The organism is Lacticaseibacillus salsurivasis, assembly GCF_036246225.1.
In the GTDB taxonomy this organism is placed as follows: Bacteria; Bacillota; Bacilli; order Lactobacillales; family Lactobacillaceae; genus Lacticaseibacillus; species Lacticaseibacillus salsurivasis.
The window spans coordinates 57,359-169,480 of sequence record NZ_BTTP01000001.1 but is presented as its reverse complement, the minus strand read 5'-3'; the positions used below and the strand labels follow the sequence as shown (position 1 = coordinate 169,480).

The 112,122-nt window shown below is 52.3% G+C and carries 126 protein-coding genes and 1 tRNA gene (2 of these 127 only partly in view); 15 read left to right on the top strand and 112 right to left on the bottom strand.

The window, feature by feature from the left end; translation table 11 throughout:
• Nucleotides 1–356, bottom strand: the 5' portion of a protein-coding gene (locus AAA927_RS00925) for a GNAT family N-acetyltransferase (protein ID WP_338215325.1). Its footprint begins 211 nt before the window's first position; the window shows 356 of its 567 coding nt (coding positions 1–356); it begins with the start codon at nucleotides 354–356; its stop codon lies off the left edge, out of view.
• Between the two features lie 521 nt (nucleotides 357–877).
• On the opposite strand from AAA927_RS00925, the gene AAA927_RS00920 reads away from it, so the two are divergent.
• From AAA927_RS00920 to AAA927_RS00890, 7 genes are all read left to right on the top strand, one after another.
• Nucleotides 878–1,939 (top strand): ABC transporter ATP-binding protein, encoded by a 1,062-nt coding sequence (locus AAA927_RS00920; protein WP_125580904.1) that lies wholly within the window; start codon nucleotides 878–880, stop codon nucleotides 1,937–1,939.
• Nucleotides 1,929–2,822, top strand: a complete 894-nt coding sequence (locus AAA927_RS00915) for a carbohydrate ABC transporter permease (protein WP_125580906.1) — start codon at nucleotides 1,929–1,931, stop codon at nucleotides 2,820–2,822. The genes AAA927_RS00920 and AAA927_RS00915 overlap by 11 nt, the downstream gene beginning before the upstream one ends.
• A gap of 9 nt (nucleotides 2,823–2,831) precedes the next feature.
• Nucleotides 2,832–3,653, top strand: a complete 822-nt coding sequence (locus tag AAA927_RS00910; protein WP_338214822.1) for a carbohydrate ABC transporter permease — start codon at nucleotides 2,832–2,834, stop codon at nucleotides 3,651–3,653.
• Nucleotides 3,654–3,662: 9 nt separating this feature from the next.
• Entirely contained in the window at nucleotides 3,663–4,958 is a 1,296-nt protein-coding gene (locus AAA927_RS00905) for an ABC transporter substrate-binding protein (protein WP_338214820.1), read from the top strand.
• Nucleotides 4,959–5,069: 111 nt separating this feature from the next.
• Complete coding sequence (locus AAA927_RS00900) at nucleotides 5,070–5,411, top strand: DUF2200 family protein (RefSeq protein WP_338214818.1); 342 nt, start codon at nucleotides 5,070–5,072, stop codon at nucleotides 5,409–5,411.
• Nucleotides 5,412–5,940: 529 nt separating this feature from the next.
• Nucleotides 5,941–7,179: an MBL fold metallo-hydrolase gene (locus AAA927_RS00895; protein WP_338214816.1), complete on the top strand. Its 1,239-nt coding sequence runs from the start codon at nucleotides 5,941–5,943 to the stop codon at nucleotides 7,177–7,179.
• A 154-nt stretch (nucleotides 7,180–7,333) separates the two neighbouring features.
• On the top strand, nucleotides 7,334–8,515 hold the full coding sequence (locus AAA927_RS00890; RefSeq protein ID WP_338214814.1) for a class I SAM-dependent methyltransferase: 1,182 nt from the start codon (nucleotides 7,334–7,336) through the stop codon (nucleotides 8,513–8,515).
• Between the two features lie 95 nt (nucleotides 8,516–8,610).
• Here AAA927_RS00890 and smpB read toward each other — a convergent pair whose 3' ends face one another.
• The 11 genes from smpB to AAA927_RS00835 form a co-directional block, all read right to left on the bottom strand.
• Nucleotides 8,611–9,084 carry an SsrA-binding protein SmpB gene (gene smpB / locus AAA927_RS00885; protein ID WP_125580918.1) on the bottom strand — a complete coding sequence of 158 codons (474 nt, stop codon included), beginning with the start codon at nucleotides 9,082–9,084 and terminating at the stop codon, nucleotides 8,611–8,613.
• A gap of 21 nt (nucleotides 9,085–9,105) precedes the next feature.
• Complete coding sequence (gene rnr, locus AAA927_RS00880) at nucleotides 9,106–11,478, bottom strand: ribonuclease R (RefSeq protein ID WP_338214811.1); 2,373 nt, start codon at nucleotides 11,476–11,478, stop codon at nucleotides 9,106–9,108.
• Complete coding sequence (locus AAA927_RS00875; protein ID WP_338214809.1) at nucleotides 11,475–12,200, bottom strand: alpha/beta hydrolase; 726 nt, start codon at nucleotides 12,198–12,200, stop codon at nucleotides 11,475–11,477. The genes rnr and AAA927_RS00875 overlap by 4 nt, the downstream gene beginning before the upstream one ends.
• 45 nt (nucleotides 12,201–12,245) lie before the next feature.
• Nucleotides 12,246–12,482 (bottom strand): preprotein translocase subunit SecG, encoded by a 237-nt coding sequence (gene secG / locus AAA927_RS00870; protein ID WP_125580924.1) that lies wholly within the window; start codon nucleotides 12,480–12,482, stop codon nucleotides 12,246–12,248.
• 96 nt (nucleotides 12,483–12,578) lie between these two features.
• Nucleotides 12,579–14,141, bottom strand: a complete 1,563-nt coding sequence (locus AAA927_RS00865; RefSeq protein ID WP_338214805.1) for a ClC family H(+)/Cl(-) exchange transporter — start codon at nucleotides 14,139–14,141, stop codon at nucleotides 12,579–12,581.
• A gap of 93 nt (nucleotides 14,142–14,234) precedes the next feature.
• Nucleotides 14,235–15,458, bottom strand: coding sequence for an MFS transporter (locus AAA927_RS00860; RefSeq protein WP_204119386.1), 1,224 nt, complete (start codon nucleotides 15,456–15,458; stop codon nucleotides 14,235–14,237).
• A 150-nt stretch (nucleotides 15,459–15,608) separates the two neighbouring features.
• On the bottom strand, nucleotides 15,609–16,913 hold the full coding sequence (eno, locus tag AAA927_RS00855) for a phosphopyruvate hydratase (RefSeq protein ID WP_125580930.1): 1,305 nt from the start codon (nucleotides 16,911–16,913) through the stop codon (nucleotides 15,609–15,611).
• Nucleotides 16,914–16,978: 65 nt separating this feature from the next.
• On the bottom strand, nucleotides 16,979–17,734 hold the full coding sequence (tpiA, locus tag AAA927_RS00850) for a triose-phosphate isomerase (protein ID WP_204118863.1): 756 nt from the start codon (nucleotides 17,732–17,734) through the stop codon (nucleotides 16,979–16,981).
• 27 nt (nucleotides 17,735–17,761) lie between these two features.
• Nucleotides 17,762–18,952 carry a phosphoglycerate kinase gene (locus tag AAA927_RS00845; RefSeq protein WP_125580934.1) on the bottom strand — a complete coding sequence of 397 codons (1,191 nt, stop codon included), beginning with the start codon at nucleotides 18,950–18,952 and terminating at the stop codon, nucleotides 17,762–17,764.
• Nucleotides 18,953–19,146: 194 nt separating this feature from the next.
• The gene (gene gap / locus AAA927_RS00840) at nucleotides 19,147–20,169 is read right to left on the bottom strand and encodes a type I glyceraldehyde-3-phosphate dehydrogenase (RefSeq protein WP_125580936.1); all 1,023 of its coding nucleotides are present in this window, start codon (nucleotides 20,167–20,169) and stop codon (nucleotides 19,147–19,149) included.
• Nucleotides 20,170–20,206: 37 nt separating this feature from the next.
• Nucleotides 20,207–21,244 carry a sugar-binding transcriptional regulator gene (locus AAA927_RS00835; RefSeq protein ID WP_204118862.1) on the bottom strand — a complete coding sequence of 346 codons (1,038 nt, stop codon included), beginning with the start codon at nucleotides 21,242–21,244 and terminating at the stop codon, nucleotides 20,207–20,209.
• A gap of 410 nt (nucleotides 21,245–21,654) precedes the next feature.
• On the opposite strand from AAA927_RS00835, the gene AAA927_RS00830 reads away from it, so the two are divergent.
• Complete coding sequence (locus tag AAA927_RS00830) at nucleotides 21,655–22,104, top strand: MarR family winged helix-turn-helix transcriptional regulator (RefSeq protein WP_338214797.1); 450 nt, start codon at nucleotides 21,655–21,657, stop codon at nucleotides 22,102–22,104.
• 72 nt (nucleotides 22,105–22,176) lie between these two features.
• On the opposite strand, the gene clpP is transcribed toward AAA927_RS00830, so the two are convergent.
• From clpP to AAA927_RS00585, 49 genes are all read right to left on the bottom strand, one after another.
• Complete coding sequence (gene clpP, locus AAA927_RS00825) at nucleotides 22,177–22,767, bottom strand: ATP-dependent Clp endopeptidase proteolytic subunit ClpP (protein WP_125580942.1); 591 nt, start codon at nucleotides 22,765–22,767, stop codon at nucleotides 22,177–22,179.
• Between the two features lie 329 nt (nucleotides 22,768–23,096).
• Nucleotides 23,097–24,038: an N-acetylmuramoyl-L-alanine amidase gene (locus tag AAA927_RS00820; protein WP_338214795.1), complete on the bottom strand. Its 942-nt coding sequence runs from the start codon at nucleotides 24,036–24,038 to the stop codon at nucleotides 23,097–23,099.
• Nucleotides 24,038–24,325 carry a holin gene (locus AAA927_RS00815; RefSeq protein ID WP_338214793.1) on the bottom strand — a complete coding sequence of 96 codons (288 nt, stop codon included), beginning with the start codon at nucleotides 24,323–24,325 and terminating at the stop codon, nucleotides 24,038–24,040. Before AAA927_RS00815 ends, AAA927_RS00820 begins: the two co-directional genes overlap by 1 nt.
• Nucleotides 24,303–24,482, bottom strand: a complete 180-nt coding sequence (locus tag AAA927_RS00810; RefSeq protein WP_338214791.1) for a hypothetical protein — start codon at nucleotides 24,480–24,482, stop codon at nucleotides 24,303–24,305. Before AAA927_RS00810 ends, AAA927_RS00815 begins: the two co-directional genes overlap by 23 nt.
• A 13-nt stretch (nucleotides 24,483–24,495) precedes the next feature.
• Nucleotides 24,496–24,897, bottom strand: coding sequence for a hypothetical protein (locus tag AAA927_RS00805; RefSeq protein WP_338214789.1), 402 nt, complete (start codon nucleotides 24,895–24,897; stop codon nucleotides 24,496–24,498).
• A 13-nt stretch (nucleotides 24,898–24,910) separates the two neighbouring features.
• Entirely contained in the window at nucleotides 24,911–25,876 is a 966-nt protein-coding gene (locus AAA927_RS00800) for an Ig-like domain-containing protein (RefSeq protein WP_338214787.1), read from the bottom strand.
• Nucleotides 25,877–25,887: 11 nt separating this feature from the next.
• Entirely contained in the window at nucleotides 25,888–26,013 is a 126-nt protein-coding gene (locus AAA927_RS00795; protein ID WP_338214785.1) for an XkdX family protein, read from the bottom strand.
• 1 nt (nucleotide 26,014) lies between these two features.
• The gene (locus tag AAA927_RS00790; protein WP_338214783.1) at nucleotides 26,015–26,401 is read right to left on the bottom strand and encodes a hypothetical protein; all 387 of its coding nucleotides are present in this window, start codon (nucleotides 26,399–26,401) and stop codon (nucleotides 26,015–26,017) included.
• A 20-nt stretch (nucleotides 26,402–26,421) separates the two neighbouring features.
• The gene (locus AAA927_RS00785) at nucleotides 26,422–26,826 is read right to left on the bottom strand and encodes a hypothetical protein (protein WP_338214781.1); all 405 of its coding nucleotides are present in this window, start codon (nucleotides 26,824–26,826) and stop codon (nucleotides 26,422–26,424) included.
• A gap of 177 nt (nucleotides 26,827–27,003) precedes the next feature.
• Nucleotides 27,004–27,471, bottom strand: coding sequence for a hypothetical protein (locus tag AAA927_RS00780; RefSeq protein WP_338214779.1), 468 nt, complete (start codon nucleotides 27,469–27,471; stop codon nucleotides 27,004–27,006).
• Nucleotides 27,472–27,483: 12 nt separating this feature from the next.
• A complete protein-coding gene (locus AAA927_RS00775) occupies nucleotides 27,484–28,290 on the bottom strand; it encodes a hypothetical protein (RefSeq protein ID WP_338214777.1) in 807 nt (268 codons plus the stop codon).
• 4 nt (nucleotides 28,291–28,294) lie between these two features.
• A complete protein-coding gene (locus AAA927_RS00770; protein WP_338214775.1) occupies nucleotides 28,295–28,825 on the bottom strand; it encodes an Ig-like domain-containing protein in 531 nt (176 codons plus the stop codon).
• 73 nt (nucleotides 28,826–28,898) lie between these two features.
• Nucleotides 28,899–29,750 (bottom strand): hypothetical protein, encoded by an 852-nt coding sequence (locus AAA927_RS00765; protein WP_338214772.1) that lies wholly within the window; start codon nucleotides 29,748–29,750, stop codon nucleotides 28,899–28,901.
• A 10-nt stretch (nucleotides 29,751–29,760) separates the two neighbouring features.
• A complete protein-coding gene (locus tag AAA927_RS00760) occupies nucleotides 29,761–31,308 on the bottom strand; it encodes a phage tail protein (protein WP_338214770.1) in 1,548 nt (515 codons plus the stop codon).
• 1 nt (nucleotide 31,309) lies between these two features.
• Nucleotides 31,310–32,047 carry a hypothetical protein gene (locus AAA927_RS00755; RefSeq protein WP_338214768.1) on the bottom strand — a complete coding sequence of 246 codons (738 nt, stop codon included), beginning with the start codon at nucleotides 32,045–32,047 and terminating at the stop codon, nucleotides 31,310–31,312.
• Nucleotides 32,034–34,136 (bottom strand): phage tail protein, encoded by a 2,103-nt coding sequence (locus AAA927_RS00750; RefSeq protein ID WP_435891503.1) that lies wholly within the window; start codon nucleotides 34,134–34,136, stop codon nucleotides 32,034–32,036. Before AAA927_RS00750 ends, AAA927_RS00755 begins: the two co-directional genes overlap by 14 nt.
• Nucleotides 34,126–34,506 (bottom strand): DUF5361 domain-containing protein, encoded by a 381-nt coding sequence (locus tag AAA927_RS00745; protein ID WP_338214765.1) that lies wholly within the window; start codon nucleotides 34,504–34,506, stop codon nucleotides 34,126–34,128. The genes AAA927_RS00750 and AAA927_RS00745 overlap by 11 nt, the downstream gene beginning before the upstream one ends.
• Before the next feature lie 11 nt (nucleotides 34,507–34,517).
• Entirely contained in the window at nucleotides 34,518–34,781 is a 264-nt protein-coding gene (locus AAA927_RS00740) for a hypothetical protein (protein WP_338214763.1), read from the bottom strand.
• 2 nt (nucleotides 34,782–34,783) lie between these two features.
• Nucleotides 34,784–35,371 carry a phage tail tube protein gene (locus AAA927_RS00735; RefSeq protein WP_338214761.1) on the bottom strand — a complete coding sequence of 196 codons (588 nt, stop codon included), beginning with the start codon at nucleotides 35,369–35,371 and terminating at the stop codon, nucleotides 34,784–34,786.
• 11 nt (nucleotides 35,372–35,382) lie between these two features.
• Nucleotides 35,383–35,718, bottom strand: coding sequence for a hypothetical protein (locus AAA927_RS00730; RefSeq protein ID WP_338214759.1), 336 nt, complete (start codon nucleotides 35,716–35,718; stop codon nucleotides 35,383–35,385).
• The gene (locus tag AAA927_RS00725; RefSeq protein WP_338214758.1) at nucleotides 35,719–35,955 is read right to left on the bottom strand and encodes a hypothetical protein; all 237 of its coding nucleotides are present in this window, start codon (nucleotides 35,953–35,955) and stop codon (nucleotides 35,719–35,721) included.
• The gene (locus AAA927_RS00720) at nucleotides 35,948–36,286 is read right to left on the bottom strand and encodes a hypothetical protein (RefSeq protein ID WP_338214756.1); all 339 of its coding nucleotides are present in this window, start codon (nucleotides 36,284–36,286) and stop codon (nucleotides 35,948–35,950) included. The genes AAA927_RS00725 and AAA927_RS00720 overlap by 8 nt, the downstream gene beginning before the upstream one ends.
• Nucleotides 36,273–36,668 (bottom strand): phage Gp19/Gp15/Gp42 family protein, encoded by a 396-nt coding sequence (locus tag AAA927_RS00715; RefSeq protein WP_338214754.1) that lies wholly within the window; start codon nucleotides 36,666–36,668, stop codon nucleotides 36,273–36,275. Before AAA927_RS00715 ends, AAA927_RS00720 begins: the two co-directional genes overlap by 14 nt.
• A 4-nt stretch (nucleotides 36,669–36,672) precedes the next feature.
• On the bottom strand, nucleotides 36,673–36,981 hold the full coding sequence (locus AAA927_RS00710) for a hypothetical protein (RefSeq protein ID WP_338214752.1): 309 nt from the start codon (nucleotides 36,979–36,981) through the stop codon (nucleotides 36,673–36,675).
• Between the two features lies 1 nt (nucleotide 36,982).
• The gene (locus AAA927_RS00705) at nucleotides 36,983–37,909 is read right to left on the bottom strand and encodes a phage major capsid protein (RefSeq protein WP_338214750.1); all 927 of its coding nucleotides are present in this window, start codon (nucleotides 37,907–37,909) and stop codon (nucleotides 36,983–36,985) included.
• Between the two features lie 4 nt (nucleotides 37,910–37,913).
• Nucleotides 37,914–38,387 carry a capsid assembly scaffolding protein Gp46 family protein gene (locus tag AAA927_RS00700; RefSeq protein ID WP_338214748.1) on the bottom strand — a complete coding sequence of 158 codons (474 nt, stop codon included), beginning with the start codon at nucleotides 38,385–38,387 and terminating at the stop codon, nucleotides 37,914–37,916.
• Between the two features lie 66 nt (nucleotides 38,388–38,453).
• The gene (locus AAA927_RS00695; protein WP_338214746.1) at nucleotides 38,454–39,851 is read right to left on the bottom strand and encodes a terminase large subunit domain-containing protein; all 1,398 of its coding nucleotides are present in this window, start codon (nucleotides 39,849–39,851) and stop codon (nucleotides 38,454–38,456) included.
• 86 nt (nucleotides 39,852–39,937) lie between these two features.
• A complete protein-coding gene (locus tag AAA927_RS00690; RefSeq protein ID WP_338214744.1) occupies nucleotides 39,938–40,093 on the bottom strand; it encodes a hypothetical protein in 156 nt (51 codons plus the stop codon).
• Nucleotides 40,086–41,495, bottom strand: coding sequence for an ADP-ribosyltransferase (locus AAA927_RS00685; RefSeq protein WP_338214743.1), 1,410 nt, complete (start codon nucleotides 41,493–41,495; stop codon nucleotides 40,086–40,088). Before AAA927_RS00685 ends, AAA927_RS00690 begins: the two co-directional genes overlap by 8 nt.
• Nucleotides 41,443–42,729 (bottom strand): phage portal protein, encoded by a 1,287-nt coding sequence (locus tag AAA927_RS00680; RefSeq protein WP_338214742.1) that lies wholly within the window; start codon nucleotides 42,727–42,729, stop codon nucleotides 41,443–41,445. Before AAA927_RS00680 ends, AAA927_RS00685 begins: the two co-directional genes overlap by 53 nt.
• A gap of 136 nt (nucleotides 42,730–42,865) precedes the next feature.
• Nucleotides 42,866–43,195: an HNH endonuclease signature motif containing protein gene (locus AAA927_RS00675; protein ID WP_338214740.1), complete on the bottom strand. Its 330-nt coding sequence runs from the start codon at nucleotides 43,193–43,195 to the stop codon at nucleotides 42,866–42,868.
• A gap of 13 nt (nucleotides 43,196–43,208) precedes the next feature.
• On the bottom strand, nucleotides 43,209–43,430 hold the full coding sequence (locus tag AAA927_RS00670; RefSeq protein ID WP_338214738.1) for a hypothetical protein: 222 nt from the start codon (nucleotides 43,428–43,430) through the stop codon (nucleotides 43,209–43,211).
• A 166-nt stretch (nucleotides 43,431–43,596) separates the two neighbouring features.
• The gene (locus tag AAA927_RS00665) at nucleotides 43,597–44,124 is read right to left on the bottom strand and encodes a hypothetical protein (RefSeq protein ID WP_338214736.1); all 528 of its coding nucleotides are present in this window, start codon (nucleotides 44,122–44,124) and stop codon (nucleotides 43,597–43,599) included.
• Between the two features lie 18 nt (nucleotides 44,125–44,142).
• Nucleotides 44,143–44,442, bottom strand: coding sequence for a MazG-like family protein (locus tag AAA927_RS00660; RefSeq protein WP_338214733.1), 300 nt, complete (start codon nucleotides 44,440–44,442; stop codon nucleotides 44,143–44,145).
• 11 nt (nucleotides 44,443–44,453) lie between these two features.
• Complete coding sequence (locus tag AAA927_RS00655; RefSeq protein ID WP_338214731.1) at nucleotides 44,454–45,209, bottom strand: hypothetical protein; 756 nt, start codon at nucleotides 45,207–45,209, stop codon at nucleotides 44,454–44,456.
• Between the two features lie 2 nt (nucleotides 45,210–45,211).
• Nucleotides 45,212–45,631 (bottom strand): replication terminator protein, encoded by a 420-nt coding sequence (locus AAA927_RS00650; protein ID WP_338214729.1) that lies wholly within the window; start codon nucleotides 45,629–45,631, stop codon nucleotides 45,212–45,214.
• On the bottom strand, nucleotides 45,621–45,896 hold the full coding sequence (locus AAA927_RS00645; protein WP_338214728.1) for a hypothetical protein: 276 nt from the start codon (nucleotides 45,894–45,896) through the stop codon (nucleotides 45,621–45,623). The genes AAA927_RS00650 and AAA927_RS00645 overlap by 11 nt, the downstream gene beginning before the upstream one ends.
• On the bottom strand, nucleotides 45,893–46,081 hold the full coding sequence (locus tag AAA927_RS00640; protein ID WP_338214725.1) for a hypothetical protein: 189 nt from the start codon (nucleotides 46,079–46,081) through the stop codon (nucleotides 45,893–45,895). Before AAA927_RS00640 ends, AAA927_RS00645 begins: the two co-directional genes overlap by 4 nt.
• On the bottom strand, nucleotides 46,068–46,412 hold the full coding sequence (locus tag AAA927_RS00635; RefSeq protein WP_338214724.1) for a hypothetical protein: 345 nt from the start codon (nucleotides 46,410–46,412) through the stop codon (nucleotides 46,068–46,070). The genes AAA927_RS00640 and AAA927_RS00635 overlap by 14 nt, the downstream gene beginning before the upstream one ends.
• Nucleotide 46,413: 1 nt before the next feature.
• Nucleotides 46,414–46,734, bottom strand: a complete 321-nt coding sequence (locus AAA927_RS00630) for a hypothetical protein (RefSeq protein ID WP_338214721.1) — start codon at nucleotides 46,732–46,734, stop codon at nucleotides 46,414–46,416.
• Entirely contained in the window at nucleotides 46,721–46,993 is a 273-nt protein-coding gene (locus tag AAA927_RS00625; protein ID WP_338214720.1) for a hypothetical protein, read from the bottom strand. Before AAA927_RS00625 ends, AAA927_RS00630 begins: the two co-directional genes overlap by 14 nt.
• 11 nt (nucleotides 46,994–47,004) lie before the next feature.
• A complete protein-coding gene (locus tag AAA927_RS00620) occupies nucleotides 47,005–47,199 on the bottom strand; it encodes a hypothetical protein (RefSeq protein ID WP_338214718.1) in 195 nt (64 codons plus the stop codon).
• Between the two features lie 4 nt (nucleotides 47,200–47,203).
• Nucleotides 47,204–48,037, bottom strand: coding sequence for a rolling circle replication-associated protein (locus AAA927_RS00615; protein WP_338214716.1), 834 nt, complete (start codon nucleotides 48,035–48,037; stop codon nucleotides 47,204–47,206).
• A gap of 177 nt (nucleotides 48,038–48,214) precedes the next feature.
• Nucleotides 48,215–48,490, bottom strand: coding sequence for a hypothetical protein (locus tag AAA927_RS00610; protein WP_338214715.1), 276 nt, complete (start codon nucleotides 48,488–48,490; stop codon nucleotides 48,215–48,217).
• Nucleotides 48,483–48,671, bottom strand: a complete 189-nt coding sequence (locus AAA927_RS00605; protein ID WP_338214714.1) for a hypothetical protein — start codon at nucleotides 48,669–48,671, stop codon at nucleotides 48,483–48,485. Before AAA927_RS00605 ends, AAA927_RS00610 begins: the two co-directional genes overlap by 8 nt.
• Nucleotides 48,672–48,764: 93 nt before the next feature.
• A complete protein-coding gene (locus AAA927_RS00600) occupies nucleotides 48,765–49,046 on the bottom strand; it encodes a hypothetical protein (protein WP_338214712.1) in 282 nt (93 codons plus the stop codon).
• Nucleotides 49,039–49,746: a phage antirepressor KilAC domain-containing protein gene (locus AAA927_RS00595; protein ID WP_338214710.1), complete on the bottom strand. Its 708-nt coding sequence runs from the start codon at nucleotides 49,744–49,746 to the stop codon at nucleotides 49,039–49,041. Before AAA927_RS00595 ends, AAA927_RS00600 begins: the two co-directional genes overlap by 8 nt.
• 5 nt (nucleotides 49,747–49,751) lie before the next feature.
• On the bottom strand, nucleotides 49,752–50,009 hold the full coding sequence (locus tag AAA927_RS00590; protein ID WP_338214709.1) for a hypothetical protein: 258 nt from the start codon (nucleotides 50,007–50,009) through the stop codon (nucleotides 49,752–49,754).
• The gene (locus AAA927_RS00585) at nucleotides 50,006–50,344 is read right to left on the bottom strand and encodes a DUF771 domain-containing protein (RefSeq protein WP_338214708.1); all 339 of its coding nucleotides are present in this window, start codon (nucleotides 50,342–50,344) and stop codon (nucleotides 50,006–50,008) included. Before AAA927_RS00585 ends, AAA927_RS00590 begins: the two co-directional genes overlap by 4 nt.
• A gap of 65 nt (nucleotides 50,345–50,409) precedes the next feature.
• Here AAA927_RS00585 and AAA927_RS00580 point away from each other — a divergent pair, with 65 nt between their 5' ends.
• Nucleotides 50,410–50,862, top strand: a complete 453-nt coding sequence (locus AAA927_RS00580) for a hypothetical protein (RefSeq protein WP_338214706.1) — start codon at nucleotides 50,410–50,412, stop codon at nucleotides 50,860–50,862.
• Nucleotides 50,863–51,102: 240 nt separating this feature from the next.
• Nucleotides 51,103–51,420: a hypothetical protein gene (locus tag AAA927_RS00575; RefSeq protein WP_338214704.1), complete on the top strand. Its 318-nt coding sequence runs from the start codon at nucleotides 51,103–51,105 to the stop codon at nucleotides 51,418–51,420.
• On the opposite strand, the gene AAA927_RS00570 is transcribed toward AAA927_RS00575, so the two are convergent.
• Together AAA927_RS00570 and AAA927_RS00565 are read right to left on the bottom strand one after the other, a co-directional pair.
• Entirely contained in the window at nucleotides 51,398–51,559 is a 162-nt protein-coding gene (locus AAA927_RS00570) for a hypothetical protein (protein ID WP_338214702.1), read from the bottom strand. The genes AAA927_RS00575 and AAA927_RS00570 overlap by 23 nt on opposite strands.
• Nucleotides 51,560–51,579: 20 nt before the next feature.
• On the bottom strand, nucleotides 51,580–51,831 hold the full coding sequence (locus AAA927_RS00565; RefSeq protein WP_338214700.1) for a DUF739 family protein: 252 nt from the start codon (nucleotides 51,829–51,831) through the stop codon (nucleotides 51,580–51,582).
• Between the two features lie 129 nt (nucleotides 51,832–51,960).
• Between AAA927_RS00565 and AAA927_RS00560 the strand changes: the two genes are divergently transcribed.
• From AAA927_RS00560 to AAA927_RS00545, 4 genes are all read left to right on the top strand, one after another.
• On the top strand, nucleotides 51,961–52,710 hold the full coding sequence (locus AAA927_RS00560; RefSeq protein ID WP_338214698.1) for a S24 family peptidase: 750 nt from the start codon (nucleotides 51,961–51,963) through the stop codon (nucleotides 52,708–52,710).
• A 78-nt stretch (nucleotides 52,711–52,788) separates the two neighbouring features.
• Nucleotides 52,789–53,553: an SHOCT domain-containing protein gene (locus AAA927_RS00555; protein ID WP_338214696.1), complete on the top strand. Its 765-nt coding sequence runs from the start codon at nucleotides 52,789–52,791 to the stop codon at nucleotides 53,551–53,553.
• A gap of 224 nt (nucleotides 53,554–53,777) precedes the next feature.
• Nucleotides 53,778–54,803 (top strand): Abi family protein, encoded by a 1,026-nt coding sequence (locus tag AAA927_RS00550; protein ID WP_338214694.1) that lies wholly within the window; start codon nucleotides 53,778–53,780, stop codon nucleotides 54,801–54,803.
• 107 nt (nucleotides 54,804–54,910) lie between these two features.
• Nucleotides 54,911–56,077 (top strand): tyrosine-type recombinase/integrase, encoded by a 1,167-nt coding sequence (locus AAA927_RS00545; protein ID WP_338214692.1) that lies wholly within the window; start codon nucleotides 54,911–54,913, stop codon nucleotides 56,075–56,077.
• 212 nt (nucleotides 56,078–56,289) lie between these two features.
• Here the strand turns inward: AAA927_RS00545 and AAA927_RS00540 are convergent.
• From AAA927_RS00540 to AAA927_RS00360, 38 genes are all read right to left on the bottom strand, one after another.
• A tRNA-Arg gene (locus AAA927_RS00540) sits at nucleotides 56,290–56,361 on the bottom strand.
• An 84-nt stretch (nucleotides 56,362–56,445) separates the two neighbouring features.
• Nucleotides 56,446–57,393, bottom strand: a complete 948-nt coding sequence (gene whiA / locus AAA927_RS00535; RefSeq protein ID WP_338214690.1) for a DNA-binding protein WhiA — start codon at nucleotides 57,391–57,393, stop codon at nucleotides 56,446–56,448.
• A 4-nt stretch (nucleotides 57,394–57,397) separates the two neighbouring features.
• Complete coding sequence (locus tag AAA927_RS00530; protein WP_373305862.1) at nucleotides 57,398–58,426, bottom strand: gluconeogenesis factor YvcK family protein; 1,029 nt, start codon at nucleotides 58,424–58,426, stop codon at nucleotides 57,398–57,400.
• A gap of 2 nt (nucleotides 58,427–58,428) precedes the next feature.
• A complete protein-coding gene (rapZ, locus tag AAA927_RS00525; protein ID WP_125580948.1) occupies nucleotides 58,429–59,313 on the bottom strand; it encodes an RNase adapter RapZ in 885 nt (294 codons plus the stop codon).
• A 107-nt stretch (nucleotides 59,314–59,420) separates the two neighbouring features.
• Nucleotides 59,421–60,071 (bottom strand): SGNH/GDSL hydrolase family protein, encoded by a 651-nt coding sequence (locus tag AAA927_RS00520; RefSeq protein WP_338214685.1) that lies wholly within the window; start codon nucleotides 60,069–60,071, stop codon nucleotides 59,421–59,423.
• Between the two features lie 26 nt (nucleotides 60,072–60,097).
• A complete protein-coding gene (locus AAA927_RS00515) occupies nucleotides 60,098–61,411 on the bottom strand; it encodes a PTS sugar transporter subunit IIC (protein ID WP_191987468.1) in 1,314 nt (437 codons plus the stop codon).
• 187 nt (nucleotides 61,412–61,598) lie between these two features.
• Nucleotides 61,599–62,297, bottom strand: a complete 699-nt coding sequence (locus AAA927_RS00510) for a GntR family transcriptional regulator (RefSeq protein WP_338214683.1) — start codon at nucleotides 62,295–62,297, stop codon at nucleotides 61,599–61,601.
• A 207-nt stretch (nucleotides 62,298–62,504) separates the two neighbouring features.
• Complete coding sequence (locus AAA927_RS00505) at nucleotides 62,505–63,044, bottom strand: HdeD family acid-resistance protein (protein WP_338214681.1); 540 nt, start codon at nucleotides 63,042–63,044, stop codon at nucleotides 62,505–62,507.
• A 175-nt stretch (nucleotides 63,045–63,219) separates the two neighbouring features.
• On the bottom strand, nucleotides 63,220–66,081 hold the full coding sequence (uvrA, locus tag AAA927_RS00500; RefSeq protein ID WP_338214679.1) for an excinuclease ABC subunit UvrA: 2,862 nt from the start codon (nucleotides 66,079–66,081) through the stop codon (nucleotides 63,220–63,222).
• Nucleotides 66,082–66,087: 6 nt separating this feature from the next.
• A complete protein-coding gene (gene uvrB, locus AAA927_RS00495; protein WP_338214677.1) occupies nucleotides 66,088–68,100 on the bottom strand; it encodes an excinuclease ABC subunit UvrB in 2,013 nt (670 codons plus the stop codon).
• 263 nt (nucleotides 68,101–68,363) lie between these two features.
• Entirely contained in the window at nucleotides 68,364–68,999 is a 636-nt protein-coding gene (locus tag AAA927_RS00490; protein ID WP_338214675.1) for a YfbR-like 5'-deoxynucleotidase, read from the bottom strand.
• A 94-nt stretch (nucleotides 69,000–69,093) separates the two neighbouring features.
• Nucleotides 69,094–70,815 carry a phospho-sugar mutase gene (locus tag AAA927_RS00485; RefSeq protein WP_338214673.1) on the bottom strand — a complete coding sequence of 574 codons (1,722 nt, stop codon included), beginning with the start codon at nucleotides 70,813–70,815 and terminating at the stop codon, nucleotides 69,094–69,096.
• Nucleotides 70,816–71,190: 375 nt separating this feature from the next.
• Nucleotides 71,191–72,141 carry a thioredoxin-disulfide reductase gene (gene trxB / locus AAA927_RS00480; protein WP_338214671.1) on the bottom strand — a complete coding sequence of 317 codons (951 nt, stop codon included), beginning with the start codon at nucleotides 72,139–72,141 and terminating at the stop codon, nucleotides 71,191–71,193.
• Nucleotides 72,142–72,189: 48 nt separating this feature from the next.
• Entirely contained in the window at nucleotides 72,190–73,239 is a 1,050-nt protein-coding gene (locus AAA927_RS00475) for an NAD(P)H-dependent glycerol-3-phosphate dehydrogenase (RefSeq protein ID WP_338214669.1), read from the bottom strand.
• Between the two features lie 10 nt (nucleotides 73,240–73,249).
• Nucleotides 73,250–74,074 (bottom strand): prolipoprotein diacylglyceryl transferase, encoded by an 825-nt coding sequence (gene lgt, locus AAA927_RS00470; RefSeq protein WP_338214667.1) that lies wholly within the window; start codon nucleotides 74,072–74,074, stop codon nucleotides 73,250–73,252.
• Nucleotides 74,075–74,098: 24 nt separating this feature from the next.
• Entirely contained in the window at nucleotides 74,099–75,046 is a 948-nt protein-coding gene (gene hprK / locus AAA927_RS00465) for an HPr(Ser) kinase/phosphatase (protein WP_203632192.1), read from the bottom strand.
• Between the two features lie 790 nt (nucleotides 75,047–75,836).
• Nucleotides 75,837–76,616: a DUF6568 family protein gene (locus AAA927_RS00460; RefSeq protein WP_338214664.1), complete on the bottom strand. Its 780-nt coding sequence runs from the start codon at nucleotides 76,614–76,616 to the stop codon at nucleotides 75,837–75,839.
• 22 nt (nucleotides 76,617–76,638) lie between these two features.
• The gene (locus AAA927_RS12865) at nucleotides 76,639–76,755 is read right to left on the bottom strand and encodes a DUF2599 domain-containing protein (protein ID WP_366150655.1); all 117 of its coding nucleotides are present in this window, start codon (nucleotides 76,753–76,755) and stop codon (nucleotides 76,639–76,641) included.
• Between the two features lie 21 nt (nucleotides 76,756–76,776).
• Nucleotides 76,777–77,046 carry a hypothetical protein gene (locus AAA927_RS00455; RefSeq protein ID WP_338214662.1) on the bottom strand — a complete coding sequence of 90 codons (270 nt, stop codon included), beginning with the start codon at nucleotides 77,044–77,046 and terminating at the stop codon, nucleotides 76,777–76,779.
• 764 nt (nucleotides 77,047–77,810) lie between these two features.
• Nucleotides 77,811–78,152, bottom strand: coding sequence for a phage holin family protein (locus tag AAA927_RS00450; protein WP_338214660.1), 342 nt, complete (start codon nucleotides 78,150–78,152; stop codon nucleotides 77,811–77,813).
• Nucleotides 78,152–78,439 (bottom strand): hypothetical protein, encoded by a 288-nt coding sequence (locus tag AAA927_RS00445; RefSeq protein ID WP_338214658.1) that lies wholly within the window; start codon nucleotides 78,437–78,439, stop codon nucleotides 78,152–78,154. The genes AAA927_RS00450 and AAA927_RS00445 overlap by 1 nt, the downstream gene beginning before the upstream one ends.
• An 11-nt stretch (nucleotides 78,440–78,450) precedes the next feature.
• Entirely contained in the window at nucleotides 78,451–79,893 is a 1,443-nt protein-coding gene (gene liaX, locus AAA927_RS00440) for a daptomycin-sensing surface protein LiaX (RefSeq protein WP_338214656.1), read from the bottom strand.
• Nucleotides 79,894–80,073: 180 nt separating this feature from the next.
• Complete coding sequence (phoU, locus tag AAA927_RS00435; RefSeq protein WP_125581177.1) at nucleotides 80,074–80,751, bottom strand: phosphate signaling complex protein PhoU; 678 nt, start codon at nucleotides 80,749–80,751, stop codon at nucleotides 80,074–80,076.
• A gap of 24 nt (nucleotides 80,752–80,775) precedes the next feature.
• Nucleotides 80,776–81,534 carry a phosphate ABC transporter ATP-binding protein PstB gene (gene pstB, locus AAA927_RS00430; RefSeq protein WP_204118841.1) on the bottom strand — a complete coding sequence of 253 codons (759 nt, stop codon included), beginning with the start codon at nucleotides 81,532–81,534 and terminating at the stop codon, nucleotides 80,776–80,778.
• Between the two features lie 23 nt (nucleotides 81,535–81,557).
• Nucleotides 81,558–82,364 (bottom strand): phosphate ABC transporter ATP-binding protein PstB, encoded by an 807-nt coding sequence (pstB, locus tag AAA927_RS00425; RefSeq protein WP_338214653.1) that lies wholly within the window; start codon nucleotides 82,362–82,364, stop codon nucleotides 81,558–81,560.
• A 16-nt stretch (nucleotides 82,365–82,380) separates the two neighbouring features.
• On the bottom strand, nucleotides 82,381–83,268 hold the full coding sequence (pstA, locus tag AAA927_RS00420; RefSeq protein ID WP_338214651.1) for a phosphate ABC transporter permease PstA: 888 nt from the start codon (nucleotides 83,266–83,268) through the stop codon (nucleotides 82,381–82,383).
• Complete coding sequence (gene pstC / locus AAA927_RS00415) at nucleotides 83,268–84,188, bottom strand: phosphate ABC transporter permease subunit PstC (protein WP_338214649.1); 921 nt, start codon at nucleotides 84,186–84,188, stop codon at nucleotides 83,268–83,270. The genes pstA and pstC overlap by 1 nt, the downstream gene beginning before the upstream one ends.
• A 1-nt stretch (nucleotide 84,189) precedes the next feature.
• Nucleotides 84,190–85,038, bottom strand: a complete 849-nt coding sequence (locus tag AAA927_RS00410) for a phosphate ABC transporter substrate-binding protein PstS family protein (RefSeq protein ID WP_435891505.1) — start codon at nucleotides 85,036–85,038, stop codon at nucleotides 84,190–84,192.
• A 71-nt stretch (nucleotides 85,039–85,109) separates the two neighbouring features.
• Complete coding sequence (pnpS, locus tag AAA927_RS00405) at nucleotides 85,110–86,786, bottom strand: two-component system histidine kinase PnpS (protein ID WP_338214647.1); 1,677 nt, start codon at nucleotides 86,784–86,786, stop codon at nucleotides 85,110–85,112.
• Nucleotides 86,779–87,483, bottom strand: a complete 705-nt coding sequence (locus AAA927_RS00400; RefSeq protein ID WP_125581192.1) for a response regulator transcription factor — start codon at nucleotides 87,481–87,483, stop codon at nucleotides 86,779–86,781. Before AAA927_RS00400 ends, pnpS begins: the two co-directional genes overlap by 8 nt.
• Entirely contained in the window at nucleotides 87,480–88,586 is a 1,107-nt protein-coding gene (locus tag AAA927_RS00395; RefSeq protein WP_338214643.1) for a PDZ domain-containing protein, read from the bottom strand. The genes AAA927_RS00400 and AAA927_RS00395 overlap by 4 nt, the downstream gene beginning before the upstream one ends.
• A gap of 191 nt (nucleotides 88,587–88,777) precedes the next feature.
• Nucleotides 88,778–89,665, bottom strand: coding sequence for a permease-like cell division protein FtsX (gene ftsX, locus AAA927_RS00390; RefSeq protein WP_338214641.1), 888 nt, complete (start codon nucleotides 89,663–89,665; stop codon nucleotides 88,778–88,780).
• A complete protein-coding gene (ftsE, locus tag AAA927_RS00385; protein WP_338214639.1) occupies nucleotides 89,655–90,341 on the bottom strand; it encodes a cell division ATP-binding protein FtsE in 687 nt (228 codons plus the stop codon). The genes ftsX and ftsE overlap by 11 nt, the downstream gene beginning before the upstream one ends.
• 82 nt (nucleotides 90,342–90,423) lie before the next feature.
• Nucleotides 90,424–91,540 (bottom strand): peptide chain release factor 2 gene (gene prfB / locus AAA927_RS00380; protein ID WP_204118833.1). Its coding sequence is split into 2 segments (ribosomal slippage): nucleotides 90,424–91,467 and nucleotides 91,469–91,540, totalling 1,116 coding nucleotides; the frame shifts between segments, so codons are not numbered across the junction.
• A 93-nt stretch (nucleotides 91,541–91,633) separates the two neighbouring features.
• A complete protein-coding gene (gene secA, locus AAA927_RS00375) occupies nucleotides 91,634–94,000 on the bottom strand; it encodes a preprotein translocase subunit SecA (RefSeq protein ID WP_338214636.1) in 2,367 nt (788 codons plus the stop codon).
• 146 nt (nucleotides 94,001–94,146) lie between these two features.
• The gene (gene hpf, locus AAA927_RS00370; RefSeq protein ID WP_125581204.1) at nucleotides 94,147–94,707 is read right to left on the bottom strand and encodes a ribosome hibernation-promoting factor, HPF/YfiA family; all 561 of its coding nucleotides are present in this window, start codon (nucleotides 94,705–94,707) and stop codon (nucleotides 94,147–94,149) included.
• Nucleotides 94,708–94,828: 121 nt separating this feature from the next.
• Nucleotides 94,829–95,380 carry a ComF family protein gene (locus AAA927_RS00365; protein WP_338214634.1) on the bottom strand — a complete coding sequence of 184 codons (552 nt, stop codon included), beginning with the start codon at nucleotides 95,378–95,380 and terminating at the stop codon, nucleotides 94,829–94,831.
• Between the two features lie 107 nt (nucleotides 95,381–95,487).
• The gene (locus tag AAA927_RS00360; protein ID WP_338214633.1) at nucleotides 95,488–96,747 is read right to left on the bottom strand and encodes a DEAD/DEAH box helicase; all 1,260 of its coding nucleotides are present in this window, start codon (nucleotides 96,745–96,747) and stop codon (nucleotides 95,488–95,490) included.
• A 29-nt stretch (nucleotides 96,748–96,776) separates the two neighbouring features.
• Between AAA927_RS00360 and AAA927_RS00355 the strand changes: the two genes are divergently transcribed.
• Nucleotides 96,777–97,412 (top strand): YigZ family protein, encoded by a 636-nt coding sequence (locus tag AAA927_RS00355; RefSeq protein WP_338214631.1) that lies wholly within the window; start codon nucleotides 96,777–96,779, stop codon nucleotides 97,410–97,412.
• 62 nt (nucleotides 97,413–97,474) lie between these two features.
• On the opposite strand, the gene AAA927_RS00350 is transcribed toward AAA927_RS00355, so the two are convergent.
• The 11 genes from AAA927_RS00350 to AAA927_RS00300 all read right to left on the bottom strand — a co-directional run.
• A complete protein-coding gene (locus tag AAA927_RS00350) occupies nucleotides 97,475–99,562 on the bottom strand; it encodes a KUP/HAK/KT family potassium transporter (protein WP_338214630.1) in 2,088 nt (695 codons plus the stop codon).
• A gap of 799 nt (nucleotides 99,563–100,361) precedes the next feature.
• Complete coding sequence (gene rny / locus AAA927_RS00345) at nucleotides 100,362–101,930, bottom strand: ribonuclease Y (protein ID WP_338214628.1); 1,569 nt, start codon at nucleotides 101,928–101,930, stop codon at nucleotides 100,362–100,364.
• Between the two features lie 172 nt (nucleotides 101,931–102,102).
• Nucleotides 102,103–103,347 carry a competence/damage-inducible protein A gene (locus AAA927_RS00340; RefSeq protein WP_338214627.1) on the bottom strand — a complete coding sequence of 415 codons (1,245 nt, stop codon included), beginning with the start codon at nucleotides 103,345–103,347 and terminating at the stop codon, nucleotides 102,103–102,105.
• Nucleotides 103,348–103,413: 66 nt separating this feature from the next.
• On the bottom strand, nucleotides 103,414–104,001 hold the full coding sequence (gene pgsA, locus AAA927_RS00335; RefSeq protein WP_125581216.1) for a CDP-diacylglycerol--glycerol-3-phosphate 3-phosphatidyltransferase: 588 nt from the start codon (nucleotides 103,999–104,001) through the stop codon (nucleotides 103,414–103,416).
• A gap of 2 nt (nucleotides 104,002–104,003) precedes the next feature.
• On the bottom strand, nucleotides 104,004–104,915 hold the full coding sequence (locus AAA927_RS00330) for a helix-turn-helix domain-containing protein (protein WP_338214624.1): 912 nt from the start codon (nucleotides 104,913–104,915) through the stop codon (nucleotides 104,004–104,006).
• 86 nt (nucleotides 104,916–105,001) lie between these two features.
• Nucleotides 105,002–105,727, bottom strand: a complete 726-nt coding sequence (gene ymfI, locus AAA927_RS00325) for an elongation factor P 5-aminopentanone reductase (protein WP_338214622.1) — start codon at nucleotides 105,725–105,727, stop codon at nucleotides 105,002–105,004.
• Nucleotides 105,724–107,028 carry an EF-P 5-aminopentanol modification-associated protein YfmH gene (gene yfmH / locus AAA927_RS00320; RefSeq protein WP_435891502.1) on the bottom strand — a complete coding sequence of 435 codons (1,305 nt, stop codon included), beginning with the start codon at nucleotides 107,026–107,028 and terminating at the stop codon, nucleotides 105,724–105,726. Before yfmH ends, ymfI begins: the two co-directional genes overlap by 4 nt.
• The gene (gene yfmF, locus AAA927_RS00315; RefSeq protein ID WP_338214620.1) at nucleotides 107,028–108,287 is read right to left on the bottom strand and encodes an EF-P 5-aminopentanol modification-associated protein YfmF; all 1,260 of its coding nucleotides are present in this window, start codon (nucleotides 108,285–108,287) and stop codon (nucleotides 107,028–107,030) included. Before yfmF ends, yfmH begins: the two co-directional genes overlap by 1 nt.
• 13 nt (nucleotides 108,288–108,300) lie before the next feature.
• Nucleotides 108,301–110,565 (bottom strand): FtsK/SpoIIIE family DNA translocase, encoded by a 2,265-nt coding sequence (locus AAA927_RS00310; RefSeq protein ID WP_338214618.1) that lies wholly within the window; start codon nucleotides 110,563–110,565, stop codon nucleotides 108,301–108,303.
• A gap of 112 nt (nucleotides 110,566–110,677) precedes the next feature.
• A complete protein-coding gene (locus tag AAA927_RS00305; RefSeq protein WP_338214616.1) occupies nucleotides 110,678–111,187 on the bottom strand; it encodes a tRNA (cytidine(34)-2'-O)-methyltransferase in 510 nt (169 codons plus the stop codon).
• Nucleotides 111,188–111,392: 205 nt separating this feature from the next.
• Nucleotides 111,393–112,122 carry the 3' portion of a putative RNA methyltransferase gene (locus AAA927_RS00300; protein WP_435891501.1) on the bottom strand. It continues 101 nt past the right edge of the window, so only the last 730 of its 831 coding nucleotides appear in the window; the start codon falls outside the window, past its right edge; the stop codon is at nucleotides 111,393–111,395.

Genomic DNA, 112,122 nt, shown 5'->3' with positions numbered 1-112,122 from the left:
ACCGCCAAGGTATCGATATACCATTCGCCGGGGTCGGTTTCGACGTCTGGGAACAATTCATGGTCGACGGGCAAGCCGACACTGGGCAAGAGCGGCTTGAACGCGTCATCGATGGTGGCTTCTTGCGCATGGGAATAACCCACTAAAATGCCATCGACGCCATTTGGGCCTTCATGGACAATGGTTTGCGGATAACCGTAGCGATAATCTGGCAGCAAGAAGGCTTGCTCGAACACCCGATACAAATCAGGCTTGGCCATTTTCATCAGCTGCGGGACTTCCATTTCTTCAAACACTAAGTCGATTAACGGCACGACTTGAGCAGCATCTTCAGGGTGACTTTGACGAATCATAATCAGTTGCGGTCTGACCCCGCCAAAACGGTGCGACCGCAACTTTTCCCTCCTCAGGCACCGCTTCGGTTCGGGTAACATCTAGTATATCAAAGTTTCAGGTCAAACCCTATTCTAGGCCAAAAGAAAAACTATCTTTTAGTACCCGCAGTTTCGCGCCTCGTCTGAGCATAGAACATGATTTTATTCTAAAGCCCTGCTTTTTCTCTTAATGGCAAGTATAAGTAAATGCCACGATTATTTGTTCACACCCATTAGCTCCGCAGTTGGCGCACGCTACAAAAACGTCACACATTTGTAATGAAGAAACCGGCAATGGATTGAGTATGTTGCAAGGCCGGTAGAGACTGTTCAAGGATAAAAGCGATAAGAAGCGCCTTAGCCAGCAATATGGCCCATATTTTGGGAGTGGAATCTGCGCCACTACTGCATCTTGTGGGATTTTGGCATTTTTGCTAACATTAGCACTGACGACACTTCTCGGTAACCAGTGTCGCCAGAATACAGTTGAAGGAGCGTTAAGGGTGAAAGTAACGTTTAAGGACGTCACTTTGTCCTACGATGGGAAAAAAGATACGCTGAAGAATCTGAACTTTACGATTCCAGATGGCGCCCTAGTTTCTCTCTTGGGGCCAAGTGGCGGGGGCAAAACAACAACGCTGAATTTGATTTCAGGGTTGCTTCCTGCCACGAGTGGTCACATCTATTTTGGGGATGAAGATGTCACCAAGAAAGATGCGCTCGCGCGCAAAGTTGGCATGGTGTTTCAGAACTACTCACTTTATCCGCACCTGACCGTGCGTGATAACATCGCCTTTCCGCTTAAGATGCAAAAGGTGAGCAAAGCCGAACGCTACAAGCGGGCCGAAGAACTAGCCAAACTGGTGCATGTCGACGATCAGCTCGACAAAAAACCAGCAGGGCTGTCTGGCGGTCAGCAACAGCGGGTCGCGATTGCGCGCGCTTTGGCGAAATCGCCGTCCCTGCTGCTGCTGGATGAACCATTGTCCAACTTGGACGCACGGCTGCGCATTGAGATGCGGCAAGAAATTCGCCGGATTCAGCAAGAAACTGGCGTAACGACCATTTTCGTCACGCATGACCAAGATGAGGCCTTGCACATTTCTGACCACATCATGGTGCTCAGTTTCGGCTCGATTCAGCAATTCTCCACCCCGGCGGAGTTGTACGAACGGCCAAGCAATCTGTTTGTCGCTAAGTTCATCGGCGAGCCTGTGATCAATTCAGTGCCCGCTGATGTCTTGCGCGCGGATTTGGTGGAGTCAGTGCCAGCTAGTGTGCTGGCCCAGGCGCACACCGTTGGCATTCGCAGTGAGGCCATTGTGCCGTTTGACAATGGCCAAGGCATGGTCGCGAAGATTCATGCCACCTTGCAGCAATCACAGAAGTACGGCCGCGAGTCCACCGCCTACCTCACCTACAATGGTCAGCAATTGCTGTCGACCGAGTTGGCGGGGCTGCCGGCATCACAAACGGAGGGTGACTTCTTCCTGACAAAAGCTGGCTTCTTCCTCTTTAATGAGCAAGGCGCCTTGATCTTTGGCGGTGAAGCCCATGATAAATGAGAAACCCACCCTTAAGTCTTCACTGAAGGCTTACCTGTACCTGCTGCCCATGTTGGTGATTTCGCTGACGTTCAATATTTGGCCGATCATCTCATCATTTTTGATGAGCTTGTACACCAAATACAACTTCTACACCGACAAAGTCGACGCCATGGGGTTTGACAACTTCGTCTACCTTTGGAATGATCCAGACTTTCACCTGGCTGTGCGTAACACGCTGGTCTTTGTGGCTGGCGTGGTGCCCGTCACTGTGATTTTGTCGCTGATCATTGCGCTGCTGCTCAACCAGGTCAAATGGCTGTCTGGGTTCTTCCGCACAGTGTACTTCCTGCCGTTCGTGACATCAACGGTGGCGATTGCCATGGTGTGGAACTGGATTTACCATTCTGACTACGGGCTGATGAATTACTTCATGGGCCTGGTGGGGCTGCATCCGATTAATTGGTTGACCGACCCGCATTGGTCACTGCTCGCCTTGATCATTATGTCCATTTGGAAAAACCTGGGCTTCAACATCATTTTGTTCCTTGTGGGGCTGAACAACATTGACAAAGGCTACTACCAAGCCGCCGAAATCGATGGTGCGAATGCTTGGCAACGGTTCTGGAATGTCACGATTCCCATGATTTCTCCGATCACCTTCTTGGTGTCAGTCAATGGCGTCATTGGCTCGTTCAAAGTGTTCGACCAGATTTTTGCCTTGTTCCAAGGCCAGCCTGGCCCGGCAAACGCGGATTTGACCATCGTGTATTACTTGTATCAAAAGTTCTACACGGAATACAAATACCCCATTGCCGCTGCCAGCGGTGTGATCTTGTTCTTCTTGATCTTACTGGTCACGTTGGTGCAGCTGTGGTACTCGCGCAAGCACGTGCACTATTAGGAGGCAACCATGGCAAAAAAAATCAGTCGGATATTGTTGTATGTGATTGTGACGTTAGGCGCAATCACGATGCTGATTCCATTTTTGTGGATGGTGTCAACATCCCTTAAAACCAGTCCGGAAACCATCAAGATTCCCCCGGTTTGGATCCCAAAAGTTTTGCAGTGGCACAACTATGTCGAGGCCTTTAATGCCGCGCCATTCGCCCGCTACTTCATCAACAGTGTCATCGTGACGGTGGTCACCACCGTGGGCCAATTGTTCACCAGTATTCTGGCGGCTTTTGCCTTCTCACGGTTACACTTTTGGGGCAAGAACCTGCTCTTCATGCTGTTCTTAGGCACGATGATGATTCCCGGCGAAATGCTGATCATCCCGAATTTCGTCACCTTGTCTAAGATTGGCTTGATCGATCACTACGGGGCCTTGATTGTACCGTGGCTGGCCAGTTTCTTCACTGTCTTCACTTTGCGGCAGGCCTTTCAGTCCACGCCTGAGCAAATTTACTACGCCGCCAAAATGGACGGCGCCACGGACTGGAAATACTTGTGGACGGTGTTGGTGCCAATGAGTAAGTCCACCATCACCGCGGTTACCGTGTTATCCGTCATTGGGAGTTGGAATTCCTTCATGTGGCCGCTGATTGTCACGAACAGCGAAACCATGCGCACCTTGCCGGTTGGGCTGCAAGCCTTCACCACGGATGCCGGGACCCAATACCAATTGCTGATGGCAGCATCAACTTTCGTCATCATCCCAATGGTGATTGTTTATATCTTCTTGCAAAAATACATTATTGCTGGCATATCCAAAGCTGGATTGAAAGGATGAGTTCAACTCATGAAAAAGAGTGTTTGGGGTAAATCATTACTTGGGGCAGCTGCTGTTGTGCTGGGCCTAGGCCTAGCCGCATGTGGCAACTCCGCTTCTGATAAGAGTAGTGATAGTGGCAAAAAAGTGACCATTACTTTCTGGCACGGGATGAATGGCCCGTACCAAAAAGCCTTAAACGGCATTATCAGCGATTTCAACAAGTCCCAGGATAAGTATGTGGTTAAAGGCACGGCGCAAGGCAACTACACGGCCCTGCAGCAGAAGATCATGGCAGCGGCTAAGTCCAAGAAACTGCCAACGATTGCCCAGACAACCTACACCACCGTTCCTGACTATGTTTCCAACGGTTTCATCACCCCGCTGGATCCATACATGCTCAAAGGCTCTGACAAGCTGAGCCAAAGCAGTTTGGACGATATTTACCCAGCGTTCATCACCAGTTCCAAGTATGAAGGCAAGTACTACTCCATGCCATTTTCCAAGTCAACGCGGATTATGTACTACAACCCAACTTTGATGAAGAAGCTTGGCGTGGACATGCCGAAGAGCTGGGAAGACCTTGAAGCCCTCGGGCCAAAGTTGAAAGCCCAAGGCGTGATGGTCTTCGGCTTCGACTCCAGCTTTGATATGGAACTTGAAGGCTTGGCCCGCCAGGCCGGCAACCCATTTGTTTCCAAGGACCTGAAGGCTAACTTGGACTCTAAGAAGACCCTCAAAGTCACGAACATGATTTACAACATGATCCAAAACGGCGAAGCTAAGACCGCCGGCGAAGACTTCTACGGCGACAAGAGCTTCACTTCTGGTAAGACGCTGTTCTACTTCGGTTCTTCAGCTGGTATCTCTTCCATGAAGCAAAATGCACCTAAAGGCTTCACTTGGGGCACCGCACCGCTTCCAACCTACAATGGCAAAAAAGCCACTGAACTGGCCGGCAACGACATTGTGATGTTCAAGTCTGCTTCCACCGACGAACAAAAAGGCGCTTGGGCCTTCATGAAGTACCTGACCTCCAAGAAAGAAACCATCAAGTGGGCTGAGGCCACCGGCTATGTGCCGCTGCGTAAGTCTGCCGTTAAGGATGCTTCCTTCCAGGCTTATCTGAAGAAGAACCCAACCTCCAAGGCTGCGGTTGACTCCCTGAGCTTTGGGTTCCAGTCCACGGCATTCAAAGGCTTCACCGAATACCGTAACGACCTGCTCGATGCTGTCGACAACATGACAACCAAGGGCACCAAGCCTGAAACCGCCATGGCTGACCTGCAGAAGAAGACAGAAGTCATCTTAAAGGATGCCAAATAAGCAACTTGTATTTTTGAACCGTCGCCTTGTGCGGCGGTTTTTTGTTGCCTGCCGTTTCGGGATTTGGCATATTCAGTTAAAATAATGACAAATCAAACGGAGGTGGCGCCCATGCCTAAAACCATTCAGGAAATGCCCTTCAACCAGATCTACCCGCTGTACGTCAACAAAGTGACCCGCAAAGGCCGCACGCAAGCCGAACTTGACGCTGTGCTCACCTGGCTCACCGGCTACTCTGCAGCGCAACTGGCGACCAGCACGCTTTCGTTAAGCGACTTTTTCGCCCAGGCCACCATGGCAAACACCGCCAACCAAATCACCGGCGTCATTTGCGGCGTGCGGGTGGAAACCATTGAAGACCCTCTGCTGCAGAAAATTCGGCAGATGGATAAAGTCGTCGATGAACTCGCCAAAGGCAAAGCCATCGCAAAAATTGAACGTAAGACCGTGTAAGCCTCCGGACATGTGAACATCATCTCGTCGCTTATCACCGAAGAACCGCCTTGGAGAAATTCTCCTAGCAATGCAACCTCTCTGCTGCGGCGTTAACAATCAAACCGGTTAGCTCTGCATATGAGTCCGAATGCTATGTAGGTCAGGCCAACCGGAGCAGGCAGGGGCTCAGTGGTGAAATTGTTCTTAGCCAGCGATTTTCTGGCTTAGAACAAGCCGCGACTTTGAGACTCGGGCTTCGAGGCTCAAAGCGCTGGCCACCACGTTCCAGCCCATGCCTGGGGAGGTTGGCATGGCCGGCCGCGCAGGCAGGGGCTCAGTGGTGAAATTGTTCTTAGCCAACGATTTTCTGGCTTAGAACAAGCCGCGACTTTGAGACTCGGGCTTCGAGGCTCAAAGCGCTAGCCACCACGTTCCAGTCCCTGCCTGCGGAGGTTGGCATGGCCGGCCGCGCTTGGCAGCCTGCGCCTGATGACTTTTCCCGTTTTCAGGCGTACAATAATGGACTACGCTAATTTAGGAGGCTAATATGACTGAAATCAGGTTTTTGAATGGACTGCAAACTATCGGTGGGAATATTGTCGAGTTCTCGCAAGGCTCCAGCCGGGTCATCATGGACTTTGGGGTGGCGGCAGATTTAACCGATGAGACGCCGGCTTCTGCCATCGCTAACGGTAAATTACCGAACGTCCCAGAATTATTTGGCCTGGCTGAGGATCACTTTGAGCATGAGGCGATTTTCATTTCACATCTGCACATCGATCACATGGGCGCCTTGCAGTATCTAACCAAAGACATCCCCATCTACCTGTCCGCACCGAGTTTCAAGTTATATCAGACCTTGATTCAGTTGGGCATGGAAGCGCCTGTACCAAACCTGCATCCGCTTGCGTTTGAACAGCCGCTGACGGTGGGTACTTTTACGGTTGAAGGCTTTGCCTCCGACCATGACGAACCTGGTGTGATGGCCCTGCTGGTGGGCGACGGTCAGCGCTTCTATGCGCACTCCGGCGATGTCCGGCTCAATGGCCCGCACCGGGAGCGGGTCGACCACTGGGCGCATGAGTTCCATGACAAGGGGCTTTCCATGTTAATGCTGGAAGGCACGACCTTTTCCTTCGATACCCCAGCCCCAGTGGAAGATCAAGCCCACCCGAGCGCTCCACTGACTGAGGCCACCATGCAAGCCAAACTGGCAGCGCTGCTCAAGGCTTCCTCAGAGTTGGTGGTCATTAACCCTTACATTCGCAACTACGAACGGCTAGCGGCCATTCAACAAACCGTCCATGAAGCCGGCCGGGTGATGGTGTGGGAACAGCCTGAAGCCACTGTGCTAACGGCGATGACCGGCCAGCAGCCTGACGCCGTAATCGGTCAGACCGTGACCTTAAGCGACATTAAAGCAGACCCTGGCCATTATCTGTGGCAAAACGCCTTTGAGCATCTGGATCAATTAGCCGGGCTACCAGTTTCCGCATACGTGCACACGAATGGTGAACCGCTAGGCGATTACGACCCACGGTTCAACCAGCTCAAACAGTTCCTCGCCGACCATGCCATCCCGCTTCATTTCCTCTCCTGCTCCGGCCACGCGCTGCGGGAAGACCTCGTGACGTTAGCGCAAATGGTGGCGCCCAAGGTCATTGTGCCCTGGCACAGTTTCCATCCTGAACGCGAAGCCGCGGTACTCGATGAACAAACGCGAGCTGAAATTCTCTTGCCGGAAAAAGATCTTTACTACACTTTAGACGAACCTGACCAGGAATAGACAATATTAATATTTTTCTGAAAACCCCATTAACCAATCCACCTGTCAATGTGACAAGTCGTTGATTAATGGGGATTTTTTGAGCTTTTTGCTTACATTTGACACGTCAAAACGCGTAAGCTAGAGATGTTATCTTTGGCATAGGAGGTCAAACATGCTCGAAAAACAATTCTATGATCAACTCTTCGCCCATTCTTTCAACATTCCCCTCACCGTCGATTACGGCGAGCAGCAGAAGCAGTACGGCGAAGGCAAAAGCCAACTCACCATTCACATGCACAAGCTCATTCCGGTGAAGGACCTGCTGAAAAATGCCTCATTGGCGCTGGGTGAAGCCTACATGCGCGGTGACATCGAAGTGACCGGCGGCGGTCCCTTCGCCTTGCAGCGCCTCTTAACGGCGGCTTATGAAAGCAGCGGCAGCTTTATGCGCAATCCGAAGTTGATGCGCCTCATCCCCAAACAATCGCATTCTGAAAAAAAGAGCAAGCAAGACATCCAGGCGCATTACGACTTGGGCAACGACTTTTATAAACTGTGGTTAGACAAAACCATGACCTATTCCTGCGCCTACTTCGACGATTGGAATCAAGATCTTACCTCGGCCCAACAGAACAAAGTCGACCACATCCTGCGCAAACTCGATCCCCAGCCTGGCCGGCGCCTGCTGGATATCGGCTGCGGCTGGGGCACCCTGATGCTCACTGCCGCCAAGCGTTACCACGTCAATGTCACGGGCATCACGTTATCGCAGGAACAATACGATTTCGTCACTGCCCGCATCTCTGAACTCGGCTTGCAAGATCACGCGCGGGTATTACTGCGTGACTACCGCGAACTCGATGACGGGCCTTATGACTATGTGACCTCAGTCGGCATGTTCGAACATGTCGGCAAGGAAAACCTGGGCTTGTACTTCCAGGACGTGGCCAAGCTGATGGCCCCCAATGGCTCAGCTTTGATCCACGGCATCACCCGGCAACAAGGCGGCGCGAATAACGCTTGGCTGAACAAATACATTTTCCCTGGTGGCTACATTCCCGGCCTCAGCGAAAATATCGACCACGTCATTGCGGCCGGGCTGCAGGTTTCCGATTTGGAGCCACTGCGGCGCCACTATCAGCGCACCCTGGAGCTGTGGGACACGAACTTCAACGCGAAGCGGAACGTCATCCAAAAGCAGTTCGGCTTCGAGTTCACTCGCATGTGGGATCTATACTTACAGGCGGCCGCGGCATCGTTTGAATCCGGCAACATTGACGTCATGCAGTTTCTCGTCACCAAAGCCCCTTCTGGCACGGGGCTGCCGCTAACGCGGGATTATATTTACGGCTAAACCAAAACAAGCTGATTCGCCTTACGCGAGTCAGCTTGTTTTTGATTCAGCACCGCCTAACAAAGAAAAAAGTCGCCTCCGAGGAAGCGACTGGTTTAGTACCGTTCTTTCATGGCGCGGGCAATGTCACGTTTTTGGTCCTTTTGCTTCAGACTTTCGCGCTTATCATACAACTTTTTCCCTTGGGCGACGCCGACCAGCACTTTGGCATAGCCATGCTTCAGGTACATCTTCAGCGGCACCGCGGTGAGCCCTTGCTGCGTCAAAGCCTCCAGCAGCTTGCGAATTTCCTTCTTGTGCAGCAGGAGCTTACGATTACGCAGCGGATCCACGTTGAACTGATTGCCCTCTTTGTAGGGGCTGATGTGGACGTTGACGAGCCAGGCTTCGTCATTGGTAATGCGGACGAAGCCGTCACGCAGGTTGGTTTTGCCATCCCGAACCGATTTGATTTCGGTGCCGGTCAGGGCAATGCCCGCCTCGTAGGTGTCTAAAATGTTGTAGTCGTGCCTGGCTTTTTTGTTCTGCGCCAGCACATTGTCCGCCTTGGGTTTCATCTTTTTGGCCATTGGTTCACCTTCTTTGGTTAACTAATGTTTGCGGCCTTGATTGTGAGACCGCACTTGGTTGCCGATGGAATTGCGAAACGGCTTGGACTGGCCAGTGGGGCGCTTAGCATTATGGCGCTTGCCCCGATCCGTCGGCTGATGGTCGTTCTTTGGGCCACGGTTATTGTCGCGGCGCGGCGCCCGACTCGGCTGCTTCGGCACTTCGAGGTCGGTGGTTGGCGTGTTGTCACTTGGCACCAAAGAAAAATCAACTTGGCGCTGTTCAACATCGACATTTTCCAACTTCACGCGCACGGTTTGACCAATGCGGAAAATGTGGTGCGTCCGTTCGCCGATCAACGCCATTTGGCTTTCCAGGAAGCCATAGTAGTCGTCGGTCATGCGGCTGATGTGCACGAGCCCTTCCACAGTGTTCGGCAGGGCCACGAACATCCCAAAGCCGGCCACACCGGAAACCACGCCGTCGAATTCTTCACCGACTTTATCAGCCATGAATTCGGCTTTCTTCAGGTCATCCACCGCGCGTTCGGCATCGATGCTGTGCCGTTCCCGAGTCGACGCTTGAACCGCGATGTCAGGCAACTTTTCGGCCCACTTGGTTTGCACGGCCTCATCGGTGCCTTGGGTCGCGTAGGTCCGAATCAGGCGGTGCACAATCAGGTCAGGATACCGCCGAATCGGACTGGTGAAGTGGCAGTAATACTTGGCAGCAATCCCAAAGTGCCCGAGTGGTTCGTCGGAGTAACGGGCCTGCTTAAGGCTCCGCAACATCTTGACGTTGACCATCATCTCTTCTGGGGTGCCTGAGACCTCCGTGTTGACGTTTTGGAGCATCTTCGGGGTGATTGGCTGGCCCTTTTTAATCGGCACGTGCAGGCCAAAGGTGGCCATGAAATCGATGAAGTCCTTGATGCGATCTTCATCTGGGGTTTCGTGCACCCGGTACAAAAATGGCAGGTGCTGGCGGTTGTAATGTTCCGCCACAGTTTCGTTCGCCTGCAGCATGAAGCTTTCAATCATGCGCTCGGAAATGCCGCGCTCGCGGAGCACAATATCGGTTGGGTGGCCTTCGTCATCAACAATGATCTTGGCTTCGTTTTCTTCGAAGTCAATGGCCCCGCGGTGATGGCGCATCGCATACAAAATCTTGTGCATGTCGGCCATCAGTTCGAGCATGGGCACCAAGTCGCCGTATTCAGCGCGCGCTTCAGCATCCCCTGCCAGTACTTGGTTCACCTTGTTATAAGTCAGGCGGCCGTGAGAACGAATGACGGACTGATAGATTTCATGGTTGACCACGTGGCCTTCTGAATCGATTTCCATATCACAGGACATCGCCAAGCGATCAACATCAGGGTTGAGGGAGCAAATTCCGTTGGACAAGCGGAAGGGCAGCATCGGAATGACGCGGTCAACTAAGTACGTGGAAGTACCACGCTTGTAAGTTTCCTTATCCAGCGCCGAGCCTTCTGTGACGTAATAGGACACGTCAGCAATGTGAACCCCCAAGTGGAAGTTCCCGTTCGGCAAACGCCAGGCCACAACCGCGTCATCAAAGTCCTTACTGTCGTCGCCATCAATGGTGACCACCGGCTGGTCTGTGATATCACGGCGGCCCAGCCGGTCTTCGGCGGTGACATGATCAGGCGTATCGTTGGCCTGCTTCATCGCGTCATCGGGATAATCGACATAAATATCGTTGGCCAACACCAAGGACATGACGTCGACGCCTGGGGTGTTTTTATTGCCCAGGTTTTGAACCAGCAGACCAACCATGCTACCAGGCCGCTCCTGGCTCGGATACTCGGTGATTTCGGCCAAGATCATATCGCCGAGTTCTGGGACAGTGCCATTATCCTTGATGAAAATGGGATACCGCGCGAGCTTCTTTTCGTGGCTGGTGACCGTGCCGATAAAGCCGGTACGGGCATGCTCGCCATCAGATAGCGGGGCATACTCGCCGACCAGCCGGGTATTTTTATGTTCAACGATGCGGGTGACCGCCGCTTCTGGGCCGCGGGAATCACCAGGCCGCGCTTGGCGCACAATCGTCACTTCAACGGTATCGCCATCCAGCGCAAACTTCGTGTTCGGCGGCGCGATAAACATGTCGTTGTCTTGGCCTTCCACGGCGACAAAGCCGAAGCCCTTTTCGTTGCCATGAAAAATCCCAATCAACTGCTGAGGTTTGCCGCCTAACATGTAGCGGGATTCATCATTTTGGTGAATCAAATCATCATTTTCTAGTCCGCTCAGTGCCTGCACCAGGAGTTTGAAGTCTTGGGCATCGGTGAGTTTCAGTGCGCGATTTAGTGATTGGACAGAAAATCCGATTTTGGGATTCCGCCGAAAAGTCGCGAGTAGTTCATTACGCAAGTGGCCGACTGTGGTCATAATTGTCCCTCATATTCTTTCATTAAAAATTGTTCAATATCATGTTCAAGCTGGTGATGGGCCCCATTGACGGTCAGCACATGGTCAGCGGCATAGCCCTGATAGGTGACTGGTGCTCGCTTCAGCGCCGCTCGCAAAGCGATGGTGCGCTGCGGATCAATCATCGTATCCTCCAGCGCAGCGGCGATGAAAATCGGCTTGGTCAACCCCGCCAGCAGCGGCTGGGTGCCAGCGTTAAACTGTTCAATCGCCGTGAGCTGCTGCGTTAACGCCGCCTGCTGCGCCGCAGTTGGCTCAGTAGGTCGCTCCTGGCGGCGCCGCACCACTTTAAACCAGCGCCAAAAATTAACCGGCACGTTGCTGGCACCTGGCATCATCGGACTGGCAATGACGCCGCCTAACGTCACCTGCGGCATCACCGCCAGCGCCCGCATGGCAAAAATACCGCCAAGCGAAAGCCCAAAAACGGCCACCTGCTCGGTTTGATTCGCCATTGCCGCCACCGTGGCTTCAACTTGGTCCCACCAAATCAAAGGCGACTGGCGCAGTAGCTCCTCTGGGTCATTGTGTTCATGCCCAGCAAACACTGGTGCCACCACGGGGTAGCCTTGGCGATTAAGGGCATGCGCCAGCAGATTGATATCCGCCGGCCCGCCGGTATACGCATGGAGTAGCACCACCCCGAGCGCATTGGCACCAGGTAAGTGTAAAGCTGCTTTCATGCCCTCACCTCCAAAAAAAGGCCCCTGTTCACCAGGAGACCTTCGTTAGTGGGCGCCAATATACACTAAGACGAGCGAAAAGGCGAAGAATAAAACGCCGAGGACCACGGTGACTTTTTCCATAAAAGCTTCGAAGCCTCGCGATTTTTGTTTGCCGAACAAGTCGGTGGCGCCACCAGATAAGGCGCTCAACGCATCTTGCTGTTTGCTTGGTTGCATTAAGGTCGCAATCACGATCAGAATTGAATCGATGATGAGTAAGGTTGTAAATAAACTCTGCAAGTTTTTCCCTCCCTTGCACAAAGTTACTAGCATTAGGTTATCACAAACCACCCGTCAAGGCTAGTCATCACAAGGAAAAACGCCGCGGCACCGTCGCTATTCTTGGTCGGATTTTTCCTCTTGGGTGGAAAGTTTGGCCGCTAACTTTTCAATCTGCTGGCGCACCTGCGCCCGCTTTTGACTGTCAGTTAGCAGCACCAAGGTGTCCCCGGCATAAATCACGGTATCACCATGGGGAATAATCGTGTTTTCCCCGCGGCGAATCGACATCAACAGCGTCTGCTTGGGCCAGGCAAAATCACGCACCTGCTTTCCCTCCAGCACGCCGCCTTCATAAATCGGTAGCTCAAGGCGATCCATGCGATGAATCGATTCGATTTGCTTGGGCACCGTCATTCGGCGCAGCAAGGATTCATAAATCGGCGCCCCACCCAGCAAATCGACCACCAGATAAGCCACCAGCGACAGCACCGCCATTGCCATCAGGTTGGTTAAGTTGCCGACCATTTCGGTGATGAGCAAAATGGCCGTGAAAGGCGCTTTCCCGATGCCAGCAAAATATCCCGCCATGGCAAAGATGATCAGGTTCATGACGTACTCTTGCGGCAATAGCCCCACATTGGCCATGAACACGGCGTATACCGCCCCAATCACCGCCCCCAAAGACAAAATCGGCAAGAAGATCCCGCCTGGCAGGCCGGAGCCATAAGAAACCATCGAGAAAATGAACCGCACGGCGAAAATGGCAACCAAAATGCCCAACGCCGGAATGGCATGGTTAAAGCCAGTGATGAGGCCATTGCCCCCACCCAAAATGTTCGGGGCGACCACCCCAATGGGAATCACGAGCAAAAATGGCACCAGGCCCTGATACGCCCGCGGAATTTTAGTGTACCGATACAGCTTGGGCATCGCCAGCAGCACCTGCTGGTATAAAAAGCCCAGCAGCCCCAGCAACACCCCCAACAGCAGCAAATGCCAATACAGCGCCAGCGGCAGCGGCCGATCATACACCAGATGCAGTACCGGCACCTCACCAAAAACATTCAGTGAGATGAAGTTCGCCCCCACCGCACTGGCCAAACTGGTCAGCCAAACCAGCGGGCTGAAGTTATGATAGACCTCTTCCAGCACGAACATCGTGCCCGCGATCGGCGCATTAAATGCCGCCGCTAAGCCGCCGGCCGCGCCGGCCGCAATCATGATGCGCCGATCGCTACCACTACGCTTGAAGCCATGGGCCACACCTTGCCCGACTGCCGCGCCAAGCTGAATCGAAGGCCCTTCACGGCCCAGAAACAGCCCCGGGCCGATACTCAAAATCCCGGCCACAAACTTCTTCCAGAGTATCGACCACCAATTGAAGTCCATTTCCCCGGCCAGCTGGCCTTCAACCTGGGGAATCCCAGAACCAGCAATATTCGGCTCGCTTTTCAGTAGCCGTGCGACAATGACGCCGAGCACAATACTCGCCAGCCCAATCAGTAGCAATTTGCCACTGGTCGGCTGGCGATAAAGCTGCTGCATCAGCTGCAAAATATGTTCAATCGCCCAACGAAACGTGGCCACCACACCGCCGGTCAGCACCCCAACCAGCAGTCCGAAGCCCACAAAGCGCAGGCGCGTGGGATCTAAATGTTGACGTATTGCCTCAAGCACAACCTAACCTCCCCAACTCTGTTTCCTTGCTTAGTATACACCGCTGCTCGCCTGCAAAAAAAGCTTCACCTCGCCGCCGCGAAGCAAAGCCTCTTATGCGTTTTGATGCCGCAGCGAGGGTTCTGTGAACCACAGCATCGCAAAGTTAATCAGCAATAGCAAGGCAGTGGTAATGAACACCACATTGTAGTCGAACAACCCGGCCAACGTCCCGCCAAGCAGCGCACCAAACATATTGCCTAGAGCCTGGAAGGACTGATTCCAGGAGAAAATCGCACTGGTCGCACTGGAAGGCGAGTTTTTCGTGAGCAAGGTTTGAATCGTGGGGAACAAGGCGCCATCGGAAATCCCGACCAAAAAGCGTAATCCGCCTAAGACCACCACTGAGGTGACAAAGCCTTGCGGTAGGTATACCAGCACCGCAAATAAGTACCCTGCCACCAGCACGCGGCCTGAGCCATGGCGGTCGCCGTATGCCCCCAGCCGCGGCGCCGACAGAATGTTAGAAATCCCAGGCAGGGCAGCTATGATACCAGCCACCAAAGCGTACAGCCCTTGGCTATGCATCAGTTCCTTGACGTACAAACTGATGATCGGCGCAATTGAGGCGTTCCCTAACTGCACAAACATCGTGGACAGCAGCAACACAATGATCAGCCGCGGATCGCGGAACTGACCGAGCAAACCAGCCAAACCGCTTTTCCCATCCTTTTTGTGTTCCACCGGCACGAACGCCTCAGTGACAAACAGGCCCGAAATAATGCCTGCCAGTAGCAGCAAGCCCGCCGTGATAAAGAAAGTCACGCGAATCGACACCAGCTGGGCCAAAACGCCGCCAATCACCGGCCCCATCAGCATGCCGGAAGTCGAGCCGGTGACCAAGGTGCCCAAGGCTTTGCCGGCATTTTTACGGGGGGCCTGCGAGGCAATCAGTGCCTGGGCATTAGAAACGAACCCAGAAAACAACCCCTGCAGCGCACGCAGGGCAATGAGCTGCCAAACATTTGTGACCAGACCCATCAAAAACATCGCCACCGCCATGCCGAGACTCGCCCGAATCAGCATGATTTTCCGGCCTTTGCGGTCCGCTAAGGCGCCCCAAATTGGCGACACAATCGCTGTCACAAAGAAGGTCGCCGCATAGACCACACCTGAGTAAAAGGAAATCTGATTTTTGGTAAAGTCCCCCAATTGGGCAACGTATAGGGACATAAATGGCGTAATTTCTGAAAACGCGATCCCCGCCACAAACGTGCAGCCCCACAAAACAGAGAGGTTCCGCCGCCAAGGGCTCTGCTCCCGTTGCTTTTCGTCCACGATCTTTCCGCCTTTCTGAAAACACTAGTCTCTTAAGCATGGACGAAAATTGTGAATTTTTTGTGAATTTTTGGGTTTTGGGCCTGAAAGGCGGCCTTCCAGCCCACAAAAAAAGCGCCTCACCCGCAGGTAAGACGCTTCAATGACGAACTAGTCGATGGCTTTAACGTTGTAGAAGGACTTGCGGCCCTTGTACGCAGCAGAAGTGCCAAGTTCGTCTTCGATCCGCATCAACTGGTTGTACTTCGCAATCCGGTCGGTCCGGCTCATGGAACCAGTCTTGATTTCGCCGGCGTTCGTTGCAACAACGAGGTCAGCAATCGTGGTGTCTTCGGTTTCACCAGAACGGTGGGAAACAACGGCGGTGTAGCCGGCTTCCTTAGCCATTTCGATGGCTTCGAAGGTTTCGGTCAAAGTACCGATTTGGTTAAGCTTGATCAAGATGGAGTTCGCAACGCCCATGTCGATCCCCTTCTTCAGGTAATCGGTGTTGGTAACGAACAGGTCATCGCCGACCAGTTGAACTTTGTCGCCCAACTTAGCCGTGATCTTCTGCCAGCCTTCCCAGTCGTTTTCGTCGATTGGGTCTTCAATCGAAACGATTGGGTACTTGTCAACGAAGCCAGCGATCAGGTCGATGAATTCGTCGGTGGTGTAAGACGTGTCAGGATCAGACCACTTCAGGGTGTACTTCTTGCTTTCAGCATCGTAGAACTCTGAGGAAGCAACGTCAAAGGCGATGGCAACATCTTCGCCAGGCTTGTAGCCGGCTTTGGTGATAGCTTCAACCAAGAATTCGAAGGCTTCTTCGTTATCCTTCAAGTTAGGAGCAAAGCCGCCTTCGTCGCCGACAGCAGTGATGTCGCCCTTTTCCTTCAAGAGTGCCTGCAAAGCATGGAAGGTTTCAGAACCCATGCGGATTGCTTCGCGCATGGACTTGGCGCCAACTGGCATGATCATGAATTCCTGGAAGTCAACGGTGTTCGTGGAGTGCGCGCCACCATTGAGGACGTTCATCATTGGGGTAGGCAGCACATGAGCGTTAGGGCCGCCAAGGTATTGGTACAATGGCAGACCAACTTCAGAAGCAGCAGCGCGGGCTGCAGCCAAGGAAACGCCCAAGATGGCGTTGGCACCAAGCTTGCCCTTGTTCGGGGTGCCGTCCAAGTCGATCATGGTCTTGTCGATCAGGCGCTGTTCAGTAGCGTCCAAACCGATCACGGACTTTGCAATCACGTCATTGACGTTAGCAACGGCCTTCAAAACGCCTTTGCCGCCAAAGCGGGACTTGTCGCCGTCACGCAGTTCAACGGCTTCGTGTTCACCAGTAGAAGCACCTGATGGCACCAAAGCACGGCCGAAACCGCCATCTTCGGTGTACAATTCAACTTCAACAGTCGGGTTGCCGCGAGAATCTAAGACTTCGCGAGCCAAAACATCTGTAATGATAGACATATGTCTTCTCCTTTATTTTTGCCCGAAGGCACTTTTTTTAATTTGAGTTGATCACGCAGGCGTGATTAGTCTTGGTAGTTGGCCAAGGCGATGAAGCTTTCCGGATCCATGGAAGCACCGCCGACCAAGCCGCCATCGATATCAGGCTTAGCCATCAATTCCTTGACGTTAGCAGGCTTAACGGAACCGCCGTAAAGAATGCGAACGGCGTCAGCCACATCAGCATCGTACAACTTAGCGACCGTTGCGCGGATGTGCGCAACCACGGCTTGGGCCTGATCAGCCGTAGCCGTCTTGCCGGTGCCGATGGCCCAGATTGGTTCGTAGGCAATCACAGCGACTTTAACTTGGTCTGCAGACAGGCCGGCCAAAGCAGCTTCAACTTGGGAAGCCACCCAGTCTTCAGTCTGGCCAGCTTCACGCTGAGCCAAGCTTTCGCCGCAGCAGATGATTGGCAGCAGGCCATTGTTGAAAATGGCGTGAGCCTTTTTGTTAATGTCTTCGTCGGTTTCGTGGAAGTAGCCGCGGCGTTCGCTGTGGCCGATCACGACATAGTCCAGACCCATTTCCTTAAGGGCTTTTGGTGAGGTTTCACCGGTAAAGGCGCCTTCGTCTTCGAAGTAGCTGTTTTCAGCTGCGGTCTGCAGCGGGGTGCCTTTAGCGCCAGCCACCAAGGTGGACAAATCGATTGCCGGTGCGGCAATGACGGTTTGCACCTTGCTGGATTCTGGCAACTTGCCCTTAACGCCATCTAAGAAGGCTTGGGTTTCTTCCGGGTTCTTGTTCATTTTCCAGTTCCCGGCAATAATTGGTGTACGCATTACAAACTTCCTTTCCAAACGCAGTGATTACTTCTCGGAAATCGCAGCGATTCCTGGCAAAGTCTTACCTTCAAGGTATTCAAGACTTGCACCACCACCAGTGGAGATGTGGGTGATCTGAGGCGCGATGCCGAGCTGCTTAGCAGCCGCAGTGGAGTCGCCGCCGCCGATAATGGTGGTAGCGTCCTTCAAGGCACCCAGCGCTTCGCCGACTTCCAGCGTGCCCTTGGCGTAGTTAGGCATTTCGAACACGCCCATTGGCCCGTTCCAAACCACCGTCTTGGCACCCTTCAAAGCAGCCTTGATGTCTTCAACAGACTTCGGGCCGATATCAAGCGCCATGTAGCCATCAGGGATGGCACCTTCAACGACCTTGTGTGGGGCGTCGTTAGAGAATTCAGTGGCAACCACGTTGTCGACTGGCAAAAGCAACTTGTCGCCGGCTTCGTCCATGATCTGCTTAGCCAGTTCAATCTTGTCCTTTTCAACCAAGGACTTACCGATTGACAGACCCTTAGCAGCGTAGAACGTGTAGGTCATACCACCACCGACAATAATCTTGTCAGCCTTTGGTACCAAGTTGCGGATCACACCGATCTTATCGGAAACCTTCGCACCACCTAAGATAGCAACGAATGGGCGCTTTGGATTTTGTACCGCGTCGCCTAAGAACTTGATTTCCTTTTCCATCAAGAAACCAGCAGCAGCTTGCTTCATGTTGGAAGCAATGCCGACGTTAGAAGCATGGGCCCGGTGTGCGGTGCCGAAAGCATCGTTGACATACAGGTCGCCCAAGGAAGCCCAGTACTTGCCCAATTCTGGGTCATTGCCGGATTCCTTTTTGCCATCTAAGTCTTCGAACCGGGTGTTTTCCATCACGAGAACATCGCCGTCATTCATCTTGTTGATGGCGTCTTCCAGTTCTGGACCGCGGGTTGCGGGAACGAAGGTGACTGGCTTCTTCAGCAATTCGGACAGGCGTTCTGCGACTGGACGCAGGCTCAACTTAGCCTTGTCTTCTTCAGTCTTCACGCGGCCCAAGTGTGACAGCAAGATGGCCTTGCCACCATGGTCGATCACATACTGGATGGTTGGCAAAGCTGCCACGATCCGGTTGTCATCACCGATAACGCCATCCTTGATCGGCACATTGAAGTCGACCCGGATGAGGACTTTTTTGTCCTTAACGTCTAAATCAGAAACGATCAATTTAGCCATTGAATAAAACCCTCCTAAAAATGGATGTCCACTTAAAGCCCGGCCAAACGCGGACTAGGTTTGCCCTAGCGGCATCGCTGCCGCCACGGCAAGCCCAGTCCACGGATGTGAACCGGAGCCTTGAAAAAAGGGCGGAGGGAGTTACTCCCTCCGCCCTCTTCATCAAACGGTTGAAATGAGCTTACTCTAACGAATTAGAGGGTAGCAAACTTCAGCAGGGTACGAATCATTTGGCAAGTGAAGCCATATTCGTTGTCGTACCAAGCAACCGTCTTAACCAGTTGGTAGTCACCGGCGGTTGTAACTTCGGTCTGGGTTGGGTCGAAGATTGAACCGTAAGTGGTGCCGATGATGTCTGAGGAAACAACTTCGTCAGCGTTGTAGCCGAAGCTTTCGTTGCCTTCAGTGTGCTTCTTGATGGCTTCGTTAACTTGGTCAGCCGTAACGTTCTTGGTCTTCAGGATGGAAACCAATTCGGTCAAAGAACCGTCGACAACAGATACACGCTGTGCGTGGCCCTGCAGCTTGCCGTTCAGTTCTGGGATAACGATACCGATAGCCTTAGCAGCACCGGTGCTGTGAGGAATGGTGTTAACCGCAGCAGAGCGAGCAGCGCGCATGTTGCCGCCGCGAACTGGGCCGTCCAACAGCATCTGAGTGGAGGTGTAAGCGTGAACCGTGGTCATGGTACCAACTTCGATGCCGAATTCCTTGTTCAGGAAGTAAGCCATTGGTGCCAAGCAGTTGGTCGTGCAAGAACCAGCAGAAACGATCTTGTCGTCAGCAGTCAATTCGTTGTCGTTAACGTTGTAAACGATCGTACGGATCTTGCCGGCAGGAGCGGAGATCAGAACACGTTCTGCACCGGCATCCAAGTGAGCCTGAGCTTTTTCAGCAGAGGTGTAGAAACCAGTACATTCGAGGACATATTGAACACCGTCGTTCTTAACCCAAGGAATGTTCTGTGCTTGTGGTTCTGCGTAAACGCGGTATTCCTTGCCGTTAACAACGATACCGTTGTCGGTAGCGCTGACTTCACCAGGGAAAGTGCCGTGTGTGGAATCATACTTCAGCAGGTGAGCCAACATCGCTGGGCTGGTCAGATCGTTGATTGCGACAACTTCGATGTCGTCACTCTTGGCGCCCAATTCGAAGATGCGGCGGAAAGCCAAACGACCGATACGGCCAAAACCATTGATACCAATTTTAACAGTCATGCTAAAATTTCCTCCTTTAGGAAATAAGAGTTTTATTCTAACGGGTTTCCCCAGTTAAAATCGCATTTGAGGCACCGACGTCCGTGATGAGCCACGTCCGACTCGGTGCATTTTTCATATAAGCCGCAATCGCTTGGGCTTTGGATTTGCCTCCGGCGACGGCGAACACATATGGGATATGATCAAGATCCGGAATCTGCAAACCAATTCTTGGGATCTTGTAAATGACCTGCCCGGCTTCATCGAAGAACGTGCCGAAAGTTTCTGAAACGGCATGCTTCTCGACCAGCTTGGCAATGGTAGCGGGAGCCATGGAACGACGCTTGGCCATGACCAAGGCATCCCCTATACTATGAATCACAACCTGAGCATTGTCAATCAATTGAAGCACTTCTTGCACCGATGGCTCTTTGAGCAAAGGTTGGTAAGTTTCGGCGCTGACATTTTCAGGAATGTAAAGCACGCGATACTTGCTGTCTGTTGCTTCAGCCATGCTGGCGGCGACGGAATTGGCTTGAATGGCTACCGCCTCACCGACCCCGCCGCGGGCTGGCACAAAGGTCAACTCGCGGCCTGCCGACAGCTTGTAGGTCATCTGCTGGGCGACCCGCGCCATCGTGGTGCCGCCCATGACGGCGACGGTCAGCCGGCCAGCTGGTAGCACTAGCTGCAAGGTTTGGTTGAGCTCTTTGCCCATTTCGTCCAACACCCGGCTGCTTTGATCAGCATCGCCGTTAACGATGAGACAATGATCAATGCCCAACTTGTCGGCCAAGCGCTTCTCGTCTTCTTTGAACCCAAGCAGCTGATTCATAAACTGCTCCAAGCCTTCAAAGACTTCAATACCCTGGCTGGTAAGGACCATGCCGGACTTTGAGCTCTCAATCAGCCCCTGCTTGCGCAGAAAGTCGGTCTCGGTTCGCAGCACCCGTTCTGAAATCTTCATTTGCTCGGCAAGTGAACGCCGACCAACTGGTGCCATCCAGCTAATGAACTGAAGGATCTGATAACGTTTCGTAATCACGCCCATGAGGTCTGGCGCGATTGCTTCGATCCAGGCGAATTCAGAATGCATAGGTCATTATCCTTCTTGTGGGTCTCACTGTGTCCCGCTGTGTCATATGACGACCCAGCACTTGTAAAAAAATTAGGAACCCCAGTGCGACCTGTTTTTCCTTACCAACGACTCCTATTATAACCACTGCTCCAAAAGCAAGCAAGCAAAACGCCCAATCTCCCCAAAAGGTTCAAAATATGGAAGATTAGGCGCCCGAGCCATGACTATTTTCGGATTGAAATCGGTTGCGGCGCTTTGCGGCCGCCAGTTTCGGGAGCCCAAATTCGGCTTTGTTCTCACGGGATTTTCATTCGATTCCGACTTGGTCTGCACAACGGCTGCGGCAGCAATAAAAACTTCCATTGCTCCATTCAATCGTGTACAATAATCTCGACAAATGCGATGGCCGCAAATCTGGAGGCATGACAATGACAAAACCAATTCGTTTGAATGAGCAACTTTGCTTTTCAATCTATAAGGCCCAAAAACAGTTCAATCATTTCTACGCACAGGCGCTGGCCAAGTACAAACTGACCTATCCACAATACATCACCCTGCTGTCACTTTATGAACATGGCACGATGTCGGTCAAGGAAGTCGGCCAGGCGTTGGACCTGGACTCCGGCACCTTGACGCCGCTGATGAAGCGGATGGAAAAAGACGGCTGGATTTCGCGCAAGCGTTCGACTGTTGACGAACGCCGCGTTGATGTCAGCCTGACCGAGAAAGCCGAAATGATGCGTGATGACATTTATGAACACGTCGGCTCCTGCATGACCCTGCTGAATTTGCCAGAAGAATCATACGTGGCCATTAAGGAAAGCGTCGATCGGGTGGACGGCAACCTAGCCGCCATTCCAGATGAATCTTTGAACTAAACGAGCGCCAACCAAAAAATCGCCAGCCTGTTGCTTTCGCAACGGACTGGCGATTTTTGGTTGGCGCTGGTGTTACTTTTGGTCGGCCTTAGAGGTCAGAATATCATCAATCAGGCCATAATCCTTCGCTTCTTGAGCGCTTAGGTAGTTGTCCCGTTCGGTATCCTTCTTGATCTTCGCTTCGGTTTGACCGGTGGCGTCAGAGAGAATCTTGTTCAGCTTCTTGCGAGCCTTCAAGATTTCTTCAGCGGCAATTTCGATTTCAGTTTGCTGGCCCTGGGCACCGCCAGATGGCTGGTGAATCAGGATTTCGGAGTTAGGCAATGCAAAGCGCTTGCCTTTCTTCCCGCCGGCTAACAGTACGGAAGCCATGGAAGCCGCCATCCCGATGGCAATGGTTTGCACGTCGGCGTGGATCAGGTTCATGGTGTCCAGCATCGCCAGACCAGAGGTGATCACACCACCTGGGCTATTGATGTAGAGGTAAATGTCTTTATCAGGGTCTTGCGCGTCCAAAAATAGGAGTTGGGCAATGATCGAGTTGGCCACTTGGTCATTAATCTCCCCGGACAGCATGATGATCCGGTCTTTTAACAGGCGGGAGTAAATGTCATAGGCACGCTCGCCGCGGCTGGTTTGTTCAACAACTGTCGGAACTAACATATTGGAACCTCCTCATCGCGAGTTTTAGCACTCTTAAAAGTACAGTGCTAAGTATAAAGCTAAAGTCAAAGAAGGTCAAATCTTTTCTTTGCCTTTGCTTGGCTCTAGTTTAGCATAGCGCAGCGCCAAAATATCAGGCCTGCGCTTATCAACGATTAACTTAGAGAAAACAAAAACGCCCATCACTGGACGTTTCGTTGATCATGCTGCGCAGCCCGGGAGTATAGCACCGTGCTAGACCAACGCTTGTAGAGTGCGATGCCACCTCGAATGCCACCTCGCCCACAAAAAATAGCCCCACCTCCGAAGGAGTGAGGCTATTCAAGCTGCTATGAGAACAGCTTTTGACCGCTGTTCATCTGGCGCTGCATCGCTTTGACCAGGTTGCTTGGCGAAGTCCAAGAGTTGTCAATCTTGAAGCCATAATACTTGAGCGCTGCGTGGTAGAACTTAGGCCCAATCTTGTAGTCAACTGGCAAGCCTAGGCGTTGCTGCCAGATGCCCACTAGTTGTGACCCAACTGCCGCCTTGCTTGATACCCACTGAACCGCAGGCAAGGCCCGCGCATCAATGAACTTGTAGCCCTTGGCATTCGTCCAAGCCATGTCCTGGCTGGAGATTACGCCGTCCTGCGTACGCTTCTCTAGAGCTTCGGCGCGGCGGACTGACTTATCACCAAAGAAGCCATCGACTTCCAGGTCTCCCGTTTCGTCCTGGGCTGGCTTTGCATTCGGCGCAGGAGTGACACTAACAGAACCGGTAGCAGCACCCAAGTCTTTGGCGAATTGCGCCTTACTAATCCCAATCTTAGCCAGGTAGCCGTATGGGTCCGTGTGATCAGACCCGCCGTAATTCTGACTGCACCAGTTGTGTGACTTGATGCCGGCGGTCTTGTTGCCGTCGTCCAGGGTGAGTGGAATGCCAAGCGCCCGGCACCGTGCCGCTACGAAACTAACGAAGTTGCGGTACGCCTTGAGCGCACGAGCGCGGTCAGAGTATTCGCACAGCTCCACTTGCAGCGGGGCGTATTTGTTAGCATAGCCAGCGCCCCAGGCGGTCACACCTTCTTCGGCGACTTGCACCACCGTATTCGTGTCATCCACGAAGTAGTGGACAAAGGTCTGTGTCTTACGCCAATCGCGGTGGAAGGCAATGCCGAAGTTGGTGGCTGGAGGATTGCCAGCAGTCGCGGTCGAATGCACAACAGCAATCTTGCCGATTGTGTGCCCAGTGCCAGGGTTAATCAGATATTGCCGATTAATATTGACCATTATTGTTCCCCCTTAAACTTAAGCCAAAACGCCTTGAAGCCATCGAACAGCCCACTGACTGCGGCACCGATGCCAGCGCCAACTAATGCGGCGCCGCCCCAGTTATTGGCCCCAGTGACTGCAACGGCTACAATGCCGCCAACTAAGCCGATCAGCATGGACACCCACGGCATCCAGATGTTTGGCAGCTTAGTTTGCTTGATTGCTTGAGTAATTGCGTATACGAAAAGACCGGCGATAATAATCTCACCGGCCGTTGCTAAATTAAGACTTTGGATGATTTCCATCTCTACGCTTCCTTCCTTTTAGCTCCCTTTGAAGCTCACGTACCTCATGCTCCAACTTATCTACATCGTCTCTATCAGTGTGGTCACGACCGTTAATCACTGCGATGATGATGCCGGAGATTGCCGAGATTAATGCTATTACCACGGCTTCGCTCATCGCCATCATCCTTTCACTTGACTACAGCCTCATGCACCACCCTTAGGACGACTATCCCAGTGAAGATTGTCCCCAAAGAAATCTGGCCTAGATCCAGGTCACGGACTAGGAAAGCCAAGAAGTAAATCATCATCACAGCCATCGCAAAACCGACCGCAACTTGTTTTGCGTGGAAGTGGTGAAAATTCCAAATGCTCCAAGCCAAAACGTATCCGGCCATGGCGGCAATCAAAAGCAGTGGCATGGGATCATCCAGCACTGACAAAATCTCACGTGCAGGTGGCGGAAATTCAAAGTAGCGATTGGCCCAGACAAAGTAAAAGGCCAACCCTAGCATTTCAATGCCAGTGTATAGCCAAAATCGGTTCCTATTCAGATTGTGGCTAATACACTGTAGTTCATCTTCTGGTTTCACTTTTCTCACTTCCCTATGTCGCGCTGACGGTAATATGAACACCATAGATCGGTACGAACCCTTGAACATATCCGTCGAGCTTTCCGATCCGGTCAAACGTTTCGCCGGCTACGGTTGACATGTAGATGATAGCTGTTCCCGGGTTCACTCCCTGAACTAAGCCATTGGCATCTACTGTTGCTACCAGATTTGTCCCAGTTTTGGTTGTGTCGTAATAATATTTCACAACATCCGTAGCATCCGCAGGTGTAAGAACAGGCACCATTTGAAAAGTTCCGCCAACTTTAATGCTTGCGGAGTATTGGTTATTCTTTTGCTGAATTTTAGTGGCTTTTACTCCCGCAGTAAGTGGCGCAAATGTTGAAGTTCCCCATGTTTCCAATGCGTCTTGCAAAGACTTCGTTTGCTGAGAGATGAAAGTCTTAACATCGTCTTCGGACATGCCGTCCTTACCATCAGTGCCATTTGCTCCGTCTTTACCATCGGCGCCTGGTGGCCCCGGCGGTCCCTGTGGCCCAGTATCGCCAGTATCGCCCTTCTCGCCTTTGCTCCCAGCTCCGATGAGGTCTGGGTTCTCGGCGATGACCCGCTTGAGTTCGCTCTCAAATGTCAGCGGCGTCAAGCCAGGGAAAGGCTCCAGGTCTTTGCCAAGTGCCTGGACCACTTTGAAAGTGAACCGCTGCGCGTTGATGGTTTCAGCGCCATTCTGCAGCACCACCTCGACCTCGATTGGATCCGTACAGGTGTGCAGCGTGTCTGGGATTGTCCAGGTAAGTGTAGACGCGTCTACATCATACGACGCAGCCTGCTTGCCGACCTTTACGGTCACCGTAGCGCCGGTGGGTGTGATGCTGTCGTTAGGCAGTACAAACTTGAAGCGGAAATCGCTGTCGTTTGCGAAGTCGACGGCATCAGTCACGATAGGGTCAGCGCTACGGCTAGTGGAGAAGCTAAGTGGGATCGACCGTATCTTAGTCATACGCTCGCCCCCTAAGCGGCAGGTGTGGCCTTGACTGAGTCATACTGTGCCTGGGTGATCATAGCAACGGCTACGAAGTCTGCCATGTCAGCGTCTGTGAATAAGCCGAGCTTGTAGTAATCCAAAATGTAATCCATATTAGTTTGCCCCCTTGAGTGCAGCGAGTTCTTTCGTCAATGCTACTGTGGCTGTTTGAGCCATGGTGGCCGTCTGCTGTGCGGCAGCGGCGTCAGCCTTGGCGGTTGCCAGTTGCTTCGTAAGCAAGGCGATGGCCTGCATGTCTGCGCTTGGCTGCGGTGCTTCTGGCTCTGGGTCAGCTGGTGCGACATAGTCAGCATCGACCGTCACTGTGCCGTCAGCCAGCTTGCTGTGGCCAAGTACAATCTTGGCGATTTCTTCATCTGCCAGGTCGTAGACGGTGAAGCCGTCTGCTGTGACCTCACCAGCCTTTCGTTTGGTTGGGTTAGCCCAGCCCTTGGCGATAATTTCGCCTGACTGGTCAATCTTGAGTTTGATAAGTGCCATTTCAGTTACCTCCGTTTTGTTTAGTCTGGAAGGTCGTCATCTGTGAAGTACGCTGCCTGGAAGCTGACGTACGTGCCTGCAGGGATAGCGTCGTTCGTAGTCAACTGTGTGTCATTGAATAGCAGCATATACGCCACGGTGCCACCCTTAGCGATTGCGCGCCGGTTATATGTCGCCGGGATGAAGCCGCTTGGAACATCGCAAATCACACCACCACGCGATAGGGCCGCGCTAGTGCTGAAGGTTGCAGATGCAGTGCATACACTTCCCTTACGGTAGAAATCAATCGAAATAGATCCGTTCGTCGCAGTCTTGTGGATGAGTTCTGACGCTTCCTGCTTTCCATTATTGAGTGCTTCTAGTGCAGCCTGAATGGCGGAACCGCCTTTGGCCATACCATCTTCGATTTTGGTCCAAGTTGCCATTTCAATCTCTCCTTATAGAGATAGTCAGCAACCGACCCTAGATGGCAGTCCGAAGGCTAGATGCTGACTCTCTTGTTATTTTGTGAGCTGTTAAGCCCGGTATCTAGGCAATAATGCCCCCCCCCGAAAATTTCGGAGGCTTTACGATTTGTGATATTCAACATTGTTATTTCCTCCTTATTCGGTGGGTTGATCATCTTGTGTCAGCCAGGCGCCAGCGATGTAGGCATTGCCAGCCGCCATGCGCCATTTGACCGTATACGCGCTTCCCGAGATACCGGCGCGCTGGCTAGTGACCGTAGCACTTTGTACCCAGGACAGCGGCAACTGGCCGTGCATTGATGCGGGCTGGTAGCCGACTGGAATATTAAAAACATCCTGCGTATCAGTGCCGGACTTTGGAGCGCCTGCTGCGCCGTGAAAGCCAAACAACACAATATTGCCTACCCGAAACAGGGTCCCGTCGGCGGATGTGATGCCCGCGGTGTCGATGATGTCTGACTGAGTGACTGTGTAGCTCGTCACGTTTCCTGCGGCAAGCAGTTGGTTGAGCAACGGGGCAATAACTTCAAAATTGGCACCAATCGCGGTGCCGCCATCGGCCATGCCCTGCGTGATTTGCGTGAGTGTTACTTGTTCTGCCATCTATCTCACTCCTTATTTGAGCTTAAATCTAAGTGTCTTGTTGCCAGTGATGAGGTAGTACGCCCCATCTTCGTGCTTGGTGATTGTGCCAGCTGGCGTGTAGTCAATCGGCAGAACCACCGTAGTGCTTGTCGCGCCGTTTGTGACCTTTGTAGGTGTGACCACCTGCGGGTCAGAACCGCCTAGGCCATACGTGCTAGTGCCAAGGCCGTTCGTCTCGGTGCCAATCGCATCCACGTAGCTCTCGACCGTGAGGCTTGTCGATGCTGCTGGCACTGTCACTGTGCGGTCAGCCACGGCAGCCACCCAAGCGGTCGCCGTGGCGCCTTCTTCAATCTTGACCCAAGTAGTGCCAGCGGCCACGCCATCCTCAGTTGTGCCATTACGGATGCCCAAGACGATGATGCCGTCCGCATCTGTGGTGATGTGGCGCACCTTGCTTTTACTCAGCGGGTTGACACCCGAGCTAAGTGCCACAGCCTTGCGGTCGCACCACATGTCGTAGTAGTACCCGCCGGATGGATCGGGATATGAGGTGCTGACCGTGTAGGCCGTGTTCGGCTTGAGGGTGTACTGGAGCTGGTGCATCGAGCTGGTATCTGTGGACTTGGCCAGCCACCCAATCAGGCTCCAAAGGTTCGGGTTAGGTGCGGCGCTTAGCGTGGTGAAGCTCACTTTTGCTGATGTGCCCAAGTCTAGCCCATTCTCTGGTGTTACCGTCACGGTATAGGCCGTGTTCTGTGTGAGGCCAGTCAAGTCGATTGATGTGCCGCTGACCGTAGTCACCAGCACCCCATTACTTTTAACTGCAAATTTCACGGGATCACCCCGCTTTTTCTGTTTGCCAGCTAATGGTGGCGCTGGTTGCCGTCACGTTTGAAGCCTTCACGTTGATCACGTTGACCATCACTTCATAGACAGTAATGGTGGCAGTTGAGCTTTCGCCATTCGATGCAGTCGCAGTCAGCGTCACGGTGCCCGGCGCCAAGCACGTTAACTTGCCGTCATTGTCCACAGTAGCCACTGACTTATTGTCGACTGAGTAGGTCACAGTCTTGTCAGTAGCATCTGGTGGCTGGATGGTGACAGTCGCCGTCAGCGTGTCACCAACATGCGCCGTCTTGCCAATCGTTAGCGTGATGCTGGTCACTCCGACAGTGCCGGTGGTGACGTCAATAGCTGTGGATCGTGCGCTTTCACCTTCGCCATTATCGGCCGAGATTGAGATGCTGTGCTTTGACCCCGCAGGTAGGTTTGAGTACACCCATGAGTAGGTGCCATCCGCTGATTTCTCAAGCGTTGAGGCATCGAGCTCTTTCACCTTCTCATCGTTGTCATAGATATTGAATTTCAACTATTTCACCTTCCAACTAATGCGTACAGTAGTGTCCGAGTCAGGGCTTACGCGGAGGTCATACACCGCCGCCCTAGCTGGGCGTTGAGGCCCCGCCCCCATCGTCACCGCCAGTCGTGGTGCCTGCGCTTCCGTTGGCGCTGCCGATTTCAAACCGTAGCACTTTGTACCCGTCGATAAGGTACCAGTCACCGTCTGCGTGCTGTTCTGGTGTTCCGCTCATCTTGTATGCCACCGGCAGCGTCACCTTGGCTGTATTAGCGTCAGGATAGCTGACTGTTGCCTGAAGGGTCTTCGGATTACTGCCACCCAAGCCAAATGGCCCGGTGCCTAATCCGTCAGTTTCAGTGCCAATCGCATACTCGTAATAACTCACCGTGATGGCCGGTGTGCGTCCAAGTCCGTGCGGAACGGTGACATCAAAGCCGCCAGGGATAGCCGAACCGATACGCGCATCAATGTCATCCAGACGTGCTTTGACTGTGTTAAAGGCGCCATAAAGCGAGCTAGTACGTGCGGCGATGACCTCGGCCGCTGCATCCCCTGTGTCAGCGTCTGTCAGTTGCTTGATGAGGTCAGTATAGGTCGCTTCTTGAGTGGCCATGCGCTGCTCAACATCTCCCATGCGGCCGTTCATCGAAGTCGTGAAGCTGTTAATCGACTTATCAAAGTCTTGTAGCGACATGATGCCTTGCTGCGTGAGATACCCACACAACAGGATCCATTGTGCGAGGCTGGCCCGCACATCCTTGCCGTACATCTTCGATGCCATCTGCTTCGCATTGAGCTCGGCTGCCTTGGTCAGTGCATCCGCTTGACCAGGTGTTACCTTCAAAGGCGGAGTGGCGCTGGGGTCGTCATAAGCGACGGCCACACTGATTTCTTGTTCATTCTGAGTCCAATCTAATGTTCCGTTTTCTGCCATATCTTCACCTTCATTCTGTTGTCACCGTGATGCGTGCAGCAGGGCTATACCCGCTGTCGTAGCCTTCAAGAGTAGCTTTGACGCGAACGTAAAAGACGCCTGCCATTGAAGGGTAAAACATCCCTTTGGTAGACGTGATTGGGTCCGCGGCAGTCCAGTCGTTTTGGTCCATGCTTATTTCGGCGGTGTAAGTGTCAGCCGCCACAGCGCCGGGCGTGATCGTGTAGTGAATTTCCAATACCCCAGCCATTGCCGATAACTTGACAATCGGCTGTGCTCGTAGCGCTTTGAGCGCTTTTTCCGACTCCGCCAATACATCCTGCTGTCCAGCCCAGTTGCTTACTTGCGTGTTTAGACTCGCAATTTGAGCACCATAAACCGCTGACTGTGACTCGGCATTTTTTGCCGCAATCGTTACCTGCCGAACGTATTCCTCCTGTGATAACATCACATCCCCTGCTGTCATGGTCGAATTGCTGGGTGAGCAGAGGTCCAGGTCTTGCGTGATGATGCGATGTGTCTCATCGAAGGCCATCAACGGATTGACTATTCGGTTGTAATTGCCACATACGTAATCGTCGATTGAGTCGTTGATGAGAGACAAATCAGCAGCTGCAATCTGGATCTGCTCTTTGACTGGCTTTTGTGCGTCTAGCGCTGCTTGGCCCTTTGTCTTCAGAATTGAGGCGGTCGTCACATCGTCCCAGGTCTGGGCCACCGAAATGACGCCAAATTGAGCGATCAGAGCCTCATCCCGAAGAAATGGTGAGCCGCCATTCACGCTTTCAATCGTCAGCCGAGGGGTAGAGGTTTCCGTGGAGCTGTTGCCATCACCATCCGTACTGGTCCGATCCGCAGCCTTTCCCAAAGGTTTTAGCACCGTGAACACTGACGTCGGGTCCAACTTTTGAGTAAGGCTCATCATGTTAGACGCCAGGCGGATTACCTGATTGGTCTGTTCAGCAATCACGGGCATGTAGTCCAAGTACAGCCCATCGGATTCGTGGCGGACACGTATCTCACCACCCAGACGGCTCACAAGCTTGTCCTGGATGGTGTCGTATGTGTCCTTTGTGTCATCAGTATATCGATAGACGTTATCTGTCGAGTTGGTAACGGTCACCGCCCCGAGCTTGAGTTGCTTGTATGCTTCTACCTGCTTGTTGTGCTCAGTGATTAGTGCCTGCAGGAAGTCTTTGGGACTAACATTGCGATACTCTTTCCATGGCTGCGTTGAGTCGTGCAGGAAGTCCTCTAAGCCCATTGCGGCCACTTCATTGGTCAATGTGCCATCTGTCGTCATGGCTGGCTGGTACGTCCAAACACGGCCCTCAAATAGCTGGCGGTGCTTATCTGGTCGAAGTACCCGGATGAACGTTTGGAGAGGTTGCACATCCCCGAATAGCGGGTTGGTCGGGTCGGCAGTGACGGTAAGGGTGTCGTAGGTTGTGACTGACTTGGCTAACTTGGCGGCCATGAGGCGCGGCGTGTTGCCAAGCTCGGAGTGAATGACCACCTCTGGCCCATCCCAACCTTGGCGCATCAGAATACGATACACGTCAGATCACCTCCTTGTACCATTCGAAGGAGATGTTCCCAGTGCCAGTGACGGCCAGGTAATTCACGCCAGTTTTCAACGTCAACGGATAGGCTTGGTTCAGCGGCGTGGTGGTGCCGGCAACCAGGTCGAGCTGATTACCCGCCTGGTCGAGCAGAACCATGTTTGCATCAGTCGTGATGGTCGGCTGCAGAAGTTCACTGCTACCGTTTACTAGTATGAATGCCAAACTACCATCGACAGCGAACCTGGTCTGCTGGGCTACGTCAGTCTCGAAGGCAAAACTGTTCCAGCGGTCTCCACCTTCAGGGTTCACTGCGACTCGATATGGGTTGCAGGTCCACTCAATCGTGATATGTCCCGTTCTGAGCAGCTCATTGCGATCAGGTGCCTTCACTGGCTCCCCAACGTAGTAGTAACCAGGCTCGGTATCGTCAATCAGTGGCTGCCGCCCCATCTGGCTCTCCAGCCAGGCCACAACCGACGTGTACTTGGCGGCGAGCTCTTCCTTCGTGTAGGGTGTTGCGCCCTTCAGGTAGAACTCTGCCTTGTACGCACGGTCATCGAACACCGTATGGCCATAGATGTTAGAGAGGTCGATTGGCACGTTACTATATGGCGGCTTCACCAGGACCGGTGAACGGGCTGGATACTCGATGGTCTTAGACAGCAAGATGAGTCCCAGGTCGTGGTACGTGTGCATGCCATTGAAGGTGATACCATAATCAAATCTTGACACTTACAGTCCCCCCTCTGTCTGAAATCATCTGACGCATGCGCTGCTGCGTGCTGGCGAATGGTGCCAGTGCCGGCATCACGCTTGAGCCATCAATCACTGGCGACTTGTCCACCAGCGCCTGCAGCAGGGCCAGCGCCTTACTGCTTGGACTGATGGCAGCCGCCTGCGTGGTGCTCGCAACAGCTTGTACCTGGTGACTCACAACCGCTGAGGCGACACTCCCGCCATTCAAGGTATCCATCCCCATGTCCAACGCTGGAACGCTATCCTGGAGGTTTGCACCAAGCGTATTCATTGCAGCCACGGCGGTACCAGAATACTTGCTGATGCCGACGCCAATCCCTTCTGCCAAGAAGCGGCCAATCTGATCACGCATCACGCGTGATGGTGAGTGAATGCCAAAGAACGACTTCAGGCCATTAACTATGCCCTTGCCAAATCCTTTGATTTTCTCGCCGATCCACGCGCTCATATTTGATATACCTTTCCAGAGACCTTTAATGAGGTTTGAACCAATGTCTAGCAGGTTAATCTTTCTCAGCTCGCCAATCAGTGAAGCCCCAATATTGATTGCGGCGCTGACCACCTTTGGAAGGTTACGCACCAAACCAATAGCAAGGCTAATAATTATTTTCCCGCCCGTGGTGATAATCTCAGGCAATTTAGAAATTATCATCACGATGAACTTACCTATCAAGCTGCCAACGGTGGTCCCCAGACTTGGTAGCCGGTTCGCGATACCGTTGATCAACGACATCAGCATTTGCTGCCCTGTCTGCAGGTAACGTGAATTATTCTGAAATATCGTATCGACGAATTTGCTGATGGCCGTAATCGCGCTCTGCCCAATCGCAGGCAGATTCGAGAGAATGCCATCAATCAGATTCAGAACCAGAGTTTTACCCGCCTGTAGAATTACCGGTAGATTTGCCATCAAGAAAGTAACGTAATTGTTTATCATAGTGCTCACTACGTTGACTACTGTTGGTAACGTCTGCAACATACCGTTGATGATATTCGTCAGCATTTGCACGCCCATGTTCAGGAATGTTGGCAGGTTGGTTGTCACCCAAGTCTGAATGTTTAGAACCAAGGTTTGCAGATTTTGCATGAACCCCGGTACACCTGTGGTAATACCGCTGGCCAACTGTGAAAGCATCTTCCCGCCAGCTGTCAAAAATTGCGGAGTAGCCGCCGAAATAAAACCGGTTACTGCCCCTGGCAATGCTTTGATAATGTTGCCCACCATCGGGAAGAAGTTATTGAACAGGAAGGTGGATGTGGTTTGCGCCAGGGCCTTCAGATCAGGCCCAATGTCCATCCCCAGTGACAACTTCCCAAGCACGTTTGAAGCGGCGCTCTTCATTGAGTCAAATGACCCACTGAAGGTTGACGCCGCTTCTTTTGCTGTGGTGCCGGTGATTTTCAGATTGCCCTGAATGGCGTGAATGGCGCTGTATACGTCACTCAGGTTACTCATGTTGTACTTCACACCGGTAATCTTGGTTGCATCTGCCAGCAGGCGTTTCATTTCCTCCTGGGTGCCGCCATACCCTAGCTTTAAGTTGTCGAGCATCGTGTAGTTCTGCTTGGCAAATCCTTGGTACGCGTTCTGGATATCACCGATGTTGGTGCCCATCTTGTTGGCGTTGTCTGACATGTCCACCATGGCCATGTTCGCCTTGTCCGCCGCCTTAGAGGTGTTACCGCCCATTGACTGCAGTAATGACGCACTGAAGCTAGTAACGTTCTCCATATACGCGTTCGCCGACAAGCCAGAGGTTCGGTAGGCCTCATTTGCATACGCCTTGACTTTGGCAGCAGAACCCTTAAACAGGGTGTCAATCCCACCAAGAGATTGTTGTAGCTTGGAGCCTTCTGCTAATGACGAAGAGATGGTCTTCACCATCAGGGCCCCTGCAGCGGCAGCTCCGGCTGCTACCGCTAATTTCAGGCCAGTGCTAATTTTTCCGCCGGCGCTTTTACCAGCTGTATCTGCCTCTGGGTCAATCTGCTTCTTGATCATCCCAGAAATTCCTTTGGCAGATGGCATAATCTGCACGTAAGCCTGGCCGAGTTCAGTCGCCATTGTCATCACCTCCTTGCATCAAAATTTGTCGACGCGCTCTTTCAAAGTCCTCGCCAGACGAAAAATGCTCTTCCGATTTCGCCTCTGTGGTGCCTAATAACGCCGCAACAATCGACTTTGGCCGGTTCTTGCCGTTCTCTGCATCTTCAGTCTTGGACCACATGAGATTGTTAATCCCATCGGTAATCTGCGCCATGAGCAACGTTTCCGTCGTCACACGCTGATCAGACAACCGCATCATGATCCGCGAACTGTCACCAAGGCCACACGCAAAGACAGCTGTCCTGGTTAAAGGCAGCTGTCTAAAATCATATATGTGGTAGGTCTCAGCGAAATCACAGGCTAGTGCATCCTCATCTGTAGCAACCATTTTTGCGAGGGCTAGGATTTTTTTAGCTGGTTCTGACTTTCTAGAATCTCCTTGAGCTCGTCCATCATCTTGTCGGCTGGTACGATACCACTCTTGGCCCGAACGTGGTCTTTGAGGCCCGACGCCTGCTTCGCGCCCAGCAGCATCTCCACCGTCCGTGGTAGCAGGGCTGGATTTTCTTCTAATTTGCCGAAAGCCTCGAGCAACTCATAGTTATTCTGACGTTCATCACTGATCTCAAACGCAAAACCAGTGCTTGTTTTACCCTTCAGCATGATTATCCCTCCTGCGCTTCAGGTGCTGGCGCCGATGCTGCCTTCTTCTGGATGTACTCATAGTGTGAGTTACCTTCGTCATCCGGGAGCGCGGTCAGTGTCGTTTCGTAGCCAACCGCATCTTCATCACCGTATTTTACTTCTCCGATTTCAGACACCTGGCCTTGCGGAATGACAATGCGCTTTAGGATGCTACCTTTGAGCACCATGTCCACTACTAAGACATGAGCCTCCAGTGGTGTCGCATTTGCCTTGATTTTAATGCCGCTTTCGATTGTGCCGTCCACGTTACTAGTTCCGTATACCTCTTTGAGCACATCAGCGTTCAGTGCCTCAATCAGCGTGTACGTGAATTCATCGGTCTTCTCTTTTTGAACCACGTCTACGGTGTCGCCACCCCAGGCAGTAATCTTATCTGAAGAAGGCGTGTTCTTGTTAGTCAGGCCATCGTCAGACACATAACCTAGTGCCACGAAGGCCTTATCGAGTTCAGTCGTCGCGTCTGTAGGCAACGCAGTCGTGGCCGGTGCGGAATAAATAGCACCGCCGACTTTCGGCTTAGCAGTCGAAACATTCTCAGTTTTTGACATATTCATTCTCCTTAGTAGTAACCGATATCAAATACAGCCTGGTATCGGTACTTTTTTGTCGTTGTGTCCGTGAAGTTATAGTCGCTGTTGAGATGCACGGACGCCACCTCATCTAACTCAATCATCGCGTTCACTGCAGCCTTCACCCCCTCATTAAGCTCGGCAGCCTCTAACATCGAGTCCGCATAGCTCTGAAAGGCAAAGGTCCCAGAAGTCAGGTGGTTGCGCTCAGAACCGCCAGTTCGCTCAATAAGCACGTACTGACCTGCTGAGCTTTCCGGAGCTTCAAAAAAAGACGGTGCCGACAAGCGACCGTCCATGAATTGCTTCATTGTCTGTTCGATCATTCATCGCACCGCCTTTAAAAGTGTGTTGTTCTTCATGTTATCGCGCTTAGCTTGAACCGTGTCAGCAGATACCATGGCATTGGCACGGTTCTTACCCACAAATAGGTCTTGCTTATAACCCTCGCCGGCTCGTGTACGTACCGCCGTGGCCTTCTCTTTGAGAATGGCCTGCATCTCAGGCGATTTCATCAGTGCTGCCACTCCGGCCTGGTTCAAAACAAACCCTTGCTTAGCCATAACGCTCCACCATCACTTTCTTGTTCCAGTCAAGAGGGATCAATTCCTCAAGGCCCTCTAGTGGAATACCGAACACCCGCCAACGCTGGCCAAAGAATCGCACCTCTTTATTCTCCCAGTCGTGGTCATCCCCCTTGGGTAGCCCAAGCGTATAGGAGGCCGTGCGCCCAGTCAGGTTTAGTAGGCTCACAACGTCATTCGCCGCAGCGGGAGCGACTAAGACGTTCTCCACTGGGACTTCAACGTCATCATAAATCGGATGGCCAAACGCGTCCTCGCCGCGATTCACCTTATCGATAAGAACAATGGTGATGCCTTTAATCTTTCCCATAGAAGTCAATCACCCCATATCTCTGCCGGCGTAAACCGATACGTGCAAGTTCCGAGTTTTTGATGAATAGACCGCCACCTGGCACCAGGTAAGTTCCAGAGAAACTGTAGCCAAGGGCGCCTTCGGTGGTCTGCGTCATCGGCTCCTGGTCGGTTGAAGTCATCAGCGTTCTAGCGACAACATCAATAACCACTGACTTGACGACGTTCGCAAAGCTGGCGCGTTCTACCACCATTCGGTCCAGGTCCTTGCCCACCTTGTTGGCTTCCTCACGCAATGAGTCGGAGACAACAGCAAGAAGCGCGGTTGCCCTTGCCGTTTCGTCTTCATCTAATGGCCGCCAAAGGGTTGTCACATCGTCAACCGTTGCGAAATTCGCCATGTGATCACTTCCCCATCATTAGGTCATACAGCTCCTGCTTTTTCGCCGTTGCTGTATATTTGATACCCATTGCGTCAAGCTCCTGCTTGATTTGCTTCACTGTCACGCCATCGATGCCTTCTCCAACAGAACTTGCTACTGGCTTAGCTGGTGCAGCAACCGGCGCAGATTGCTTAACTGCCGGTGCCTGTTTAGTCTGCTGTGGCTTAGTTTGTTGTGGCTTAGGATTGGCCAGGAATGGCTCCCAGTCGCCGCCACTGATGGCGGAAGCAGACGTAATGATCACCCCGGTTTTTCTATTGCGATATTTCATGTTATTCACCAGTCGTATCGGTTGAAGTTGGAGCAGCAGCAGGCTTATTGATGCGGGCAAAACTTGTAGCATCTAGAATGCCCCAGCCCAGGTAGGTTTCGGAACGCAGGTAGACCTGGTTGTAACCCTTCAGGTCTTGGCCACTGTTGTCAGGATCCCCGTACTGGATGACTTCAAGTGGAATTTCTTTGGCATAGCCCCACTTGAACATGTTGGCGAAGTCACCGATGATAGCCACATCGTCGGTGCCAGCAGTAACCGTAGAGTTGATGTCGGCCGGCATGCCATTGATGCTGCCAGGGTTAGCGCCCCAGGCAAGCTCTGGGAACAGGCGGACATTGGTGGTGTCACCGGTGCGCATAGCTGCCAGCGCGGCGGAGAATACTGGGTCCAACGCCATCCCCGTCACGGTACCTTCAGCCCCTTGGATCATGGCGACGGCCGATTCAACGTTTTGGTCTGGATCTGCGGTGGTGAATTCCACGGTCTGCGAGACCTTCTTGTCGAAGTGGTTGTCTCCAATCACAGTGGATGCCGCTTTGGAGCGAGGGTTCAAGCCATGGAATGCCATGATATCCAAGCCACGAGCCAGCTTCTTTGCATAGCCGTCGTTGAACGCCTTGAGAATGTCAATCTTGTCTTCATCCGACGCATACAAAAATTCATCAGAAATACGAGCGCCATATTCAACCTTGATTGGAACAATGGTAACTGGATCTACCGTGACCCCACCGTGAGTCTTCTTGCCATTTTCGGCGACGACGTCAATGTCGGAGTCCATCGTGAAGGTGAATTCCTTTTGGCCATTGAAGGCGACTGGTGCTTGGGGTGACAGAACGGCCAGGGAACTCTTGCCCTTAACCTTGCTAATCAGGTCGCTGACCAACGTTGGATCAAACAGGTTACCTTTAGATAATGGATTTGTCATGATATTACTCTCCTTCTATTTTCAAGCCTTCGATTAGTGATTGATAAGCAGTATTGCCGCCAGTCTTAGTACCCATGTCTGGGTCTTTGAGCGGTGTTGACGGCTTCTTACCAACGAATTCTGACAGGCGTTCTGCATCAGCCTGAATACTCTTTTCATCATCGCCGACAAGCCGATCGGCCAGGTCGTATGGCAGGCCATTCTTCAGCGCAATCTTGGTGCGCATACTAGCGGTCTGAAGCCCCGCCACCTGCTTGTTTAGCCCGGCAATGGTAGCTTCTGTTGTATCCGATGCGGCCTTTGCCTTTTCGGCAGCTTCCTTGAGAGTGCTGTTTTCTGTCTCCAGGGTGGCAGCTTTTGACTTCAGCTCATCGTAATCAACGAACTTTGCCTCCAGTGTTTCCTTCTGGCGAGCCAAACGCGCGCCCAAGATTTTGTCGAGTTCTTCCTGCGATTCAATTGGTGTAAATTCTGACATGATGTAACGTCCTTTCTCCCACTTTCCCGGTGGTATCGGTAATCAAAAAGGACCCCACTTGGAGTCCTAATAACGAACAATTTGCTTCTTCTTGGACTTCACATTGCTGCAAGCCCAGCGCGCTAGTAAGGCGCTATCCATAAGGCTGATATCCATATCGTCAAACTGACTTTTGTAACCGAAGCCACCGTTCGATCCGATGTTCCGCTTCAAGCAGTTCGTGGCCACCGCGGTTAGCGAAGGCTGGCCGTTATGCCGCATGGTTTGTTGGTAAATGGCCTGTTCCCACCCGGCGTTGGCACTGATGATCTCCTTTACCGTCGGCAGCATCGGTTCTTTTAAACCGAAGTCCTTCATATCCTTTGCGAGCAGGTTCTGACCACTTGCGCCGTCAATCACTACTGCTGCCACGTCGGCATGCTTCAAAAAGCTGATGATCCATTGATCACCCTCACGCACGGAACGACAGTCAATAGCTTCAACGAAGATGCGCTTTGACAAAGTGCGAACTGCCACACTCACTGCGACGTTCGTGCCGTCGTTACCGTACTTGATACCGATGAACACCTTTCCGCGTAACACTGGCAGGCAATGCACCTTGAGCGCGTTCCATTCATTTTCTGAGATGGCCGATTTCTGATTGTACTTAATCCAGAGGCCTAGCCGCTGGATGTTGAAGTCAATCTTGTCGGGGCCAACTTCGTCCTGAATGGAACGCTCCGTCATGATGGTGCCAAGGGACGGGTTGCAGAGATACCACAGCTCGCGGTCATTGACGTCCGACTCGTCCTCCACGCCCCACTCTGCCCAACCTACGTTGTCTGGGTGTTGCTCCAGCGCACGGTTGCGCATGGCCACAAAGACCGTGCCGCTTGAAAGCGGCGTTGGTGGCGTTCCGCAGAAGATGGTCTGCGGGTTTTTCGAGTCTGAAACGACGTACTTAAGTGCTGACTCCTGATCAGTCGTGTACTCCTGGGCCTCATCGACCACGAGTAGGTCGAAGCCTTCACCAAGACCACCAGTAGAGGTACGAGTACGAAACTCCACTCGACCACCGGTGCTGGGAAGCTCGATACGCTCGCGACCAACGGCCTTGAGTGATTCATACTCCACATGCGACTTATCCAGGAGCTTTAGCAGCCGTTCCCATGAGGAATGACTAGTTGTTGTTCTGTGTGCCGTATGCAGAACCTGCTCGCCATCAAACAGGGCATATAGTTCACGAATGACCACGACTTCGTTTTTACCATTTCGCCTGGGTAGCGAGTAGCCAAACTTTGTGTGCGTCCACAAATTGTCGCTATTAACCGCAAGGATGTGCTTGGCTAGCTCTACCTGCCACTCCTGGGCATTACGCCCAGAGGCTTCATAGTATTTGATTGCTTGACGATATTTGCTATCAGCGTACGGAAGAATTACCGATTGAGTAGGATGTTGATTCCCAAGTCTAACTTGAGTAGTCATACTAATCCTCCTTCAATCCCGCAGTTTAACGACATGCTTGGGTCAATCAGAGTACAAAAATAGCACTCAGCTTTAATTACTGGGTGCTACTCATCTTCTGCTAGGATTTTATCAATGGCTGATGTGAAGTTCTCAACTTGTTTCTTCGTCATGTGCATCGGTTTTGTGATCTTCAGTCCTTCGCCATCGTCGATAAACTTTTCATCGATTTCCTGCTTGTCATGCTTCTTATCACTACTCATTGAGAACCTCCCCCTTCAGGATTAAAGTTTTTGCATCATCGCTGACTTGTATACCTGATATCTTTATTTTAGCACCTCTTGCCAATAAAATCTCGGATTCTGAAGCGTAATTTGACACTGATTCTACTGCTAATCCATGGGCTTCACGAGGAACATTTAGCTCCATTCGAATATTAGATGAAAATTCTTTGGCGACACGCTGCGCGTATGTCGTTGACATATATGCAGGGTCTTCCACTTGAAACTCTCCAAGCTGGTCCAATGCTGCATTTAAGTCACCAACTTGACTCGGCTTAAGTGTTTTCCGGTTTATCTTACCAGCGACTGCTTTGACCCTTTTGCCAGCAGCATCGTCCATAGCCGTCAACCAGTTATCAGGTAGCTTACTCATCCCTCGAAATACCTTGACGTCCTGGCCAATTTCGTGATTTAAAGCCTGGTCAAGATCGTCTGGAATACCTATAAGTTTCTGTCCTAGCTTTGACCCAGTTCTAAAGTGTCTATTGACAGTCTTATACGACTCTCCCGTATACGTCTTGATTGCATCATATTGTTCCTTCGGCAACTTCTTGATGTATCGTTTGCTCTCGGCCAACATTTTTTGAGACGCCTGGCGGAACTGCTTTTTTCGATTCGGATTTACAGGCTTTTTACCGGTTCCCTTGTCTATCCGCTCCGCAAGCTTTGCCGTTTGTTCTGGATTGCTCCATTTCTTTGACCATACATCCTGACGCTTTCCGCTCCCTGGGTTGTACTCTACCGTGCACCTACAGCGCTCGTGCCGACGGTAAATATCATGCGGTGCCTCATAATACTCATAAGTTCCCGCAAGATTGCGGCACCAGTCACATCCCTTGCCCATCAATTTCCTCGTAATTGTAGGATGTAAACCCGACTTTGCTTGAAATTTTGCATTTGCATCTATCGAGTCGTCAACAACACTTTGACTGAAATTAACGATTGGGTCGTCCAAGACCCACTTTATCTTGTCAAAGTCATCCTCGCTCGACACTCTATTGATAATTCCATCGACTTTATCCTGGTTAAATTCCGGTTCCTGCGCTTTAAGATGGATGCCAGCCTGGTCGTTAAGCAAAGTCTGTACATCCTTTGAGTATCCAGCAATCAGGTCATGGTTCTTTTTTAATGTCGAATTCAGTACACGATCTGCGATGTTAAAATACATTTTACCGTCGGGTAGGATGCTTGCCGACAAGTTAGTTCCAAGCACCTCTGACAAGAGGCGACCAGCTTCAATCGCAAAATCGTTGGCATTCAAATAGGTTGCTTCCTTGGCTCTTAATGCCTTAATCGCCGCTTTGATTTTAGGACTATTTTTCGTCTTCTCATCAAACTGTTGGTTGATTGCTTGCAGTAGATTGGGAACTAGATCCTCCGCCACCGCCCTCAGCTCCCTTCACCCCTGTTATCTCGCGAATAGTATCTGCATCAAAGAAGCCTGGGACCGCCTGATTGATTTTGATTGCACCATCACCGACAAGGCCAAGTGTGTTCGCATCTGCCTCAAATAGTGGTTCCCATCGTGGTGTTGTGAGCACGAACTGCTCTCTTCGGTATTTGAAGTCATCCCTAAGGCATGCGGCAACATAGGCAACGTTAAGCAGGCCAGAGCCTAGTGAGCGCTGTGCCTTACGACCAGCCAGACGTAAATTCTCATGACTTGCTTTGATTGCTTCAACGCTTGAAGGATTATCGGCCACGAAACCCAAATCATCTAAGGTCAGCCCAGTTTCGCCCGCAAAACCGGCTGCTGCTGTCCGAAGCTGTTCCGTGAACGGTGACATGGATGAAGTGGTGAACTGGCCAAGCTTAGGACTGTCACCTTCGTCGTCCTTAGTGAACTGAAGCATAGATGAGATTGTCGCCTTCCAGCTATCTAGTGGCTCAGCGTCATTACTAAGTCCGACAATGTATTTTTGCGGAAAGCTGTAGAATTCTGCTGTGATGTCTGATCGCTCCAAGGTTCGCTTGGCGTACTTCTGATAGTACATACCTGCCCTTGTAATCCGGCTGCGACCAAACGGCCGAACAGCATCCGGACGATGAATAATCGGAACCAAAAGTGGGTGCCCGGTTGGATTATCCACAGAAAAGTCTTTGATGGCCGGGTCTGCGTAATAGATAACCGTCTTGTCTGGCGTGAAGTACCCTTCGACCGTCACTGACCCCTTGTCATCACGACTTAGAACCGCATAGCCTTCTGTCAGCATCCCCGTAATTGGGTCAATGATGCCGGTTGCGTTGCTGGCCTCGATAACCTGCAACCTCACCTCATCGTTGTCCCCTTTTGAAATGTAGACGAAGCTACATGATGCAATTAATGCAGATAAGATTGCTGAGTCGAAAAAGACATCCGGATTATTTGCCTGGAAGATTTCATTTACCTCAAAGTTATCATCGGCGAAGTCCCGGAATACCAACCGATCAGCCAGGCTGTCAACACCCTTCGCACACCAGCCAAGAACAGAACGATAACGACCACGTATCTTCGGCGGGATGGTAATGCCAACATCCGAGTCCTGGTACTTCATAGCATATTGCCTGTAACGCATATTAACGCGAGATTGGTGTTGCGCCAGCTTTGTGCGCATGTAACCGAGCCCTTTTAAGGCCATACAATCAGCTCCTAACATGATGGCGTGAAAAAAATGTACAGTGACGGCGTGAACGACGGAGGCGCCCCGGGGGAGGGGGCTATCCCCCCACCTCAGCGGCGCCAAAGTCGTACGAGCAGTATTTATCAAAATTGTTCTAAGACCTGTAAGAAGCCCAATTCAGGCTTTGTGGAAGGTTACGGTTGCCTAGCACCTTTGGCTCCGCTTGCGGCGTCTTGAACAGCTTGTCGGACTTCTGCCGGTTGCAGGACCAGTGAGCCAGCTGCAGGTTACTGATGTCCGATGGATGTCCACCCTTGTTCAACGGAATGATGTGGTCAATGACAGGACTCATCGGATCTGGCGCCTTGAGTCGCTTGTCGACTGGCCGGCCACAGATACCGCAGACACTCTGGGTCTTTAGAATAATCCTCTTGTTCTTTTCAAAGGCGACACGGTGGGCGCCTTGCTTATCTGCTCTAAACATTGCAGGTCCTCCTTCACTCATATTCCTCAAGCTCACGTATCTCACACAACATGCCAGCTGGCAGCAGCCATAGCAGGCCGTCCTCAACAATGAAGTGGTATGTCTCGGCCTTTGCTCCACTCATAAGTATCTTCAGAGTATCTTCTGGAATTGTGGCGATCCGTCTCAGCTCAGTGAGGTCCGTGCCATCGTATGTGTTGTAACCCCAATACATCACTTCAAAATGCCGTTTCATCACTACCTCCACACAAAAACCCCAGCAAATGCTGAGGTTGTCGTCGCTCCTTAACACAAATGGCCAGCCGCTGCCGGCTGGCCATTGCTTCCAAAGTGAGGGATTTTACAATACCATACTAACATGCCCAATCGCAGGTTATCGTTAGTCTTTCGTTAACTATCCTTCAGTCATCGGCAAGCCACTGGTCTAGAAAGTCCTTGAGCCCCGCAACGCCGAAAAGCATTACCGATAGCTCTTGGGCCGCTTGGGTTTGCTCCTGGCGAATGCGGGACTCAACGATACCCCATTTCTTTGCCTGTTTCACCGTGGACAACCGCGGTGTCTTTAAGTAACTATCCTCAACAATAGTCCACCGCCGTCGATCAACCTCAGTGCCGCCCTTGCAATAAGCCTCATAAGCGGTTAGCAGCTGATCAACGTATTGGAGCATGTGATGCGTCTTAACATGATATTTTGCCAGCTCCCTTGGCTTTGGTTCCACCCCAGTCAGCATCTTGTATTCATCATCTGTCAGGAAGACCTCTGGGTTCGCCTCAACGTGCGCCTTTAGCTTCGGATACTCTTTTAAGAGTAGCTTGGTGTTCCTAAGCCGATCATCACGTTCAGTGGCTTTGGCCTCACGTCTACTTTTGTTGGACTCAACGACAACGGCGTGAGCGATGCGCTGAACCTCTGCTTTGCTTAAACTCAACCTATCACACCCTTACACCTATTTGTCTGCATCCTTGACGAACACTCCGTTCACTAGGCTGCCTTCCCTACTTTTGATTACATTGTATGCTGCATTGAAGGCAACCTCTTGATGAAGGTTTAGCTGAAGCGCCAGCACTGTCAGCACCACCTGAACGTCTCCCAAACTATCGATAATCTGATCACGATTGTTTTTGTTCATCCCTTGAGCTAACTCTCCAACTTCCTCCATTAGCTTGTTTAACTGGGCTTTTGGGTCAGCCTTATCGAGCCCGCGAATGATAGCCCATCGCTCGACTGATTTGTAGTAATTCGCCATAATCTCCTCCACTACGCCAGTATTGTGACCCGGTCGATTTCTTCTTCCAGGCCCTTAGAAAGATAATCGGCAATCCTGTTGATGGCTTCATTCCGCCACCGACCACCATCCGCCTCAAACAGCGCCGCCTGCATCCCCTCTGAAACCCGAAAGACAAAGCCGCTTTCCGGCTGGTTAATCTCACTGAAGGTGCGGAACGGTGCAAGTGTCACCGGATTTGGCACGATGGCGTCTGATACACTTGCTACACCAGTTTTCACTGTAGCCACTTGAGTCACGCCATCGTCTGTTGAGGTCTTCGTTGCATCCTCTTTCATGTTGCCAACAAACTTCAGCAGCAGCGTCTGGTCAGTATTGGCTACGAACTGCGATTGAAGTGCTATGTTGAATGCCTCGCGGTCTAAGTATCGTCCAAATGGGAACTGAGGATGATCTGCCTCTGACACTAATAGCAGTTCCCGTTCACCAAATGGGTCTAACTCACCGTATACCTTGACTACATTTTCATCGACAATCTCAACGATTAGCCGACGTTCCCGTCGTTCTTGAACGTGTGTGATGTAGTCAATGATTGAGCCAAGGGTATGTACATTCAGCTCCCGGCTGGCCCCATCATGCGGTCTGAACTCGACGACATCCCCATCTCTATCAACGGCAAAGGTGCGCTCACCCACAGTGGTGTCAACATTGATGATGCGCTTGTCTGCTGCCGTCATTGCCAGACTCGCTACATACTGTAAAGCTTCTTTTTGCGTCTGATTTTCCATAGTCACTTGGCCTCCTTAGCCTGCATAGTTCTGAAATCAATCGGTTCATTCTTCGGTTTGTCTTCTACCGGTGTGCCATCATCATGCTTCAACGTCGAGTCTTCTGGGTCAAAATATTCTTGACCCTTCGCCCCTGACAACAGTTCCTGAACTTGCGGCGTTCCTTTCTCATCCCTGCCAATTACGACACGTGACTGAATTGACTCATGTGGCGCTAGCGTCGTCTTCACCGCGATATCCACCTGAACCATTTCACGGCCCTTGTCAGACTTGAACGACAAAACTGCGGTTACCTTACGCGCTTTGGTTGGGTCAGTGTTCTTGTCCATGATGTTGTCAGCCACCTCTAGCACGGCTGCAGTCAGCTTCTCTTTAAACCCACCATCAGCAAGCTTATTCAAATCCCATATTTCACTTCTCATTCGTCTGTTCCTCCTTCAGTAAATCGACAACTTCACCAGTTTCGGCAACTATCCAGCTTTGCCGTAGCCATGCAGCCGCCACTTCGTCAGCATGCTCCAGTATCCAATCGTCCCGCTTGATCACCCTAGCTGACCACTCCCCATGGTTGATGCGGTCGTTCAGATTTCCATAAAGAAACCATAGATTTGGCAGCAACTCCTGCTTACTCTCGATAATGAGCCTGCTGACATCGGCGGGAATTGACACCAGCTGAATTCTAATCATTTTCTGGCCTCCAGCTCTATCACCAAATAGCCGAGTACAGTCAGCATCAGGCAGCATAGCCCGATGATCACCATGGCATCGCTCAAATAGAAGAATGCGTATGTCGTCAGAAGCACCTCACCGATACCAACTAATAAGAGCGTGATGTAGATTACCTTTAGAAACCATTTTTCAATTTTGGTCATCATTGCTCTCCAATCTCCGGCCGCACATCGGGCAAAAGTTGATGACTGCTTGCAATTGACCTCCCTGCGGTGGGTCATAGTCGAGCGTGTGCTCCCCCCAACGTGTGAACACGAAGAACTCCTCATTGTCGGCAGTCTTTGTTTTTATCGGCGTTCTCTCACCGTGGCACCACTGGCAATCTGTGTCGCAGTCAGCGGCCGCAGCGTAACGTTTCTGCATATCATCGCGATACTTGTTGCTGTATGGCCGCTTGAAGCCAGCTATGAGGGTCATAGCGATTACCTTCTCAACTGCCGCGTCGAACAAGTCCTGCTTCGTTTCCCAAGTCATGCTATTTATCCTCCCCACCAATGCCTATCCTTAATACGTGAAGTATCCCGTCGATATCGGAGTATTGTGTTCCGTCTTTCATTCCTTGGTTAACCATTTCAAGCGCCCCGTATACTTCACCTAGCGCCGTGAAGTTTGGCGTGTGGTGGTCTTTCATCGCTTCCACGATGCGTTCGCGGTCGGCCGAGGTGATTTGGTAAAGATTGGCAGAAATTTCAGTCGTGCTTACGGTTATACGGTCTGCATGGCGATGGTCTATGCCCATCCATGCAATGAACTCCGTGTTGATGTAGTCCCCGCTATCCAGCTTAATCAGCTTCATGCTCGGCCACCTCCGTATCGTCAAAGTGGACTCGATCAAGCGACGCCTTGTGTAGTTGCCCCTCGTATTCGACCACAGCCACTGGGTCCATTACTTGTCCTGCGGAGTGTCCACCGATAAAGGGGCTTTCGCCTACTACCCAGGCTACTTGATAGACGCCATAAAACTTGGCTGGCGTGGCCTTATCGCCGCTGTACACATAGCACTTTCTGGTACCTTCAATCATTTCTTGAGTATTCTTTGCTGCATTCATATTCATCACTTTCCCCTTTAACTCTTATTTCGCTCATCAGAACTCGGATTGATCAACATGAGCGCCTCACCGGGCATGAGCAACACTTCACCGTCTCCCAGTCGTACCTGATAGATTGTTCCTTCTGGAAACGTCAGCACGGCCGTCACCTTACCGATGACAGTCTGCTTTGCTGAGATATGGTAGACATCATCCCCGGTTTTGAAACCCATGTGATCACCCTCTTTGTTTTTCGCCAATGTGAACCGGACTGCGCCACATCTTCAAGTAGCACGCCCATTCACCTGTGACTGGATTCATTGTGTATTCAACCGGACCGACAACCTCCCAGTCCGGGTACTGCTCAGCGTAAAAGGTATAGGCTGCGGCTGGGTCTTGGGCCAGCTGCGCCACCTTGCGTCTTCGGTACTTATGGTCATTGGCACGCGAAACAGGTCGCTTCAGATTGCGACTCGATGACCAGCGCTTTTTCCCCTGGGGATCCTTTGCCATATAGTCAGCCAGCCCCGCAAAGTGATTGCCACGCTTGTCCATGTCCTTATCCATGCGGCGTGTATTCGCCATCCCCAGCTTTTTGCGGTTTGCAGTCCACATGCGTTCTGCCAAATCGCGGTCCATTGCATTGATCATCAAGTGATGGTGAACACCGCCTACCACATTGCCGTCTTCATCGGTCTTGGCTTCTGTCACCAGGATGTACTTCAACGGCTCCATGTGGTCTTGCTTGCGGCGTCTGGCCACACGTCTGAGATAGTTGGTCACATAGCGTTCAGCCTGGGCAATCGTCTTGGGCGCAAGCTCCGGCTTATAGGTCAACGTCAGGAACAGGTCTCCATCTTCGAAGTTGCCATTGGCCAGTTGTTCCAGATATCGACGTGCATTCTTTGAGTTGAGGTTCTTTTGGGCCGGTGCCGTTTCCCGCTGCCGTTTGTTCCGGTGACCACTCCTGGCCACGCGGTCTTGCTCTGGATCACGGCTGAAGATATCCACTTCCATATAGCCACTCCCGACCATGATCTTCTTCTCACGTGAAAACGCACTGACCGTCATTCTGATACCCTCCAATTAATTCCCTTTGGCAGGAATGTTAATAGCTATAACGAGCCCGCATAAGGACTACCAGTGGCGTCCTTGAACGAGCTTTTGACGCCACGAGGGCGAAGGGAGTAGAATGAGGTTGTCTAGTACCTGCACTACTCCGTTCTCCCTCGTGGTGAGCGGCTTTTTTTATGCCAAATTTTTGTCTGCAGGCGCTGGGAAAAATGAAAACTTGCTCCTGATAGCGTGTTCGATTGCTTGCGCCTGATCATCCGTCACCATCAAGCGAACAATGATGGTTTTTACTGGATCATCGGGGAAACTCTCCTCAACAGATGTGTCCGCTCGAAAGCCTTGTTGGTATAAGAATTTCCAAACAGCGTCATTCGATACCCGAGCAAATTCGCCTTCAACTTGAAGCTCCAATTTATGCGGTGATGCAACCTGTTTCTGTTTTTCAATCATGATCAATGCCCTCCTGTCGGCTAATCTGAGCGGCCACCGCAAAAGCGTCCGCCTGTCCACGTTGATAACTTCTCTCCAGTTCCGATTGCTGAGTATCGCCGGTCAGCTTATCGGCACGGCGCTGGGCCAAAAAGGCCAATTTCTCCAAACGATGAGTATCCGACATGTTCTTCGTAATCATTCCAAGAACCCCCTAATCCACTCACTGTGCTGGCCACCAATCAGCAGGCCAATCACAATGACAGCAACAAACGCCCCAACCAAATGTGGCAGGCTAATCGTGATCAAATTTATTTGCCTCCTTAATTTCTTCCCTCGTGACGAATTCAAACGTTGGTTCTTCGCCGCGACCGGCCTGCCGACGCATCTTTGCCATCAATTTCAAATCGTGATGGTCCGCCTGAATGGTCAAGGCGCTGAGCGCGGTCTCAAGGCCAAACATCCGGCCCATTGCGGCGGCGCCTTTGTAGGTCCCGGTGAGCTTATAAAATTCCTTTTCCGCATCCTGGTGTTCCTTGAGTACATCCACATACGCTTGAAGTAACTGCTTATTCATAGCCAATCTCTCCTTCCTGTTTTAAGAACTTGTTGATGAAATACTGCTGGCCCTTGCCGGTAACCTTGGTCGTCTTGACAATCTCAACACGGCCATCTGAGTGGTTGATTGTGGTCTCTTTGACCTTGAACAGACCCGACTCTACTGAGCGCTGTGTTGGCTGGTTCCAACTGCTGCCATGACGGCCCGACAGATAACCATGGTGCCTGAGCCAACTGAATAGCCGGTTCTGGCCAATGTCTACGCCGTTTTGGCGCAGCAGTTTGGCCAACTCGCCAACTAAGATGGTCGTATGGCTGACTGCTACAGCATCGGCAAAGACAACCTTTGGGCGCTGTAGCTCTAGTTGCTCCGCCTGGCTGGCCGCCAGCTTCAACGCCTCCGCATAGGTGCCAGGAATTGTGAAGCCAGTGGTAATCTGAGTCTCCATCGAGTTGAAGGCGTCAATATATTTCAGTTTGAAGCTAAAGGCTTTCTGTCCGGTGAAGCCCATGGCCAGCAGTGTAAAGCCATCACGTGTCATGTAGTACACCCGGCGATGACGCCCATAACTATCAGGCTCATCCCCTAGCGAGAACATCTGCCCAAAATTGGGCACATCTTTTTGAAGGTTGTCGATGTCACGCAACACATGCCGATGATCCTTCTCAAAGGTCTCAGCGATGGTTAGGCTTGATGTCACTGCTTTGCGATCACGCATAATCACTAATCCGTTCGTAAAATCATCCCCTGTTCCATTGCTTCTTTCTTACATGAAGCTTCTAGCTCCTGCCGGTCTTGTGTTGACCACTTCTGCATGCCAATCACAGTTTCAAGCTCATCCATGACGTGGTTGTGCAACGTGTGCCAAAGCTCCCACGACGACCAATTCTCGTCACGCTGCGCTGCATCCTCGAATTCTTGGATGGTACGGTGCAGGTCGTACAACCGGAGTCGGTCTTCACTGCGTACATAGATTGTCATTTCCACCCTCCACGGTCGATTTGTTCTAAGTTATCCTCAAGCCACTGGGCCATTTTGGTTGCTCTAAACCGGTAGCCATCTCCGCGGCCCTTCGACCAGTGCAGTAGGGCGCCACACCGCTCAAGCTCCGCTCGCTTTGGCTTCAGGATGTTGTTTAGGAAGTCGGTTCTGCGGTAGCCATTCAATCTCTTCAAGCAGTCGTCGATTGACCAGCGACCGCCCAGTAGTGCAGTCTCGGCCTCTTGTCGGGCTGCCGCCAGCCGTTTGTCTAGGTCTTCCTGCCGTAAAACTATGATTGTGGCATCTGTGTCCTCAAGTACCTTTGCTTGTAACATGATTTTCATCCCCTTTCACTTTGCCTCCCCTCGGCGGATAATCGAGCTGAAAGGAGGTGATATCGATGAAACTTAACTTACTTGCGATGCAAGCACTCGACTACGGACTTACCGAAAACGACATCCCGCTCGTACCGTGGTACTCAGATGGCTATCAACTGTTCACAGCTAAATTCACAACTGATAAGCAGCAAGGCTACCAGCAAATTTGGCTGGCCAATTCGTCTCGTGAGGTCGCGGGCATGAGGGCACTTGATGCAGGGCACCTTCCCAACCTGTTCAGCCGCGCTGCCAGTTTGATCCGTGGTCTGCCAAGCTCCACCGGTCAAGAGTTAATGACACTTGTCCGCGACTCTCTCACCGAAGAAATGAGGGCAGAGACGGCTAATTCAGTGCCGGGAGCAAGATTTCCGATCTCTACTTTTGCGTTTGAGACGCGTTTTGAATCCGGTCTCGTTCTTCACGGAACTGAGTTGTCAAGCTCTGAATATGAGCTGGTTGGATTTGAGCAAAATTAGCGCTAAATCGTAGCGCAGCATAAGCATAATCAAGGCCCGCATATGCTTCCTCATATGTGAGGCCTTCTTTTGTCATGGCCTGCAGAATGGTTTCACCAAGTTCGCTGCCAAAGGTGTGGCGCGTAGCAAGCTGAGTTTCATCCATCGTAATATCCCGAAAATATCGTTTCTCCATGCTGATTCATCCCCTTTCGCTTTGCCTCCCCTCGGCGGATAATCGAACTGAAAGGAGGTGATTAAATGGGCGTTAAAATTAAAGGTGCAAAGGAACTTGAACGCAAACTAGAGCGGATGGCACAGAATGCCAAGGAACTCGAAGGAATGCGATCCGTCCCGTTCGACGAGCTTTTTACCAGATCATTCATGTCTCAAAACTCTAAGTCTCTAAGTATTGAGAGTTTTCTGGGCGACTTGGGAATTACCGATCAAGCTTCCCTTAGAGCATTTCCTGAGGATAAGCTCGACGAGAAGGTCAAAGCCGACACCAGTTTCAATAACTGGCAGGAAATGCTCAACGCAGCTAGCTCTGCGTATGTCAAGCGTCAGTTAGACTCGTAGTCAACTCAAAACTGCTGATTGCAGTGATTGTCTCCTGCAGCTGTTCGACCTGGGTAACGGCCAGATTGAGCAGCTCTTTTAGTTCTTCTACATTGGTGGTAAATGTTGCAATCTGGCTTTGTGCGCGTTGCTTCTCCATCTTTGTTCATCTCCCTTCGCTTACGTTTCGTGTACGGTTTTCCGTACAACGGGTGTAAAAAAATATGCCGCCAATTCCGCTGGCTTGAGATCAAGCAATAGGCTCAGTTGCTTGATCTCAGTCTGAGTAAACGCGGATTGGTTGTGAAGCTTCGTGTATAGCGTGGAGCGGCCTAGGTTCATCGCATCAGCAAGTGAAGAATAGCTGTAGCCTTTTTGCTTAATCTGATCAAGCAGCTTCCTATAGTCATATTTGTCATTAGCAATCGTCAAATTATCGCCTCCAATGTGTTCGGTTTTCTGTACAAACACATCTTAGCGCCGTCTCGAATAGACTGTCAACACTTTTGTTCATATTTCTGAACTTTAATATTGACCACAACGATCACTTGGTAGATACTTATGGCAAAAGAGGTGTTCAGAATTATGGACAGTTTTGCAAACAGACTACGACAAGGAATGCAGGCTAGAAAGATGAACCAGGCCGAATTATCACGCCGTACAGGGATTGGCCGTAATTCCATTAGCGACTACCTGAAGGGCAAATACGATGCAAAGCAGGACTATGTATATAGGCTTGCAAAGGCTATGGACTTAAACGAAGCCTGGCTCATGGGATTTGACGATGTGAATATGGATAAGCCAAATATTGTTGGCATATTCAACAAGCTCACAGAGCATCGCCAGCAACGTGTTTATGACTTCGCCTCTGATCAGCTTCGTCAGCAGTCTGCTCATGAGAACGAGCTGAGCGACAATGTGGTCGATTTTCCCAATGAGCGCAGTGTTATCACCGGACGCTCAACTGCAGCTGGTGATCCAATCGACGGTGATACTCAAGATGCTGATGCGGTGTCCACCGTCGTTAAAATTGAAGATATCCCCCACGGCACCGATGAGATTGTCACAGTCGATGGCGACTCCATGCAGCCCGACTTCATGCGCGGCGACCAGATTTACATACACTGGCAGCCGACTATCGACTCTGGTGATCTGGCCATCGTCCGAGTCCGCGACGAAGGTGTTACGTTCAAGCAAATTATGCTCGATAAGCGCGGTCAGAAGATTGTGCTGCATTCAATCAACCCAGACTATCCTGATCGCCAGCTCGACTGTGATGAAGTTGAAGTGATTGGTAAGGTACTTGGGTAGCTTTTTCTGATGCCTTTTCAGATTTGTAATGTCCAAATCCTGATGACAATAAAAGCTGAACATTTTGGAGGAAACATCATGGGCATTTTTGATAAATTAACTGCTAACAACGGTCTTACACCTGAGGAAAAACAGGCACGTAAAGACGCAAAGGCACTACTCAAGACCCGGATAACTCACGAACAAGGAATTAAGTTTGAAGTTGGCCGTCAGCTAGTCGGCGCCAATGGAATATTCGGTGACAAGATGTACCAATTAGATGACCGAAGCATAATTTTCGATCTCGATGACCCAATTTTCTTCAAATTGATTTCAGTCGAATTTGCCGGAGCTCGTTATCACGAGGAAACTCAAGAGCAGGGACACTCCGACACTAATAGCAAAGGCAAGAAAAAGAGTCATGGCCTCGCCGGAGCTATTATCGGTACCGCCTTGGCCCCAGGCTTTGGCACCGTGGCCGGAGCGATTGTAGGTGGTAATTCCAAGAAGTCTAAAGAAAAAAGTACCTCTGACTCGAATTCAACCTCTAGCACTCGACAAATCGAAGATGACTCTCAGACAACCATCACATTGAAAAACATTGCAGATGGGGAAACTGTCGAAATTGTACTGACCACTAAAACAAAGGAATATCAGGAATTGCGTGCATTCAAGGTTGAGCCTGTAGCAGACGAAGTCGTTTCAAGAACCAATCAAGCCACAAATTCTGATGCTTCGACAGAGCCGATCCAAGCCGTAGATGATCCAATTGCAAAGCTTCGCGAATACAAATCACTTCTCGATGACGGCATCATTAGCCAAGATGAGTTCGACGCTAAGAAGAAAGAAATTCTTGGACTTTAATTAAACTAAAGGTCGCGGCAAGCTGAAGTTATCAACACACAGTGAACATTTCTTCTACATCTGGTGTTTTTTAATTTCGATATACTAGATGTTGATTTTCGATAAATATAGATTGACTCGCTAAATTTGATGCCGCATAATGTACCTAACAAATATGTGGCGGGTTTCCGTCGACTGAGCGAGTACATCTATGATGTGCCCGCTCTTTTATTTTTGGAGGAAAAATGTCAGACAAGCCTTTTAAAACAATTGATGAGCTAATTACCCTTTTAAATGATAAACGGCACCTAACGTTCCTTAGTGAGGAAACAGCAAAGTCAAATCTTCAGCGATATGGTTACTACGAAATTATTAATAGCTACAAAGACAATTTTATGGTCGATCCTTCAGACGACGATGCCGGATTCAAACCTGGTTCAACATTTGAACACATTTTCGAATTATTTTTGCTTGATCGAAAAATTTCGGACGCGGTGCTGTCTGGGTTGGCGGATTTTGAAATTACCCTCAAACAAGCAGTCGCATATGTTGTTTCTGAAAATATAGGATTTGAGCAAGCAATCTATACAAATCCAGATATTTACGAAATTGGTGAGCCACATAAAAAGAAAAAGAAAAACGGCCAACCTCTCATGGATCGCGATATTCTTGAAAGCAACTTTTACAACACAATTAATTCTAAAGAAGAACCATTTTGTCACTACCATTCCAAAGTTGGCAACGTTCCTCCTTGGATTATGGTCAAAAACTTTTCGCTCGGTTCCACAATCTATTGGTATCGGCTATTACCTAAAGAGATAAGATTGAAAATTCAATCGCTACTGATTGGACTCGATGAGGACGTTCTCATTGCTTCAGATAAATCGCTACTGATTAGTCAAGGCTTGGGCGACATGATGAGTCTATGTCTAGAGTATCGTAACTTATGTGCACACGGGGGGCGTGTTTATAACCACCGAAACAAGTGGAAACAGCTCACATATACTCCTTTCTTATATCAAAATCCCAACGCTAGAATACAGGTATCCAAAAATCAGTACTCAAATGGCGCTTTGACTAGCAGTATTGGCGCACTCATTCTTGCGCTTCGAAGGTTAGACAATCTGAACGCCTTTAAATCGATTTGCTCTTGGATTGACGTAAGGCTAGCTGACTATTTCAAAAAATTTCCTGAAGATAGAGACTATCTCATGGATTCAATGGAGATACGCGGCACCTCAATTGAAACATTGTTGGATGCAACGCAATAAAAAAGCGCCTGACCCACAGTCCTGGCAGACCGGTCAGACGCACAAACAAATGCTCAGGCGGAGTACGCCCTTTGCGTACTCTATTATAGCAGAATTGGAGGAAAATCATGGCATCAATCAGTAAAACAACGGACGGCAAATGGCGTGTGAGAGGCATCAAAGGCACGCGTGCTGATGGCACCCGCAAAGACGTGCGTAAGGTATTCGACAAGCGCCGTGAAGCGGTGACTTTTGCGGCCACCCTTGACCTTGACGATGGAACGCCAGAAGACACTCACGATATGACGCTGCCAGACTACTATGACAAATGGATAGAGGCATTCAAGATTGGCCGTCACTCGGCAGTCACCGATGAGTGGTACCGTGTGGTCGGTAGCTACATCAGAGAGTGGTTTGATAATAACCACCCTGGCCTGCTCATCGCTGATGTGGATAGAACGACCTACCAGGCGTTTCTGGACTGGCTAGGGTCAAATCCACGCGGCAAGCGCCAAGAGCCCCTCAGCCACTCCACAGTGGCCAGAGTCAACTCGTATATGCGAGCCGTGCTCAAGGACGCCATCGAAGACGGTTACACCAATAAGGACTTCACCCGCCGCGCCATCGTCGGCGGCACCGCCGAAAAGGATGAGTCAGAGAAATATGTCGACCTCAGTGAGTTCAAGAAGATGATCAAACTCGCCACCCAATGTGCCGACCTGGACCACATGAGCAACTACATCGCTGTCTTCATGGCGCTCACTGGTGCTCGTTTTGAAGAAGCCCTGGGCGTGACCTGGGACAATATAGATTTGGCGGCTGGCACTGTGGCCTTCACGCACTCGTGGCAATATAAGACGCGCAAACAGCACGACAACTTCGGGCCACTCAAGAACAAACAGTCTTACCGCACCATCCCAATCTCGAATAACCTGGTCGAGATATTGAGTAAGCTACGGATCGAACAGCAAACGGCCTTCATGGCTGACGGCTGGCGGGACGAAGATAACCTTGTCTTCCGTAATGCAGACCACCGCATCATCGGCAATGAGGCCATGAGCAAGACGGTCAAAGGTTTGTGTAAAGCCGTCGGCGCTAAGAACACAATCACCAGCCATGGCCTGCGCCACTCGCATGGATCCATGCTCATGTATGAGGGCGTGGAGCTTATGTCTATCTCTCGCCGTCTTGGTCATGCGAGCCTTGCCATCACCATGCGCGTCTACATGCACGAGATTGACGAACTCAAGCAAAAAGACGACAAGAAGACCATTAAAGCGCTAAATGCGCTCTAGCAAAATTATGCGATTGCGGTACCCCTTGCGCGCCAATGGATACAGCCTGCTAGGTGGCATTTTAGGTGGCACTTTTGGCCAAAGTCAGAGAAAAAACAGCCAAAGTGCCACCTCGATGCCACCTAAAACTTTTATCCCCACTTGAGTGTAAAACAAAAACGCCTATTTCTAGGCGTTTTGCTTGTCCCTATTTGTCCTAAATGAGCTATTTCTGCGCAGCCCGGGAGTCGAACCCGGATTTCGAGAACCGGAATCTCACGTGCGATCCATTACACTAACCGCGCAAGTACTCAATTATGATACGTGACTGCCTCTTAAAAAGCAAGGGGCAGAAGCGATTAATTGCGCAATGCGGCCAGAATGCACCGTTAGTTACCTGCCGGCTGCCGGGTCCCTTCAGCGATTTCGTTGAGCTTACGCAGGCGGTGGTTGATGCCGGATTTGGAGATTGGACCACTAGGCACCATGGTCCCCAGCTCCTTCAGCGATACATCAGGATGCGCCAGGCGCAGCTCGGCAATTTCCCGGAGCTTGGCGGGAAGGGTGTCGAACATGCCATGGTCATGCAAGTAATTGATATTTTCAATCTGCCGCTGGGCCGCATCAATGGTTTTGTTCATATTGGCGGTTTCGCAGTTCACGAGCCGGTTAACGGAATTGCGCATGTCGCGAACAATCCGCACATCCTCAAACTTCAGCATGGCATTGGTGGCGCCAATCACCTGCAGAAAATCGGCAATCTTTTCGGCTTCCTTCAGATACACGATCCAACCACTGCGGCGCTCGACGGTACGGGCATTCAGACCAAAATCATTCATCATCTTGAGCACGCCATCGTTATGGTCTTTGTACAGGGAATAGATTTCCAAATGGTAGCGCGAAGTTTCCGGACTATTCACCGAGCCGCCCGCCAAAAAGGCGCCCCGCAAGTAAGACCGTTCGCGCTGCGGCTCATTCAAGACTTTGGGAGACACCGCCGTGCGAATCGCCATGTCCGCGGGATCGAGAATGTCAAGATCCTGCAAAACCTCATTGACGCCTGAGACCAAGCGCACGATGTACTGATTATTCTTCTTAAGCTTCATCTTGCGCCGCACCACCAGCGCGGCTTCGCGATGATAGACCTGATCAATCAGCTTGTAAATCCGCCGCGCAATCGCCGGGTTTTCAGTTTGGACGTTCAGCACGAATTCATGGGCCTGAATGGCCAGTGAACCGTTCATGCGAATCAGCGCCGACAGCTCGGCTTTAGCATGCTCTGGATGCACCTCCAGCTGGGTTAATTCTTTTTTGACCGTACTGGCGTAACTGGCCATGTTCTCACCGCTTTCGTTTCTTCATCGTCCCCACCTGAAAAGCGAGGTTCAAAATTTCCGAGGCGACTTTATCGCCATCATGGAACACTCCGTGATCGCGCAATTTCAGGAAGTCAGCGGAAATCACGCGGCAACCCATGGCGCGCAAACCGGCGTAATCAGGCCGCACTGGGACGAGAATTTCGTTGTATTTTTGTTGATCAAGGTAATGACTCGGCACCGGCGCAATGTTGACCAGCACTGTGTCGACAAAATTAGCGCCAAGATGTGCGTTCAGCACCCGGACATGATCCGCATCGGTGAAGCGTTCAGTTTCCCCTTTTTGGGTCATGATGTTGACGACATAAATCACTTCGGCCTGGGTTTGCAGCACCGCTTGCCCGAGATTTTCAATCATCAAGTTCGGCAAGACACTGGTGAAGAGGCTCCCTGGCCCCATCACCACCACGTCGGCGGCCAAAATGGCTTGCACGACTTCATCCACCGCCTGCGGCTTCACTTCGCCATTGCTGTCAGTGACCCAGACGCGCTTGATATGTTTGCCAGCCGCCGTAATCTCCGCCTCACCGGCTAAAGTGGTGCCATCGGTAAATTCCGCGTTCAAGGTGAGCGGTCGGTCGCTGGCGGGATAGACATGACCATCGACTTTCATCATGGCAGACAAAGACTGCACCGCCTGAAAAATGCCGCCGCGCATTTCAGACAGCGCCGCAATAATCAGATTACCAATCGCATGCCCGGCAAAAAAGGCATCACTGGTGTCAAACCGGTATTGAAACACGCTTTTTTCCAGCTCGGGCAAATCCGACAACGCCACCAGGACATTGCGGATATCACCAGGCGGCACCACGTTGATATAGTTGCGAATCACGCCGCTGGATCCGCCGTCATCCGCCACGGTAACCACCGCGGTGACATCGGCATTTTGCTCGCGCAGGCTCTTTACAATCACAGGCAAGCCCGTGCCGCCGCCAATGACGACGACTTTCGGGCGCCGGCCGCGAATCACGCGAATGGTTTTGGTTTCCGTCATGGTCATGAGCGATTCACCGTCGCTTTCCGTTTATTGACATCCCGATGTGTGATATCCACTGGGTAGTCAGCCTTGAAGGCTTTGCCAATCCGCTCGGCGAAGGCCACGCTGCGATGCTGGCCGCCGGTGCAACCGATGGCGATCGTGACGGAGCTTTTACCTTCTTCTTGATATTGCGGCATAATGGACGCCAGCATACCATAGAATTTTTGATAAAAGTCTTCGGCCGCTTTGTTGTCCATCACGTAATCGTAAACATCCTGATCGCGGCCATCGCGATTGCGGAAAGCTTGCACGTAATAAGGATTAGGCAAGAAACGCACATCCATCACGATATCGGCGTCAATCGGCAGGCCATACTTGAAACCAAAGGACATCACTTCCAAGTGGAAGGTCGGATGGTTGGCCGATTTGAAGGTGACGAACAGTTTCTCCCGCAGCTGCCGCGGACTGAGATTGGTGGTATCAATCACCACTTGGGCACGATTACGCAGCTCGGTCAACAGCGCCCGCTCCTTGCGAATGCCATCCATCAAGCGGCCTTCTTGGGCCAAGGGGTGGCTGCGCCGCGTTTCCTTATAGCGGGAAACGAGCTCCGCGTCGGTGGCGTCCAAAAAGAGAATTTTGGTGGTAACAAACGCCGTATTGTCCAAGCTAGCCAGCATATCGTTGATTTGATCGTAAAAGGCATGACTCCGCAGGTCGATCACCAAGGCGATTTTGGTAATCTTGCCACTTTCCTTCACTAGTTCCCAAAACTTGGGCAGCAAAGCCGGGGGCATATTATCAACGCAAAAATAGCCAAGGTCTTCGAACGATTGCATGGCGACCGTCTTGCCAGCCCCAGACATCCCTGTGATCACAACGAGGTTCAATGATTCCGCCATCGTATCCCTTCTTTCTCGCTCTATTGTAACATGCCGGGCGTGTCATTGATACCAACCGTCATCAAGGCAGCAAAAAAGCCGCATCCTGAAGATACGACTTTCTCTGGTTATAACTGCCGTTTCACCGCGGCAACAAGCTTTTCATAGCCGGCATCATTGACATGCAAGCCATCTTTGAAAGCACTGGTATCAAGGTGCCCATTTTCGTCATACAAGGCGTCAAACATATCAATCATGTGGACGTAGGCATATGGGATGACGCGCTGGTACTCCGCAAAGACCATGCGCAGCGTGTCATTGCGTCTGAGCGTGGTGCCTTTGGCCATGTAACTTTGAATGGCTTCATCGCAAGGAATGCAGCTCAGCAAATTGATTCGGCAATCAGGTAGATTATTGTGAATGATCTCAATAATCTCCTTCACATTCAGGGCAATCTGCCGGGGACTGGTCATCGTGGTATTACCGAGGTCATTGGTCCCCACCATCAGAAACACGGTGCTGGGCCGGTATTTGAGCACCCCCTCATCGATAAAGTGGAGCAACATATCCGACGTAATGCCCGCAACGCCGCAGTTATAAGCATTTTTGTATTCGGGATAGAACCGTTTGAGATCCATGAATTGGGTCAAGGAATCCCCGAAGAACACCACCCCACCAGGCATCGCGTCCCGGTTGGCCATTGTGACTTCGTTCAGCCGCTCAATAATGTAATCGCGTAGCTGATAACGGTCCGTATCGTAAAGCATTTGTTCGCGCATAATTTTCCTTCTAACTATCCCGGTAATTATTGTTGATCAGCGAGTTGTTCTTCGGCTTGCTTCTCAGCCACTTTGTCATTGATCTTGACGAATGGCGCATAAATCAGCACCCCAGCGACTAAGATCAGCAGCTGAATGACCACGGCCCGCCAGTCGCCGGCCGTCGCCAGAAAGGCACTGATGCCAACTGGCGTGGTCCAAGGTACCAAGGTCACACATGGGTTCATCCAGCCGGCTACTGTTGCCGCCCAGCTGACGAAAACACCCAGCGCTGGGACAAAGATGAACGGGAAAATCAGGCTGATGTTGTAAACAATCGGGTAACCAAAAATGACTGGTTCGTTGATGTTAAAGATCCCAGGGGCAACAGACAAGCTCGCCACATTGCGGGAAACCTTGTTGCGGCTGAACAGGAAGGTTGCAATCAAGAGGCACAGCGTTGAACCGGAACCACCAATCAGGCCAAAGGAAGCGACTTGCGAAACGTTGATGATGTTAGGGATTGCTTTGCCAGCACTGTACGCGGCAATGTTCTGGGTAATGTTGATAATCAACAATGGCTCCAAGATGGAACTGTAAATAACTGAGTGGTGAATCCCAAACAGCCAAAGCAAGTTGCCCAGAGAATAGAGCAGCAGCACGCCCCAGATTGAGGTCCCAACATGACGCAGTGGTTCTTGAATGAAGGTGGTGATCAGGTTAATCAGGTTCATCCCGGCCAAGTTATTCAGCAAGGCGGAAACAATCGCCAAGCCCGACAGCACCAAAATGACCGGAATAAGGACATTAAATGAGTTCGAAACCGCCGGCGGAATGTTGTCGCCTAAGTTGATTTGCAGACGCTTCATGTGGGACACCCGGATAAAGATTTCGGTTGCCACCAAGCCCATGATGATCCCGGCAAACATCGCGCCGGTCCCTAGGTTGGTGTATGGCAGCACAGCGGAAATCGAAACTGCCTTTTTCGCCCCATCAGGAATAAGGGAAACCGTGTTCGGCATCATCAAAATCAAAGCCGCGATTGAAACCATCGCTGCCGCAATAGGGTTTTCAAAGCGCCGGTTCTTGGCCAAGCAGTAGCCAATCATGGCTGCAATCATGACGCCGGAAAAGTTCAGCGTCGCGTTGCTCAACAGTGTGCCCCAGTACTGGACTGACGTTAAAGTACTACCCTTGAAAATCCAGGTGAACACAGTGTTGTTCAACAAAGTCGCCAAGCCAGCCAAAATATACAGCGGCATAACAGTTGCAAACGCATCTCGCAATGAGCGCAGATGAATTTGATTGCCGAGCTTGGCCGCGAAAATCGCGAACCGATCGCCCAGTTTAGAGTTCTCCAAAGACATAATGCCATCTCCTCTTTGATAAGTGCATCGCGCAATTGGTCAACGCCAACTACCACGAAAGAATGAAGCGATTTCATCAACCGCCAAAGTCAGTATATATCAGAATTATTTCATGTCAATACTTCTATATTTTTCATGTATATACCTATACAAAAAAGCACCTGCGAGCAGGTGCCAGGTGCTAACGCTTCACGTCGATAAAAGTGTAAGTATGATGCGCACTATAAGGATGTTGATCAATCGACATTTCAAAGGGCTGCCCGTCATCCAAGTACACCGTCTGCTTCACTTGTAAAATCGGTTCATCCGGCTTGGAATGCAAGTATTGCTCATTGTATTGATCCGGCTTTTCAGCCGAGATCGAGCGATTGGCCCCACCAATCGTCAGCCCACAGGTTTCGTGGAGGTAGCGGTAAAATGAACCTTTGAACACTTCCGGCTTCAATTGCGGAAAAATGGCGGCGTTTAGAAATGTGTGCTCAAGCCCATATGGCTGGCCATCCACTAACCGCAACCGGCGAATTTCATAGACGGGCTGGTTTTCCTCGATCTCAAGCGCCTCCTGCACCTCCGCAGTGGGAAAGCCGATATCAAACAGAATCAGTTTACTTTCCACCGGCACCCCTAAGTCATTGCTCAGGCCGCCATAGGAACTCAGAGGCAATGAGTTGCGCTGCCGCACCACTTTGGGCCGCACGAAGGTCCCCACCCCGCGCTTCGGCAACACATAGCCATCAACAGTTAAAATATCCAGCGCTTTTTTAACGGTCATGCGGCTAACGCCCAGCTCTGCCGCCAGTTCCTCCTGCTTTGGAATCACACTGCCGGTTGGATAAACGCCATCCGTAATTCTTTTTTTGATGACGTTCACAATGTGCATGTACTTTGGCTCCACCTTGCCATCCCCCATAAGTCTTTGTTTTCGATAAGTCTATACTTGGAACTATAGGCTATCCTTGGAAGCGCTGCAAGTCCTGAGGCGACGCCAGCGTAATTTTGGGCTTTTTGGCCGCACAGGTAAAAAAAGACCCTTCACCGGATTGAAGGGTAAAGGGTCAGATTGATTTTCGTTATCGTTGCGAGCGGATTAGATCTGGCGCCGAGCAAAAGCCAGCAGAATCGCATTGAGTCCCAGCAGGAAGAAAGCTGTGGCCAGTAAGATGACCATCCCGACTGCCGCCACTACCGGCTGCATCAACAGTAGCACGCTGACGACCAGCGCAAAGATGTCCAGCACCAAGTTCAAGATGAACCAGCCGGTGCCAGCCGCGCGCATTTGCCCGGCATTAGCAAGGTTAGCGATACTATCAATCACGAACCAGATGGCGAACAGGTAAGCCAGCGTCAACGCCCCAGCTTGGAGATTGAACAGGAAGACCACGCCCAAGATCAAATCAAGGATCCCAGAAATCAACGTCAACCAAGCCAACTTCCCGGTGAACTCACGCAACTTGGCAAACGCCGCCAAGGTCGCAATCCCCCGGATAATGGCCACCAACGCGAACAGGAAAGTCAACGTGGCTAAAGTCGCCCCAGGGTGATGTAGAACCACTACCCCAGCCAAAATCAGGGCAATCCCTGTAATAAATTCGCCCCAGTCAAATCCAAAATGTGTCCGATTAAACATAAACCGCGCCTCTCTTTCTACCCCCATCATACCGGCTTCATCTACGTGGCACAAGAAAATTCAGTTTTGGCCAGCGCTGTCGCGGGTTGCGGTGGACGCTCAAGCGCCCCGCCTCCCAGTAAACCACGATTCAGCCCAAACAAAAACCGCCACTCAACAGTAGCGGTTCACAAGCTTATTTACGCTGAGCAGCCATGCGGGCCTTGTCCCGGGCCAGAATTGGCGCGAGGTATTGGCCAGTGTAGCTGTTCTTCACCTTGGCAATGTCTTCTGGTGTACCGGTGGCAATCACTTGACCGCCGCCATCGCCGCCTTCTGGGCCCAAATCAATCAGCCAATCGGCGGTTTTGATTACATCCAGGTTATGTTCAATCACCAACACGGTGTTACCTTCATCGACCAACCGTTGGAGCACCTCCAGCAACCGGCGAATATCATCAGTATGCAGGCCCGTAGTTGGCTCGTCGAGAATGTAGAAGTTGCGGCCGGTAGAAAGCTTTTGTAGTTCAGAGGCGAGCTTCATGCGCTGGGCTTCTCCCCCAGATAAGGTGGTGGCGCTTTGGCCCATTTGGACGTAGCCGAGGCCCACATCAACAATGGTTTGCAGTTTGCGTGCGATTTTAGGAATCGGGGCAAAGAACTTCACTGCTTCGTCCACGGTCATTTCTAGCACATCAGCAATGTTCTTACCTTTGTAGGTCACTTCGAGGGTTTCGGAGTTGTACCGCTTGCCATGGCAGACTTCGCAAGGCACATAGACATCCGGCAGGAAGTTCATTTCGATTTTGATAATCCCGTCGCCTTTACAGTTCTCACAGCGGCCGCCTTTGACGTTGAAGGAAAAACGGCCTTGGGTGTAACCGCGGAGCTTGGCTTCACCAGTTTGGGCAAACAAGGCGCGAATGTCGTTGAATACCCCAGTGTAAGTGGCCGGGTTACTGCGCGGCGTGCGGCCGATAGGGCTTTGGTCAATATCCACGAGCTTTTCGATGTTCTTCCAGCCCAACAGTTTGCTGTAAGCCCCAGGCTTTGCTGAGTTGCGGTACAACTTTTGAGCCAAGGCGCGCTTCAAAATCGAGTTGACCAAAGTGGATTTCCCGGAGCCGGAAACTCCAGTCACGCCGATGAACTTACCCAGCGGGAAGTCAACGTCAATGTGTTTCAGATTGTGGTCAGCCGCGCCTTCCAGACGCAAAATCTTGCCACTACCGGCGCGCCGCTCGGTCGGAACCGGAATAAACTTCTTGCCGGCGAGGTATTGGCCCGTCAGTGATTTGCTGGAGCGCATCACTTGCTTTGGGGTGCCGGCGGCCATAATGTGGCCCCCTTTATCCCCAGCGCCGGGGCCAACGTCAATCAGATAATCCGCCGCCAGCATGGTGTCCTCATCATGTTCAACCACGATCAACGTGTTGCCCAAATCACGCATTTTCTTCAGTGAAGCAATCAAGCGGTCGTTATCGCGTTGGTGCAAGCCGATGGAAGGTTCATCCAAAATGTACAGGACACCAGATAAGTTGGAGCCAATTTGGGTGGCCAAACGAATCCGCTGGGCTTCCCCACCGGACAGAGTGCCGGCCGCCCGACTCAGGGTCAGGTAATCCAGGCCGACGTTTTCCAAGAAGGTCAGACGATCGTTCACTTCTTTCAAAATGGGCTTGGCAATCACCACTTCGTTTTCGGACAGCTGAATTTGGCTAAAGAACGGCAAGGCATTTTTGATTGCCAAGTCAGAGGCTTCCGCAATGTCTTTGCCGGCGACTTTGACTGCCAGGGCTTGGCGGTTAAGGCGCTTGCCGTGGCACACTGGACAAACCAGCGCGGTCATGTACTGGCGCATCTGATCAGAGCCAAACGGTGTGTTATTGGAGCGGTAGCGACGCTCGATGTTTGGGAGCACGCCTTCGAATGGGGCCATCACATCGCGCACACCGCCGAAATCGGAATCAGCATGAAAGTGGAACTTCTTACCTTGACTGCCGTTCAGCACCAAGTCGCGCTGGCGGTCAGTCAACTTATTGAAGGGCTTGTCAATCGGCACTTTGAACGCCGTGCAGGCCTGTTCCAGCATCGTCGGATAGTAAGTGGAACTAGCCGTGTACCAAGGCGCAATCGCCCCTTCGGCAATGGTTTTGTCTGGGTCGGGCACCACCAAATCCACATCCACCGTCAGCTTTTCGCCTAATCCATCACATTCTGGGCAGGCTCCAAATGGCGCGTTGAAGGAAAACAGCCGTGGTTCCAACACCCCAATCGTAAAGCCGCACAGCGGGCAGGCAAAATGTTCTGAGAACACCAGCGGCTCGCCGCCAATCACATCAACGGTGGCATAGCCTTCAGATAGGCGCAGCGCTGCTTCAAAAGAATCGAACAAACGCGAGCGATTGTCAGCATCCCCTGCCTTGACGACAATGCGGTCGATCACAATGTCAATGTCGTGGTTCTTGTTTTTGTCCAATTCAACGTCGGCGCTGGCGTCCATAATCTCGCCATCCACCCGCATGCGCACATAACCTTCGCGGACAATCTTTTCCAGCACCTTCTTGTGGGCGCCTTTTTTCCGGCGCACCACTGGCGAAAGAATCTGAATCCGCGTTTTGTCCGGGAGCTGCTGAACTCGGTTGACCATTTGCTCGACGCTTTGGCTGGTGATCGGCGTCCCGTCATTCGGACAAATTGGCTTGCCAATCCGCGCCCACAGCAGGCGCAGGTAGTCATTGATTTCGGTGACCGTGCCCACAGTGGAACGGGGGTTTTTCGAGGTGGTTTTCTGATCAATGGAAATCGCCGGGCTCAAGCCGTCGATTGAATCCACATCAGGTTTATCCATTTGGCCAAGGAATTGGCGCGCATACGCCGATAGGCTTTCGACATAGCGGCGCTGGCCTTCTGCATACAGCGTATCAAAGGCCAAGCTGGACTTCCCGGAACCAGACAAACCGGTCATGACCACCAATTTATTTTTGGGAATGGTCAAATCGACATCTTTTAAGTTGTGCGCGCGGGCGCCGTGAATCACAATTTTATCGTTAGCCATAAATCCTCACTTTTCTGCTTCCAGTTCCAAAATCGTGTCGCGCAACGTGGCCGCCTGCTCGAAATCGAGCTTCTTGGCGGCTGCCTGCATTTGCGTTTGCAAATTGTTAATCAACTGCTGGCGCTCTTGCTTGGTCAGGTCATGCAGATCGACCTCGGCAAAGCTCTTGTTCTTATCATCATCGCCATTACCGCTGGTATCCACCGCGGTGATCGCTTCGCGAATGGGTTTGATGATAGTTTTCGGCGTGATGTGATGTTTCTTGTTGAACGCCATCTGGATGGTCCGCCGCCGCTTGGTTTCATTGATAGCGGCCTCCATCGAGTCGGTCATCTTATCGGCGTACATGATGACTTTCCCATGCGCATTCCGGCTAGCGCGGCCAATGGTTTGAATGAGCGACCGTTCCGCCCGCAGGAAGCCTTCCTTGTCAGCATCCAAAATCGCAATCAGGGACACTTCAGGGACATCGATTCCTTCCCGGAGCAAGTTGATACCGACCAGCACGTCATATTTGCCTAACCGCAAGTCGCGGATGATTTGGGTCCGTTCCAGCGTTTTGATATCTGAATGCAGATAGGCGACTTTAATGCCTTCTTCTTTCAGATAATCGGTCAAATCTTCAGCCATTTTCTTGGTCAAGGTCGTGACAAAGACGCGCTCGTTGCGTTCGATGCGCTTGTTAATTTCTGAAGTCAGGTCATCGATTTGGCCCATAATCGGCCGCACTTCGATTTCCGGATCCAGCAACCCAGTCGGCCGAATAATTTGTTCGGCGATATCGGCTTTTGGCACCCGGTCCAGTTCATACGGCCCTGGGGTAGCCGAAACGTAAAGGATTTGGTTGACGTGCTGCTCGAATTCGTTGAGCTTCAGTGGCCGGTTGTCCAACGCGCTCGGCAACCGGAAGCCATAATCAATCAACGTTTGCTTCCGGGCCCGGTCGCCGTTGTACATCGCCCGCACTTGCGGCATCGTGACATGGCTTTCGTCCACCATAATCATGAAATCCTTAGGGAAAAAGTCGAGTAGCGTGTACGGCGGCTTGCCTGCCGCGCGCCCTTCCATGTGCCGCGAATAGTTTTCAATGCCGTTGGTGTAACCCATTTCCCGCAGCATTTCGATATCGTAATTCGTCCGCTGCTCCAGCCGCTGCGCTTCCAGCAACTTACCTTGATCGCGCAGTTCTGCTAGCCGCTGCGTCAGCTCAGCGGCAATGCTTTGAATGCCTCGCTCCAGCGCGTCGTCTGAGGTCATAAAGTGCGTGGCCGGGAAAATGGAAACCTGTTCCCGTTCGCCGATGACTTCCCCGGTCAACGCGTCGACCTCGGTGATGCGATCGACTTCATCGCCAAAGAACTCCACGCGAATCGCGTGATCGTCGCGGCTGGCTGGGAAAATTTCCACCACATCGCCGCGCACCCGAAAGCGCCCGCGTTGAAAATCGATGTCATTGCGGTCAAATTGGATGTCCACCAGCTGCCGCAGCAAGGTGTTGCGGTCAATCTCCATGCCTTTGCGAATAGACAGCACATGGTCGCGGTACTCGGTTGGTGAGCCTAAGCCAAAGATTGAGGACACCGACGCCACCACAATCACATCATTACGCTCCAGCAAGGCACTGGTGGCACTGTGCCGGAGCTTATCAATTTCATCATTGATGGCGGAGTCTTTTTCAATATAGGTATCTGAACTCGGCACATAAGCTTCTGGTTGGTAGTAATCATAATAGGACACGAAATACTCTACCGCGTTGTGCGGGAAGAACTCTTTGAACTCCCCGTACAACTGGCCAGCCAGCGTCTTGTTATGTGACAAAATCAGGGTCGGCTTATTCAGGTTAGCAATCACATTGCTCATCGTGAACGTCTTCCCGGTCCCAGTCGCGCCTAACAGCACTTGTTCCTTTTCTCCAGCCAAAAAGCCCTGGGTCAGCTTTTCAATCGCTTCAGGCTGATCCCCCGCCGGCTTATACGGGGAGACCAAATCAAATTTTTTATCGGCAATGCGTTCAATCATGGCCGCAACCTCCTCACCTCAACGCGCAAAAAGCCGGAACCGAAATTCCGACTTTTTCATTGGACTAATTATAACATAGCGAACACACATTCGCCAATGTGTAAAACAGGCTGCGGAGGATGGCCGCTCTTAGCCGGACGGGTAGCCTAGCTAAAGGCATTGCCGGTGTACTTTGCCGGCGAGGCCTTTAGCGTAGCTATCCACTCCGGCGTTGGCCACCAGGAGCGCAACTACACGCTGCAGACAAGGGCACTCGCGACGCCCTACTGTTTCGCCATGACCGACCGCGTCAACTTGGCCAGCATATCCCGGTCGGCAAATTCTTCATTGAGCATATCCGGCAGAATCTGATCTAGGAAGTATTGTACCGACGGCCGATCTTCGTACGACATAATCACGCTTAAGCTTTCGGTGTAGATGTTAACGAAGACCCGTTCCGGGTTGCCTTTTTCAATTTCGCCAAAGGATTCATAAAGCAAATCCACCTTGTCGGCGATGCTCAAAATCTGGCCTTCCAAGGTATCGTCTTTGCCTTCCGAAAGGCGCCGGCGGTAGACATCCTGATAATCAGCCGGGATTTCGTTTTCGATGAAGTTCTCGGTCATGGTGTCCTCGACATCAGCCAGCATTTTGCGCAGCGTCGGCGTGGCGTATTTGACCGGGGTCTTGATATCGCCGATGAAACGCTCGGTGTAATCATGGTTTAAAGCTTTTTCGTAAAGCATCTGCCAGTTGATCTCATTGCCAGCGTGCTCTTCGATGTCACCCAGCAGTTGCGCGATTTCCGCGACCTTGAAGCTGTGCGCGGCCACGCTGTGTTCAGCATATTTGAAAAACCCTGGGGCCCGCCGCAAGGTTTCCAAATTGTTCAGGCCTTGAATAAATTGGTGCATTCCCATGATTAACATCCTCCTGTAAAGTTTCTAAAAGCTTACCACCGCGCAAAAAATCCGGCAAGCCACTTTGCGGCTCGCCGGATAGCTTATGCTTTAATTATGCGGTGCGAAAACCCGTCAACGCCGTTTCAAAGGCGGTCAGTTTCTGTTCGGCTTCGGTCTCGGTGGCAGCTGAGGTGCCAACATAGAACTTCACTTTTGGTTCGGTGCCAGAAGGCCGAATGGCAATCCAAGTGCCATCGGCCAAAATGTACTTCAGCACATCAGATACCGGCATTGTGATGGGACTGGTGCCTTCTGCCGTGGTAATGAGTTGCTTCTTGTAGTCTTCGGTGCGGACAATCTTCACGCCGGCAAAATCCGCTGGTTGTTCTTCCCGGAACTTGGTCATCAAAGCGGCCATTTCCGCTGGCCCTTCCAGCCCTGGGAAGTCAACGCCGACGGTCTTTTCGGCAAAGTAGCCGTACCGAGCATACAAGGCCTGAATGCCATCCCAGAGGGTTTGGCCTTTGGACTTGTAATAGGCGGCTACTTCCGCCAGTAACACAGTGGATTGAATGGCATCCTTGTCCCGGACGAATGGCTTGATCAGGTAGCCATAACTTTCTTCAAAGCCAAACAAGAATTCATGGCTTCCGGTTTCTTCGTATTGCTTGATTTGGTCACCAATGAACTTGAACCCGGTTTCCACGTTGATCATGGCCACGCCGTAATCCTTGGCAATCGCGGTGGCCAGTTCCGTCGACACAATCGACTTTACCACGGCCCCATTGGCGGGCAAGGTGCCAGCTTGTTTGCGGGCTTCCAGAATGTAGTGGAGCAACAGCGACGCAATTTGGTTCCCGGTCAACAGCTGGTAGCCATCTCCGGTCCACACTGCAGTGCCAAGGCGGTCAGCATCAGGATCCGTGGCAATCAACACGTCGGCATGACTAGCTTTGCCCATTTCGATTGCCAGGTCAAAGGTTTGCGGGAATTCCGGATTCGGGAACGGCGTGGTCGGGAATTCAGGGTCTGCTGTGGACTGCGGCAGTACCAGCTGGAAGTTTTGGAAGCCGGCGTTGCGCAGCACCATTTGAGCCGGAATGCGGCCAGTCCCATTGAGCGGCGAATAAATCAAACTCATATCCTTGCCGACGGTGTGCACCAAGTCTTGGTTGATGGTGACCGTGGCCACGGCTTGGTAGTAGGCTTCATCGACATCTTCGCCGATCAAGTGCATCAGGTTCTGGGCCCGCAAGGCATGCACATCAAGCGTCTGAATGGCAAACAAATCATCCACGCTCCGAACGTACTCGGTGATGCGGTCGGATTCTTCTGGTGGCATTTGGCCGCCATCTGGGCCGTAAATCTTGTAGCCGTTATACTGCTTCGGGTTGTGACTGGCCGTAATCATGATGCCGGCGTATGTTTTCAGATAGCGCACAGCAAATGACAGCTCCGGCGTGGGGCGCAAGCTGTCGAAAACATAGCTCACAATCCCATGCGCCCCCAAAACTGCCGCCGCCTCTTGGGCAAACTGCTGGCTTTGGTACCGCGAATCAAAAGAAATCGCCACCCCGGCTTGCTTTTGACTAGCATCCAAGGTATCCATAAACCGGGCTAAGCCTTCCGTGGCTTGCCGCACGGTGTAAATATTCATCCGGCCAATGCCGGCGCCAATGATGCCGCGCATGCCGGCAGTCCCAAAGGCCATCGGTACAGAAAACGCCGCTTCTTGCGTCTTCTCGTCATCCGCCATGGCGATGAGCTCGCGCTTGAGGTCAGCGTCCATCGTCGGTGCGTTCACCCATGCTTGATAATTTTCTTTATACCCCATTTGATTCACTCCTATCCTTTGTCCGGTGCCTATTGCAAGTTCATTGTACGCCGCGAAGTTATTTCTGGCATTCACCAGCCCTTGGCCAGCGCAAAAAAGCATCGGCATAACGGTTTCATTATTGCATATCAAAAGCGGGTTTCAACTCAAGGTGGCCAATTGTTACGCGATGTTAAACAATCGCGGCCACCAAAAAGGGGGCGTGACAAATGTCACACCCCCTATATTCATTTCGAAGGTTCCAGCAGAGTTACGCGCCAAAAGGCCGGAGCCGAGCAGCCAGCTACGCCATCCACAGAGTCCAAAGTTCGGACTTGGTGGATGGCTAGGCTACCTGTCGGCTCCAAAACCGCCTTTTGTCACAGCCCCCACATGTTACTTCGTTGCTGCCGTTAAAGTGGCATCTTGAAGACTTTGAATGTAGTTGAACGCACTTTGGCCCGCCTGGCCGCCTTCGCCCACCGCGGTTGCGATTTGGCGCAAGCCCTTGGCCCGCACATCACCAATAGCGAAAATGCCAGGCACGCGGGTTTCCATCAGATCATTAGTCGGAATCCAGCCGGCTTCATCAAGCACGCCGACGTTTTTGAAACTGTCAGTGAGCGGCTTGATGCCGACGTAAATGAAGGCGCCCGCCGCAGGAATGACATGCGTTTCGCCAGTCACTTTGTCCTTGTACTGAACGCCGGTGACTTTCTGGTCATCCCCGAGGATTTCCTGCACGTCTGCGTTCCAGACAAAGTGCATCTTGTCGTTGGCAAAGGCGCGCTGCTGGATAATCTGCTGGGCCCGCAGCTGGTCACGGCGGTGAATCACCGTGACTTTGGAAGCCAACCCGGCGAGGTAGAGGCCTTCTTCGACTGCCGAATCGCCGCCGCCAATCACCGCAACTTCTTGATCCTTGAAAAAGGCGCCATCGCAGACCGCGCAGTACGATACACCACGGCCACCGAATTCTTCCTCGCCAGGAATCCCCAGCTTCCGGTGCTCGGCACCAGTGGCAATGATTACCGCTTTGGCTTCAAATTCGCCTTCGTCGGTCACCACGCGCTTCACGGCCCCTTCATCGCGCAGGTCCGTCACGTTGCCATAAGCGTATTCAGCGCCAAATTGCGTGGCGCCATCATACATCTTCTGGCTCAGGTCTGGTCCCAAGATCGAAGAAAAGCCAGGATAGTTTTCCACTGCGGCAGTATTGTTCATCTGGCCGCCGTAAATCCCGCGATCCAGCATCAACACGGACAAATTGGCCCGTGAGGCGTACAACGCCGCGGTCATGCCACCAGGGCCAGCCCCGATTACGATCACATCATATTGTTTTGCCATGGGACGCACCTCTTTCCAATTCGCTTACCTTTCGTAAGTCAAATTATACTATACCTTGTTTGGGACGACTTGTAAAGTGACCCCAAAATCGGTTTCGGCTTTACCTTCACGCGCCATTAAATCCGTAATTACCGTCTTGATTGGCGCCCCTTGGTAAAGGACTTGATAAATCGCATTGGAAATCGGCATCTCGCATTGCTGCTGCTCTGCCAATTCATGCACGACTTTGGCCGTTGAGACCCCTTCGACCACCATGCCCATGTTGGCCAACACTTCAGGCAGCTTTTGACCTTGCCCCAAGGCATTGCCGGCTCGCCAGTTGCGGCTGTGGACACTGGTACAGGTAACAATCAAATCACCCACGCCAGACAGGCCGATGAAGGTCATCGGATTGGCACCCATTTTAACGCCCAACCGGGTGATTTCGGCCAAGCCCCGCGTCATCAGCGCCGCTTTGGTGTTATCGCCATAACCGAGGCCATGCAAGGCGCCAGCGCCGATGGCAATCACGTTTTTCAAGGCGGCCCCATACTCAACGCCAATCACGTCGGTGTTCGTATAAAGCCGGAAATAGTCGTTCATGAACAGCTGCTGCACTTTTTTTGCCACCGCCTCGTCGGCCGCCGCTGCGGTCAAAGTCGTGATGTCCCGCGTCGCCACGTCTTCGGCGTGACTCGGCCCGGAAATCACCACTGGACCCTGATAACGGCCTGCTGGGAGCACAGCCTCCAACACCTGCGAGACCCGCAACTTGGTGCCCAGCTCCAGCCCCTTCGCCGCATGGGCAATGATGGGCCGCTGCGTTTCATCCAAAAGCGCGCTAACCTGGGTGGCCACACTGCGAATGGCATTCGTCGGCACCACAAACAAAATCACTGTGGCGTCTTTCACAGCCGCCGCCAAATCGGCGGTGGCGTGCAGCGCTTCATGCAGTTTAAAATTCGGCAGATAGTGCTGGTTGGTGTGCTGCTCATTGATTTCAGGCACCTGGGCTGGCTTATGCGTCCACAAGGCCACGTCCAGCTGATTTTCCGTTAGCAGATTAGCCAGCACGGTGCCCCAGGAACCGGCCCCTAACACTCCGATTTTTTCGGTCAAAAGATCACTCCTATAAGTTGTTGATCGTATAGCCGTCCATGTACCACGGCAAGTCTGATTTACGCCGGCGCCAGATGAACAGCCCCAAAGCACCAACGAACAGCACAATGGACAACAGCTGCGACACTCGCAGCCCTGGTAACATATACAAACTATCGGTGCGCATGCCTTCGACGAAGAACCGGCCAAAACTGTACCACATCACATAGCTCAGCACGATTTCGCCGCGCTTGAACCAACCTTGATGATGGCGAACACTCATGATCAGCACAAAGCCGACGAGGTTCCACATCGATTCATACAGAAATGTCGGCTGGCGAAAGGCCCCGTTGATGTTCATCTGTTGAATGATGAATTCTGGCAAATGCAACCCGCGCAGATAGGCCAGCGTGGTTTTGGCGCCAAACGCTTCTTGGTTCATGAAGTTGCCCCAGCGGCCAATGCTTTGCGCAATCATCACGGTCGGCGCCGCAATATCCAGCACCAGCCAGGCTGGTAGCCATTTGATGCGGCAATAAATCAGGAACACAATCACGCTGGCAATCAGTGCACCGTAAATTGCAATCCCACCATTCCAAATCGCGATGATTTGATCAGGATGGGCAGCATAATACGGCCACTCAAAGGCCACATAATACAGCCGCGCCCCAATCAGCGCGAATGGCAGTGCCCAGAGCACCAAGTTGATGATATGGTCCTCGCCGATACCGCGCGCATTGGCTTCCCGGGTGGCGAGCCAAACTGCCAGCAGTACCCCGCAGGCAATAATCACCCCATACCAATGAATTTCTAAACCGCCTAGCTTCAGTGCAATTGGATTTAACGCCGCTAACATACTGTCCCTCTCAATCCGGAATCGTTACTTCGCCTTATCGGCTGCTTCATTTGATTTGATCAATTTGTTCAAATTGGCCTCAAACGTCTTGGTGGCATCATAGCCCATGGACTTGGCCCGGAAGTTCATCGCCGCCACTTCGATAATCGAAGCCAGGTTCCGGCCGACTTTAACCGGAATGGTAATCTTCGGCACATTGACATCGAAGATCTGCTGGCTCTGCTCACCAGAACCCAGCCGGTCAAACTGCTTATCCGGCGTCCAATTCTCCAGATGCACAATCAAGTCGAGGTTGGTGTGCGTCCGCACGGCGCCAGCGCCAAACAGATTCATGACATCGATGATGCCCAGCCCCCGAATTTCTAACAAGTGGGACAAAATCGCCGGCGCTTCCCCAACGATGGTTTGTTCATCTTTTTGGTAAACATCCACGCGGTCATCGGCAATCAGGCGGTGGCCCCGCTGAATCAACTCCAGCGCCGTTTCGGATTTACCGACGCCAGAATCCCCGGTAATCATGACCCCTAAGCCATACAAATCGACGAGCACCCCATGCATGCTTTGGCGTTCGGCAAGCTTTTCTTCCAAATAATCCGTCAGCAAACTCGACAGCCGTGTGGTGGGTAAATCAGAGCCCAGCACTGGCACCCGCACTGCCGCCGCGGCGGTTAGCATTTCTGGCAACGGCTCAATGCCCCGCGAAACCAGGAAAGCTGGCGTATCTTCCGCCGCCATGCGTTTGAAAATGACGAGTCGCTCCGGGGCGGACATATTGCGCGCAAAGGCGCTTTCCGTGCGACCAAACAATTGAATCCGTTCATGCGGATAGTAATTGAAATAACCCGTCAGCTCCAGGCCCGGCCGCGAAATATCGCTCACCACCACCTGGCGCTCCGGCAAATAATCCTCACCGCTATACACCTTCAACTTGATATCGGTCACCAATTGCTTCACGGAAACTTGATCTGCCATCAGGTCCACCCCGTCTTTCACATAGTTAAGCTAAGTTTATCATCACTGAAGGCAAGTGAACAGAGGAAGGCTGTGGAGCAGGCAGTGGAGGCGGGGGCACTTAGCGGGATGATTAGCCAAGGTCAGCGCATTGAAGCCGTTTTTTGGCTTCGAGGTGCTGGCCGCATCCGCTACCGCATGTCAGTCCGTACGCGCTATGCGCTACGGGCTGATCAAATCACTCCCGCGTTGGTGCGCGCAACGCACCTACAGGCCGTGAGGCAAGGCGTACTTAGCGGACGAGTAGCCTAGCTCCGAGTATTACCGGCTAAGACCGCCGGTAATACTCGGAGCGTTGCTAATCGCTCGTGTGTTGCCGACCTGACCGCAAGTAGGTTATGGCGGCAACGCACTTAGCAGGACGAATAGCTTTCTAACACGCCGCCTTCACGCAAGGGGTTGTGACATAACTCCACAAAAAGACGTCAACTGAGGAAAACCAAAAGAACCAAGACTAGAAATCTTCGTAATTTCCGAGTCTTGGTCCTTTTTTGAGGGGGGTATGTCACACTCTTTTTTGCACTATGGCCTTAGTTAAAACCGAGAATTATCGTGGCACTCGTGTGAAGCACATTAAAACCAACTAAGGCGATCACGCGCAAACGAGAAGGCTTATTTCAAGAACCTTAGTGTTTTATGCCTTCTAAATGCAATCAGAGGAGCTGTCACCACACACCCTCAGTACGAAACCAGTGCCTTGGACTTTCATGCGAGAAACTGAGCTGGCCCACCGAAAAATAGCTCTATTCCTTTAGTCTCGTTGAACTGGCGTGTCGGTTATCTTCTTGAACGGCTTGAATAATAGAACCAATTCCACACCGAGCAGAAAAACAGAAGTTACTAACAAACACCAGAACATATAGCTAAGCACATCACTAGTAAAAACATCACGGAGTGCGCCGTATGCAGAAGTGACCGTCATCTGAAGAGCAACAAGCAAAACATTCATCAGGCTATATAATAAAGTAAATTGCTCCAAGTTTTCTTGGCGTTTTTGGTAATGCAAAATCAACACTATAACCTGAACTGCTATTCCTATTACACCAATGACTTCTAAAGCGATTTTAATGAATGCCATTCTATTTTCACTCCCTGACCGTAAAATATCCATTGTTGCAAGCGCTACGTTTACTGAAGGCCCACTTGCAAGGGCAACTTTCTGGAGTGAACCATTTTTGATTCGAAAGAGGAAAGGCTCTGACACCAACTCAAGTTTTTCTGCCATCGTAACAAATTGAGGATCATTACGATATATATCAGTGTCAATATATCCCACTGTTTCGCCCGTATACTTTAAACTTGAAGCAAAGGCTCCCATGAACTGTTGGCAGTACGGGCAGGTGCTTCTACCAACATATACAACAGTGAAAGGTCTGCCTGATTTAGTCAGTGTAGTCATGACTTGATTAGGGGAAACTCGCACTAAGTTATGGCTTTGAACGAGACTATTCTCGGTTTTGCGGTAAGTCGAAATATTATTAACTTTCGGTGTTCTTTGAGGGGTAAACATAAGAAATGCAAGCGTAGCCAAGCTTATTAAAATCAAGAATAGTTTAAGGATTACACAACGCCGCGGTCGTTGCACTCATGCTCACCGTCTTTCTCCAGGGTTCCAGATTCCAGGGAGTCTTGAAAGCAAAAAGATAATGGCACATAAATTGATTGCGCATGCCGTCAGTATTTTCCCAATTTTAGCTGCTGGAAAACTTGGCTTTCAATAAGTTGAATGCCCTTGTAGCCAGCGCACCTTTAAGATTGCCATTCGAAATACTTTCAAACTGTGCTGACATTGTAACGCTTAAAGACACTTTACCGCTCCGGGTTATCCAAGATGCTGACTTAATTAAATCCGAGTATGAATATTCGTTCACTGATTTCGCCTCTACGTTAAGAGCTGGCGCAAAAAGCACCGATAACAAGCACATTAAACCAATAAGAGCACCCAAGACCACTTTTCTCATTACTATTCAGCTCCTTTTACCTTGCTTCAGTACGCGCCAATAACAACTTTTGAGACTGCGTTATACCACATGGGAAGTCTGAAAGTATTAGGATACGGTATAGCTTGAGTTAGGTTTGGCATGTGTGACAGATTTAAAGAAAATATCACACACATCCGATCGAAAGCATCACCATTGGTACGGCATATTCATGCCACTTTTATAGAGGCTTATCGTCATAAAATTGACTATTGGTATATCACCACCTTTCTGGCAGAAAATACCCCATTTTTAGATGAATTTCAAGTAATAGCACTGGCGATGAGAAAAGATTAACCCTAGAAAAAATACATTCGAATGAAGCCTTTCTCTATATTGTGTAACAATTAAGGTCTGGCCGAAGGTAGCCATTGGTGTTAAACGCTAAGGATCTAATAAGCAGCCGCATCATAAAACTACCAAAACACAGGAAATGCACCTCCTGTGTGTAACCGTTCTTGTCAGGACAGATCCCAATCGAACAATTCCGGAACTAGTCAGGCTGGGAGCAGAAGTGTCCTATCAGGGTGTAACTTGAAATTTTCACTTTCAATCAGCTAACCTAAAGGAGCATCGGGTTTAAAATCTGATGGGATTCATGATAATGGCAATGAACTTGGGAAAGGTGGCGAAGCGCCTATTCGCTTCATTGGCTTTCAATCAAACAAAAAGGACCAAGACTAGAAATCTTCGTGATTTCCGAGTCTTGGTCCTTTTTTGAGGGGTTATGTCACACTCCCCTTCCATTAATCTCGTCTCGGTTCCCCTAACGTGGCATTCACGACACTGACAATGATGGCCAAAATCATTTCGGCCCCAAAACCACTGAAGATGATGCCTGGCACCAAGTTCGCCATCAAGCTCACCATCAAGGCATTCAAGATCAAGAGTGATATGCCTAACGTCAGCAAGGTCAGCGGGAAGGTCAAGACCTTCAGGATTGGCCGCAAGAGCCCATTCAAGAGCCCCAGCACCACCGCGCCGGTTAACGCGGTTTGCCAATCTGCCACATACAGTTGCGCCGGAAATAGCTGGGAATAAACGATGAAAATCACCATCGTTAAACCAACTTTACGGATGAAACCCATTAGAAATCACTCCAGTCATCATGATGCTCATGATGCGCTGGCTTTTCTTCGTGCACATGATGGGCTTCTTTGCGTTGCCGCGGCATAAATTGTTGCCAATCTTGATGCCGCGCCGGCCGGTTGCTGCCGTTGCGACGGCGGAAGATCCACCAGACAATCAGGCCGATCACCACTGGCCAAAAAAGAATGTGAATCAACGCAACTCCGATAAACAGGCTCATGCCGATCACCAAGATCAACGCAATGCCCACCGCGATTAAAATGATGGGAAGTAATAGTAATGGCATGTTAGCCCTCCTTATTTCGTCAGCTCAGTGTCTTTCAGTTGCACATTACCACTGGAAACATTGAGTTTCAATTCGCCGCTGCCGGTGCCTGGGCGATCCAAGGTCAGATTTTTGACCTTATCATCCAACACCACGCCGCTCATGCGACTCTTCAAACTGCCAAAGCGGGTTTTGATTTCACCCTTGGCGGCCACGCTGGCAGGCAAAGCCAGTTTCAGATCACCGTTGACGCTTGAAGCCGTCAACTGGGTAAAGTCGCTGACCAAAGTGGCCCGCACCGTCCCATTAACGGTTTTCAGGTTCAGCACTTTGGCATTGCCTTTAACTTTGATATCGCCATTGACGGCATCCACCAGCAGATCGTGAATCTGGCCGCTGACATGGACACTGCCATTAACGCCTTCGGTTTCCAGCATCACGGCGTCTAAATCCGTGAACTGCAAGTCGCCATTGGTGCTCTTGGCGTAAAAGTCCTTACCGGTCAGGTGCGCGGCTTTCACGTTCCCGTTGAGCAGGCGCAGCGACACATGGTCGTAGCTGCGCGTTGGCAAGGTAATGATGAGGTCGGCTTGCACCCGCTTGTTCGGCACTTGGAAAATCAAATGATCATCCGTCACTTCGATGCGGCTGCGATCCAGAAAGGCCTGCAGCGGCTCGCCATCCATTTTACCAAATAACTTCACGTCGGCTTGAATGGTGATGTCGTCGCCGTCGCCTTGCAGCAGCTGCACATCCCCGTTGGCCACCTTGACATCAATGATGGAGGCTTGGCTATTCGGGTAAGTGAAGGTGTGACTGAACTTTTCTGTTGCCAAGCCTGGCACGCGGACGGTCACATCTTTCCAATCCACGTTGTCGAGGACATCGCTGAAGGTCTTCTTCATGAAAGAGCCCAGCTGGTTCGTGGCGTCATTCACAGTTTTGCCAATGTCATTCAGGGCACTCTTGGTTTGGTATTGCCAGTCATCAGGCAGGACATGGTCGGTAAAGCGCTGCTTGGTGAGCTGGCGCTTTTGCCGATTCAAATCACTGAGCTGGTTGCGCAGTTGTTCTTGTTGATCGGCCAACTGCACGAGTTCCTCGCCCAGTTGCTCGTTTTCACGCTTCAAGGCGCCGCGCTCTTGGTACTTATCCGCCGTTAACGTGTCCAAATCTTCCATTGTGTCGAGGACAATGATTTGTTCCTTGTTCGCCGCCACTTTGGCGCGGGTCTTTTTAATCTGCATCGTGGCCGCATCCAGGCTGCCAGCAGTTTCCGCAATCTGAGTATTCAAGGCGGTTAACGCTTCGTCTTCAGCTGAAGATTGCTGCTGCGGTTGCGCGGCTTCAGGCTGCGCGGTGGTTTTGTTATCAGTGGTTTGGGCCTTAGCCAAGTTTTCGAGCAAGACTAATGCTTCTTCACTGGTGATGATCCCTTGTTTGACTAAATCTAAAATCCGTTCACGTTCATTCATGAGATTACCTCCACGGTTTTGACTACTGCTCTGTAGTTATAGTATGAACGGTCCCGGGTAAAATGACATAGGGCCTAAGGTTGATTTTGACTTCGGGCCGAAGATGCGTAGCCGTCTGCCCCCCGCCAAAGAAAAAAGTCCAAGCCGGTATGTGGCTTGGACTAGATTATGAACGATAGCTTAAAAACCGTCCTCTTTGGCATTGGAATTCAATTCCAAGAGCTTGCCAGTTTTGAGGTACAAAATCCATTCGCAGATGTTGGTGACGTAATCGCCGATGCGCTCCAAATAGGACGACACCAACATGTAATCCATCGAGCCGACAATCGTGTCGGCATCGCGGGTCATTTCGTCGATGCAGCGCTGGTAGATATCCTTAGAAAAGGCGTTGATGCCATGATCTTCTTCGGCAATTTTGCGCGCCTTAAGCACATCTTCTTTGACGTAGGCATCCAGCACGGATTCCACCATTGTCTTCACTGCCGCTGCCATTTCCGCAATCACTTGCTCAATCGCGGGCACACGAGTTTCGCCTTTGACGCGAATGGTGGACTTGGCAATCGATACGGCATGGTCGCCCATGCGTTCCAAATCTGAGCTGGCCTTCATGACGGTCACAATCATGCGCAGGTCGGTGGTCACCGGTTGCTGCAAGGCAATCAGTTCAAAACAGCGCTTTTCCAAGTCGACTTCGCGCTTGTTGATGTGGTAATCATTGTCGATGACGGTGTGCGCCAAGGCTTTGTCATGGTTCACAAACGCCTTCACGGAATTAAAAATGGCTTCGTTGACCATCATGCCCATCTCGGAAAAACGAGCGTGCAAATCATTCAACTCGTCTTCAAATAGTCGCCGCATGTCGGACCTCCTTTGTCTGTTGACTTACCCAAACCGGCCGTTTAGGTAATCTTCCGTTTCTTTTTCTTTGGGATTCAAGAACATTTTCTTCGTATCATCGAATTCCACGACGCGGCCTTGCAGGAAAAAGGCCGTTTTGTCGGAAATGCGCGATGCCTGGTGCATGTTGTGGGTCACTAAGATAATTGTATACTGACTGCGCAATTCCAGCAGCATATTTTCGATTTGAGTACTGGAAATCGGATCCAGCGCCGAGGTCGGCTCATCCATCAGAATGACTTCGGGCCGCACTGCCAGCACCCGCGCAATGCACACGCGCTGCTGCTGACCACCAGATAAGGACAAGGCGCTTTCATGCAACTTGTCTTTAACTTCATCCCAGATAGCCGCCGCCTTCAAGCTGGTTTCCGCCGCCTCATCGAGCTGCGCGCGGTCCTTAATGCCGGCTAAGCGCAGGCCATACACCACGTTATCATATATCGAAAACGGGAACGGGTTAGGCTGTTGAAACACCATTCCCACCTGCTTGCGCAGCTGCACCACATCGGTATCCGGCGCGTAAATGTTTTTGCCTTCCAGTTCGATGTCGCCGGTAATTTTGACGTTAGGAATCAAATCGTTCATGCGATTCAAAATCCGCAGGTACGTGGACTTCCCGCAACCTGACGGGCCAATCATGGCGGTGATTTCATGCTCATTGAAAGCCAAATCAATGCCGGTTAAGGCCTCAAAGTCGCCATAAAATAAATGCACATCGCGACTGGTGATGACTTGTTTTTTCATCGCTGCCTCCTTGTTGAACCGGCTTAGCCAAAGTGACCTGATACATAATCTTCCGTGGCCTTAATCTTGGGCCGGGTGAAGATTTTGCGGGTTTCATCATATTCAATCGCGGTGCCGGAATAGAAAAATGCGGTGTAATCGCTAATCCGCGCCGCCTGCTGCATGTTGTGGGTCACGATAATGATGGTGTAATCATCTTTCAGCCGCAGCAGAGTTTCTTCAACCGTGGCGGTGGAAATCGGATCCAAGGCACTCGCCGGCTCGTCCAGCAGTAAAATATCCGGTTTCATGGCAATGGCTCGGGCGATGCACAGGCGCTGCTGCTGACCACCGGAAAGCGACAAACCACTTTGGTTGAGGTCGTCCTTCACCTGATCCCACAGTGCCGCCTGCTTGAGGCTGGTTTCCACCAGCTCATCCAAGACCGCCTTGCGCTTTTCGCCAAAGCGCCGTGGCGCAAAGGTGATGTTGTCGTAGATCGATTTAGCAAAGGGATTCGGACGTTGGAATACCATCCCAATGTGCTTGCGCATTTCATAGACGTCCACCGCATCGGAATTGATATCGAGGTCCCGGTACATAATCTGGCCGGTGACCTTAGTGCCTTCAATATTATCATTCATTCGATTCAGGGACCGCAGAAAAGTCGACTTCCCGGAGCCACTGGCGCCAATCAAAGCGGTGATCTTGTAGCGTTCAAATGGCAACGACACGCCATGAATCGCTTCTTTTTCGCCATAAAAGACTTTGAGATCCTTGGTGGCAATGGCAATTTCTTGGCCTTCATCAAAAGGCTTGAGATACGTATCGGTCAGCGAATAGTTTTGCATAAAATCCCTTCTTCCGCTACGATTCAGCGGTCATCTTGCGATACAAGCGATTACCCAGGAACCGGGCCAAGATGTTGAATAGCAGCACCGCTAAAATGAGTACGGCGCTGGCGCCAGCGGATACGGCGGCGGCATCAGGCTGAATGCCTTCAGAGTTAATTTTCCAAATATGGACGGCTAAGGTTTCGGCCGGCCGAATCGGATTCAGCGGACTCGCAATGTCGAACGGATTCCAGTCGCCGAAATTCAACGCCGGCGCACTTTGCCCGGCGGTGTAAATCAGCGCCGCGGCTTCACCGAAGACCCGGCCCGCCCCTAAAATCATCCCAGTGATAATGCCCGGTAGCGATTCAGGAATCACGACATGAATCACCGTTTCCCAGCGTGACAGCCCTAGCGCCAGCCCCGCTTCCCGCTGCGCAAAGCTCACTTGCCGCAGCGAGTCTTCCACGTTTCTGGTGAGCAAAGGCAAGTTGAACATCGTCAACGCCAAGGCACCTGAGAGAATCGAGAAGCCAAAGTTGAACTGCAGCACGAACACCAAGAATCCGAACAGCCCCACCACCACCGAAGGCAGCGAACTCAGGATTTCAATGGCCGTCCGCACGACATCCGTGATCCAGTTAGCCTTGGCGTATTCCGCCAAGTAAATGCCGGCGCCCAGCGCAATCGGCACGGAAATCAGCATGGACAAAACCAGCAGGTAAACCGAATTGAACAGCTGAATGCCAATCCCCCCGCCGGCTTCAAAGGCTTTGGCCGGTGAAGTGAGGAAATGCCAGGACACATGCGGCAAGCCTTGAATCAGGATGTAACCCAGCAGACTGGCCAGTAGCAGGACGATGATACCGGCAATGGCATACAAAATGCCTGTGGCCAGTTTGTCTTTTTGTTTGGCGTCCATCACTTCATCTCCCCTTTCTTCCCAATCCAGCGAATCAACAGGTTAAAGGCTAAGGACATGAGCAGCAGAAGTAGCGCCAAGGACCACAGCGCATTATTTTCCAGGGAGCCCATCACGGTATTACCAATACCTGATGTCAACACCGAGGTCAAGGTTGAGGCTGGGCTGATCAAGTTTTGCGGCAGCAAGGCGGCGTTACCAATGACCATTTGCACGGCCAGCGCTTCCCCAAAGGCCCGCGCCATGCCGAACACCACGCCGGTTAAAATACCTGGCATGGCGGCGCGCAGCACCACCTTGGAGATGGTTTGCCAGCGGGTACCGCCTAACGCCAGACTGGCTTCCCGGTAATGGCGCGGGACCGCACTTAAGGCATCCACCGTCATGGAGGTCACGGTTGGCAAAATCATGACGAACAGCACGAAGGTCCCGGCCAGGATCCCAAAGCCAGTGCCGCCAAACACATTGCGAATCAGCGGTACCACCACGGACAGGCCAATGAACCCATAAACGACACTGGGAATGCCGACCAGCAATTCAATCACGGGCTGAAGCACCCGTTTGCCGACTTGCGGGGAGATTTCCGTCATGAAAATCGCGGCCCCCACCGCAAACGGCGTGGCAACAATCGCTGACAAGAAAGTGACCCCAAAGGAGCCCACAATCATCGGCAAGGCGCCGACTTGCGGCGCCCCATGGGCATCTTTCACCGCTGGCGACCAGGTGGTTTTGCTCAGAAAGGACCAGAGATTGACTTTATTATCGAAAAACGTCGCCAAGCCCCGCGTGGCCACAAAGGAGAAAATCGCCACCACCACCAGCACAATGATGCTGATACAGGTGAAGCTGAGCCAGCGGCCGCGCCGTTCCAGCTTGGCGGCTTTGGAGCGATGGAGCATCGCTTCTTTGATTGGATCCATCTTAGTTGCCCCCTAGTTTAACGAGATTGCCGCGATAATCGCGTTCAACTTTCATTGCAGTCATGGGAATGTAGCCCATTTTGCTGACGAGTTTCTGTTGCATGGTAGTACTTTGGATGTAGGCCAAAAACTTCTTGGTCAAGCCAGTCGGCGCGCCTTTGGTATACATATGTTCATACGACCAAATGGGCCAAGCCCCAGTCGTGACATTCTGGTCGGTGGGCTTCACGCCGCTGAGGGCCAGTGGCCGCACCGTTTTGTCCACATAGGAGAACGCCACATAAGACACCGCCCCTGGCGTGCTGGCCACAATCGACCGCACCATCCCGGTGGAGTCTTGCTCCTGCGCCGCCATCGGTTGCCGGTCGCCGAGCACCCATTTTTCAAAGGTGGCCCGGGTGCCGGAGCCTTGCGCGCGGTTAACCACCACCACTGGCAAGTCCTTGCCGCCGACTTGCTTCCAGTTAGTGATTTCACCGGTGAACAGACGGCGCAGTTGCACTACCGTCAAATCAGACACGCCCACGGCTTTGTTAACAATCGGGGTAATGCCAACCACTGCCACGCGATGATCGACCAGCTTTTTGGCGTTGATGCCGGTTTTTTCTTCGGCGAACAGATCCGAATTGCCAATTTCCACCGCGCCTTCTTGAATCTGTGACAGGCCAGTGCCACTGCCGCCGCCTTGGACGTTGATGAAGACGCCTAAGTGATCGCTTTGATACTGCTCCGCCGCAGCTTCCACCAGCGGCTGCAAGGCACTGGAACCTACCGCGGTAATCGATTGGCTGTTACTTTGTTTTCCACACCCGACTAAGGCGAGTAAACCGGCCAACACAATAAAAATCAGTCGTTTTTTCACATCCAACCCTCCATTGACATAACAGAATTAATTGTAGCAATCACGTGTAAAACTAAAGGTCAATCCTTGTAAAAGGTGGGTAAATCGGCCAAGGGCAAGGACACAACGAAGGTGGTGCCCACCCCAAGTTGACTGGATAAAGAAACCTCCCCACCCAGTTGCAGAACCATATCATGCACGATTGCCAGCCCCAGGCCGGTCCCGCCATTGTGGCGGCTGCGGGCCTTGTCAACGCGATAGAAGCGTTCAAAAATCCGGGCCTGATCATTCTCGGCAATCCCGATGCCGGTATCAGCGACACTCAGCAGGAGGCTCTTATCGTCCGTGGTGGCAGTTACCGTGACCTTGCCTCCATTGCGATTATAGAACACCGCATTGTTGAGCAGGTTGCGCACGACTTGTGAGAACTTTACCGGCACTGTGGTCAGCGTCAAGTCATCGGGAATGATGGTTTCCAAGGTCAGGTTCTTTTCTTCAATTGGCTTGCGCAAGTTCACCAAGGCGGTTTGCACCACTTCGGCCACCTTCACCGCCGTGGCTTGCGCCTGCCCGGTATCAGGCCGCGACAAGGTCAAAATATCGGTAATCAATTGGGTCAAGCGCGTGCTTTCATCAAAAATGATCTGAAGGAACTGATTGAGCGTCGCCGGGTCATCCTTGGCGCCATTCAGTAGCGTTTCGGCAAAACCGCTGATCGCGGTCACTGGCGTCTTCAGCTCATGCGAGACATTGCCCACAAAGTCCAACTGCATCTGTTCAACTTGTCGCAGATAGGTCACGTCATACAGCATCACCAAAACTTCCAAATGATCGGTGCCACGGTTAAGGGCGATCACGCTGGCATCAACCGCTTTTTGGGTGTTGAGCATGGTGAGTTCTTTGTGGTGCGTTTTCTGATTGCGGTAGGTGTGCTCAATCATCCGCGCCAAGCGGTAAGTTTTGATGTCATCAAAATAATCATGCTTAACCGCCGCAATCTGGTGGCCGACCAGCGTGCCCATCGCTTGGTTGGCCAGTACCACCTGACGCTCATCATCTAGCAGCATGATGCCAAGCGGCAAGTGATCGATCAAGCGGTCAAAGGACGCTTGGCGAATGGCCACTTTATCGCGCAAGTGGCGCATTTCTTCGTCCATCGCGTCAATCTGTTTGCCCATGGCCATGAACGCCGAACCGGGCGTTAAAATAATCGGCTCTGGCACCCCACCGGCTTCGATGCGGGCCAAATTACTGGTCATTTTTTCAACGTGACCATTCCAATAGTGGAAGCGTTTGATCATCAACGTGGCAATGGCGAGCAGGCCGAGCACGCCGACCACAATCAGTGTCCAAGCAAAGGCCGGCGCTTCAGAGAACAAGGTGGCGCGCTGCTGCCAGACACCAATAAAGGTCGTGCCTTCCCGGGCGACATAGACCTGCTCGGCTTGGCCGTTGACCGTCAGCGTGGTGGTATGGCCAGCAATCGTGCGCTGCCGGTCCACCAGATCCTGCAGCAACGTACCGCGCCGATCAGTGGGTTTGCCTGTCAGCACCGTAAAAGTCACATGGTTGTCATTTGCCAGTGGTTGCACTTGCGCCGCCGCCCCGTCAAAATCGCGATACGTCTGATACAGCGCGCTTAAATGGTCCCCTTGCTGCTGATAAAGCGTCCGATCCATGCCGAACCAGAGTAGAAAAAAGCCTGCGACGAAAGTAATCCCCGTCCAGGCGAGCCGGCGCTTGAATCTGCTACTCATTAGGCGCCTCCATTTGGTAACCAAAGCCGCGGACCGTCTTGATGTAGTCCGGATGCTTTGGATCCACTTCAATTTTATCGCGTAAATGACTGACTTGAATATCCACCATCCGCGTTTCGGCGGGATACTCAAAACCCCAAACGCCGTTTAGCAGCGCATCACGGGAGAGGATTTTACCGACCCGTTGCGCAAAGAACACCAACAGTTCGAATTCTTTCGGCGTCAGCTGCAGGCGCTCGCCGTTTTTGGTCGCCTGATAATTATCGGGGTCAATCACCAACTCGCCAACGCTGAGAATTTTGGCTGGCGCCTTGGCGCTGGTTGGCGTCGGGGCTTGCACCCGGCGCTCAATGGCCTTGATGCGGGCCACGATTTCCCGCGGTGAGAACGGCTTGGTCACATAATCATCCGCGCCTAACTCCAGGCCCACAATTTTATCGGTTTCGCTATCCTTGGCGGTTAAAATCATGATTGGTGTTTTGTTGTCAGCCGCCCGAATTTTCTTGGTCACTTCCAACCCATCCAACCCTGGCAGCATCAAATCCAAAATGATAAAGTCAAAACTCTGCTGCAGCGCCAGGCTTAAGGCGGTATCGCCATCCCCGGCGGTGGTGACGGCATAGTGCTCTTTTTCCAGGTTGTATTGCAATAAGGTCACGATCGCTGGTTCATCATCGACAACAAGAATTTTCTTCATGCTTGCTCCTCCGCAAATGTGATCATTCCTAATTCATGTGGGGCCCCTTTGAAAATCGCGGTTTCGGCGAGACGTATCGCCCCATCTAATCGCATGACCTTCAGCCGGCAATAGGTCGGCTGGGTTTGAAGCGCCGCGTAGAGTTCGGCCTCATTGTGCACCGGCAGATGGTTGCAGGTCAAAATAATATCGCCGGCCTGCAGCGCCATTTTACTGGCCGGCGTGTCAGGTTGCACTGCCACCAGTCGCACGCCGGCACTGGTTTGGGATATCGCCGCTGCGCCAAGCTTGGTGGCGCGCCAGTTGCCAATCCCCACAATCACGCCCAGCACCGCCAGCATGGCCGCCGCCGAACCGGCAGCGGCGGGTCGCCAATAGGTCAGGCCGGCAATAATCAAAGCCAGCACACTGGCGCCTAAGTATTGCCAGCGCCACTGCAGCGTCGCGGCTTGCGGCAGCTGCCGCTTGGTCATCAGGGCCGCCCCAATCACCAGCGGTACGAACAGCAAAGCGAACTGGTGCGTCCCAGTCCCCAAGGTCGGCCACCAGCTCGGGGCGGCGAACCAAGCCCCAGGCACTGGCACCACCAGCGGCAACCAGTACCATTGACGATGCCGGTACACCGCGACTTTCGCGCCGCGCTTGCCAGCCACCACTTTGGGAATATCAATTGGCGGATTGAGCAAATGAAGCAGCAGCGCCGTGGCGGCCCAAATTCCCGCCACCAACACGGCAAACCCACCAACCCAAGCTCCTAACGCCAAATGAGCGCTAGGAATGAAAGCGACTAAACCGGCGATGGCAAAGAACCATGGCGAAAAACCAAACCACGATAGCAGCAGCGCGGCCACATTCAACCCCACCACTGTCAGCCACACCCACTTAGGCAGCATGGCCCCAGCCGCCAACAGCATCCCGTCGAGCACCAGGCTGACCGCGACGCCGCCAATTAACCCGGCCCATAGTCCAGTCCAATGGCGATCGATGCCAACGCCAAAAAGCCGTCGCTCTTGGCGAATACGCAGCACCCGGCCCCAGCCAGCTACCAGCGCGCCCACCCAAGTCACTGGGCTTAAGATGAATGAAAGCACAAGCTGTCCCATAGGTGCCCCTTTCCTGACTGGATTTACTGTAAGTATAGCATATCTGACGCGAACTCGAAGCGGGATGAATTAGGGCTAAGCAGGCATCGCAAAAGGGGCTGCGACGATTGTCACAGCCCCTTAGCATTGACCTTAACTGTTATAGCAGCACTGCGCGCCAAACAGGCAAACTCGCCTTTTGTTACAGCCCCTTAAATTTTCAGGAAGCGGCGCATGGAAACCACCGCACCTAACGCCCCGATGACCATCCCGATCACCGCCAAAGCGAGATCGATCCACACCAGAAATGGCATGTTGGGATACAACGAGAACCCATTAGCCGCCACGGTGAATGGTGCATTGCGCGTCACCAAGCCGTAACCAAAGTCAACAATCAGCATCGGTAGCACAGCCCCGAACAAGCCGGTCCAAGCGCCTTCCAGCAGAAATGGCCAGCGAATGTAGGCATTCGTCGCCCCGACCAGTCGCATGACGCCAATTTCAGTGCGTCGCGACAAGATGGTGATGCGGATGGTGTTGGAAATCAGGAACACGGCAACAAACAACAGCAAAATGGTAAAACCGAGCCCCCAGCGCTGAATGGTGGCCACAGTCTTAAAGAGCTGTTTGGCCTTAGCGCCACCATAAGTGGCTTCCGACACATGCTTGAGTTTGTCCGCCTTCTTGGCCACTTTGATTGTGTCCTTGGCGTCTTTCGTGTCGACCACGAACACGTTGTTCAGTGGGTTTTGATCGCCTTTGAAGGTCTGCCACTGCTTGCCGTAACTGCCAACGATGGTGTCCAGTTCTTGGCTGGCCGAGCGGAATTGCACGGACTTGACTTCGGCGAAGTCCTCCAGTTCCTTTTTCAAGGCTGCCTGTTGCTTCTTGGTGGTGCCTTTTTGAATGGAGACCCGCACCCGCACGTCATTTTCAACCTGGCTAGAAACCCGGTTAACATTGGCCAACAAGGCTAAGAAAATCCCCACCAACAGCAAGGTGACCGTCACGGCAGAAACCGCCGCCACTGACATCCAGCCATTGCGTTTCAGGCTCTTGAGGGAGTCTTTGAGGTGACGCATCATGACATCAGTCTTCATCGCTGTAACTCCCTCCTTCTTCGTCGCGGACCAGGCGGCCGCCGGCAATTTCTAGCAGGCGGTGCGGCCGGGCGTTGACCAGTTCGCGATTATGCGTCGCCATAATAATAGTGGTGCCATCGGCGTTGATGCGTTCCAAAATGTCCATGATGCCATCAGAGGTATCTGGATCAAGGTTCCCCGTCGGTTCATCGGCGATTACAACATCTGGGGCGTTAACAATGGCCCGGGCAATGGAAACCCGCTGCTGCTCCCCACCAGAAAGTTCACTCGGGAAGCGGCGCACTTTTTGTTCCAAGCCGACCAGCTTCAACACATGCAACACGCGCGGCTTAATGTCTTCGTCGCGGGCTTCGATGACTTCCATCGCGTAGGCAATGTTTTCGTAGACTGTCAGCCGCGGCAGCAACTTGAAGTCCTGAAACACAATGCCGATACCGCGCCGGAAATAAGGCACATCCTTATCTCTCATGGTACTGAAATCATACTTACCCACCTGGATGGTGCCGCTAGTCGGTACCAATTCATGGTAAAGCATTTTAATCAGCGTTGACTTCCCGGCACCACTGGGGCCGATGACATACAAAAACTCCCCGGGGTCCACCGTCAAGCTGAGGTCTTTAATCGCGATGACGCCGTTGGTATACTTTTTCATCACGTTTTTCATCTGAATCATGACTTCGCTCCTTTATTGAATCACTAGGCCGAGTATAGCAGACCAATAACACAGACTGATTGCAACCACGTTACAATTGCTTTCAGACTGGATTGGATTGGGCCAACTGCCACTGCAGGTAGGCATAGATGAACGGATTAAGGTCGCCATCCATCACGGCTTGGCCGTTGCCGGTTTCATAATTACTGCGGTGGTCTTTGACCATCGTATAGGGATGAAACACATACGATCGGATTTGGGAGCCAAATGCCACGTCTTGCTGCTGGCCTTTGATGGCCGCCGCCTCCTGGGCTTTTTTCTCTTGCTCGCGTTGATACAGCTTCGCCTTCAACATCGCCATCGCGGTGGCTTTGTTTTGGAACTGACTCCGCTGGGCCTGACTGGAAGTCACAATGCCGGTGGGAATATGAATCAACCGCACGGCGCTAGAGGTTTTGTTAATATGCTGCCCACCAGCCCCGCTGGAACGGAAGACTTCCATTTTGATGTCTTCCGGCCGCAGATCGACTTCGATGTTGTCATCCAGTTCCGGCATGACATCAACCGAGGCAAAGCTCGTATGCCGGCGACCTGCCGCGTCAAAGGGCGAAATCCGCACCAGGCGATGCACGCCTTTTTCGCTGCGCAGCATGCCATAGGCGTTGGCGCCATTGATCAGCAAGGTCACGCTCTTGATGCCGGCTTCATCCCCGGCTTGATAGTCGGCGACTTCGACGCTGTAGTCATTCTGGTCGGCCCAGCGCTCATACATCCGCGTCAGCATTGAACCCCAGTCTTGGGCTTCAGTGCCCCCAGCGCCTGGGTGAATTTCAACGATGGCGTTATTGTGATCATAAGGTTGGTTCAGCAGCAAGGTCATTTCGTAATGATCCAACTGTTCTTGCAACGTGGTAATTTGGGTCGTGACTTCCGTTTGCAGCTCAGCATCAGGCTCTTCCTGCAGTAGCTCAAAGGCTACTTCGATGTCTTCCAGTTGATTCTGCAAGTTCAGGAAGTTATCGTGCTTGCCTTTCAGCTGGTTGTTTTCGTCAATCAGCTGCTGGGCCTGCTCGGCGTGGTCCCAGAACCCGGGTTCCGCCATGCGGCCTTCGTTTTCAGCGATGCGTTCGTTCAAGGCATCGAGGTCAAAGCGACCCCCTAAAGTGATTAATTTTGGCCCGCATAGTGGCCAAGATGGTGCGCATTTCTGCAATTTCCATGTTTTGTGTGCTCCTTTTTTTGCCTCGTCTAGTGTACCATGCCGACAAAAATGGGACAAAACCATTTTGGTTTGCCCCATTCCCGATTCGCTATTAACGACGAATGTTTTGCCGAATCTGTGCCTTCATGAACAGGCGGGTCACGCCATCATCCATGTTCGCAATCATTTCTTCAAACATCCGGTACGCTTCTTCTTGGTATTCGACCAGTGGGTTCATTTGCCCATAACCCCGCAGGCCAACGGATTGGCGCAGTTGATCAAGCGCATCGATATGATCCGTCCACAGACTGTCAACCACCCGTAAAATAACAACTTTTTCAAACTCAAGCATTTGGTCTTTATCGCCGAGCTGGCTGAGCTTATCGGCGTAGTTGGCTTCCGCTAAGGCTTGGAGCTGCGCAATGATTTCGTCTGGCGTCTTGTTGTCCAAAGCCTCGCGCTTCAAGTCCTCATCGGTGACCATGTTGGTGGTGACATAATCGTAGATCTTGTCCAGATCCCAATCTTTCTTGTCGCCTTGGGTATGTGCCAAGACAATTCGGGTCACGCAACGATTGATCATGGCCATCAAGACTGACTTCAGGCTTTGGTCTTCGTTGATCACTTGCTGGCGCTGCTTATAAATGACTTCGCGCTGTTCCCGCATCACATCATCATATTGCAAGGTGTTCTTACGGGTATCGTAGTTGTTCCCTTCAACCCGCTTTTGCGCGGATTCAACGGAGCGGGAAATCATCCGGCTGCGAATCACTTGTTCATCGTCTTCCAACTTGAAGCGATCAAGCATCTGCTTGATGCGATCTGAGCCGAAGCGCTTCATCAAGTCATCTTCAAGGGACAGGTAGAACTGCGTCGAGCCCGGATCCCCTTGCCGGCCAGATCGGCCACGCAGCTGGTTATCAATCCGGCGGCTTTCATGGCGTTCGGTCCCGATAACGGCCAAGCCGCCCACTTCCTTGACGCCAGGGCCGAGCTTGATATCGGTCCCCCGCCCGGCCATGTTGGTCGCGATGGTGACGGCGCCGCGCTGGCCTGCATTCATGACGATTTCGGCTTCACGCGCATGGTTCTTCGCGTTCAAGACGCTGTGCGGAATACCTTCATCATCCAGTTGTTTGGACAGGCGTTCAGAAGATTCGATGGCCACGGTACCCACCAAAATTGGTTGGCCCTTTTCGTGCCGCGCCTTGATGTCGGCGGTCACGGCGTTGAACTTAGCATCCAGCGTTGGGTACAACACATCTGGTGAATCCACCCGGATGACCGGCTTGTTGGTCGGAATGGAAATAACTTCCATGTTGTAGATTTCGCGGAATTCTTCTTCTTCGGTTTTCGCCGTCCCGGTCATCCCGGCCAGCTTGTTGTACATCCGGAAGAAGTTCTGATAGGTGATGGTGGCCATGGTGGCATTTTCATCTTGAATCTCGACGCCTTCCTTGGCTTCAATCGCCTGGTGCAGGCCATCCGAGAAGCGGCGACCTTCCATGGCGCGCCCGGTGAACTGATCGACAATCAGCACTTCGTTTTCTGGCGACACCATGTAGTCGATATCCTTCAGCATGATGAAGTTAGCCCGCAGTGCCTGATCCAAGTGGTGAGTCAAGGCGGTGTTTTCGGTGTCATAGAGGTTCTTCAAGCCGAAGATTTTTTCGGCTTTGCGAATCCCGTTTTCGGTCAAAGACACGGTCTTGGTTGGCCAGTCGATCTTGTAGTCGTCTTCTTCTTTGAGCGTCTTGACGAAGCGATCCGCCCGGATGTAGAGCCCAGTGGACTTTTCGGCCCCGCCGGAAATAATCAATGGCGTCCGCGCTTCATCAATCAAGATGGAGTCAACTTCATCGACAATCGCGTAGTTCAGCGGCCGCTGGACCATTTGCTGCTTGTAGACCACCATGTTATCACGCAGGTAGTCAAACCCAAGTTCACTGTTGGTGGAATAAGTGATGTCGGCATCGTAAGCGGCGCGCTTTTCATCGGAACTTAAGTCGTGGGTATTGAGGCCCACACTCAAACCGAGCCAGTTATACAACTCGCCCATTTCAGTCGCGTCACGGCCACTCAAGTATTCGTTAACGGTAACCACATGCACCCCTTGGCCACCAAGGGCATTCAGGTACACAGGCATCGTCGCAGTCAGGGTTTTCCCTTCCCCGGTTTTCATTTCGGCAATGTTACCTTCATGCAAGGTAATCCCACCAATGATTTGCACGCGGAATGGGAACAGTCCCAGCACCCGCTTGGCGCCTTCACGGGCGACCGCAAAGGCTTCTGGCAGAATATCATCCAGCGTTTCGCCTTTTTCCAGACGTGCCTTGAGGGCCGGTGTTTTAGCTTGCAGCTGTTCGTCGCTTAACGCGGCATATTCATCTTCATAACTTTGGACTTGATCCGCGATTTTACCTAAGCGCGTCACTTCGCGCTTGTCGCTTTCAACCCATTTTTTTAAGACGTTAGGCATTGTTGATCCTCTCCTGTCATCAGTATGCGCATAATACTGACAGTATCTTATGTATTTTAGCATTGATGAAGCGGCTTTAACACCTCGTTAAAATAAAAAAACGCAAATCCTCACCGGATCTGCGCCATGTTTAATCAGCGATTGCTTTATTCGTCGGTTTCAATCAGCCCATAACGGCCATCCCGACGCTTATACACGATGCTGGTCCCATTGGTATCGGCATCTTCAAAGATAAAGAAGTTATGCCCAAGCATATCCATTTGCAAAATGGCTTCCTGCGAATCCATTGGCTTCAGTGATACCCGCTTGGTGCGGACCACTGTCAGGTTATCCTCTTCTTCCGCTGGCTCAGTTGGTGCTGGCGTGCCTTCTGGGGCCACGTCAATCGGGGCAAAGCCCTTTTCCCGCGACTTACGGTTGATCTTGGTCTTGTACTTGCGGACCTGCCGTTCCAGCTTGTCGGTGACTAAATCGACGCTGGCGTACAAATCAGGGCTAGTTTCTTCAGCACGCAAGGTCAGATAGGACAATGGAATTGTCACTTCGACCTTAGCGGTTTTATCAGGATACACCTTCAAGTTGACGTGCGCGGTCGCCTGAACTGAGCTCTCGAAGAACTTGTTGAGCTTGCTGATCCGCTTTTCGACATAACTGCGGATGGCATCAGTGACCTCGATGTTTTCGCCACGAACGTTGTATGTGAGCATAAAACTTCTCCCCTTTCATCCGTGCAAGTCGCTTGCACGTGGGTGATTGGGTCTATTAAAGCCCTTTCACCCTACACCCTTATTATAGCGAACTGCTGCCCTTGAAACAAATATAATCCGTTTATCTAATCAAGGTCCGCGCTGTAATCTTACCGGCATAGCCAGCCTCACGCAGCGCAGCTTGGGCATGATACAAGGTGCGGCCGGTGGTGTATAAATCATCTAATAAAATCACCTGCGGCGCCAACTTGGCCGGCAAATGCGCCGTGAAGCTTTGCGGCGTCTGCAGGCGGCCTTGGCGATCTTTTTGGGCTTGCGGCAGCGCGGTGTCGGCTTTCTCCAACCATAACGATAACTTCAAATGGCCAAACAGCCCAATCACCGGATCAAAGCCGCGCCGCGCATAATGCCCAGGTTCAGAAGGCAGTGGCACCAGTGCCGTACGCCGTGTGGGCAGCTGAAGTTGGTCAGCAAAGGCTTGATGCAACCGATAATCGCCTAATCCTTTGTACTGCTGAATAAAGGCCTTCATCGCAGGGGTATAGGCGAACCAGGCGCGGTTGTGCAGCAGTGTGTATCCTTGCCGCCGCCAAAGCTGGCAGTCGGCGCAAAGCTTTGGCGAGTGGGCGCGGCCGCAACCGGGGCAAGCCGAGGTTGCATCGATTGGTGTCATTTGAGCGAGACACTGGGGACACAGCCGACTCAGCGTGAGCGGTTTGAAACTAAGCAACTGGGCCAGCGACCAATCACTGCGCAAAGGCTGCTGGCATAGCAAACAGTTCATGACTGGCGCCGATTCATTTGTCGAATGGCATGAATCGCCTCAATTTGGGCCAACGTGACGTGCCGGGCTAAAAACCACACCGGATCATCCGGACTCGCCGCACTGCGACCAGCCCGGCCAGCCATCTGAATCAGACCACTGGCCGAAAATTGCGGGTCATCGGCGGCCACCACCAGCACCGCGCAGCGGGGAATGGTGACGCCGCGCTCCAAAATCGTGGTCGTCAGCAGCACCGTAAACTTACCTTGCCGAAAGGCCTGCACCACCGCCGCCCGGTCGGGATCGGCGGCATGCGCCGTGCGCACTGCCAGCCCGGCTTGCTGCAGGTGCGCCGCCAGCGGCTTGAGCCAGGCAATCCGGGGCACAAATACCAACACCCGGCGGTCAGCGGCTAGACCTTGCAACAACGCCAAATCCCGCTTACCCAGCTGTTTAGGCACCTGTTTGAGCGCCGTCAGCCGCTGCCGCGGCACCGGCAGCGGCGCACCATGAAACCGCCGCGGCAGAAACGCGACCGCCAGCTGCTGGCGTTTGACCGCTTGCTGCATCGGCCGGTCGGGCGTAGCGCTCAGAAAAATCGTTGACCCGCGGCGAGCCTGTTGCACCGCCGCCGCCAGCATCGGGGTTTGCGTATACGGAAAGGCGTCCACTTCATCCACCACCATGAGATCAAAATGCCGATAATACCGCAGTAGTTGGTGGGTGGTGGTCACCGTCAAATCCGCGGGGTTTTCTGGCCAGGCGCTGCCGCCAAATAGTACCGCTAGCGAAGCCCCGGCAAAGGCCTGCGCGAACCGCGGCGCCAATTCGCGCACCACATCCACCCGCGGTGAGGCAATGGCCACCCGCTGGCCCCGACTTAAATACGCTGCCACCACCGGAAATAACATTTCTGTTTTGCCGGCTCCGGTCACCGCCCAGAGCAAAAAATCCTTGCCTTGGTTGACCGCCGTTAACGCCGCCTGGGCGGCTTGGCTTTGGGCTGGCGTCAAAGAACCACCCCAGGTCATGGCACTGGGTTTGGCCGGTCCTGATGGCAGGCGCCAAAGCTTGGTCGTGGTCGTCACCCGCCCTAGCCCTACACAGGCGGTGCAATACCGCCGGCCATCCGGTAATGGCGCCAAGGCGCGCTGCTGACAGCGTTGGCAGCGCCCTGATTGAATGGCCATGATTGGCGTCAGCTGTGCTAAACTGGCCGTAGTGAGGCCCACTTTTGGCAATTCTTCATCCGTCAACTGAAAGCCTAACGGCAACATTTTTGCTCACCTCAAAAGGAGATTACGCAATGTCTGAGTATCGCACCATCAAAGCCGCTGGTCAGGCGGAACTGGTGATAAAAAAATCGCGGTTCATTTGCCAGGTGGGCCGCGTGCACACCGAAGCCGAGGCCCAAGCGTTTATCGCCGCGGTACGCAAACAAGAACCGAAAGCCACCCACCATGTCCCGGCCTATCAACTGGGCGATGACGATCACATTCAGCGCGCCACCGATGATGGTGAACCCGCAGGTACGGCAGGCGTCCCGATGCTTAAAACGCTCCAAGAAATGGGCCTGCACGATGTCGTTGCCGTCACCACCCGGTACTTCGGCGGGATCAAACTTGGCGCCGGCGGCCTGATTCGTGCCTACGCCAACAGCGTGGCGGCCGCGGTTCATCAAGTGGGCATCGTGAAGCGCGTCATGCTCCAAACCATGAGTCTGGCAGTCCCTTACCCCCAGCTCGATTCGCTCCAGCACTATCTCACCGCCAACGCAATTGCCATACTCAATAGCGATTACGGCGCAGCGGTCGCATTAACCATTGCGGTGCCAAAATCCGAAGCCGCCGCCGTGGCCACGGCCATCACCAACCAAACCGCCGGCAAAGTCAACATCACCTTTGGCCCGCTGCAAGCCAGTGAGGTCCCAGTCACCGAATAGAGCGCTAGCAACGCAAAAGAGACCATCAAACTCCAGGTTTGATGGCCTCTTTGTTGTTGCGCTTATTCAGGATCTTGTTTGGGATTGATAATCTCGGTTTCAGTTTGAATCGGTTGGTTTTTGGCCCGGAGCTTGAAGGCTTTCGCATTCATAATCTGATGCTTCGAGAAGGCCACGGTGCGCGGCACACTGATAAACAGTGGCACGACTTCTTCGACCACATTCGAGAATTCAAGGCCGTACCAGTTGGCCGGGCTGGTGGTGACATTTTGCAACCAGAGCCGACCGCCAATCAAGCGGCGCTGCCAGCCCGGAATATTTTCCGTCGCCATCAAATTCTGGGCTTGCTCGCGAATGATAACAAACTTGAAGTCCCCGACATTGCGGTTTTTAACCGTGGTGTACTTCGGCGTTTGCGGATCGATCACCTTGGCGTTAAGCAGGTCATTGATGATCTTGCGAATGTAAACATTGACATGCTGCGACATTCTGAAGCCCAAGTAAATCTGGACCGAAATCACGTTGCGGGTGTGGAGCATGTCGACGGTGTAGCGCATTTCCACCGGTTTGTCGGTTTCATTCACCGTCACGAACCAGTAAACCTTAGCGCGCTTGGGCCGTTTGTCCAAAATGGAGTACAGCGTGGAGCGCTTCAGCCGGTAGCCCGGCTTAACCTTGGTCATGTAGACCAAGTTCGTGGTGTAAGTCGGAATGGTGTCATCGGCAGCCAACGCCGTCAGCTGATCGAGGTAATCGGTCAGCACGACATATTCGCTTTCATCCTGGTAATGCTCGCGGACCTTGTTCCCAAAGTACCAGACCACCATCATCGCCAAAATCAGCAACATGATGAACAGCGTGATGTAGCCGCCATGCAGGAACTTCACCAGGCTGGCAATCAGGAAGACCGTTTCAATCAGGCCAAAGAACCCAGCCACCAACGCCGCCATCGCGCGCTTGATGTGCATCGCCAAGAATTCGTACAGCAACAAGGTCGTCATCAGCATGGTGACCGTGATGGCCAAACCATAAGCCGCTTCCATGGCTTTGGAAGTCCGGAAGAACCAAACCACGCTTAAGGTGACTAAACACAGGAACCAGTTCACAAAGGCGATATAAATCTGACTGCGTTCACTGGAGGGATGCTTGATGGCCATCCGCGGCAAGAACTTCAGCCCCACGGCTTCGTGCACCAGCGTGTAAGAGCCGGTAATCAAAGCCTGCGAGGCGATGATCGCCGCTGCCGTCGCCAGAATAATGGCGTATGGCCGCAGCCCAGTTCCCAGCATTTCATAAAACGGGTTCATGGTCGTCAGGTTAGCGTAAGCCGCATCTTGATAATGCGCAATCAGCCATGCCCCTTGGCCGAAGTAGTTCAGCATCAACATGACATAGACAAATGGCCAGGTGGCATAGATATTACCTTTACCGACATGGCCCATGTCGGAGTACAAGGCTTCCGCCCCAGTGGTGGCCAGGAAAATGCTGCCTAGCAAGAAAATGCCGACTTTATTTTCCGGGCTAAACAAGATCTTAATCGCATAAACCGGCGACAAAGCCTTCAAAATTTCTAGATGACCAGACATATGACTCAGGCCAGCCACCCCGAGGAACAAGAACCACAAGAACATGATCGGTCCAAAGGCGTTCCCAATCTTCGCGGTGCCAAAACGCTGAATCAAAAACAGCGCCAGTAGCACCCCAGTGGTGATCACCAGCACCACGGTTTGGTTATTGCTGAAAACAAAGCGGCCGAAGGTTTGACCCTTCAACCCTTCCAGCGCCGTGGTGACCGTCACAGCTGGTGTCAACGTACCGTCAGCCAGCAACGCTGCGCCGCCAATCAAAGCCGGAATGGCGAGCCAAGCGCCACGGCGGCGGACCAAGGCATACAGCGCAAAAATACCACCTTCACCATTGTTATCGGCCTGCATCGCCAGCACCACATACTTGATGGTGGTCAAAATCATCAGGGTCCAAAAAATCAGCGATACCGACCCAATAATATAATCAGGCGAAAGCGCCCCAACCGAGCCGGCATCAGCGATGATCGCGTTCATAACGTACAGCGGTGAAGTCCCAATATCGCCGTACACGATGCCCAAAGTAATCAACATGCCAAGCATGGTGGCTTTTTTCTTACGTGTCATTTTTCTCTCCTCAACCTCCACGCATTACCGCGGTGGAAGAAACTACTGTCAAGGAATCATAGCTCATTGCTGTGATTGCGTCAAACTGTCAAGGCTGCGGAGCTGGGCGCACTTAGCCCGACAGGTAGCCTAGCGTTAGGCATTACCGCTGGGCTTAGCGGCGAGGCCTAATGCGTAGCTAGCTGCTCGGGCGTTGCCCAGCGCAGCCCGACTACGCTTACAGCACTCAACTGTCGGCCGGGCAGGCCAGCTTCCGCAGGCAGGGGCTGGAACGTGGTGGCCAGCGCTTTGAGCCTCTGCGAGTCTCAAAGTCGCGGCTTGTTCTAAGCCAACAAGTTGGCTAAGAACAATTTCACCACTGAGCCCCTGCCTGCTCCAGCTGACCTGCCCTAGTTTGATCGTAAGATGCTTGATAGCGTCTCACTCACGAATTCCGTCTTGTTCAATATTAAGACCCAGATTACGCAACAGCCAAAACAGGTATCATGATGTGACGATAAGACTTGTGCGCCACTGTTGTTTAGCGGGTGCGGTCGAGGTAGCAGAGAGGCGCGGTGGTGCGGCAGCGAAACAGTCGGCACACGAGGAGACTGCGCAGCAGGCTGCTCCTGTGCTAACCGTGGGCAAAGGCGAGACAGCGTTGAGCGGCAGCGATGCTGGCTTGCTTTTGAGGCTGGAGACCGCTCTTTGGCTCCAGCCGACCCCGCAGCCGCACCACCGCGCCTCGGCGCTGCCTCAACCGGACCCAGCGGCCATCGAGACAAAACAAAAAAGCGCCAGGTTTCCCCAGCGCTTGTGATCACTTCGCGTATTCCACCGTCCGCTTCTCGCGGATGACAGTGACTTTGATGTGACCTGGATATTCGAGTTCTTTTTCGATGCGATTGCGAATGTCGCGCGCCAAGACGACGGATTGTTCATCCGACAAGGCCTCAGGCTGCACAATCACGCGCACTTCGCGACCAGCTTGAATCGCATAAGAATGATCGACACCGGTGAAACTGTTGGCAATTGACTCCAACTTCTCCAGGCGATGCAGATAATTCTCCAGCGATTCTGACCGGGCACCTGGCCGGGCAGCCGAAATGGCATCCGCTGCCGCCACTAAGACCGCAATCACACTGGTTGGTGCCACGTCGCCGTGATGCGAGGCAATCGTATTGATCACCACTTGCGGTTCTTTGTACTTGGTGGCTAATTCCACCCCAATTTCCACGTGGGAGCCGCCGACTTCACGGTCCTGCGCTTTCCCGATATCATGCAGTAATCCTGCGCGTCTCGCTAAATTGACATCTTCACCCAGCTCAGCGGCCATAATCCCAGCCAACTTCGCCACTTGAATCGAGTGATCCAACACATTTTGCCCATAACTGGTCCGAAAATGAAGGCGCCCTAAAATCTTGATCAGATCCGGATGCATGTTATGAATGCCCACATCAAAAATGGCTTGCTCCCCGACTTCACGAATGCGTTCGTCCATTTCCTTGCGCGCCTTGTCGACCATTTCTTCAATGCGGGCAGGGTGGATTCGGCCATCCTGAATCAGTTTTTCAAGCGCCATCCGCGCAATTTCACGCCGAATCGGGTCAAACCCTGACAGCACAACGGCTTCTGGGGTGTCATCGATAATCAAATCAATCCCCGTTAAGGTTTCCAAAGTCCGAATATTGCGCCCTTCACGGCCGATAATCCGGCCCTTCATGTCGTCATTCGGCAAAGTCACCGTCGTCACTGTGGTTTCGGCCACGACATCAGAGGCACTTCTTTGGATGGCATCAGCAATCAACGACTTGGCCGTGCGGTCAGCCGTTTCATGCGCTTCATCTTCACTTTCTTTAATCAACTTCGCCCGTTCATGGGCCAATTCTGCCTTGGTGGCAGTGAGGATTTGGTCCCGCGCTTGGTCTTTGGTTAAGCTGGCAATGCGTTCAAGTTCTGCTTGTTGTTTGGCAATGGTTGAAGTAATGTCTTGTTCTCGCTCGTCCAATTGTTGCTGCCGATCGTTGAGGTGCCCCTCGCGATCCGACAAGCTCTGTTCCTTCCGATCAAGGGTATCATCACGATGGTCCAAGGCCTCTTCCCGCTGCAAAACGCGGTGTTCTGACTGTTGGACTTCATGGCGCCGTTCCTTGAGTTCGTTTTCCACCTGCGTGCGATATTGATGGGATTCTTCTCTGGCCTCGACTAATTTTTCTTTTTTTAGCGTCTCGGCTGCTTTGTTAGCAGTCTCGATGATCCCGGCAGCACTATCGTGGGCTTGGTTCAAAGTATTCTGGTGGCTCCGTTTCTGAAGCCAGTTTCCGATCAACAATCCGAGCAATAAAGCGATGACTGCGAGGATTATCGAGATCAGCATTTCTGCGCTCATCTTTTCACCTCCGCATCATCAATTTCTTTCAAGATGCAAATTATATTTTTAAATATGACACAAGGTCGATTGTAGCGGTTTCGCGATTTACTGTCAATACAGGGCCAAGCCGCCAGCCCTACGCTAAAAGGGCTTTGACGCCGGTTTCAGCCAGCATCAAAGCCCTTTTCAGTTAGTTTGCTTGCAGCGTTTTCAATAGCCAAAACAACCCGGCTTTGACTGCCCGACCGCGAACGGCCGCCCGACTGCCAGGAAAATGAAACAGTTGGGCTTGAGCTTCCTGGCCGCGCCGGGCCAACCCAATCCACACGGTGCCGGCCGGCTGACCGTCATTGGGCCCCGGCCCGGCCACGCCGGTAAAGCTGACGGCGAGATCCGCTTCGGCTTTGGCCAACGCACCTGTCGCCATCGCCTTAGCAGTGGCTTCACTGACGGCCCCATCACGATTAATCGTGGCTTCATCGAGACCGAGAAAGGCGGCTTTGGTGTGATTTGAGTAGGTGACAAAGCCGCCTTTGAACCATTCAGACACACCGGGTACATCCGCCAGGGTCGCCTGGAAAGCGCCTGCGGTCAAACTCTCCGCGGCCGTGACTTGCTTATGCTGCTCAGCCAAGGCTTTCACCACGGCTTGCGGCAAGCTATTGTCGTCGCCATAACCGTAAAAGTATTGCCCGAGGCGGCTTTGAATTTCGGCTTCCAGGGGATCAAGCAAGGCCTTGGCTGCCGTTTCATCAGCCGCCTTGGCGGTCAGGCGCAAAGTGACTTCATAGGGTTTAATGTAAGTGGCTAAAGTGGGATTGGTTTGCCCTGCAATCAAATCCGCCAGCACCGTGGTGACTTTGGATTCACCGATGCCGAAGAACCGGAGCACGCGGCTTACCATCGTGGCATCGTGGCCTAGGGTTTTGAGCAGATACGGGACCAGCTGATCAAGCACCATGGGTTCGAATTCTTTCGGTGGGCCTGGCAGCAAGATATACTGTTTGCCCCGGCTGACGCTCACTGCACCGACTGCCAAGCCGACCCTGTTCGTCAGCACTGTGGCGCCGGCAGGATATTTAGCTTGGAGCAAATTGTTGGGCGTCATCGGTTGCTGCTGCTGGGCGGCATACGCCTTCAGTTTCGCCAAAGCCGGCGCATCATCCACCAGCGCCACGCCCAAATGCGCGGCTAAGGTTTGCTTGGACAGATCATCCGGGGTAGGTCCCAACCCGCCGATCAAGATAATGATCTCGGCGCGTTGTTCCGCCAAGGTGATGGCGGCGTCCAATCGGGCCTGGTTATCACCCACCACCTGCTGATTGAGGCTGTCGATGCCTAACTCCGCCAACTGGTTGGCCAAAAACGCGCCATTGGTATTGGTGATTTGCCCGAGTAAGATTTCCGTGCCGACTGCGATTAATTCTGCGTTCATTTTGCCACCTCGTATGGTCTTGATTGCATGAGAAAAGCGCAAGGGCAAAGGCCCTTGCGCCGTTGGTTATTGTCCAAATGAATCCGCAAAGACACTGCGATTTTTGTAAAAATATTCGACCCCGGAGTACACGGTGAAAATTACGGCCAGGTAGAACAGGATTTCACCCAAGCCGACCCCGAAAATGGCAGGAATACCAAAGTCATTCATGAACAGAAAGACAATCGCTAAATCCTGAGTCACGGTTTTGATTTTGCCAGGCCAAGCTGCGGCCAGGACCTCGCCGCCATTGGCTAACAGCAGCCGCAACCCGGTCACTGCCAGCTCCCGCCATAAAATAATGGCGACCCCCCAGGCTGGGATAATCCCAGCCGCAGTGAGGAAAATGAAAGCCGTCATCACCAGCAGCTTGTCGGCCAGGGGATCGGCAAACTTGCCGAAGTTGGTGACCAAGTGACGCGCCCGGGCAATTTTGCCATCGGCCAGGTCAGTGAGCGAAGCCGCCACAAAGATAATGGCTGCCACCAGATATGTGACACTGAGCTTCGCGCTTCCCAGCATGATGGTGCCTGCTGGCCAGCCCAATACCAGCAAAATCGTGAAGACTGGAATCAGGATAATCCGTAGCATCGTCAGTTTATTTGGTAAATTCACGCCTAATCCCCGCTTCCTGTGGTACTGCTATCAGCAAGCTTGAAGGTAATCGTCCGGACCACGCCGGTCGCGCCACTGATATCCACGGTCTTATCATTCAACTTGATGGTGGTGCCAGGCGTATTGCCGGAATGCACGGCAAAGCTCGTGACCCCATCTGGCAAATCAACGGTGTGATCTGAGCCACCTTGGAGCGTCCCTTGCCAAGTGATACTACCGTTGACGTACACGGCAATCCAAGCGGCGCCATCAGGAGCAGCAACGGTCAACTTATTGCCAGATTTAGGCAAGTTGGTGACTGTGGCCGTCTGCTGACTGGAGCTGACCGTGGTTACCGCAACGCTTTGTTCAGCCTTTTTACTGCTGGATGAAGCTTTCTTCTTGCTGGAAGAAGCCGCCTTTTTGCTCGAGCTGGTCTTCTCAGTCGAAGACTTCGCTGAGCTGCTGGCTTTCTTCGAGGAAACCGAAACGCTGGCGCTGTCGGTCGGTACGGTTTGCTTTGGCCCTTGCGAGGACTTCCACATCACAAAGTACACGCCAAACACAATAATCACCACGGCGACCACAATCATGATCGGCACAGCATGCTGGCGCAACTTGTTCACCGGGCTGGCGGCGCTACTGCGTTCACTGCGGGTCCGATTTTCAACTGATTGTTCAACATATTCCTGCGGCTGTGTGTCGGGAATATCCTGCTGAAATTGTGTGAGCAGCTCGTCGGCGTTCAGGCCAACGGTTTCCGCATATTGCTTAATGAAGGCCCGAACGTAAAAGTCACCTGGGAGCGCATCAAAATTGCCTTCTTCGATCGCGATCAAATAACGCTTTTGAATCTTCGTGATTTGTTGAAGGTCATCTAATGTATACCCTTTTTCAATTCGAGCAGTCCGCAGCTTTTGCCCAATTTCATCCATTTGTTTTCTTCACCCGCTATTAATTATTCGTCATTTTCAGTATAGCATGAAAATTACATCCCATGAATTAAGAAATTGTTGAGATGCTAACGCAGCCAACCCCCGGTCACATATAACGTTTGGCCGGTTAAATACATCGCTTCTGGCGCCAGCAAACTGGCCACATAGTAACTGATATCCTCTGGCTGCGCTAACCGCCCGGCGGGAATATCCGCCTGCACCGCCGCTAAAGCCTCTGGCGAGAAAAAGCGATTCATCTTCGTCGCGACCGCGCCTGGCGCCACCACATTCACCGTGATACCCAAGCTGGCCACTTCTTTGGCATAAGCCCGAGCAAACGCTGACTGAGCGCCTTTCACCGTGCTATAAGCGACTTCCATCGCACTACCACTGCCGCCATAGACGGAGCCAATAAACACGACCCGACCGTGGCCTGAGGCGGCCAGTTTGCCTTGGAGCTTGGTTAACAAGGCCATGGGCGTCAGCAAATGCACCTGCATCAGCTGCGCCATTTCCGGCACCGTGCTGCTCTCAAACAAGTGGTACGCCGTCGCGCCAGCCGCAAACACCACCGCATCCACCGCAAATAATTGCGCGGTGAGGGCATCTAAATGTGTCGGGTCGGTTAAATCATACCGCATCGGGATAAAGTCTTGCTTGGGATAAGCCTTCGCCAGCTCGTCGATAAGATCCGTGATCGGCGCCTCATGGTCATGATAATGCAGGTATAAGGACCAGCCTTGACTTGCCAGTCGGCGCGCACAAGCCTGACCGATATCGCCGCTGGCGCCCAGAATTAGCGCTGAACTCATGGCTCTACCTCCGGCCGAATGTGGAAGACCGACAACGCGTCAACGTCAAAGAACGTCGCCGCCGCGGCTTTTAAATCGGCCAACGTGATGGTGCGCATAATTTTGGCCACGTCAAAGTCATTCACCTGGTAAAAGCTTTGAGCGCTGAGCTGGTTAGCGGTTTGTTCCAGTGAATTCAAGGACATGTAATATTTACCCAAACTGGCCTGCTTGATGCGGTCGAACCGCTCCTGCGTCAGGCTCGGCTGCTCCGCGCCATTGGCAATCACTGCCGCCACGGCATCAGACAGTTTTGAGGGTTCATCCGTATCACCAGAAAAAAGCGCGTAGTTATACGTGCGGCCCGCGGTGAATTCAAAGTCAAACGAATCATCCACCCAGCCCCGATCATACCAATCCTGATAAAGCGGTGACGAGTCGCCAAATAACATTTCCAGCAGGAGTAAAATCGTCAGCTTGTAGCGCGTGCCGGCTTCATCATCAGGAATGTCCACCTGGCCTTTCAGCCCGACCGCACTTTTCGGCCGAATAACCGGCAAATCAGCGGCGCGATAAGGCAAAATTTCCGCCAGTGCGCCGTCAAAAGCCACGCCGCGCACAATTGGCGTCGCTGGCGCAAAGGTCTTGGCGGCTTGGTTGGCGCTGATCAACGCCATGATTTGCTCAGGATCAAAATGGCCCACCAAAGTCAGCGTCATGTTGCTTGGCTGATAGAACGTGCGATACGCCCGGTATAGTTTCTCCGGTGTAATGGCCGCAATCGAAGCCAAACTTCCGGTTACATCTTGGGCAATCGGATGGCCGGGATACAAGTTACCCAAAATGCCATAGTACAAAAGCCAGCCAGGATCATCTTGGTACATCTGGATCTCCTGGCCAATAATGCCTTGCTCTTTCGCCACAGTTTCGTCACTGAAATAAGGCGCCTGAACAAAATCCAAAAGCGTGGTGAGATTTTCCGCCACGGCATTCGCCGAGGAAAAGAGATACGCCGTATTGGTGGCGCCGGTAAAAGCATTGGCTGAAGCACCGGTTTGGCCGAACAAGGCAAAGGCATCGTGATCCTCTTTTTCGAACAGCTTGTGTTCCAGAAAATGGGCGATACCTTCCGGGTCCTGCACCATTTCACTGCTACCAGCCGGCTGATAGCGCACATCAATGCCGCCGTAATCAACGGCAAACATGGCATAGGTCTGATGATAAGCCGGCTTAGGCACCAACTGGACCCGCAAACCATTGGGCAAGGTTGCTTTGAGCAGGGTTTCCCCTACTTCGGGATACTCGAACTTCTCCAGCGCCATCACCCTTCCTCCTGTTCTTTCAGCAAATACACAGCCTGCAGGCGCCAAGTTTGCGCTGCCGCTTGCACTTCTGCTTTGGTCACCGCATCAATCGCCGCGGCATAAGCAGCAAAACCAGGTTGGTGGTTCACTGCTAAGGCATGCAGCAACTCTTGGCGGGCCAAAAAGCGTGGCGAGTCATAGGCCGCTTGCCGGCTATTGCGCAAGCCTTCCTTGATCCGGTCCAGCAAGTCGTCATCAAAGGCGCCAGTTTGCACCGCTTGCAGTTGCGCCGCAATCAGGGCCTGCACGCGCTTGGCGTTTTGGCCATCGATGCCAGATTGCACTACCATCATATTCCGAAACGGATCGAAAGCCGCGCTGGCATAGTACGCCAGGCTCGCTTTTTCCCGCACGTTGGTGAATAAAAGCGACAGCGGCGAGCCGCCAAACAAATCAGCCGCGACGACATTAGCAAAGTATTTACGCCCATACAAATCGGCATCCACATGGTAGGCCAAGTTCAACTTGGCTTGGTTGACATGCGCCGTTTGCGTTTTGGTGCGAACATTAGCGACGGGCTGGTCGACGGTGAGTTTCATCGGCGCCACTGCCCGCGGCGCAAAGCCCAGGGCAGAAGCCAGCGGCAAGACGTCTGCTTCTGTCACTTGGCCCAGCACCACAATTTCGATTTGGTCATGCGCCAGCATCTGTTGATAGGTTTGCATCAAGGATGCTGGCGTCACCGCCTCAAGCTGGGTAATGGTGCCAAAGCTCGGTGTCATTTGCGCCGGCCGACCCTCGAAATAGAGCCGCTGCGTCGCCATACTGGCCTGCAACTGGCGATCCTCATCCAAACTTCCTAGGTAAGCGGCGAGATTTTGCTGCTCCCGGGCAAAAACTTGGCCATCAAACTCGCCGTTCGCCAAAAGCGGGTGCATCAACACTTCCTTCAACAAGGCAAACCCCGACGCCAGTAACGGTGCTTGGGCCAGTTGGTCACTCACCAAATTCAAGGTCGCCGTCACGCGATGCATCTGGCCATCTTTGGCCACCCCGATACCGAAACTAGCGCCAAAGAGCTGCTCTAATGCCACCGACAACAAACTCTGGGTAGGATAAGCGGCACTGCTGGTTTCCAGCACCGAGGTCAATAACGTGCGGGCCGCATAAGTAGTGGCATCTGCCGGGGCGATAAAATGAATCGCCACCCGCGTGGTTTTGAACTGGGTGGTGGGCACCACATTTAGGTAAACCCCTTGCGTCAATTCCGTTCGCATAGTAACTCCTTTGTTAGTCGTGATCAGGTTCGTCAGGCTGGATAAAGACCTTGCGCGGCTTGCTGCCTTCGCTTGGCCCCACCACATGATTAGCAGCCAAATCGTCAATCAGCCGGGCCGCGCGGTTGTAGCCAATCCGAAAACGCCGCTGCAGTAGCGAGGTGGAAGCCCCTTGCTGTTCAATCACAAACGCTTTGGCTTCTTCATACAACTCATCTTCCGAATCGCCCTGGTCGGCTTTGTCAGAGGTTTCGCTCGGGGCCATATCTTCAACATATTCCGGCGCCACTTGGTCGGTGATAGCTTTCACCACGGCTTCCACATCAGCGGAAGGGATAAAGGCACCTTGAATCCGCATTGGCTTAGCCGCATCAATCGGAGCATACAGCATGTCGCCGCGGCCCAGCAATTTTTCCGCCCCGTTCATGTCCAAAATCGTGCGGGAATCGACCCCACTGGACACGGCAAACGCAATGCGGGACGGGAAGTTGGCTTTGATCAGGCCAGTGATAACATCAACCGAGGGGCGCTGGGTGGCAATGATGACATGAATACCAGCCGCCCGGGCCATTTGTCCGAGCCGCACCAAGGCGGTTTCGACTTCATTGCCAGCCACCATCATCAGGTCGCTTAATTCATCGACCACCACCACAATCAGTGGCATGTGCGGCAAATCCGGGTCTTGGGCGGTGGCCACTTTGCGATTGTACTCGCCGATATTGCGCACACCAGCGGCAGAAAAGCGCTCGTAGCGATTTTCCATTTCCTTCACGACTTTATTCAAAGCCGATGGCGCCTTTTTGGCTTCGGTGATGACTGGCGTCAACAAATGAGGCACGCCATCATACACCGACAGTTCCACTTTCTTCGGATCGATCAACATCATCCGCACGGCTTCGGGTTTAGTGGTCATGAGGAGGCTCGTGATGATGACATTGATCATCACCGACTTACCGGACCCGGTCGCCCCGGCAATCAGCAGATGCGGCATTTTTGTCAAGTCAAAGGTAATCACATGACCATCGACATCTTTACCCAGCGGAATCACCAGTGGCTTGCCAGGATGCGGCGGGGTGGCTTCCAGCACATCACGGTAACCCACCGTGGCGATTTGCTGATTCGGGACTTCAATCCCAATCACTGATTTGCCTGGAATCGGGGCCTCAATCCGGATATCTTTTGCCGCCAGGGCTAATGCTAGGTCATCAGAAAGATTCGTGATTTTGGACACTTTCACGCCTACTGCGGGTTCAATTTCATACTGTGTGATACTGGGGCCTAAATTGGCGGCCTTCACCGTCACGTCAACGCCAAAGCTCTTCAGCGTATCGCGCAACTTCGCACTGTTGGTCCGAATTTTGCTCATTTCTTTGGACTGATCCACCGCCGGAATGGCGGTCAGCAGTTGCATGCTAGGGAGATTATAATCTGATGTGCCATCCCCAGCGGCCAGCGGCGTTTCGTCTTTTTCCGCCGAATCATCCGCCAGCAGTTCGGTTTGTTCTATTTTAGGTTTAGGCACATTGATTTTGAACTCGTCGGCCTCAGCGCGAGGCGTCGGTAAGTCCTTCTCTGGGGCCGGCTGCGGCTCAGGTTCAGGCGCCGCGGTTGGTTGGGGTTTAGGTTTAGCCACCGTTTTCGGTTTAGCTGGCCGCTCAGCAAACTGCGCCTGCAAACTGCGTACGCCTTCAGCGAGCTTATTGCCTAGCCAGTGGGCCGCGGCAAAGACTTGCGCCGCTTTGACGCCAGCGAGAATACTCAAGCCCACCAACACGAGGAGCCAGAACAAAATCAACGCCCCAATATTGGCTAACAGCGGCGTCAGCACATTCACTAGCGCCCCACCAATCAGACCCCCGCCCACGCGATTGGAGGTGGTCATTAACGTGAAATCTTGTTGCAACAGGCGCCAAGTTGCCAGCAAAAAATGTGCATGCACATGCTGCGCGGTCATCGCCAAGCTGGACAAAATGCCCAAACCGCCAAGTGCTAGCACCCCACTGCCCCACAGTAGCCGCCCAGTTGGTCGCAGGGGTTTGCCCGCCACCAGCAGCCACGCGCCGTAAGCGATGAGTACCCCGGCCCCAATCAGATAGGCATCCCCAATCACCAAGCGGAAGCAGTTAGCAAAAAAGGTGCCAACAATGCCCAATCGGAAAAAGGCCAGCGCAGCCACAACAAAAATACCGCAGCCCACCCAATTGAGCGTGTGGTCATCAGGCCTTTTCCGTTTGGTGGCCGGCCGTCTCTTTTTACTGGTTTTTCGCGCTTGCGCCATAACTGCCTCCTTGAATCATTCACGCCCATTATACACGAGGGTTAACCGAACTAAAACCGCCGAAAGCCCTAGGCCCCCAAGAAAAAAGCGGCTTTGACAGCCGCCCATGAGGTTATTTGAGTTTATCATGCGGGTAAGTGTGACTGCGCTCCAGCCCGGCAAAGTTTTGCTGGCGCAAGGCTTCGTACACCACCAGCGCTGCACAGTTAGAGAGATTGAGGGCCCGCACCTTGTCGGTCATCGGAATGCGCACTGCCTTTTCGGGATTGGCCCGCATAAACGGCTCTGGCAGGCCAGTGGTTTCCTTCCCGAACATGAAATAGTGATCCACCGTGGGATTGCTTAAATCACGGTCGGAATAAGTCGTTTCCGCAAACTTGGACACGAGGTACAAATACCGCTGATCTGGCACCGTCTGCATGAAGTCCTCAAGCGATTCGTGGTACACGATTTGGACTGAAGCCCAATAATCAAGCCCGGCGCGCTTCAAATGCTTATCATCGACCGAAAAGCCCAAGGGTTTGATCAAATCCAGCACACTATCAGTGGCTGCCGCCGTGCGGGCAATATTGCCGGTGTTAGCCGGAATTAAAGGTTGATACAACACAAGGTGGTTCGTCATTTTACGCCTCCGCTAAAAACATTGTTTCTATCTTACCACACAAAAAAACGTACTGCCTCGGTGTCTGCACGGCGAGGCGGTACGTTAATAAAGTTTTTCATCGCTAACTTTTATCAATTTCCCAAAAGCAAGCCCTGATAAAAGCCAGAAATAAAAATGCTTGTCAATAATCTAACACTTTTGTTCAGGAAAAGCAATCGAATCTTTAGAAGTTGTTCACTTGTAATAGACGAACTGCCACATGAATGTGCGTCGGTGGCACTGCCAGCAAAGCCTCACGTTTGGCCGCTGGCGCCTGCCAGCTCAGCGGCGTCATGGCCATCACATCGGCAAACTGCGCTGGCGTCACCGGAAAGTCGTAGTTAAACAACTGACTCGTGGCCTGCGGATAGGTCGCCATGAAGCGGCTCAGCACGGCCTCATTGCTGTAGGTGGCTTTATCGGTGCCGGCATACAACCCGGTGCGCAATTCTTGGAGATACCCCGCTTCCGGAATGACCTTAAAGAGGCGGCCGCCGGATTGAAGCACCCGATCAAATTCCCGATAAGCGCCTGGCGAAAACAAATCCACCACGGCTGAAAAGCGGCTCGCCAGAAACGGCAAACGGGCCAAATCGGCCACACAGTACAACGCCGGGGTCGCCAAACTGCCAGCGAGATTAATTGCCGGCGCCGAAATATCAAAACCCACGGCCGGCGCTGCAGTCGCCAGAAACGCGGTTGGGGTGCCTTCCCCGCAACCAACATCAAGCACTAAATCTGCCGCAGTGAGCTGCGTTTTGATGGCCGTCAGAAACGGCTCAAAGAACCCCGCCTGGAGCACTCGGCGCCGCGCCGCCAGCATTGGCGCATCGTATTCCGTCGGCACTGGCTTGTTCAGAAAGTTCACCGTGCCTTTTTTGGCCAAATCGAAGCGATGGCCATGTTCGCAAACC

Excerpts from the sequence above, each read along its gene's own strand:
- AAA927_RS00830 (WP_338214797.1), top strand. The coding sequence starts at position 21,655 with ATGACAAAACCAATTCGTTTGAATGAGCAACTTTGCTTTTCAATCTAT.
- AAA927_RS00905 (WP_338214820.1), top strand. The coding sequence starts at position 3,663 with ATGAAAAAGAGTGTTTGGGGTAAATCATTACTTGGGGCAGCTGCTGTT.
- AAA927_RS00660 (WP_338214733.1), bottom strand. The coding sequence starts at position 44,442 with ATGGCGAATTACTACAAATCAGTCGAGCGATGGGCTATCATTCGCGGG.
- AAA927_RS00740 (WP_338214763.1), bottom strand. The coding sequence starts at position 34,781 with ATGCTGAAGGGTAAAACAAGCACTGGTTTTGCGTTTGAGATCAGTGAT.
- AAA927_RS00490 (WP_338214675.1), bottom strand. The coding sequence starts at position 68,999 with ATGGGAATGCACCAATTTATTCAAGGCCTGAACAATTTGGAAACCTTG.
- AAA927_RS12865 (WP_366150655.1), bottom strand. The coding sequence starts at position 76,755 with ATGCGCAATCAATTTATGTGCCATTATCTTTTTGCTTTCAAGACTCCC.
- AAA927_RS00560 (WP_338214698.1), top strand. The coding sequence starts at position 51,961 with ATGGCAAAAGAGGTGTTCAGAATTATGGACAGTTTTGCAAACAGACTA.
- AAA927_RS00555 (WP_338214696.1), top strand. The coding sequence starts at position 52,789 with ATGGGCATTTTTGATAAATTAACTGCTAACAACGGTCTTACACCTGAG.
- AAA927_RS00900 (WP_338214818.1), top strand. The coding sequence starts at position 5,070 with ATGCCTAAAACCATTCAGGAAATGCCCTTCAACCAGATCTACCCGCTG.
- AAA927_RS00730 (WP_338214759.1), bottom strand. The coding sequence starts at position 35,718 with ATGATCGAACAGACAATGAAGCAATTCATGGACGGTCGCTTGTCGGCA.
- AAA927_RS00630 (WP_338214721.1), bottom strand. The coding sequence starts at position 46,734 with ATGAAGCTGATTAAGCTGGATAGCGGGGACTACATCAACACGGAGTTC.
- AAA927_RS00450 (WP_338214660.1), bottom strand. The coding sequence starts at position 78,152 with ATGGGTTTCATCCGTAAAGTTGGTTTAACGATGGTGATTTTCATCGTT.
- rnr (WP_338214811.1), bottom strand. The coding sequence starts at position 11,478 with ATGACCACAGTCGGCCACTTGCGTAATGAACTACTCGCGACTTTTCGG.
- AAA927_RS00795 (WP_338214785.1), bottom strand. The coding sequence starts at position 26,013 with ATGGATTACATTTTGGATTACTACAAGCTCGGCTTATTCACAGACGCT.
- AAA927_RS00615 (WP_338214716.1), bottom strand. The coding sequence starts at position 48,037 with ATGACGGTCAGTGCGTTTTCACGTGAGAAGAAGATCATGGTCGGGAGT.
- AAA927_RS00585 (WP_338214708.1), bottom strand. The coding sequence starts at position 50,344 with ATGTTACAAGCAAAGGTACTTGAGGACACAGATGCCACAATCATAGTT.
- whiA (WP_338214690.1), bottom strand. The coding sequence starts at position 57,393 with ATGGCCAGTTACGCCAGTACGGTCAAAAAAGAATTAACCCAGCTGGAG.
- AAA927_RS00705 (WP_338214750.1), bottom strand. The coding sequence starts at position 37,909 with ATGACAAATCCATTATCTAAAGGTAACCTGTTTGATCCAACGTTGGTC.
- secA (WP_338214636.1), bottom strand. The coding sequence starts at position 94,000 with ATGCCTAACGTCTTAAAAAAATGGGTTGAAAGCGACAAGCGCGAAGTG.
- AAA927_RS00330 (WP_338214624.1), bottom strand. The coding sequence starts at position 104,915 with ATGGATGAAATTGGGCAAAAGCTGCGGACTGCTCGAATTGAAAAAGGG.
- AAA927_RS00310 (WP_338214618.1), bottom strand. The coding sequence starts at position 110,565 with ATGGCGCAAGCGCGAAAAACCAGTAAAAAGAGACGGCCGGCCACCAAA.
- AAA927_RS00780 (WP_338214779.1), bottom strand. The coding sequence starts at position 27,471 with ATGGCAGAACAAGTAACACTCACGCAAATCACGCAGGGCATGGCCGAT.
- AAA927_RS00550 (WP_338214694.1), top strand. The coding sequence starts at position 53,778 with ATGTCAGACAAGCCTTTTAAAACAATTGATGAGCTAATTACCCTTTTA.
- AAA927_RS00350 (WP_338214630.1), bottom strand. The coding sequence starts at position 99,562 with ATGACACGTAAGAAAAAAGCCACCATGCTTGGCATGTTGATTACTTTG.
- AAA927_RS00670 (WP_338214738.1), bottom strand. The coding sequence starts at position 43,430 with ATGAAACGGCATTTTGAAGTGATGTATTGGGGTTACAACACATACGAT.
- AAA927_RS00650 (WP_338214729.1), bottom strand. The coding sequence starts at position 45,631 with ATGAGAAGTGAAATATGGGATTTGAATAAGCTTGCTGATGGTGGGTTT.
- AAA927_RS00835 (WP_204118862.1), bottom strand. The coding sequence starts at position 21,244 with ATGCATTCTGAATTCGCCTGGATCGAAGCAATCGCGCCAGACCTCATG.
- AAA927_RS00610 (WP_338214715.1), bottom strand. The coding sequence starts at position 48,490 with ATGATTGAAAAACAGAAACAGGTTGCATCACCGCATAAATTGGAGCTT.
- AAA927_RS00575 (WP_338214704.1), top strand. The coding sequence starts at position 51,103 with ATGGGCGTTAAAATTAAAGGTGCAAAGGAACTTGAACGCAAACTAGAG.
- AAA927_RS00750 (WP_435891503.1), bottom strand. The coding sequence starts at position 34,136 with ATGGCGACTGAACTCGGCCAGGCTTACGTGCAGATTATGCCATCTGCC.
- AAA927_RS00690 (WP_338214744.1), bottom strand. The coding sequence starts at position 40,093 with ATGAGTAGTGATAAGAAGCATGACAAGCAGGAAATCGATGAAAAGTTT.
- lgt (WP_338214667.1), bottom strand. The coding sequence starts at position 74,074 with ATGTTAGCGGCGTTAAATCCAATTGCACTGAAGCTAGGCGGTTTAGAA.
- uvrB (WP_338214677.1), bottom strand. The coding sequence starts at position 68,100 with ATGATTGAACGCATTGCCGATAAAAAATTTGATTTGGTCTCCCCGTAT.
- AAA927_RS00790 (WP_338214783.1), bottom strand. The coding sequence starts at position 26,401 with ATGGCACTTATCAAACTCAAGATTGACCAGTCAGGCGAAATTATCGCC.
- AAA927_RS00595 (WP_338214710.1), bottom strand. The coding sequence starts at position 49,746 with ATGCGTGATCGCAAAGCAGTGACATCAAGCCTAACCATCGCTGAGACC.
- AAA927_RS00645 (WP_338214728.1), bottom strand. The coding sequence starts at position 45,896 with ATGATTAGAATTCAGCTGGTGTCAATTCCCGCCGATGTCAGCAGGCTC.
- AAA927_RS00395 (WP_338214643.1), bottom strand. The coding sequence starts at position 88,586 with ATGGGACAGCTTGTGCTTTCATTCATCTTAAGCCCAGTGACTTGGGTG.
- eno (WP_125580930.1), bottom strand. The coding sequence starts at position 16,913 with ATGTCTATCATTACAGATGTTTTGGCTCGCGAAGTCTTAGATTCTCGC.
- AAA927_RS00340 (WP_338214627.1), bottom strand. The coding sequence starts at position 103,347 with ATGAACGCAGAATTAATCGCAGTCGGCACGGAAATCTTACTCGGGCAA.
- AAA927_RS00745 (WP_338214765.1), bottom strand. The coding sequence starts at position 34,506 with ATGGTTGCTACAGATGAGGATGCACTAGCCTGTGATTTCGCTGAGACC.
- AAA927_RS00735 (WP_338214761.1), bottom strand. The coding sequence starts at position 35,371 with ATGTCAAAAACTGAGAATGTTTCGACTGCTAAGCCGAAAGTCGGCGGT.
- AAA927_RS00355 (WP_338214631.1), top strand. The coding sequence starts at position 96,777 with ATGTCTGAGTATCGCACCATCAAAGCCGCTGGTCAGGCGGAACTGGTG.
- AAA927_RS00445 (WP_338214658.1), bottom strand. The coding sequence starts at position 78,439 with ATGCCATTACTATTACTTCCCATCATTTTAATCGCGGTGGGCATTGCG.
- AAA927_RS00365 (WP_338214634.1), bottom strand. The coding sequence starts at position 95,380 with ATGACACCAATCGATGCAACCTCGGCTTGCCCCGGTTGCGGCCGCGCC.
- AAA927_RS00800 (WP_338214787.1), bottom strand. The coding sequence starts at position 25,876 with ATGACTAAGATACGGTCGATCCCACTTAGCTTCTCCACTAGCCGTAGC.
- AAA927_RS00785 (WP_338214781.1), bottom strand. The coding sequence starts at position 26,826 with ATGGCAACTTGGACCAAAATCGAAGATGGTATGGCCAAAGGCGGTTCC.
- AAA927_RS00875 (WP_338214809.1), bottom strand. The coding sequence starts at position 12,200 with ATGAAAGCAGCTTTACACTTACCTGGTGCCAATGCGCTCGGGGTGGTG.
- AAA927_RS00695 (WP_338214746.1), bottom strand. The coding sequence starts at position 39,851 with ATGACTACTCAAGTTAGACTTGGGAATCAACATCCTACTCAATCGGTA.
- AAA927_RS00305 (WP_338214616.1), bottom strand. The coding sequence starts at position 111,187 with ATGACGAACCACCTTGTGTTGTATCAACCTTTAATTCCGGCTAACACC.
- AAA927_RS00765 (WP_338214772.1), bottom strand. The coding sequence starts at position 29,750 with ATGGCAGAAAACGGAACATTAGATTGGACTCAGAATGAACAAGAAATC.
- AAA927_RS00655 (WP_338214731.1), bottom strand. The coding sequence starts at position 45,209 with ATGGAAAATCAGACGCAAAAAGAAGCTTTACAGTATGTAGCGAGTCTG.
- gap (WP_125580936.1), bottom strand. The coding sequence starts at position 20,169 with ATGACTGTTAAAATTGGTATCAATGGTTTTGGCCGTATCGGTCGTTTG.
- pstB (WP_204118841.1), bottom strand. The coding sequence starts at position 81,534 with ATGAAAAAACAAGTCATCACCAGTCGCGATGTGCATTTATTTTATGGC.
- liaX (WP_338214656.1), bottom strand. The coding sequence starts at position 79,893 with ATGAATGAACGTGAACGGATTTTAGATTTAGTCAAACAAGGGATCATC.
- AAA927_RS00815 (WP_338214793.1), bottom strand. The coding sequence starts at position 24,325 with ATGGAAATCATCCAAAGTCTTAATTTAGCAACGGCCGGTGAGATTATT.
- AAA927_RS00580 (WP_338214706.1), top strand. The coding sequence starts at position 50,410 with ATGAAACTTAACTTACTTGCGATGCAAGCACTCGACTACGGACTTACC.
- clpP (WP_125580942.1), bottom strand. The coding sequence starts at position 22,767 with ATGTTAGTTCCGACAGTTGTTGAACAAACCAGCCGCGGCGAGCGTGCC.
- AAA927_RS00890 (WP_338214814.1), top strand. The coding sequence starts at position 7,334 with ATGCTCGAAAAACAATTCTATGATCAACTCTTCGCCCATTCTTTCAAC.
- AAA927_RS00700 (WP_338214748.1), bottom strand. The coding sequence starts at position 38,387 with ATGTCAGAATTTACACCAATTGAATCGCAGGAAGAACTCGACAAAATC.
- AAA927_RS00455 (WP_338214662.1), bottom strand. The coding sequence starts at position 77,046 with ATGAGAAAAGTGGTCTTGGGTGCTCTTATTGGTTTAATGTGCTTGTTA.
- AAA927_RS00635 (WP_338214724.1), bottom strand. The coding sequence starts at position 46,412 with ATGACTTGGGAAACGAAGCAGGACTTGTTCGACGCGGCAGTTGAGAAG.
- AAA927_RS00510 (WP_338214683.1), bottom strand. The coding sequence starts at position 62,297 with ATGCACATTGTGAACGTCATCAAAAAAAGAATTACGGATGGCGTTTAT.
- AAA927_RS00910 (WP_338214822.1), top strand. The coding sequence starts at position 2,832 with ATGGCAAAAAAAATCAGTCGGATATTGTTGTATGTGATTGTGACGTTA.
- AAA927_RS00715 (WP_338214754.1), bottom strand. The coding sequence starts at position 36,668 with ATGGCGAATTTCGCAACGGTTGACGATGTGACAACCCTTTGGCGGCCA.
- AAA927_RS00505 (WP_338214681.1), bottom strand. The coding sequence starts at position 63,044 with ATGTTTAATCGGACACATTTTGGATTTGACTGGGGCGAATTTATTACA.
- phoU (WP_125581177.1), bottom strand. The coding sequence starts at position 80,751 with ATGCGGCGACTATTTGAAGACGAGTTGAATGATTTGCACGCTCGTTTT.
- smpB (WP_125580918.1), bottom strand. The coding sequence starts at position 9,084 with ATGGCCAAAAAGATGAAACCCAAGGCGGACAATGTGCTGGCGCAGAAC.
- hprK (WP_203632192.1), bottom strand. The coding sequence starts at position 75,046 with ATGGCAGATCAAGTTTCCGTGAAGCAATTGGTGACCGATATCAAGTTG.
- ftsX (WP_338214641.1), bottom strand. The coding sequence starts at position 89,665 with ATGAAGACTGATGTCATGATGCGTCACCTCAAAGACTCCCTCAAGAGC.
- AAA927_RS00820 (WP_338214795.1), bottom strand. The coding sequence starts at position 24,038 with ATGGTCAATATTAATCGGCAATATCTGATTAACCCTGGCACTGGGCAC.
- rny (WP_338214628.1), bottom strand. The coding sequence starts at position 101,930 with ATGAGCGCAGAAATGCTGATCTCGATAATCCTCGCAGTCATCGCTTTA.
- AAA927_RS00810 (WP_338214791.1), bottom strand. The coding sequence starts at position 24,482 with ATGAGCGAAGCCGTGGTAATAGCATTAATCTCGGCAATCTCCGGCATC.
- AAA927_RS00845 (WP_125580934.1), bottom strand. The coding sequence starts at position 18,952 with ATGGCTAAATTGATCGTTTCTGATTTAGACGTTAAGGACAAAAAAGTC.
- pstC (WP_338214649.1), bottom strand. The coding sequence starts at position 84,188 with ATGGATCCAATCAAAGAAGCGATGCTCCATCGCTCCAAAGCCGCCAAG.
- AAA927_RS00625 (WP_338214720.1), bottom strand. The coding sequence starts at position 46,993 with ATGAATATGAATGCAGCAAAGAATACTCAAGAAATGATTGAAGGTACC.
- hpf (WP_125581204.1), bottom strand. The coding sequence starts at position 94,707 with ATGCTCACATACAACGTTCGTGGCGAAAACATCGAGGTCACTGATGCC.
- pnpS (WP_338214647.1), bottom strand. The coding sequence starts at position 86,786 with ATGAGTAGCAGATTCAAGCGCCGGCTCGCCTGGACGGGGATTACTTTC.
- AAA927_RS00570 (WP_338214702.1), bottom strand. The coding sequence starts at position 51,559 with ATGGAGAAGCAACGCGCACAAAGCCAGATTGCAACATTTACCACCAAT.
- ftsE (WP_338214639.1), bottom strand. The coding sequence starts at position 90,341 with ATGATTCAGATGAAAAACGTGATGAAAAAGTATACCAACGGCGTCATC.
- AAA927_RS00605 (WP_338214714.1), bottom strand. The coding sequence starts at position 48,671 with ATGATTACGAAGAACATGTCGGATACTCATCGTTTGGAGAAATTGGCC.
- AAA927_RS00600 (WP_338214712.1), bottom strand. The coding sequence starts at position 49,046 with ATGAATAAGCAGTTACTTCAAGCGTATGTGGATGTACTCAAGGAACAC.
- AAA927_RS00710 (WP_338214752.1), bottom strand. The coding sequence starts at position 36,981 with ATGAAATATCGCAATAGAAAAACCGGGGTGATCATTACGTCTGCTTCC.
- AAA927_RS00400 (WP_125581192.1), bottom strand. The coding sequence starts at position 87,483 with ATGAAGAAAATTCTTGTTGTCGATGATGAACCAGCGATCGTGACCTTA.
- AAA927_RS00590 (WP_338214709.1), bottom strand. The coding sequence starts at position 50,009 with ATGACAATCTATGTACGCAGTGAAGACCGACTCCGGTTGTACGACCTG.
- pstB (WP_338214653.1), bottom strand. The coding sequence starts at position 82,364 with ATGCAAAACTATTCGCTGACCGATACGTATCTCAAGCCTTTTGATGAA.
- AAA927_RS00360 (WP_338214633.1), bottom strand. The coding sequence starts at position 96,747 with ATGTTGCCGTTAGGCTTTCAGTTGACGGATGAAGAATTGCCAAAAGTG.
- pstA (WP_338214651.1), bottom strand. The coding sequence starts at position 83,268 with ATGGACGCCAAACAAAAAGACAAACTGGCCACAGGCATTTTGTATGCC.
- AAA927_RS00675 (WP_338214740.1), bottom strand. The coding sequence starts at position 43,195 with ATGTTTAGAGCAGATAAGCAAGGCGCCCACCGTGTCGCCTTTGAAAAG.
- AAA927_RS00545 (WP_338214692.1), top strand. The coding sequence starts at position 54,911 with ATGGCATCAATCAGTAAAACAACGGACGGCAAATGGCGTGTGAGAGGC.
- tpiA (WP_204118863.1), bottom strand. The coding sequence starts at position 17,734 with ATGCGTACACCAATTATTGCCGGGAACTGGAAAATGAACAAGAACCCG.
- AAA927_RS00485 (WP_338214673.1), bottom strand. The coding sequence starts at position 70,815 with ATGGGGTATAAAGAAAATTATCAAGCATGGGTGAACGCACCGACGATG.
- AAA927_RS00620 (WP_338214718.1), bottom strand. The coding sequence starts at position 47,199 with ATGGGTTTCAAAACCGGGGATGATGTCTACCATATCTCAGCAAAGCAG.
- uvrA (WP_338214679.1), bottom strand. The coding sequence starts at position 66,081 with ATGGCTAACGATAAAATTGTGATTCACGGCGCCCGCGCGCACAACTTA.
- AAA927_RS00520 (WP_338214685.1), bottom strand. The coding sequence starts at position 60,071 with ATGCGCGAACAAATGCTTTACGATACGGACCGTTATCAGCTACGCGAT.
- AAA927_RS00720 (WP_338214756.1), bottom strand. The coding sequence starts at position 36,286 with ATGGGAAAGATTAAAGGCATCACCATTGTTCTTATCGATAAGGTGAAT.
- ymfI (WP_338214622.1), bottom strand. The coding sequence starts at position 105,727 with ATGAGTTCAGCGCTAATTCTGGGCGCCAGCGGCGATATCGGTCAGGCT.
- trxB (WP_338214671.1), bottom strand. The coding sequence starts at position 72,141 with ATGGCAAAACAATATGATGTGATCGTAATCGGGGCTGGCCCTGGTGGC.
- yfmH (WP_435891502.1), bottom strand. The coding sequence starts at position 107,028 with ATGGCGCTGGAGAAGTTCGAGTATCCCGAAGTAGGGGAAACCCTGCTC.
- AAA927_RS00680 (WP_338214742.1), bottom strand. The coding sequence starts at position 42,729 with ATGGCCTTAAAAGGGCTCGGTTACATGCGCACAAAGCTGGCGCAACAC.
- AAA927_RS00530 (WP_373305862.1), bottom strand. The coding sequence starts at position 58,426 with ATGACGGAAACCAAAACCATTCGCGTGATTCGCGGCCGGCGCCCGAAA.
- yfmF (WP_338214620.1), bottom strand. The coding sequence starts at position 108,287 with ATGCGAACGGAATTGACGCAAGGGGTTTACCTAAATGTGGTGCCCACC.
- AAA927_RS00725 (WP_338214758.1), bottom strand. The coding sequence starts at position 35,955 with ATGGCTAAGCAAGGGTTTGTTTTGAACCAGGCCGGAGTGGCAGCACTG.
- AAA927_RS00640 (WP_338214725.1), bottom strand. The coding sequence starts at position 46,081 with ATGACCAAAATTGAAAAATGGTTTCTAAAGGTAATCTACATCACGCTC.
- rapZ (WP_125580948.1), bottom strand. The coding sequence starts at position 59,313 with ATGGCGGAATCATTGAACCTCGTTGTGATCACAGGGATGTCTGGGGCT.
- AAA927_RS00895 (WP_338214816.1), top strand. The coding sequence starts at position 5,941 with ATGACTGAAATCAGGTTTTTGAATGGACTGCAAACTATCGGTGGGAAT.
- AAA927_RS00915 (WP_125580906.1), top strand. The coding sequence starts at position 1,929 with ATGATAAATGAGAAACCCACCCTTAAGTCTTCACTGAAGGCTTACCTG.